The following is a 115,343-nucleotide window of genomic DNA, read 5'->3' as shown; positions in this document are numbered from 1 at the left end:
AGGCCCAGTCTGTGGTGATGATTTCGCTGGAGGATTACGAAGCACTGCAGGAAACCGCCTATCTGCTACGGGCACCCAAAAACGCCCGCCGTCTTTTGGAATCCGTCGCTGAACTGGAACAAGGCGGCAGTCAGGAAAAGGACCTTCTTGAATGAAACTCATCTTCTCCGAGCACGCCTGGGAAGACTATTTGTACTGGCAGAGAACTGACAAAAAGGTCGTTAGTCGCATCAACAAACTTATCAAGGAGACCATGCGGGAGCCCTTCGAAGGCATCGGCAAGCCGGAGCCACTAAAGCACAACCTCGCCGGTTACTGGTCACGCCGGATTAACGAAGAAGACCGCATGGTCTACAAAGTCACCGAAGACGCCCTACTCATCGCCCAGCTCCGATATCACTACTGACAGCAAACACCCCCTTATCCTCAGCAGTTCCAGAAAAAGCCGACTTCACTCAAATGGTCTGCCGGTCGTGGGGTGGTGGTTTATTTTTCTGCCGGAAAAAGATGTCTGAGCGAAGCGAGTTGTTTTTCCAAAGAAAAATAAACCACCACCCCGCGACCCGCCCCCACAACTCGAAAGCTACAATGAATCCCACGCCGAACCATGGCAAAATCCCCCGCCCACCAAGATTAACCACAGGAGCTGAACACAATGGCCATCAAACACCTGCGCACCGCCTTCGCCAGCCAGTACCAGCCGGGCCAGCCCGCCCGCCTTGTTGCCGGCGAGGCCCTGCAGGAGCCCGGTGGCGATTACGAAGCCTTGCACAAGCAGATGAAGCGCCTGTTCAACAGCAAACCCGGCAAGAAATACGGCCGCTTCTCGGACGACATCGGCGAATGCCCGTTCAGCGCCTGGCTTAAAGACTACCTGGAAGACAAACAAACCTTCACCGCCATGACCGACCGCCTGTTCGGCCAGTGGCAGGAACTGCTCAATGGCAGCCAGGAAGAGTTTGATGGCCACCTGATGGTGGTGCACGACGCCCTGGCGGATTCCGAAGTGGTTTACCTGTTCATCCTCGAAACCGACGGCGCCATGCGCTTCGACGGCAGCCAGAAACTGGACGCCACAGACGTGCTGAGCCTGTCACGCCTGAACCTCGCCGTCCGAATCGAACTGGACGAATGGCGTAACGAGAACACCAGCGACAACTACATGACCGTCGTTCATGCCCGCGGCACCGGCGACCCCGGCGAATTGTTCCTGCGCCTGTGCGCGTTCACCAACAGCGTGGATGTGGAAAAGGAAACCATGACTTTCCTGGACGCAGTGGAAGCCTTCGCCAAGTCCAGCGAACCGGAAAAGGCCGGGGAAGTCCGCGCCAAGGCCTACGAATTCTGCAAAGACCAGCACGCCCTCGGCGAGCCGGTGGCCATCGAGGCGCTGTCCAATTACCTGGACGAAAGCCAGCCTGAGCGCTTCAAGGAATTCGCAAGCAAGAACGCAGAAATGCCCGAAACCGGCGTGCTGCATCCGGACCACCGCAAGGTCAAAAAACTGGTGCGCATTGCCGGCTCTGGCGGGGGTATGAGCGTGTCTTTCTCTTCTGACCTGGTGAACCAGGCCGTTTACTACGACCGTGACAAAGACGCCCTGACCATTACCCGCTTGCCCAAGGCTCTGCGGGAGCAGCTGCAGCGGTACCTGGAAGCCCGCGAGGACTGAGTTGTGCTTTCCTAGCCTGCTGGTTTTGGGGGCGGGTCGCGGGGTGGGTGAAGCTTTTTTCTTTGGAAAAACAACTCGCTTCGCTCAGACATCTTTTTCCGGCAGAAAAAAGCTTCACCCACCCCGCACCGGCATTGCTCCATACTGACCGCTTAGGTTTCGGATTCTATGGGGAACACTACGACGATGGTCAGTCTGATCGGGAAAGTCTATGCTTGTCTCCATGGTTGGATAATGGCGGAGTTAACAAGGGGGGCGTCACTGTGAGGTTAACGGCTGAAGAGGTACTTGTTATCAAAGCCTCTGTCAGGGAGATTTTTGGCCCGGGCGCCAGAGTGGCCCTGTTTGGGTCGCGCGCCGATGACACAGCCAGAGGGGGCGACATCGACCTGCTGGTCACTATCGACGAAGTAGCAGACCACCCTGCCTGGGATGTAGCCAGACTTCAGGCCAAAATCATCAAACAGCTAGGCGACCGAAAGATTGACATTCTATTGGATGCCCCAAATCTTGAGCGAGCCGTAATTCACCAAATTGCCCGGGCACAAGGAATTGCTCTGTGAAGGTATCACCAGAAATGCAGGAAAGGCTCAAATTTTTGAGCCGAGTGATTGACAAGGAAATCAAGCACCTGAACTACGCCGCACAACAGGTATTTGATCCAGTTTTACCCTTTCAGTCGGTTGAAACACTGGACTCAAACCCGGAGCTGGCAATGAAGGTCGAAGCCTTCACCAGCCGCTTTTGCCGACTGCAAGACACCTTGGGAGATAAACTACTTCCCGCGTTGTTAATAGCCTTGGGCGAACCAAAACAGGCTCTGTTATTCAACCTCGAAAAAGCCGAGAAGTATGGTTGGCTTGAATCTTCTGAGCAATGGATTGCACTCAGGCAGTTACGCAACCAAATGATCCACGAGTACATCGAGAACGCTCAGACATTATTTGATGCGCTGATCACGGCGCACTCCAAGATCAGCGTGCTGACAGAATTTGCGAGCGATCTCGAGAAACAGGTTGGAGCATTAGTCCACCAAGACTAGCCTGCTTCGATATTCTCTGGCTGCTCATCCCACCGGGGGCGATTCGCCCTTATCTTTCTGACTTCCTGCATCCACCCTACCCCGTCAACCAGCTCGCCAGTTTCGTGGTCGATGGGCGGATACGGCAGGTTGCGGTCGTCGCAGTAGCGCTTCACCGTGGGCTGGCACCAGCAGAACAGCAGGCGGTTGTATTCGTCATCCGGCATCCGTCGCTGATCAAACATCCCCGCCAGCTTACGCTGCCGCTGGGCTTCCGAGAGGATGATGGAACAGGCCGACGACACATTCAGCGACTCCACCATCCCCATCATCGGAATCACGATATGCTCATCCGCCTGCTCGGCGGTCACCGGGTTCACCCCGTCCACCTCGTTACCCATGATAATCGTGCACGGCACGGTGAAATCCACCTCCCGAAAATCCACCGCCCGGTCGGACAATTGCGCGGCATACAGCTTGTGCCCCTGCGCCTTCAGCTCGGTCACCGCGTTGTCCATGGTGGGATGGGTGTGGGTTGTTACCCAGTGAAAGCTTCCGCCGGCTGTTTTGCGAAACGCCCGAAAACCCTCCTTCGGCCAGACCACGTGCATGTTCGCCACACCAAAGGCGTCGCAGGAGCGGATGATGGCGGACAGGTTTCGGGGTTTATGCACCTGGTCCGTCAGCACCCGCAGGTCGGGTTGGCGGGTGTTCAGGACTTGTTTGATTCGGGCGAGGCGTTCGGGGGTCATGGGTAAAATCCAGGCCTTGTTAATGACAGCACAGCGGTCCGGGAAGGGCTTTGGGGGAGGCTTTCCAAAAATTTGCGGAGCCATGGATGGCGGAGCAGAAGCGCCACAGGGGCTCAGCCGAGCGCTTATGAAGCAATGCTTCATGCGACAGCTGAGCGACCACAATCTGTGATTGTGGGCCGGACCCCGAAGGGGTGCCGTAAGGAGCGTTTTTTGGAAGCCCCATCCCACAAGCCTTCTTGCACCCACGCCGGAAAGCTGGAAATGATACCACAGCAAAACTAGAGACAATCCGAGACAACGGTGGTTGAAGTTTAGGCACCCCGTTATAATACGCAGTCAATTTTTGCCAGCGCCCCACACCACCCCGGCGCAACACACACCAAACTACGTGAGACCCATGGCCAAGAAGCTGTTCATCAAAACCCACGGCTGCCAAATGAACGAGTACGACTCTGCCCGCATGGCAGACCTGCTCAAAACCGGCGAAGCGGTTGAAATGACCGACAACCCGGATGACGCCGACATCCTGCTGCTGAACACCTGCTCCATTCGCGAAAAAGCCCAGGAGAAAGTGTTCCACCAGCTCGGCCGCTGGAAACGTCTCAAAAGCAAAAAGCCCGATATGATCATCGGCGTCGGCGGCTGCGTTGCCAGCCAGGAAGGCCAGGCCATCCTCGACCGGGCACCTTACGTAGATATGGTCTTTGGCCCGCAAACCCTGCACCGCCTGCCGGACATGATCAGCGAAGTGCGCATGAAAGGTAACGGCGTAGGCGTGGTCGACGTCAGCTTCCCGGAAATCGAGAAGTTCGACAACCTGCCCGAACCTGGTGCCGACGGCCCTTCTGCGTTCGTTTCTATCATGGAAGGCTGCAGCAAATACTGCACCTTCTGCGTAGTGCCCTACACCCGCGGCGAAGAAGTCAGCCGCCCGGTCGACGACGTGATCGCCGAAGTGGCCCACCTGGCTGCCCAGGGCGTGCGCGAAGTGAACCTGCTGGGCCAGAACGTAAACGCCTATCGTGGTGACACCCACGACGGCGACCAGATGGACCTGGCGGAGCTGATCGAAGTAATCGCCACCATCGACGGCATCGATCGAATTCGCTACACCACCTCCCATCCGGTGGAATTCAGCGATGCCCTGATCGAGGTCTACGAGCGGGTACCAGAACTGGTCAGCCACCTGCACCTGCCGGTACAAAGCGGTTCCGACCGCATCCTGGCAGCCATGAAGCGTGGCCATACGGCGCTGGAGTACAAATCCAAGCTGCGCCGCCTGCGCAAGATCCGCCCGGACATCAGCTTTTCTTCGGATTTCATCATCGGCTTCCCGGGTGAAACCGATAAGGATTTCGAGGACACCATGAAGCTGATCAACGACATCGGCTTTGATATGTCCTTCAGCTTCATCTACAGCGCCCGTCCGGGTACGCCGGCGTCGGATCTGCCGGACGATACGCCGATGGAGGTGAAGAAGCAGCGGTTGAGTATTCTGCAGGATCGCCTGAATCAGAATGTGATGGATATCAGCAGGAAGATGGTGGGTTCCACTCAGCGGATTTTGGTGACTGGTCTGTCCAAGAAAGACCCGGGCGAGTATGCGGGGCGTACCGAGAACAACCGCATCGTGAACTTCCGCCACGAGAATCCTGAGGTGGTTGGCCACTTCATCGACGTAGAAATCGTCGAGGCCTACCCGAACTCTCTTCGTGGTGTGCCGGTTAGTTCTGAGTTGTTTTAGGCTTCGGCACCTATGTGTTTGTTGTTTGGGGGCGGGATCTTGGGCGGGTAGGCCTTCCAAAAACCGCTCCTTACGGCACATCCCTGTGACGCTTCTGCTCCGCCATCCATGGCTCCGCACATTTTTGGAAGGCCTACCCGCCCAAGCTCCGACCATCAACAGTGCAGCATGCCAAAACGCTCACCATAGTGCGTTCATCATGAAGCAACAGCCAAGCCAGCTTGATTTTTAATCAGCGAACCTGCACATAGCAAGAAAGGCCGGTGCGTGGGTTCGCTTCCACAGGGTATCGTAGGCCATGGATGGCCGAAGCTAAGCGAACAGGACGTCTTGAGCGTCCCTGTGGAAGCGAACCCACGCATCGGCCATACTGCCCAATTCAAGAAATGCATACTCCCTGATACCCGGGAGTAGGAAACTCGGAGAAAACTTGAACACTCACGATACCAGACAATTTGACCTGCACCCGGTGAACCAGCGTCGGCTGGCGACCCTGTGCGGGCAGTTTGATGAACACCTGAAGATGATTGAGCAGCGCCTGCAAGTGAAAGTGGGCCGGCGCGGGCATCATTTCCGGGTGGAAGGCCACACTGAAAACGTGGCGGCGGCTACCGAGGTCATTCGGCACCTGTACCGGGAAACGGAGGCCAGCGAGGACATTCCGCCGGATACTGTGCACCTGTTTATCCGCGAGACCGGCCTTGAACGGCTGCCGGATGACGTGCCCTATGATGAAGGCCAGATTACCGTCATCAAGACCCCCAAACTGACCGCCAAGCCCCGGGGCCGGAATCAGCAGAAGTATGTGCATAGCATCCGCACCCACGATATCAATTTCGGTATCGGGCCGGCGGGTACAGGTAAGACCTGGCTGGCCGTGGCCTGTGCGGTTGAGGCACTGAAAGACGAGCAGGTGAAGCGGATTCTGCTGGTTCGGCCAGCGGTGGAAGCCGGCGAGAAACTGGGCTTTCTACCGGGCGACCTGGCCCAGAAGGTGGACCCGTACCTTCGGCCGTTGTACGACGCGCTCTATGAAATGCTGGGCTTTGACCAGGTCACCCGCCTGATCGAGAAGAGCGTGATCGAGATTGCGCCTTTGGCGTTCATGCGCGGCCGTACCCTGAACAATTCATTCATTATTCTGGACGAGAGCCAGAACACCACGCGGGAGCAGATGAAGATGTTCCTGACCCGGATCGGTTTTGGCTCTACGGCAGTGATTACCGGTGATACCACCCAGGTGGACCTGCCCCGGGGCCAGAATTCCGGCCTGATTCACGCCGCCGGCGTGTTGAGCAAGGTGCCGGGCATTGGCTTTACCCGGTTTGAAGCCAAGGATGTGGTGCGCCACCCGCTGGTTCAGCGGATTGTGGAAGCCTACGATTCCTTTGATGACGGGAGCTCCGGCAGCCGATGAACAAGCTGACTGTGGACTTCCAGAAGGCCTTTGACGGTGCGGGTGTGCCGGATGAAGCGCAGTTCCACAGCTGGGCCGAAAAGGCCTGGCTGGGCGAGGATCCGTCCGAGGTGACCATCCGTATTGTCGATAACGACGAGAGCCGGGAGCTGAACCACCAGTATCGGGGCAAGGACAAACCCACCAATGTTTTGTCCTTCCCATTTGAAGCGCCAGCGGGTATAACGATGCCATTGGCCGGAGATCTGGTTATTTGCGCACCGGTTGTTGAAAAAGAGGCGCAGGAACAGCATAAAGAGCCTGTAGCCCACTGGGCTCATATGGTGGTGCACGGTATGTTGCACCTTCAGGGCTACGACCATATTGAAGATAACGAAGCCGAGGTCATGGAAGCCCTCGAGGTCCGGCTGCTGTCGCAGCTCGGATTTGCTAACCCTTACGAAGCAGAGGAAACGGAACCAGACTCATGAGCGACGATCAGTCGAGTCGCAGCCAGGGCAGCAAGTCCTGGCTGGAGCGTATATCACAGGCCTTTTCCAGCGGGCCTGAGTCCGTTGAGGACGTGCTGGAAATTCTGCGGGACGCCGAGTCCCAGAGCATTATTGATACCGATTCCATGAGCATCATCGAAGGTGCCATGCAGGTGATCGATATGCGGGTGGATGAAATCATGATCCCCCGTTCACAGATGATCACCGTGAAAGCCTCCCAGGAACCGAAAGAATTCCTGCCCGAGATCATGTCATCTGCCCACAGCCGTTTCCCGGTGATTGGTGAAAGCCCGGACGACGTGCTGGGTGTTCTGCTGGCCAAGGATCTGCTGCCGCTGGCCCTGAACAACGACCTCAACTGGTCCCGCATCCGTGAAATCCTGCGCCCGCCCACCTTTGTGCCCGAGAGCAAGCGGTTGAACCAGCTGCTCAAGGAGTTCAAGGAAAACCGCAACCACATGGCCATCGTGGTGGATGAGTACGGCGGTACGGCAGGCCTGATTACCATTGAGGATGTGCTGGAGCAGATCGTCGGCGAGATCGAAGACGAACACGATTTCGACGAAGAAACCCATATCAAGGCCCGGGGCGATGGCACCTTTGCGGTGAAGGCCGTGACTCCGGTTGACGACTTCAATGAATTTTTTGGCACCGGCCTGGACGAAGAGGAGTTCGATACCATTGGCGGCCTGGTGCTCAAAGAGTTCGGCCACCTGCCCAGACGGGGCGAAACGGTTGAATTCGGCGGTTTGCAGTTTACTATTGCGAACGCCGATAACCGAGTCATCCGTTTGCTGCAGGTAACCCGAAGTGAGTCATGAAAACGGCCTGAGCCATCCGCTCAACCTGAAATTTACTGCCCATCCTTGGCTGGGGCCGGTGATCCTGATGATCGCCGGCGCCCTGCAAACCCTTACCTTCTCGCCGTTCCATATCTGGGCGCTGGGGCCGGTATCGGTTCTTCTGATCCTCCTGGTTACCCTGAACCTGCCCTCGGAGAAGCTGTTTCGCGCCGGCTGGTTTGTCGGCCTTGGGCTGTTTGCCTCCGGCGTGAGCTGGATTTACATCAGCATCAGCAAGCACGGCAACACCTCGGTGCCCATCGCAGTTCTGCTGATGGTGCTGTTCGTGGCAGGGCTGGCGCTATTCCACGGGCTGGCGTTCTGGTTCTGGGGCAAGCTGGCCAGGCAAAGCATGGTGCGACGGTTGATCCTGTTTCCCGCCATCTGGCTACTGGGGGACTGGCTCCGGGGCTGGCTGCTGACCGGCTTTCCCTGGCTGTACCTGGGCACGGCCCACACCGATGGCCCACTGGCCGGGCTGGCACCATTAACCGGTGTGCACGGGCTGACCTTCTGGATCGTGGTTACCGGCGCAGCAGCTTACGGGGCGTGGTGGCTGATCCTGGCTGGCCGAAAAACTGCGGCGGGTGCAACGGCGGCGATCGCGGTATTACCCTGGCTGCTGGCTCCTGCCCTTAATCAGGTCAGCTGGACCACTATCAGCGAGGAGCCGAAAAGCTTTGCCGCCATGCAGGGCAATATTCCGCAACAGATCAAGTGGGATCCGGAGTTCCTGAAAGACCAGATTGTGGCGTATCTGGGGATGACTGAAGAACACTGGAATAAAGACATCATCCTGTGGCCGGAAACCGCCATTCCCATTCCCCAGGACCAGGCCGGCAAGATCATTGACCACATCGAGGAACGGCTTGGCGAGAACAGCACACTGATTTCCGGTATTCCCTGGTATGGCTACAGCGGCGACATCGAGGACTACACCTTCCACAACAGCATCCTGGCTGCCGGTGGCGGCGAGGGCATATACCACAAGCAGAAACTGGTGCCTTTCGGCGAGTATGTGCCGCTGCAGGGATTACTGCGGGGCCTGATTGGCTTCTTTGACCTGCCCATGAGCAGCTTCACCCCGGGCCCGGGCCAGCAATCCGGCCTGAGCGCCACCGATACCCGGCTGATGCCCTACATCTGCTACGAAGTGGCCTACCCGGATTTTGTGGCGTTCAACGCGCGGAATACCGGCATGCTGGTGACCATCAGCAACGATGGCTGGTTCGGCGACTCCATCGGCCCCCTTCAGCACCTGCAACTGGCCCGCATGCGCGCCCTGGAAACCGGGCGCTACATGCTGCGCGGCACCAACAACGGGGTGACGGCCATCATCAACGAAAAAGGCCAGATCACCGAGCGCATCCCCCAGTTCCAGCGGGCCGTACTCACCGGCGAGGTGTTCTCCGCCACAGGCAGCACGCCCTACATGCAGACCGGCTCCTGGCCGGTGCTGACCCTGGCCGTGATCCTGATCGTGTTTGTGCGGGAGCGGGTGATTCCTAAAAACTGACTTTTTGGCCACGGAATCCACGGAAGGACACGGAAAAAAGAAAAATGATTTGCCACGAAATCCACTAAAGAACACGAAATAAAGACAAAGACGTTTCAGGTTCTAGTCAGTAATCTTTGTTCGTGTTTTTTCGTGGATTTCGTGGCAAAAAAGTCTTTAAGTCTTTTATTTTTCCGTGTCCTTCCGTGGATTCCGTGGCAAAAATTACTCTTTTTTTGGCGGCCACCGGCTGGTCACGCGCTCAAAGTAGTGGGAACCGCAAGCCTCGCAGGGATGCAGGTGACTGATTTTGGTCAGGCACAGCATATGGCTGCAGTTCAGACACCGGAACATACCTGCGGTGGCCACTTCTCCGGAGATGTAGTGGCTGACATCCTCGTTCTCCAGCTTCTGCGACAGCTCCAGGGTGTCAACCAGGGTCTGGTCGGCCACCGACAGCAGGCGGTCGGCCAGGGTCTGCTCCAGCAGGGAGATGTCCAGCTGCAGCCACTCTTTCAGGCCCTCCCCGGTTTCCTCCACAAAGTGCATCAAATGCTGGAGGTCCCGCTGCAGGTAGGCGCCCAGCAGATCTGCTTCCTCCCGGGTCATCTCCTCCAGTTCGTATTCAAACTCGACCGCCTTCTGCACTTCTTCTTCCAGAGTCTGCAGGGACGTCTCCTGCAGATCGTGCAGGCGGGTCTGCACCCGCTCCAGCATCCGGTCATAGGCCTCGAGCGCTTTACCTGAAAGGTGACTGCGTTCCGGTTCTGTCATAACGGCTCCTTCAACCTGACTTCCAACCTGACTTCGGGGCACTGGCCTGCGGCCTTCGCCATTACTGATAGTCTGGCACATCCCGCAGAATTTGGCAGACTACCTGTTAAGCCTTCGGTGCGTTAGAATGTTCGGCCTTTTCGAACATCCTTTTCTCACAGGGTACTTTTGGTAATGGCAGGAATGGACGAGCAATACAACCCACGTGACGTAGAACAGACCGCCCGCAACTTCTGGGAAACCAACGAAACCTTCAAGGTGAAGGAAGAGCCGGGCAAGCCCAAGTACTACTGCCTGTCCATGTTCCCCTACCCCAGCGGCAAGCTGCACATGGGCCACGTTCGCAACTACACCATCGGCGACGTCATTTCCCGTTATCAGCGCATGCAGGGCAAGAACGTGATGCAGCCTATGGGCTGGGACGCCTTCGGCCTGCCAGCGGAAAACGCCGCCATTGCCAACAAGTCCGCGCCGGCAAAGTGGACCCGCTCCAACATCGATTACATGAAAAACCAGCTTAAACAGCTGGGTTTCGGGTACGACTGGAGCCGCGAACTGGCCACCTGTGACCCGGAATACTACCGCTGGGAACAGTGGTTCTTCGCCCGCCTGTACGAGAAGGGCCTGGTGTACAAGAAGATGTCCACCGTTAACTGGGATCCGGTTGACCAGACCGTCCTGGCCAACGAACAGGTGGTTGACGGCCGCGGCTGGCGCTCCGGCGCGCTGGTAGAGCAGAAAAAGATTCCCCAGTGGTTCATCCGCATCACCGACTACGCGGAAGAACTGCTGAACGACATGGACGACCTGGAAGGCTGGCCGGAACAGGTCAAGACCATGCAGCGCAACTGGATCGGCAAGTCCACCGGTACCGAGCTGACCTTCCCGCTGAAAGACCGTGAAGACGGCCTGACCGTGTACACCACCCGCCCGGACACCCTGATGGGCGTGAGCTACATGGCGGTCGCTGCCGAGCATCCGCTGGCCAAGGCGGCGGCAGAGCGCCATCGCGACGTGGCAGAGTTTGTCGACCAGTGCCGTAACAGCAAGGTCGCTGAGGCCGAAATGGCCACCATGGAAAAGAAAGGTATTGATACCGGTTTCAAGGCCATCCACCCGCTGACCCAGGAAGAAATTCCGGTTTGGGTCGCCAACTTTGTGCTGATGGACTACGGCACCGGCGCCCTGATGGCCGTACCGGGCCACGATGACCGTGACCATGAGTTTGCCCGCAAATACAAACTGGCCATCAAGCAGGTGATTGCGCCGAGCAACCACGAAGATATCGATGTTCAGGAAAAGGCCTACACCGAAAAAGGTGTACTGGTAAGCTCCGGCAAATACAGCGGCCTGACCAGCGATGAAGCTTTCGAGGAAATCGCCAGCCACCTGGAAAGCAACGGCATTGGCAAGCGCACCGTTAACTACCGCCTGCGCGACTGGGGTGTTTCCCGCCAGCGTTACTGGGGCGCGCCCATCCCGATGATGACCCTGGAGGACGGCACCGAAATGCCGGTTCCGGACGATCAGCTGCCGGTTCGCCTGCCGGAAGATGTCGAGATGGATGGCGTGCAGTCGCCCATCAAGGCCGACCCGGAGTGGTGCAAAACCGAGTTCAACGGCCAGGCCGCGACCCTGGAAACCGATACCTTCGACACCTTTATGGAGTCGTCCTGGTACTACGCCCGTTTCTGCAGCCCCAACTACGACAAGGGCATGCTGGACCCGGCCGCCGCCAACTACTGGCTGCCGGTAGACCAGTACATCGGCGGTATCGAGCACGCCATCCTGCACCTGTTGTACGCCCGCTTCTTCCACAAGCTGCTGCGGGACGTGGGCCTGGTAAACAGTTCCGAGCCGTTCAACCGCCTGCTCACCCAGGGCATGGTGCTGGCCGAAACTTACTACCGTAACGAAGACAACGGCGGAAAGACCTGGTTCAACCCGGCGGACGTCACCGTAGAACGCGACGGCAAGGGCCAGGTGGTACGCGCCATCCTGAAAGCCGATGGCCAGCCGGTGGAAATCGGCGGCGTTACCAAGATGTCCAAGTCCAAGAACAACGGCATCGATCCCCAGTCGATCATCGATGAGTTTGGTGCCGACACTGTGCGCCTGTTCATGATGTTTGCCGCACCGCCAGAGCAGTCCCTGGAGTGGTCTGACAGCGGCGTGGAGGGCGCGCACCGCTTCCTCAAGCGCCTGTGGCGCATGGTGACCGAGCATGCGGCCGGCGGCGATGTTGCTGCCCTGGATGCCAGCGCTCTGAACAGCAGCCAGAAAGACCTGCGCCGCAAGACCCACGAGACCATTGCCAAGGTCAGTGACGACATCAGTCGCCGCCTGACCTTCAACACCGCCATTGCAGCCGTAATGGAACTGCTGAATGAAGTGGGCCGCCTGGGTGATGACGAACCCCAGAGCCGCGCCGTGCGCCAGGAAGCCCTGGACACCGCGGTACGGGTGCTGGCTCCGATCGTGCCTCATATCTGTCATAAACTCTGGCAGGTGCTGGGCCACAGTGAGCCGGTGGTTGACGCCAGCTGGCCGGTTGCCGATGAAAGCGCCATGGTCCGCAGTGAGATCGAAGTGGTCCTGCAGGTCAACGGCAAGGTACGGGCCAAGGCCACAGTCCCGGCCGATATCAGCAAGCCGGACCTGGAAAAGCTGGCCCTGGAGAACGAAAACGTTCAGCGTTTTGTTGAAGGCAATACCGTTCGCAAGGTGATTGTAGTGCCCGGCAAACTGGTCAACGTGGTGGCTAACTGATATGACCACCACCGCCCCGTTCCTGAAAGCGTTGAAACTCGCCGCCCTGGCACTGGCTACCCTGGTGCTGGCCAGCGGCTGCGGCTTTCAGTTACGGGGCACCTCGCCGGTACCGGCCGCGCTGCAACCCCTGGCGGTAGACTGCCCGGACAACCTGCCCGGCCGTTTCTGTCAATCGGTCCGGGATCAGCTGACCCTGGGCGGTGTACAGGTTACCGACAGCGCCACCCAGGCCGATTACATCCTGCGCCTGCGAGATTACCGGCAGGATCGCCGGGCCTCGGCCATTACCGCCCAGGCCGCTGCCGCAGAGTACGTTCTGCGCCACACGGTAGCCATTGAACTGCTCACGGCTGACCGGATCCCGTTGATTGCGAGCACCAACCTGAATGCCAGCGAAACTTACCGCTACGACGAAACCAACGTACTCGCCAAGCAGCGCGAGGAAGAGGAACTGCGGCAACAGCTGGGCGACCGGCTGGCCCAGCAGGTTATCTTCCGCCTGGCGCCCATGACCCGGGAACGGATAGACACCATCATCGAGGATTACCGGGCCAGCCAGGAACAGGCTGAGCCGCAATGAAAACCCAGCCTGGCCAGCTCCCTCAGTTACTGAAAAAAGGCCTGGCACCGGTTTACCTGATCTCCGGTGATGAACCCCTGCTGGTTCAGGAGTGTTGCGACCAGGTTCGAAAGGCCGCCCGGGATGCCGGTTACCAGGACCGCCTCACCTACCACGCAGATCACCAGCTTGACTGGAATTCCGTAGCAGACGAATGCAACGCCATGTCGCTGTTTGCGGAAAAACGCCGGATCGAGATTCACCTGCCCACCGGCAAACTCGGCGATGGCCGCAAGGTACTCGAGCAAATCCTGCAGGCCCCGCCTGAAGACGTCATCCTGTTGCTGATCAGCGCCAGGCTGGATGCCGCGGAAACCAAGCGTAAATGGTACAAGGACCTTCAGAAAACCGGCGTACATGTGCCGGTGTGGCCGGTTGAGGCGGACAAATTCGCCAACTGGCTGCAGCAAAGGGCAAGTAATCAGGGGCTGAGTCTGACTCGCGGTGCACTGGGAATGCTGGCTGAACGGCTGGAAGGCAACCTGCTGGCGGCGAGCCAGGAGCTGGATCGCCTGACGCTGCTGACCAACGGCAAAACCATTGACGAGGAAACCGTAGAGCAGGCAGTCCAGGACAGCGCCCGCTTCAACGGCTTTGAGCTGGTCACCGAACTGCTCACTGGTAAGGCCGGCCACGCCAGCCGCATCATCGGCGTACTGCAGCAGGAAGGGGAAAATCCCCTGGGCCTGCTGAGCGTGCTGGTGCGCGACCTGAACATGATTATCGAGCTGAAGACCGCCCTGCCCCCGGGCGATAACCCCTCGGGCTTCCTGAAGAAACGGGGCGTTTTCCAGCCCCGGCGAGCGTCTGCCATTCAGCAGGCAGCCCGCCGCCTGACTCTGCCCCGCCTGAACCAGGCCCTGGCCCTGTGCAGCCAGACTGACCGGGCCGCCAAGGGCTTTGATGACCTGACGCCCTGGCATTACCTGCGTGACCTCTCAATTCTGCTGGCCGCAACCCGTAACGGCTGACCTGGGTCAAACCCGGGAGAGTACCGGCCCCGGCGGCACTTGACACGATTTTGCAATCGGGCGCATTGTACATTCTCCAATCAATCAGGGAAGGAGAACCTGCCATGAGCCTGCAAGACGAATTCAACAAACTGTCCGAGAAAGTCAGACAATACCGCGACGAAGCCAAGGTGCAGATGCACCTGGCCAAGGAAGATGTGAAGGACGAATGGGACGACCTGGAGCAGAACTGGGACAAGTTCCGTTCGAAGCTCGACCAGATTTTCCATGACGCAGAAGACGCCAGCCAGGAAGCCCGGGAAACCGCCCGCAAGATGGGTGAAGAGCTTAAATCCGGCTACCAGAACATCCGCAACAAGCTGAAGTAAACGTTAACCCGTTAACAAACAGACACATCAAGACAGGCACAGAGACACACTTCTCATCGTCTCTGTGCCATACTTCACAGTAAGAAATGAATCTTGCGTCATAATTTTGTCGTGTTGTTCATTTTGCCACCAACTTGCCGTCTGGCTGGCCAAGGAATATGGCACATACTGTGAGGTATACCTGTCATATGAAAAAAGTTACTGCACTCTCTGTCACTCTCGCCCTGTCCCTCTCTGCCGGTCTGGTTACTGGCCAGAACATCCGTTTCAGTGATCCCGAAACCGTTATCAAGAATGAGTTCTGGGGCAACCTGTATGCGGAAGGCGGTTCATCCTTCTTCTGCGAAAAACCGTTTACCAGCAAGGGCTTTGTGCTGACCGACGGTTATATCTACCCGCTGGCGGATGTGCGTTCCGCCCTGGATTGCGGCACTACATCGCAGTGCAAGCGGGATAACCGCTACCGGCAGATTGCCTCGGATTTGCACAATATGGTGCCGGTAACCAGCCGGATAGAGATGCGTCGCCGCAATGCCCGCTATGAAAACATTGGCGCCAGTGCCCAACCGGATGACTGCGGTATTCGTGAAAGCACACAATTTTTCGAGCCGCCCGAGCATGCCAAGGGTGATGTGGCCCGGACCATGGCGTACATGGTCGATACGTACGGTTTGCCGTGGTTGGGGGCTACTACGCTGTTCCAGGGCTGGAACGAGATGGATCCGCCGGATGATGGCGAGTTGGCGCGGCATAGCCGGATTGCCGAGATTCAGGGTAATGAGAATCCATTTGTGGTTAATCCCGGGTTGATTAGTCGGCTCTGAGGCTTTGATCTCACTTTGGGAGTAAGCACCAGTCAGGGGGTAGCTTTCCAAAACACGCTGTGGATACGTCCGTGTACGCTCTGCTCCGCCATCCCTGGCTCCGCAAGGTTTTGGATAGCCATACCCTGACCGGCGCCCATATATTTCAGTTCGCTATCAACAAAAAAGCAGGCCACCTGGGCCTGCTTTTTTGCTTGCTGGAAGAACGAAACCTGTATCAGATTTCGTTAGCCGCCAGAGCCATCATGGCATCGCTGCCACTGCGAATGCCTTCGGCCAAGGACACGGTCTTTGGCAGCAGGCGGTCGAAGTAGAAGCGGGCTGTTTTCAGCTTGCCGGTGTAGAAGCCGGAGGTGTCACCCTCTGCCTTCGGAGCGGCGGCTTTGACGGTTTTGGCCCACATGTATGCCAGGGCGGTGTAGCCGAACATGTCGAGGTAATCGACCGCCGCGGCGCCGATGGCGTTGGGGTTGTCGCCGGCTTGTTTGATGACGTGTTCGGTAACGTCAGACAGGCGCTCAACAGCAGCCGCCAGCGGCTCAAGGTAGGGCTTGAGGGCGGCGTCGCCGGTGTTTGCTTCAATGAAGGTGGCTACGTCCTGTACGAACAGTTCGTACAGTTTGCCCTGGCTGCCGACGACTTTACGACCCATCAGGTCCATGGCCTGGATGCCGTTGGTGCCTTCGTAGATCTGGGTGATGCGGCAGTCGCGTACCAGCTGCTCCTGGCCCCACTCGCGGATGAAGCCGTGGCCACCGAATACCTGCTGGCCGATGATGGTGGTTTCCAGGCCGCGGTCGGTCAGAAAGGCCTTGGCGACGGGGGTCAGCAGGGCAACCATGCCTTCGGCGTGTTTGCGCTGTTCGTCGTCCTGGGAGTACTTGGAAATATCCAGCCACTGGGCCACGTAGGTAGAGAAGGCACGGCCGCCTTCCACATAGCTCTTCATGGTCAGCAGCATGCGGCGTACGTCCGGGTGTACCAGGATCGGGTCAGCGGCTTTTTCGGGCTGCTGGGCACCAGTCGGCGCGCGGCTCTGGATACGCTCGTTGGCGTATTCGCGGGCGCTCTGCAGGGAAGCTTCGGCGGCGCCGATGCCCTGGATGCCCACACCCAGACGCTCGTAGTTCATCATGGTGAACATGGCGGCCAGGCCTTTGTTTTCTTCACCAACCAGCCAGCCCTTGGCGCCGTCGAAGTTCATCACGCAGGTGGCTGAGCCTTTGATACCCATCTTCTTCTCGATGGAACCGCAGCTGAACTGGTTGCGCTCGCCCAGGGAACCGTCGTCATTCACCATGAACTTGGGCACCAGGAACAGGGAAATACCCTTCGGACCTTTGGGCGCGTCCGGCAGCTTGGCCAGCACCAGGTGGATGATGTTCTCCGCCATGTCGTGCTCGCCCCAGGTGATGAAGATCTTGGTGCCAGTCACGTTGAAAGAGCCATCGTCATTGGGCTCGGCCTTGGTGCGGATAATGCCCAGGTCGGTACCGGCGTGGGGCTCGGTCAGGTCCATCGCACCGGACCATACGCCGGAATACATGTTGGGCAGGTACTTCTCTTTCAGCTCCTGGCTGCCGTGGGCGTCGAGGGCCAGGCAGGCACCGGCGGTGAGCATCGGGGCCAGGCCGAAGGCCATGTTGGCGCCCTGCATCATTTCTTCAAACTGGGCCACCAGGGTTTTCGGCATACCCATGCCGCCGAATTCCGGGTTGCCGCCCAGGCCGTTCCAGCCACCCTCAACGATGGTCTGGTAGGCTTCCTTGAAGCCTTCCGGGCTGGTTACTTCGCCTTCATTCCACTTACAACCCTGCTCGTCCGCTTCGCGGTTCAGGGGCGCCAGTACGCCGCCGGTGATCTTGCCAGCTTCTTCAAGAATCGCGTCGGCAGTGTCCGGGTCTACGTTTTCGGCAATCTTTGGCAGAGAGGCCCAGAGTGCGGGCGCGTCGAACACTTCGTTCAATACAAAACGCATGTCACGAAGGGGTGCCTGATAATCAGCCATGTATAACTCTCCAGAAATTCAGTCAGTCACTTGGGGAACCGGGTAACAACGCCTTCTGTGTAAAGGTCTTCTGGTTCGCCCGCTCGGCTATGTGTCCGAAACAAGGTTGTTATTCTGTGGCTCGCCATTCTACCTCAAACGTGCCACCAAACTCATGAAAAAAGCCCGCCTCCGAGCGGAGAACGGGCTTTTGCTGTGCCTTCAACCAGATAGCAACCCCGTCTTAGATAACGAAGGCTTCTTCCGGCATATCCAGCAGGCTGTCTGCACCGGCCAGCATGGTTTCTGCGTGGGTCTTGGTGCGCGGCAGCAGGCGCTTGAAGTAGAAGCGCGCAGACTGAACCTTGGCGTTGTAGAACATCTCCTCGGAGGTGCCTTCGGCCATCTTGTCCAGTGCCACCTTGGCCATACGGGCCCACAGGTAAGCGAAGACTGCGTAACCGGAGTACATCAGGTAATCCACAGCAGCGGCACCGACTTCCTCGCGGTTCTTCATGGCGGTCATACCAACCTTCATGGTCAGATCGCCCCACTCCTTGTTGATCGCAGCCAGCGGCTCGATGAACTCTTTCAGCTGCTCGTTGTCGGCGTTCTCTTTGCAGAATACGTGAACCTGCTTGGTGAACACTTTCAAGGCTTCGCCCTGAGTCATCAGAACCTTACGGCCCAGCAGATCCAGTGCCTGGATACCGGTGGTACCCTCGTAGATCATACCGATGCGGGAATCACGAACGTTCTGCTCCATGCCCCACTCAGCGATAAAGCCGTGGCCACCGAAGACCTGCATACCCAGGTTGGCAGATTCGTAACCGATCTCGGTCAGGAACGCCTTGGCGATCGGGGTCAGGAAGCCCAGCAGTGCGTCGGCGTGCTTGCGCTCTTCTTCGGTCTTGCCGCTGTGAACCACGTCCACTTGCTGGCCAGCCAGGTAGATCAGGGCGCGGGCGCCTTCGGCTACAACCTTCTGGGTCAGCAGCATACGGCGTACGTCCGGGTGCACGATGATCGGGTCAGCGATGCCATCCGGGTTCTTCGGACCACTCAGGGAACGCATGGCCAGACGCTCTTTGGCGTAAGCCAGGGAGCCCTGGAAGCCCAGTTCTGCAGCACCCAGACCCTGGATGGCAGTACCGATACGGGCAGTGTTCATGAAGGTGAACATGCAGTTCAGGCCTTTGTTCTCAGGCCCGATCAGCCAGCCCTTGGCGCCGTCGAAGTTCATCACGCAGGTCGCGTTACCGTGGATACCCATCTTGTGCTCCAGGGAGCCACAGGAAACCGCGTTACGCTCACCGGCAGAACCGTCTTCGTTCGGCAGCTGCTTGGGCACGATGAACAGGGAGATACCCTTGGTGCCTTCCGGTGCGCCCGGCAGACGGGCCAGTACGATGTGGACGATGTTCTCGGCCATGTCGTGCTCACCGGCAGAGATGAAGATCTTGGTACCGGTGATGCTGTAGGTGCCGTCAGCGTTCGGCTCGGCCTTGGTGCGCAGGGTGCCCAGGTCAGAACCACAGTGCGGCTCGGTCAGACACATGGTACCGGTCCACTCACCGCTGATCAGCTTGGTCAGGTAGGTCTGCTTCTGCTCTTCGGTACCGTGGGCTTCGATGGTGTTGGTAGCGCCGTGGCTCAGGCCCGGGTACATACCCCAGGACCAGTTGCAGGTGCCAACCATTTCACTGACCACCAGGCCGATGGAGTGCGGCAAGCCCTGGCCACCGTAGTTGGGGTCGGCAGTCATGGACGGCCAGCCACCTTCAACGTACTGCTGGTAAGCTTCTTTGAAGCCGGTCGGGGTTTTCACACCGTCTTCGCTCCAGGTACAGCCTTCCTGGTCACCTACCTGGTTCAGCGGAGACAATACCTGCTCACAGAACTTGGCGCCTTCCTGGATGATGGCATCAACCATATCCGGAGTCGCGTCTTCAGCACCTTCCAGATTGGCGTAGTGCTGCTCGCTGTTCAGCAGCTCGTTCATTACGAATTTAATGTCACGCAGGGGCGCTTTGTATTCAGGCATGGAATCCACCTCGGTTTGGTCTCGGCTGAATGCAGTAACAGCCTTCGGCCTTGGGTTTGCTCAGACACCACGATGCGCTGCACCGCGGCCTTAATTAAACACTTGTTTGAAACATACGTTTTGAGGCACGGAATTGTCAATAGCCCTGAGCAAATTTTGTGTGGCCCGGCCTGCAGAACCTGTCAGCCGTCAAATAACGGCGAGATATTCAGAAACTCCGCCAGCCGGGCCGGCAGGCGCTCGGTTGCTGTGCCATCAAGGCGGGGTAATATGCCCAGACACGGCGCCGGAATATGGTTGACCAGGTAACCGAGGGTTTCCTGTTCGCAACTCATGGTTTCCTGCTCCGGGTGATTTGCTACCCAGCCGGCTACCGTCAGGCCGTCATTCTGAATGGCCTCCACCGTGAGCATGGCGTGATTGATGCAACCGAGCTTGAGAGGGACCACCAGGACCACGGGCAGTTTCAGCTCGCGGGGCACCGCTGCATAGGTTTCGCGGTCGTTCAGAGGAACCCGCCAGCCGCCGGCGCCTTCCACCAGCATAAGATCGGCCGGGCGAATCTGCATTCCGCGGCAAAAGCCGACCAGCCGCTGGGCACTGAGTTGTTTGCCGGCTTGCTGGGCGGCTACGTGGGGGGCGATGGCGGGTTCCATGGCGATGGGGTTGATGGCGTCGTAGGCCAGTTGTTCGGTCATGGCCGCTTGCAGCATCAGTGCGTCTTCATTGCGCAGCCCGTCGGGGGTCTGGTCGCAGCCGGAGGCTATGGGCTTCATGGCGAGGGTGCGCTTGCCCTGGGCCTTGGCGGCCTTAAGGATGGCGGCGGCCACGATGGTTTTGCCTACGCCGGTGTCGGTGCCTGTTACGAAATAGGTTTTCTTTGCCATTTTCTGGAGTTCCTACTGTATCGGTTTCGGGTGCAAGGTGAGGGTGTGGTGTGTCTTTCCGGGACACGCTCAAGATTTCCCTGTGCGCTTAGGTCGGGCCATCCCTGGCCCTCTATAGTCCCGGAAAGACACACCACACCCTCACCGCAAACTTTCGAGGTTGCCGTCCTCATCCAGTCATTGAAAGTCGTAGTCAGATCAGCTTTGACCAGTACAACCAGCCTGCATGGTAGCTGGCGATGATCTCACCGTTTTCCGCTGTCGGATAAGCGGCAGACATTGCCCTGAACCGTCCCGGAGCGGTAACGGTTCTGCGGCGTTCTTCGCCTTTGAACACGGCACCGAGGTGCTTGAGCTCACGGTTCAGGGCCATGGGGGAATCATAGGGCAAGGTAAGGGTTGCCGTCTCGAGGCTGGAACCGGGGAGTTGCCGACTGGTTAATTGCTGCCAGTCAGCATGGTGGGTAAAACGGTTTACGTGGGGTTGGCCGGGGTCGGCTTTGGTCCAGGCTTGTTTGAGTTCTTCGAGGGTGCCATCCAGCAGGGTGGAGATGGCGAGGGTGCCGCCGGGTTTGAGGATTCTTTGGCATTCCGCCAGGACGGTATCCGGGCGGGTGCTCCATTGGATCATCAGGTTGCTGAAGATCAGGTCGGCGCTGTTGTCGGCCAGGGGGAGCTGTTCGGCGTCTGCGTTAAGCCAGGTGATGGTTTCAGGGCTGAAGGATCGGGCCTGTTGCAGCATGCCGGAGGCAAGGTCTGCGCCGGTGATGGTGGCGTTCGGGTATTGGTTTGCCAGTTTGCGGGTGAACCAGCCGGTGCCGCAGCCGAGGTCCAGGATGCTTGTTGGTTCGAAGTTTTCGGGAATGCGGGCGAGCATGGTGTCGCCCATGGCTTTTTGCAGGCGGGAGGCGCTGTCGTAGGTCTGGCTGGCGCTGCCGAAGCCCCGGGCGATGCAGGCTTTGCTGCCGGTTCCGCCTTCGGAACGGGCTATTGCCGTCAGATCGGTATAGGCACTCATACCGCCACCGGCTCCTGAACGGCCTGCTCCGGTAACAGAGAGCGGCACCGGGCCAAGGCTTTCAACAACCGATCAACCTGCGCTTCCGAATGCGCGGCGCTCAGGGTAACCCGCAACCGGGCTTCGCCTTCCGGCACCGTGGGCGGGCGGATGGCGGTGACCAGTATGCCCTGCTCCTCCAGCGCCCGGCTTAATGCCAGAGCTGCATGGTTATCCCCTACCATGATGGGCTGGATGGGCGTGTACGAGGGCATCAACTGATAACCCAGCTCCTGCGCACCCGCACGGAACCGGGCAATCAAAGCCTGCAAGTGGGTGCGGCGAGCATCATCCTGCTCGATCAGGTCAATACTGGCGTAAGTCGCTTTCGCCAGCGCCGGCGGCATGGCGGTGGTGTAGATGTAAGTGCGCGCCTTCTGCACCAGGTAATCCATCAACACCTCCGTCCCAGCCACAAAAGCCCCGCTGGTGCCCACGGCCTTGCCCAGGGTGCCAATCAAAACCGGCACATCCGCCTCCGACAACCCCGCCTCCAGCACACTACCCCGCCCCTGCGGGCCAAGCACGCCGATACCGTGGGCATCGTCCACCACCAACAACGCATCATGGGCCTTACACACCCTGGCAAGCTCCTTCAACGGCGCGATATCACCATCCATACTGAACACGCCATCAGTCACCACCAGCTTATGGCCCGACGTCTGCGCCAGCATCGCCTCCAACGAAGACACATCGCCATGAGCATACCTGCGCACCTTCGCCCGGCTTAGAATGCAGCCATCGATAATCGAAGCATGGTTCAACCGATCCGAAAAAATCGTATCCCCCCGCCCTGCCAACGCTGAAATCACACCCAGGTTGGCCATGTACCCAGTCGAGAAAAACAACGCCGAACTACGCTGCGTGAACTCCGCCAGCCGCTGTTCCAGCTGATGATGGGCATCGTGGTGGCCGCAAACCAGGTGAGAAGCGGCGCCGCCCAGACCGGTTTCAGGCAAAGCTTCACTCAAGGCTGAAATATTTCCAGCATGATTCGCCAGCCCCAAATAATCGTTACTACAGAACGACAGCAGCGGCTTCCCATCGGCTATCAGCTCAGGTTTCTGGGGCCCAGACACTAACCGGCGAGTACGGTACAGCCCGGCCTGTTTTCGCTGTTCAATCTCGGCGCCAAAGTCACGCATAGTGTCGCTTACTCTCAAATGCTGTACTTAAGGTTCCGCAGCAAACCGGGTAGGGCTTTCCGGGACACGCTCAAGACATCCCTGTGCGCTTAGCTTTCGCCATCCCTGGCGAAAGATAGTCCCGGAAAGCCCTACCCGGTTCGCCGCTCACTTGGGGCGTAGCCTGCAGGGTCACAATCGCCCAGGTTTACTGGCCGCGGGGCGGGGTCCCCTTTCCGGGACCATAGAGGGCCATGGATGGCCCGACCTGAGCGCACAGGGACGTCTTGAGCGAGTCCCGGAAAGGGGACCCCGCCCTGCGGATCTCCACCGTGAGCCCCGGTGAAAGGCCAAGACCAAAGTCAGACTGAGGCAGCCGACTCCCGACTCGCGTCATAGAACAGATGCCGCGTCGCCTCATACTCGACGGCATCAGACAGCGCCTCCACCTCCTGTTCCTCCGTAGCACACTGCTCCCGCTGCTCCGGCCGGATACCCAGCTTACGGAACAACTGCATATCCGCATCCGCCTCAGGGTTGGACGTGGTCAGAAGTTTCTCGCCGTAGAAGATGGAGTTGGCACCCGCCATAAAGCACAGCGCCTGCATCTGCTCATTCATCTGCTCCCGCCCCGCAGACAAGCGAACATGGGACGCCGGCATCAGAATCCGCGCCACCGCGATAATCCGAACAAACTCGAAGGGGTCCAGGTCGTCTACATTCTCCAGCGGCGTGCCCTTCACTTTCACCAGCATATTCACCGGCACACTCTCCGGATGCTGGGGCAGGTTCGCGAGCTGAACCAGCAGCCCTACCCGGTCGTCTTCGTCTTCGCCCATACCCATAATGCCGCCGCAGCACACCTTCATGCCGGCCTTGCGCACGTTATCCAGGGTATCCAGCCGATCCTGGTAGGTTCGGGTGGTGATGATGTGGTTGTAGTACTTCTCGGAGGTGTCCAGGTTGTGGTTGTAGTAATCCAGTCCGGCGTCAGCCAGCTCCCGGGCCTCCTCCTCTTTCAGCATGCCCAGGGTCATGCAGGTTTCCATGCCCAGGGATTTCACCTGCTTTACCATATCCAGCACATACGGCATGTCTTTCCTGGACGGGCTACGCCAGGCGGCACCCATGCAGAACCGGGACGCGCCCTTCTCTTTGGCTGCGCGGGCTTCTGCGACAACTTTTTCGATTTCCAGCAGCTTTTCCTTTTCCAGCCCGGTGTTGTAATGACCGCTCTGGGGGCAGTACTTGCAGTCCTCCGGGCAGGCGCCGGTTTTGATCGACAACAGGGTGCTGACCTGCACTTCGTTGGGGTCGAAATGCTCCCGGTGAACCGTCTGGGCGCGGAACAGCAAATCGTTGAACGGCAAGTTGAAAAGATCCCGGGCTTCCTGAAGCGTCCAGTCGTGACGGAGGGCAGTAGCGGTCATGGCAAAGTCCTGTTAACCTTCGCAAGGTTTTTGGTTTACGGATAAACCGCGATGATAAACGGACTGAAATCGCTGTCAACCTTGATCAGCCAAAAGGTTAACAGCACAAAACAGGGTGGCCGCTGTGTCACCTGTCTTTCGCCCCATGCCAGCTTCGGGTTGTGCCAGGGCTGTCGGGACGACCTTCCAGCCATTCGCTGGGCCTGCCACACCTGTGCGTTGCCGCTGCCCTTTGCCAGCCCCGGACTCCAGTGCGGGGAATGCCAGGTGACAAAACCACCCTTTTCCCGCGCACTGATTCCCTGGCGCTACCAGTTCCCGGTAGACGGCATGATCGGCCGCTACAAGTACAACGGCCACCGAAAGTTTGTGCGGCCACTTCTGGCCGGCTTCAGCGAGTTTGTCGAACAACAACTGGCTGCCGATCAACGGCCCGATGCCCTTATTCCCGCCCCCATGCACTGGTCACGCAGGTGGCAGAGAGGCTTCAACCAGGCCCTGGATATCGCCGAGTTCGTCGGTTCACAGCTGGATATTCCGGTGGCAGGCGATGTGGTTCGGCGTCGACGGCGGGTAACGGCCCAGCGGAAACTGAACCGGGCCGAACGGCTGGTCAACCTGGCGGGGGTTTTTGAGGTGTGCGGGCCGGTGCCGGCGCGGGTCGCCATAGTGGATGACGTGGTGACCACCGGGGCAACGGCGAAGCTGCTGGCTGATGCGCTCCGCGACGCCGGTGCCCGGGATATTCAGGTCTGGGCCCTGGCACGAACTCCGGGTTAGGTATCCGCAAGCAACGATTTCACATACCCGGCGATGGCCAGGCTGGACGTGAGCCCCGGGGACTCTACGCCGAACAGGTTAACCAGCCCGGCCAGGCCATGTTGCTGCGGGCCATCGATGCGGAAATCGAAGAAGCCGCCCTCAGGGCCGGTAAGCTTGGGGCGAATGCCGGCGTAGGCGGGTTGCAGGCGACCGGCGTCCATGCCCGGCCACCAGGCCCGGATACCTTCCACAAAGCGATGCACCCGCTCCGGGTTCACGGTGTAATCTTCGGAATCAATCCACTCTACGTCCGGGCCAAAGCGCGCCTGGCCCGCCAGGTCTAGGGTCAGGTGCACGCCCAGGCCACCCGGTTCTGGCAACGGATAAATCAGGCTGTCGAAAGGATGCTTGCCGTTGTAGCTGAAGTAAACGCCCCGGGCCAGCCATTGTCGGGGGCGGGCAGTATCCGGCAAGCCCTGCCAGCTACCGGCCAGGGCCGGAGCGCCGAGGCCTGCGGCATTGACCACTTCCCGGGCCTGCAGGGTTACGCCTGCAGCTCCACCAACGGTCAGGGTATGGAGCGGGCCGTCCGAGCAAACGGCCGTCACCGGGCTGTTGAGCACCAGCTGGCCACCAGAGTCTTCCAGCGCCCCCAGCAAGGACAACATCAGGCCATGGCTGTCGACAATGCCGGTTTCCGGTGACCAAAGACCAGCTTCGGCATTAATAACCGGAAGTTTCCGGGTGATCTCCTGGCCGTCTGCCAGCTGCAACGAAACGCCATTCAGGGCCGCCTGTTCACGAATGCCAGCCAGCTTTTCGCTCTGGGCCGCGTCTGTGGCGATGATCCACTTACCACACTTGCGGTGGCCGACCTTGTGGCTCCGGCAGTAGTCATACAGCAGTTGGCGGCCACGCACGCAGAAGCGGGCCTTCAGGGAATCCTGCTGATAGTAGAGGCCGGCGTGGATAACCTCGCTGTTTCGGGAAGAAATGCCTTCACCAAAACGGGGGCCCGCTTCCAGAACGATGACTTCCCGCCCGCTAGCGGCAAGCTCGCGGGCAATCGCCAGCCCCACCACACCGGCGCCGATCACCACCGTTTGTACCTTGTAACTGTCTTCGCTCACACCCATTCCTGCTTTCCGGCACGGACTGCAGAAATTACCGCAGTTAGCGGGCCGTTGCATTACCTCAGCCCCCATAACAGGTATACTTTGCGCCAAATCCTGCTTCCAGTTGGGCCTTATGAACACCGAGTCTTCAGACATAGCCGCGTCTACCCACCCTTACGACAGTCTCACACCCGAAGTGATCCTGGACGCCATGGAAGACGCCGGTTTTGAAGTCAGTGGCCGCCTGTTCGCCCTGAACAGCTATGAAAACCGGGTGTACCAGGTAGGGCTGGAAGATGGGCCGCCGGTGATCACCAAGTTTTACCGGCCGGGACGCTGGTCAGATGCAGCGATTATGGAAGAACACGAGTTTTCCCTGGAGCTGCAGGCCGCAGACATTCCGGTCATCGCCCCCATGATCATGGAGAACGGCGAATCCCTTGGCCGGCATGCCGACTTCCGGTTCGCGGTGTTCCCCCAGCGGGGCGGACAGGCGCCGGACACCAGCATTACCGACACCCTGTATCGTCTCGGCCAGTGGCTGGGCCAGATCCACAACCTGGGCGCCATCAAAAACTTTCAGCACCGCCCCGGCTTTGATCTGGTGCAAGGCATTCAGGATCATAATGCCCTGCTGATTGATGGTGGCTGGGTGCCCGACGATCTTCGGCCGGCATGGGACAGCCTGATTCCGGACCTGGTCAGGGGCTGCCAGCAGCGGATCGAAGAGGCCGGTGTTGTCGACACCCTGCGCATTCACGGAGACTGCCACGCCGGCAACATCCTGTGTCGTGACGAAACCATGCTGTTTGTCGACCTGGATGACTGCCGCACCGGCCCCGCGGTACAGGATATGTGGCTGCTGCTGAACGGCGAGGCCACGGAAAGGGGCAGCCAGCTAGGCGAGCTGCTGGAAGGCTATGAAATGTTCCGGGACTTCAACCGGCGGGAGCGGCACCTGATCGAACCCTTGCGCTGTTATCGGCAGATCGCCCACTGCGCCTGGCTGGCACGGCGCTGGGAAGACCCTGCCTTCCCCCGGTTCTTCCCCTGGTTTGCCCAGCCCCGTTTCTGGTCCGACCAGGTCCTGGCATTGCGTGAGCAACTGTCGGCCCTGCAGGAGCCTGCTATTTCCCTGCCCGGGCAATACTGAATTTCGTAAAGAGGTAAGCAATGAGCGACAACGAAAACCGTTATTCCGTGCGCAGCCTGATTGTCACCGCCCTGGTGGCTGTGGTGGGCACCGTACTGGTGCTGGAAGCCAGCGGCCGCATCGACCACTCGGACAACAAGGACCATGTGCCGGTGGGCGACTTTCAGGCCATCCACGTCAAGCCGGGCGAGGAATTCCGGATGTCCCGCAAGTCCTCCGAGTTGCATGCGGTGTGTGATAACGGTTACCTGGCCATTGCTGCCGATGTGGACCCGTCTTTCCGGGGCATCCTGGTGGACTACAAGAATCGCGGTATCCGCTGCCAGCGGCCTTCACCCACCGACAAGGACCTGGCCTCCGAACCCGCCGGAGAAGCCGGCAATGAGTGACCGCAAGCCGACACAACCGGAGCAACTGACCGACCGCCTGTTTGCCACGGAACGCAATCCGGAAGACTTCCGCTTTGATGCCTCGGTTGCCCGCGTATTCCCGGACATGATCCGCCGATCGGTGCCCGGCTACACCACCATTATTCCGATGATCGAAGTGATCACCGAGCAGTACGTGCAACCGGGTTCCCACTGCTACGACCTGGGCTGTTCCCTGGGCGCATCCACACTGGCCATGCGCCACGGCATTCCCTACGGTGACTGCACCCTGGTGGGCGTGGACAACTCCGGCGCAATGATCGAGCGCTGCGAACATTACATTGCCCTGGATGACCACGAACTGCCGGTCACCCTCCGGTGCGAAGACATTCTGGCGACGGAACTGAGCCAGGCCTCGGTAACCACCCTCAATTTCACCTTGCAGTTTGTGCCGCCCGAACAGCGGCTGGATCTGTTGACCCGCATTGCCGATGCCACCCTGCCGGGCGGCGTGCTGATCCTGTCGGAAAAAATCCGCTTTGAAGCAGACTCCGAGCAGGATACCCAGACCCGCCTGCACCATGAATTCAAGCGAGCTAACGGATACTCCGACCTGGAAATCAGCCAGAAGCGGTCCGCCATTGAAAACGTGCTGATCCCGGAAACCCTGTCAGCCCACCGCGAACGACTCATGAACGCCGGCTTTGACCAGGTACTGGTGTGGTACCAGTGCTTCAACTTTGTCTCCATGCTGGCCATCAAGAACCCCTGATTCCGAGACCGACCAAGACCCATGGCAGCTTTCGACTGGCGTAACCATTTCACTCCGTTCCTGAACTACCTCAATGGCGAGCACCAACAGGCCTGGGCCAGCGTGCTCACCGGCCGGCTGGTCAGCCGTTTTGAAGACAATCCCCACGGCGACATGGCCCGCTGGCAGGCCGCCCTTGACGCACTGCCATCGGTGACTGATGCCACCGTCGACCTCAACACCTCTGCGGTGTCGGTGTCAGGCCCAGAGCCTCTTTCTCCGGAACAGGCGGAACGCCTTGAGCAGGGCCTGCGCGGCCTGATGCCCTGGCGCAAAGGCCCGTTCGAGTTTTTCGGCACCCACATTGATACCGAATGGCGTTCAGACTGGAAATGGGACCGTGTGGCACCGCACCTGGCGGACCTGAACGGGCGCACCATCCTGGATGTGGGCTGCGGCTCCGGCTATCACTGCTGGCGTATGGCCGGGGCCGGGGCAAGGCGGGTGGTGGGTATCGATCCGGGCCTGCTGTTCATGTTCCAGTTCCTGGCGATGAAGGGGTATCTGGACAACGTACCGGTCGACCTGCTTCCAGTGCGTATGGAAGACCTGCCGGAGAACCTGGAGCTGTTCGATACCACCTTCTCTATGGGCGTGCTGTATCACCGCCGCTCGCCGCTGGATCACCTGCTGGAGCTGAAAGGGACCCTGCGCCGGGGCGGCGAACTGGTGCTGGAAACACTGGTGGTGGACGGCCCGGAGGGCTACAGCCTGATGCCGGAAGACCGCTACGGGCAGATGCGCAACGTCTGGTTCCTGCCCAGCTGCCCCACCCTTCTGCGCTGGCTCGACCGCACCGGTTTCCGCAATGCCCGGGTGGTGGATGTCAGCGACACCACCACCGATGAGCAGCGCAGTACCGACTGGATGCGCTTCAATTCCCTGAAAGATTTCCTGGACCCGGACGATCCCTCGAAAACCATCGAAGGCTACCCGGGGCCAAAGCGGGCAACCATCATCGCTGAAAAGCCCTGAAGCCTGCCCCCCCCCTGAAAGGAAAAGCCAGGAAAAGAAACGAAAAAACCGCCTGAAGCTCTCGCTGCAGGCGGTTTTTTTTACTCCTGGCCGTTACTCCCCGAAAGGATGGCGCAGGGTAATGGTCTCAATACGGTCCGGACCGGTAGAGATGATGTCGATCGGCGCCTCAATCTGCTCTTCCAGGAAGCGGATGTACGCCTTGGCGTTCTCCGGCAACTGGTCGACGCTGGTCAGGCCCACAGTGCTGTCGCTCCAGCCCGGCAGCTCTTCATACACCGGCTCGATGTCAACGTAGCTGTCACAGCCAATCGGCGGACGGGTAATCTCGCCGTTCGGCGTTTTGTAACCCACGCATACCTTTACCGTTTCCAGGCCGTCCAGAACGTCCAGCTTGGTCAGGCAGATGCCGGACACACTGTTAATCTGGATCGCGTGGCGCAGGGCCACGGCGTCAAACCAGCCACAGCGGCGGGAGCGACCCGTGGTGGTGCCCACTTCATTACCCTTCACGGCCAGGTGCTCACCCATGGCATCAAACAGCTCGGTGGGGAACGGACCGGAGCCCACGCGGGTTGTGTAAGCCTTGGTAATACCGAGTACGTAGTCCAGGTAAAGCGGACCAAAACCGGAACCGGTGGCGGTGCCGCCCGCGGTGGTGTTGGACGACGTTACGTATGGGTAGGTACCCAGGTCGATATCCAGCAGCGAACCCTGGGCACCTTCGAACAGGATATGCTCGCCACGCTTGCGGTAGTCGTGCAGGATGTCGGTTACGTCGGCAGACATGGGCAGGATTTCCTCCGCCATCTGCATCAGTTCTTCCAGGGCCGCATCGATATCTTCCGCTTCTTCCTTGAAGTACTCGGTCAGCACGAAGTTGTGGTAAGACATGATCTCGCGCAGCTTGGCTTCAAAGTCGGCCTTGTTGCACAGATCGCCGACACGTACGCCGCGACGGGATACCTTGTCTTCGTAGGCAGGGCCGATACCACGACCGGTGGTGCCGATCTTGTCGTTACCCTTGGCGCGCTCGCGGGCCTGGTCGATACGAACATGGGTACGCAGGATAATCGGGCAGGCCAGGCTGATCTTCAGGCGCTGACGAACCTGCACACCGTTAGCTTCCAGTTCACGGACTTCCTTGAGCAGGGCTTCCGGCGACAGAACCACGCCGTTACCGATCAGGCACTGGACGTCCTTACGCAGAATACCGGACGGAATCAGGTGCAACGCGGTCTTCTTGCCATCGATTACCAGGGTATGACCGGCGTTATGGCCACCCTGGAACCGTACCACGGCAGACACCTTGTCTGTCAGAAGGTCGACAATCTTGCCCTTGCCTTCATCACCCCACTGGGTGCCCAGCACAACTACATTTTTACCCATGATTCTCTCTCACATCAGGCAGCCCGGAGGCAGGCGCCTTGCAAATTTACGCGAAAATATCAGCAAGCAACGGGCGATGTCTCAGCCCAGAGCTTCCAGAATCCACTGGCCGTCACGCTTGACCAGTTGCCGGTCGCAGCCCTTTGAGGCCGGATCGGTGTGTGCATCTTCAGGCAGTGCCCGAATGACGGTGTCGGTTGCCCGAAGCGCGGCGACCGCCTGCTCCAGGGCAGGATCGGTATCTGCCGGTGCCCAGACAGAGCCCGGACGCTGCACAGAGCGCTGCCCCAGTGCCACCAGGGCCCGGATATCCAGGCTGAAACCGGTTGCCGGCCGGGCGCGGCCGAAATCGCTGCCGATAGCGTCGTAGCGACCACCCTTGGCAACCGAGTCGCCATGGCCGGGCACATAGGCGGCAAATACCAGGCCGGTGTGATAGTTGTAGCCGCGAAGCTCGCAGAAATCGAACCCAAGGCTCACTTCCGGATAGTCCCTCTGCAGCATGTCTGCCACCCGGGACAACTGGTCCAGGGCAGCATCCAGCGCATCGGAAGCGCCACCCAGAATACTGCGGGCCTCATCCAGCGCTTCCACGCCACCGTTTACCCGAGCCAGCTTGCGCAGGCGCGCACCGGCTGAGCCTTCGGCGCAATCGCCCAACAGTTCATCCAGTTCAGGCACCGACTTGCGCGCCATGGCATCAAACACCGAGGCTTCGGTGTCTTTGTCAAAGCCGGCCGCAGAGATCAGACTTTCGTAGATGGAAACATGGGCAAGGTCCAGGTGCACCCGGGGCAGGCCAGCCACCCGGAGGGCCTCCAGCATCAGGCTGATCACTTCCAGGTCTGCAGATTCAGAGGCACTGCCAAACAGTTCGCAACCGGCCTGGATCGGCGTACGGCCGGTCAGCATGTGGCGCGGGCGGGTATGCAGAACATGGCCGGCGTAGCACAGACGGGTAATACCGTCCTGGCCCAGGGTATGTGCATCAATGCGGGCGGCCTGGGGCGTCATATCGGCGCGCACACCCATCATCCGGCCAGTCAGCTGGTCGGTAAGCTTGAAGGTTTGCAGTTCCAGGTCGTGTCCGGTGCCTGTAAACAGGGACTCGAGATATTCGATCAGCGGGGGAATTACCAGTTGGTAGCCCCAACGCTGGCAGGTGTCCATTACTTCCCGGCGCAGGGATTCGATCTGTCCGGCCAGCGGTGGAAGAATATCTTCGACACCATCTGGCAGTAACCAGCGATCAGATACAGTCATGAGATTCGGTTGTCCGTTTTTCCCTTTCCGGCCACGTGCCGGGGGAATGACTCAGGGTTCAGGATGAGCGGGCCAAAAATACCCGCACAAAACCGCCAGAATTCTACACCCTTGGCAGACACAAAAAAACCGGAATACCTGAGTATTCCGGTTTTCAGTGCCTGCTGGCCCATCAGTTGGCGCCGGCAGGGTCCTTCAGGAACTTCATGAAGTTGCTGTCGGAATCGATGACCATGATGTCATCCTTGCCGGCGAAGGTGTTCTGGTACGCCTGCAAGCTACGGTAAAAGCTGTAGAATTCCTCGTCAGCACCGTAGGAGTCCGCGTAGATCCGGGCGGCTTCACCGTCACCCTCACCGCGGGTTTCCTCCGCTTCGGCAAAGGCCGTTGCCAGGATAACGGTTTGCTGACGGTCCGCATCGGCACGGATACCTTCAGCCAGCTCCTGACCCCGGGAACGGAATTCCTGGGCCAGCTTATGGCGCTCGGTCGCCATCCGGCGATACACGTTCTCGCTGACGGAGCCCGGCAGTTCGATGGCCTTGACCCGGATATCCAGGATTTCGATACCGAATTCCGCGATGGCGGTTTCGTTGGCACGGTCACGCAGGGTGTGCATCAGCTCATCACGCTGGCCGGATACCACCTCGTGCATGGTGCGGATACCGAACTCGTCACGCAGGCCATTGTCCACGCGGGACAGGATCAGCGTCTGGGCACGGAACTCATCGCCACCGGTAGCCCGATAGTACTGGTCCACATCACGGATTTTCCAGGCCACGTAGGAGTCCACGTCCAGGGGCTTCTTCTCGATGGTCAGGTACTGACGGGAGGGAAGGTCCATGGTCAGCACCCGGATATCGAACTCACGGATCTGGTCGATCACCGGCACCTTGAAATGGATGCCTGCCTGGATATTGGTTTCCACCAACTCACCGAAACGCAGTTTCACGCCCCGATGGGTTTCGGGAATGATGTACACGCTGGACAGCACGAGCAGGACAACAATAAGGGCGCCTGCAAGACCCACTACACCTTTAGGTCCCATGGCTTATCTGCTCCTCCGGATGTTGGTGTCCTGACGGGTACGCAGTTCCTGCAGTACCTGGTCGGTCAGTGTCTGGATATCAAGCTGCTGGTTACCGGAACCGGAATTACCGGAACTGTTCGCCGGCAGGCGACCCTGAGTCAGACGATCCAGGGGCAGGTACATCATGTTGCCGCTGCTTTCGGTGTCGACAAAGATCTTGCTGCTGCTACCCAGAACCTGTTCCAAGGCCTGGATGTACATACGCTCACGGGTAACCGCCGGGGCGTTTTCATACACGGCAAGCAACTGGTTGAAACGCGCGGTTTCACCACGGGCCCGCTCGATCACCTCTTCCTTGTAGGCGCTGGCTTCTTCAATCATGCGCTGGGCCTGGCCGCGGGCTTCCGGAACAATCTTGTTACGGTAGGTTTCCGCTTCTTCCTTCAGGCGCTGCTCGTCTTCACGGGCACGCTGAACTTCACGGAAGGCGTCCTGCACCGGTCCTGGCGGCTGGGTGCTTTCCACGTTGACACGAACGATCTCAAGACCCGCGCCATAGTCACGCAGGAAGCTCTGCAACCGCTGTTCAACCCGTACAGCCAGCTCGGCACGGCCTTCGGTCAGCACGTCATCCAGGGATGAACTACCCACTTCATGGCGCAGGGCACTGTCGGTGGCAAAGGCCAGGGCCTGGTTGGAATCCCGGATGTTCAGCACGTAGGCCTTGGCATCGCCAACCCGGTACTGGACCTGGAGATCCACGGTCACCAGGTTCTCGTCCTGGGTCAGCATCTGGCCGGAGGACTGGGCAGTACGTACGTTCGTTACCCGCACCTTGTACACGTTATCGATCAACGGCACCTTGAAGCGCAAGCCCGGGCTCTCGGTACGGCTGTATTCACCGAAACGCAGCACAACGGCGCGCTCCTGTTCGTCTACGGTGTAGAACGACTGGTACATCACGTAACCGACCACCAGGATCGCCGCGATCGCCAGGATGGCACCAAAGCCACCACTGCTACCGCCCGAGCTGCTGCCGTTGTTGCCGGAGCCAGAGCCGCCTTTGCCGCCCAGCATCCGGTTGAGTTTGTCGAGGCCCTTTTTCAGCGCTTCGTCGAGGTCTGGCGGACCCTGATCATTGCCGCGACGACCACCGGTCCCCCAGGGATCGTTGTCGTTGCGGTTTCCACCCGGTTCGTTCCAGGCCATAGTTCTCTCCGTTCGTGTTTTATCGAATGGCTGCAAATACTAGGGATTTATCCTGCCCCCGGCAATAGCCGGGTGGATTCAGGCGTTCCGCTGCTCAAGGCGTATGGCGTCTTCACGCACCCCTGCCCGGCTCAGCAGTTGCTGCCAGTCCCGGTTCTGCAACCTTACTTCTACTACCGATTCACCGGTGTCCCGATGCTCCTCACTCAGCACCGAGCCGGCTTCGTGCAGCAATGCCCGAAGCTTGCCATCGGCCGGCCCGAGCACAACAAAGTGATGCACGACGTCTTCTGCCAGCCGCTCGACAATGGCATCGAACAGCAAATCCAGGCCGGCGCCGGTGACGGCCGATACCCAGGCCCGCACCGGAATACCTTCTTCGTTACGGTCTACCCTGGGCTCGAAATCTTCCAGCAGGTCAATCTTGTTGAACACCTGCAATTGGGGAATTTCGTCGGCGCCGATTTCTACCAGCACTTCTTCGACCTGCTCGATGTTTTCATCACGACGATCGTCATGACAATCGATCACATGCAGCAGGATCGTCGCCTGGATGGTTTCTTCCAGCGTCGCGCGGAAGGCTTCCACCAGCTTGTGAGGCAAGTGCCGGATGAAGCCCACCGTGTCCGCCACTACGACCGGCCCTATGTCCGGAAGTTCCAGCCGGCGCAGGGTCGGGTCCAGCGTTGCGAACAACTGGTCTGCAGCATATACGCTGGAAGTTGTAATCCGGTTGAACAAGGTGGATTTGCCGGCATTGGTGTAGCCCACCAGGGACAGGGTCGGGATATCCGCCCGCTTCCGCGCACGCCGGCCCTGGTCCCGCTGTTTACGCACCTTTTCCAGCCGCTTGTGAATGGATTTGATGCGTTCACGCAGCAGCCGGCGGTCGGTTTCGAGCTGGGTTTCACCCGGGCCGCGCAGGCCGATACCGCCCTTCTGGCGTTCCAGGTGGGTCCAGCCCCGTACCAGCCGGGTCGACATATGCTCGAGCTGAGCCAGTTCTACCTGCAGCTTGCCTTCGTGGGTGCGGGCGCGCTGGGCAAAGATATCCAGGATAACCCCGGTACGGTCCAGTACCCGGCACTGCAACTCCCGCTCGATGTTGCGCTCCTGACTGGGGCTCAGGGCGTGGTTAAACAGCACCACGTCGGCCTCGCTGGCGGCAACCGCATCACGGATCTCCTCCAGCTTGCCCTCCCCTACGAACAGCCGGGGGCTGGGCTGCTTTCGCGTTCCGGTTACGCTGGCAACCGGCTCAACGCCGGCCGAGGTAACCAGTTCCCGGAACTCGCCCGGGTCTTCAGTGTCTTCGTGGGCGGTAAAATCGATGTGGACGAGAACCGCCCGTTCTCCGACGTCAGGACGTTCAAACAAGATTCGGTCTACTCCATAAAAACAAACACCCGCGGCCACTCCAGCTCAAGGGCTGTCCTGGAACGCGGGTGTTAAAACCGGAAACTCCGGAGGTATCAGTCTTCAGACTCTTCCTCTCCTGCCACGGTCGCTTGCGGCAGACGCACATTGCGGGCCGGTACCACGGTAGAAATAGCGTGCTTGTAAACCATCTGGCTGACAGTGTTCTTCAGCAGGATTACGAACTGGTCAAAGGATTCGATCTGGCCCTGCAGCTTGATGCCGTTTACCAGAAAGATAGAAACCGGAATGCGTTCCTTGCGCAGAGCGTTGAGGTAAGGGTCTTGTAAGGAATGCCCTTTTGACATGTTTATTCTCCTGTTTATATGTAAGTGCAGATCGTCATTTTTCAGAATTAAATGTGGTGGGTAGTCCGGACTTTTTCAAGGTTTCCAGCACCACTTGCGGATCACCGCTGTTCAGCCAGTGCAAATCCGGCCATTTTCGCAACCAGGTAAGTTGGCGCTTTGCCAGCTGGCGGGTAGCCGCCACGCCCCGGTTTACAAAGGTTTCGTAGTCACAATCGCCAGCCAGGTACTCCCATGCCTGTCGATAGCCCACGCAACGCATGGACGGCAGCTCCGGGTTCAGGTCTCCCCGGGCCATCAGGCTCCGGACTTCTTCCAGAAAACCGGACTCCAGCATCAGCAGGAAGCGTTTTTCGATTCTCTCGTGAAGAACCTTGCGCTCCTCGGGGGCCAGAGCAAACTGGAAAACAGTATACGGCAGGTCGCCAGTTTCGTCTGCCTGCCACCTGGTGAAATACGTGTAATCCTCAATACCGGACCGATGTTGCTGTGCAGAAGTTCCCGACTCTGCCTGCCAGAGTTCAGAAATCGGCCGGCCGGTCAGGCGAATCACCTCGATGGCACGCATCAGGCGCTGGCGATTATTGGGATGGATCAGCTCAGCCGCCACCGGATCCTTTGCCGAAAGCTCATCATGCAGTTGCTGCCAGCCAAGGGATTCGGCTTCCTGTTCGATTTGCCGGCGCAACTCCGGGCTGGCAGAGGGCAAGCCTGACATGCCGTGCAGCAAGGCCTTGAAGTACATCATGGTGCCGCCCACCAGCAGCGGTATTCGCCCGCGGCGGGTGATATCGGCCATTTCTGCCAGTGCATCCCGGCGAAAGTCCGCCGCCGAGTAGGTATCGGCCGGGTCGCAAATATCAATCAGGCGGTGTGGTGCCCGGGCCAGCTCTTCAGCGCTCGGCTTGGCGGTGCCGATATCCATGCCGCGGTAGATCATGGCGGAATCGACACTGATGATCTCGCAGAGCAACCGTTCACACAGGGCCATGGCCAGGTCGGTTTTACCGGAGGCTGTGGGCCCCATCAGAAAAATGGCCGAGGGCAATGGCTGTCCGGCACCGGCAGAGGGCTGGGTCATGGCGATCAGCGCCCCCTGAGGAACAGCTTGTCCAGCTCGGACACGGTCACCAGGGTCCAGGTAGGCCGGCCGTGGTTACACTGGCCGCTGCGTTCGGTGGCTTCCATATCCCGCAGCAGGGAATTCATTTCAGGAATGGTCAACTGCCGGTTGGCCCGCACCGATCCATGGCAGGCCATGGTGCCCAACAATTCGTGGGTGACGGCTTCTACCCGGTCACTCTGGCCATGCTCGATCAGGTCGGCCAGCACATCCCGCACCAGCTGTTCAGTGTCGGCACCCCGCAGCAGCGCGGGAATCTGCCGAACCGCCAGGGTTTCCGGCCCGATGCGTTCAATCTGCAGGCCCAGGTGTTGCAATTCTTCCCCATGGGTTTCCGCCAGCGCCGCTTCCTTCTGGCTGACGGCAAGGGACAGGGGCACCAGCAACGGCTGGCTTTTCAGGTCCTGCTCTACCAGCGCACGCTTCATACGCTCGTAGGTAATGCGTTCATGGGCGGCGTGCATATCCACCACGATCATCCCTGCCCGGCTCTGGGCGAGGATATAGATGCCGTGCAGCTGGGCAATGGCATAACCCAGCGGCGGTTCTTCCTCGCCATCCTGTGGCGGCGTTGGCATGGGCTGCGGCGTAAAACCTTCAGACCGGGATGCGGTGGCCACACCACCGCCCTCGTTCAGGGAATTATAGAAAGCCATCTGGTCGCTGGCTTTCCATTCCTGCTGCGGCTGTGGGCTTCCTGCCTGCCCGAAATGACCACTAAAGGCCGACGGCTGCCCGGATATCTGGTGCGCCTGCGACTGGAATGCCGGAGCGTCGTTACCCGCACCAGCAACAGGCTCCGGCTCACGCCCGAACGATTGCGCCACGGCGCCCCGCAGGTGATCATCCGGGCGCACATCGGCCAGTGCCCGGTGCAGGGTACGGAAAATAAAATCGTGCACCAGCCGGCCATCCCGGAAGCGAACTTCATGCTTGGTGGGGTGCACATTCACATCCACCGTGGCCGGGTCCACTTCCAGGTACAGCACGAAGGCCGGGTGACGGTTGTTGTAGAGTACATCCCGGTAGGCCTGGCGCACGGCGTGGGCCACCAGCTTGTCGCGAATAACCCGGCCGTTGACGAAGAAATACTGAAGATCCGCCTGGGAGCGGGAGAATGTTGGCAGCGCCACCCAGCCCCACAACCGCAGGCCACTGGCCTCGGCATCGATCACCACGGCGTTGTCGATAAACTGCTGGCCGCACAGGGAACTGATGCGCCGTTCTTTATCCAGCGGCGATTCCGCCGGTCTCAGGCTCTGCACTACCCGCTGGTTGTGGCGCAGGGTAAAGCCGGCATCGAAACGGCTCAGGGCCTGCCGGCGAATGCATTCTTCCACGTGGTTGAATTCGGTTTTTTCGGTGCGCAGGAATTTGCGCCGGGCCGGGGTATTGAAGAACAGGTCCCGCACTTCCACCGTGGTGCCCACCGGATGGGCGGCCGGCGAGATTTTCGCGTCCATGTCCCGGCCTTCCACTTCCACCCGGGAAGCGGCCTCCTGCGCCTCGGTTCGGGACGTCAGGGACAGGCGGGATACCGAGCTGATACTGGCCAGCGCTTCACCCCGAAAGCCGAGGGTACCCACCGCTTCGAGGTCGTCCAGAGTCAGGATCTTGCTGGTGGCGTGGCGGCTCAGGGCCAGGGGCAGGTCCGCTTCGGCAATACCGGAACCGTCATCACGAACCCGGATCAGCTTGACCCCGCCCTGCTCGATCTCGATATCTACCCGGCCGGCCCCTGCATCCAGGGCATTTTCTACCAGCTCTTTAACTACGGATGCAGGGCGCTCCACCACCTCGCCGGCGGCTATCTGGTTGGCAAGCCGGGGCGAGAGCAATTGGATGTGGGGCATAACCGGGAACTACCTCTTGATCAGGATGAGGGAATACGAATGGTTTGCCCTACCATAACACGATCATCGCTCATGCCGTTAAAGCGCATGAGCTCACTGACGGTGGTCTGATTCTGCCGGGCCACGCCCGACAGGGTATCGCCACGGCGAATCCGGTACTGACTCACTTCCGGGCTACCCTTGTTCTGTTTTTGCCAGGCCAACAGGGTGCCTGGCGGCGGCGTGCGCCGGAAGTATTCATGAATACCATCCATGATCGCGCTCGCCAGCTTGTCGCGGTACCACTGGCTGGCCAAGTTCTTTTCTTCCTTGGGGTTAGAAATAAAGCCGGCCTCGACCAGGATCGAGGGGATATCCGGGGATTTCAGCACCACAAAGGCCGCCTGCTCCACCCCGGGCTTGTGCAGCTTGGCCACGTTGCCCAGCCGGCCCAGAACCGAACTACCGACACCGAGGCTGGCATTGATGCTGGCTGTCATGGACAGATCCAGCAGTACACCGGCCAGCATTTCGTCCCGACCTTCCAGCGAAAGACCTCCGGCACCGCCGATCAGGTCCGAACTGTTTTCACTCTGGGCCAGCCACCGTGCCGTTTCACTGGTCGCGCCGCGCTGGGACAGCGCAAACACCGAGGCTCCACTGGGTTGCGGCGTGCGGAAGGCATCCGCATGCACCGACACAAACAGGTCGGCGTTGTATTTGCGGGCCAGGACGGTGCGGTTACGCAGGCCGATGTAGTAATCCCCGGTACGGGTCAGCTTAGCAGTAAAGCCCGGCTGCTTGTTAACCAGGTCTGCCAGGGTTTTCGCCATCCTCAGAACGACGTCTTTCTCACGGGTGCCCCGGGGGCCGATGGCGCCGGGGTCTTCGCCACCGTGGCCGGCATCAATCACCACGATGATATCCCGCTTGCCTGCAGAATCCTGGGTGACAGTGGGGCTGGTTGCCCGCTCTATGCGGCTGCCTTTCTCGTCGATCAGGTCAACCACCAGCCGGTGTCCGTATTGCTGGTTGGGCTCCAGGGCAAAGCTTCGGGGTTTGATATCACTGGCAAGATCCAGCACTACGCGCAGGTCGCTGCCATTTCGCCGCGCGCTGCGGATGCGGCGAATCGGGCTGCCTTCCAGGTCCACCTTGCTAAAGTCGGTTTTCAGGGAAACATTTTTCAGGTCGATGACCAGCCGGGACGGGTCAGACAACGAAAACACGTTGTGCTCCACTGCACCGGCGGTGTCCAGCACCAGGCGGGTGTGATCCGGCGCCGGCCAGATACGCACACCTTCCACCTGGGCAGCGGCGCTGGCCAGGCTTGCAGTCATTATCAACAAGAACCCAAGTACAACTCTCATGATTCCGGCCCAATTAACTCAATTTCGTTCAGCAGGCTGGCGCCCAGTTCCGAACGTGCCCTGAGCACGACCGAACGCCCCTCGCCTTCCCGTTCCAGGTGAATCTCGATATCCGGGTCCGGCAATATGCCGTCGCCGCGCTCCGGCCATTCGATCAGGCGGAAACTGCGACTGGCGAAATAGTCACGGATACCCATGTATTCCAGTTCTTCAGGATCGCCCAGCCGGTACAGGTCGAAGTGGTAAACCGGCGGTTCCAGGTCTTCATAGGGCTCCACCAGCGTATAGGTGGGGCTTTTAACCGCGCCTTCATGGCCCAGGGCACGAATCACACCGCGGCTCAGGGTGGTTTTGCCCATACCCAGGTCGCCATCCAGAAACACCGTCAGCCCCTGCTCCGAGGCCTGGGCCAGCCGGGCCAGCTCGGAGCCCAGCTTCACGGTTTCGGCCTCGCCTTCGAGAAACAACCGGCGTTCGTTGCCAAAAATACTCATCGCGCCTCCCGGTCGTCATGGAATGACATGGTTTCAGTTTGCTTCAATACCGGCGGCAAAGCATCCAGGACATCTGCTGGCACCAGGGATTTGTATCCAACCCTTTCCGATGCCAGGTCTGCCGCTGCCAGGTGGGCAGAGGCCGCCGCAACCGTGGCCCGGGTAAAATCCTCCAGCTGGCCAAGAAACGCTCCGATCATGCCGGACAACACATCACCCATGCCTCCGGTTGCCATACCGGGATTGCCCCCGGCCACCACAAACGGCGTGTTGGACCCGTCGGTAATCACGGTTCCTGCACCTTTGAGCAGAACGATACCACCCCAAAGCTTCTGAATCCGTGTAGCCGCTCTCAGACGGTCTGCTTCAATCTCGGCCACGCTGCATTCCAGCAGCCGTGCCGCCTCTCCCGGGTGCGGGGTCAGCACGCGATTGTCGGCCGTTGCCACCGCACGGGCAGCCATCAGGTTCAGGGCGTCGGCATCCAGCACCTGCGGTTTCCCGCTGTCGAGAACCTGCTGCAACATCTGCTGGCCCCAGGCCGAGCGGCCAATGCCCGGGCCACACACCACAATGTCTGCCTGCTGCAACAGCGGCGCCAGTTCCGACCCATGAATCAGGCCATGGCACATGACATTCGGACACCGGGCCAGGGCCGCGGTTACATACTCAGGCCGGGTAGCCAGGCTGACCAGCCCCGCGCCGGAACGGGCCGCGGCCTCTGCCGCCATGATGCCGGCACCACCAAAGCCACGATCACCCGCCACCACCAACACATGGCCAAACTGCCCTTTATGGGCGTTCAGGGGCCGCTCAGGAAACCAATCCCGGCACCGGGCCCAGGACTGCAAACTTGCCAGCGGCTGGCCGGCATAGCCTTGCAACTGCTCCTGCACGCCCAGGGATTCAAAAACCACCCGCCCGCAAACACCGGCACCTGCACCGGTAAACAGCCCGGCCTTGGCGCCGATAAACGTGACCGTAACCGTGGCACGAACCACCTCGCCTTCAGCCGCACCCGTCGTAGCATTCAGGCCCGAAGGCAAATCCACTGCCAGCACCGGCACCCGGGCCTGGTTTAATGCCTGGATAATGCCGGCAAACGGTTCCCGGGGAGCACCCGCCACACCGGTACCCAACATGGCATCCACCACCACGCCGGCAGCGGCAAGCCGTCGGGCCAGGTCACCTTCCGGCAACCCGGTGAAATCAGACACGGCAACACCGGCCTGTTCGGCAGCCTTGAAGGCCTTGAGTGCATCCCCCGACAGCTTGCCGGCCGGGCTGACCGCCACACACTGCACAGGAATCCCCTGCTTATGGGCATTCAGGGCGATCAGGTAACCATCGCCACCATTGTTGCCAGCCCCGCACAGCACCAGAATCGATGCGGGAGACGGCCAGTGCCGGAGCAGTTGGCGAAACGCTCCCCTGGCCGCGGACTGCATCAACTCAAAGCCATCAACACCCTGCTGATCAATAAGATACCGATCCATCGCTCGAACCGAGTCGGCGGAGTACAGGGCTTCTGGTAGACTGTCCGCGTAGCGCATGGGGCATCCCGTTAAAGAAACCGGTTTAAGAAAATTGGCCAGATACCTGTTAAGCATAGCAAAACAGGAAAAAAGGTCATAACTTAATCAAATTAAATCTCTGCAGGCTTGAAAGGCCGACGTTGCGATCATGACCAGCCAGCCCGAGACCACAGAAAATCACCCTTCCGGCACCGAACTGACCACCCTGCCGGGGCAAATCCGGCAGTGGGCAAAGGATCTCGGCTTCGCCGATGCCGGCATTACCCTGGCCGACACCGGCCCCCATGCCGAACGCCTGCAACGCTGGCTGGCCGCGGGTTACCACGGCGACATGGCCTACATGGCCGATCACGGCGACAAACGTTACACCCCGGACTCCCTGGTACCCGGCACCCTACGGGTCATCTCCGTGCGCATGGATTACCTGCCTTCGCCCGACAACCCGAAACAAGCGCTTACTAACCGGGAAACCGCCTACATCACCCGCTATGCCCTGGGGCGGGACTACCACAAGCTGATGCGCAAACGCCTGGCTACACTGGCCAAACAGATCGATGAAGCCGTCAGTGGCTACGACTACCGGGCCTTTGTGGACAGCGCCCCAGTCCTTGAGCGGGGGCTGGCGCAAAGGGCCGGGCTGGGCTGGATCGGCAAGAACAACATGCTGATTCACCCGAAAGCCGGCTCTTACTTTTTCCTCGGTGAAATCTTCACCAGCGCACCGCTGCCGGTGGATGAGCCCTTCGACAAACAGCACTGCGGCTCCTGCTCCGCCTGCCTGGAAGTGTGCCCGACCGATGCCTTTGTTGGCGCTCACTTACTGGATGCCCGCCGCTGCATCAGCTACCTGACCATTGAACTGAAAGGCCCGATTCCGGAAGAGCTGCGCCCGAAAATGGGGAACCGGGTATTCGGTTGCGACGATTGCCAGCTGGTATGCCCCTGGAACAAATTCAGCAAGCCCACCCGGGAAGACGACTTCCAGCCCAGACACGGCCTGGACAACACCAACCTGGCCGAGTTGTTCCTGTGGACGGAAGAGCAGTTTCTGAAAAACACCGAAGGCTCTGCTATACGCAGAACCGGCTACGAGAACTGGCTGCGCAACCTGGCGGTAGGACTGGGCAATGCCCCGAGCACCATTCCGGTGATCGAGGCACTGAAGCAACGGGCGGACCACCCGTCAGAACTGGTGCGGGAGCACGTTACCTGGGCGTTGCGCCGGCACGGCCTTACAGCTTGAAGAAGTGCTCGCGGTAGTGGCGCAGTTCCTCGATGGAATCGCGGATATCGTCCAGCGCCAGGTGGCTGCCTTTCTTCTTCACGCTATCCAGCACGTCCGGCCGCCAGCGACGGGCCAGTTCCTTGATGGTCGAGACGTCCAGGTTCCGGTAGTGGAAGAAGGCTTCCAGCTCCGGCATGTACTTCACCAGAAACCGGCGATCCTGGCCGATGCTGTTGCCACACAGCGGTGATTCGCCGGCAGACAGATACTGCTTCAGGAACGCCAGGGTTTCCTGCTCAGCTTCTGCTTCGCTGGTTTTGCTGTCCTTCACCCGCTGGGTGAGGCCACTGGCGCCGTGGGTGTTGGTGCACCATTCGTCCATAGCGTCCAGCAGGCTGTCAGGCTGGTGAATGGCAATCACCGGGCCTTCGGCCACCAGGTTCAGTTCCGAATCGGTAACAATCGTGGCCATCTCGATGATCCGCTCTTTCTCCGGATCCAGGCCGGTCATCTCGAGGTCTATCCACACTAAACGGTTGTGGTCGGGCATTCTTTTTTTCCTATGCGGTTTAGTTTGGGAGCTGGTGCAGGTGTGGTTGTGCTTTCCGGAAACCGCTCCTTGCGGCACATCCATGTGGCGCTTCTGCTCCGCCATCCATGGCTCCGCACATTTCCGGAAAGCACAACCACACCTGCACTTCGGGCTACATTGCTGGCCGCGTGTTGAGCTGAAACCCACGCCGTGGTTAGTGGTGCTGGCCGGGGACACCTTTCCGGGAGTGTCTGAAGCCAAGGATGGCTTCAGTCAAGCGCACAGGGACGTGCTCGTAGCGTCTCCCGGAAAGGTGTCCCCGGCCAGCACCTGCACCCAAGTCAGAGTCCAGACAGACATGCGCCAAACATCAGAAACTCTGCCTATTGTCCATGATTCACGTATCATGTGTCACACCACTTCCCCCGGAACATTTGAGAGCCGATGGCCAAGAGAAAACTGAACAAACGCCAGCAGTGGCGCATCGAGAAAATCCAGAAAGAACGCACCGAGCGCATGGCCCGTAAGGAAAAAGCCGTGGAGGCTCAGGCCGAGGCCGGGGAATTGGGGCCGGAGCAGGAAGGGCTGGTGATTGCCCACTACGGGCAGCAACTGGATATCGAGGCGCTGGAAGGCGAAGACACCGGGCAGGTGTTCCGGTGTTTTGTCCGGGCCAATATCGACAGCCTGGTAACTGGCGACCGGGTGGTCTGGCGGCCCGGGAAGAGTGAAACCGGGGTAATTGTGGCCAGGTGCGAGCGGGACAACCTGCTGCAGCGGCCGGATAATTTCGGGGCGCTGAAGCCGGTGGCGGCGAATATTGACCACATTATTCTGGTGATCGCCCCCGAGCCCGAGCCCCATGACAACCTGATTGACCGCTACCTGGTGGCTTCGGAAAGCACCGATATTCCGGCGGTGATTCTGCTGAACAAGACCGACCTGATTAACGATCGTAACCGGGAGCAGATCGAAACCCTGCTGGCCCGCTACGAAGCCCTGGGTTACCAGGTTGAACGCACGTCGGCTGCAGCCTGTGAGGGCGAAGCGGCGCCAGAAGTCGAGGCGCTGGTGCGGGGCAAGACCAGTGTGTTTGTGGGGCAGTCCGGTGTGGGCAAGTCGTCGATCATCCAGACCCTGCTGCCGGATGAACTGTTGCGGGTGGGCGCGGTCTCAGAGAGTACCGGTAAAGGTGTGCACACCACCACGACCGCCAAGCTGTTTCACCTGCCCGGCGGCGGTGACCTGATTGATTCTCCGGGTATCCGGGAGTTTGGCTTGTGGCATATGACACCCCAGGAGCTGGAGTACGGGTTCCGGGAAATCCGGCCACTGATCGGCCTGTGCAAGTTCCGTAACTGCCGGCACATGGGTGATCCGGGCTGCGCCCTGGAGAGGGCGGCTGCGGAGGGGGACATTTCCACTGAGCGACTGAAGAGTTTCCACCGGATTCTGCAAGACATGGCCGAACAACAGGCCCGCGGCCTGAAGCTGCCCTGACCGTGACATCAACACCCCTTATGGCACGAATTCATTTCTATTCGGCGGCTGCGTTTTGATAAACTTCGCCGCTTTCCCGAGGTAAGAGACTTTCCGGATGCTTGATAAACTGTTTGTCCTGAGCCAGTACGTAACGCCGCAACTGGCGGTTTCCCGCCTGGCTGGCCGTTTTGCCGACAGCGACAAGTCACCCGCACTTAAAAACCGCTTCACCCGCTGGTTTATCAATCGCTATGGCGTGGATATGAGCGAGGCGGCCGAGTCCAACCCCGAGGCCTACGCCACCTTCAACGAGTTTTTTACCCGGGCCCTGAAGCCCGGCATCCGGCCGGTCGCAGACGCTGCCGATACCTTTGTCAGCCCGGTAGACGGCGCCATCAGCCAGATCGGCCAGGTCGGCGACGACCGGGTGTTCCAGGCCAAGGGCCAGTCTTTCAGCCTGACCGAACTGCTCGGTGGTGACGAGGAACGGGCAAAGCCTTTTGCCGAAGGTGAGTTCTCCACCATTTACCTGTCACCGAAAGACTACCACCGGGTGCACATGCCGCTGGCCGGCACTCTTCGGGAAATGGTCTACGTGCCGGGCAAGCTGTTCTCCGTTAACCCGGTAACCGCGGAAAACGTGCCCAACCTGTTCGCCCGCAACGAGCGGGTAGCCTGTATCTTTGATACCGAAGCCGGCCCCATGGCACTGGTTCTGGTCGGCGCAATGATTGTCGGTAGTGTAGAAACCACCTGGGGCGGTGTGATTGCACCCAACCCCCATAAGGTATCCCACTGGCAGTATCAGGGCGACGAGGCCGTCAGCTTCGAGAAAGGCGAGGAAATGGGTCGGTTCCGGCTGGGCTCTACCGTGGTGCTGGTGATGCCCAGGGGCTCCATGAAATGGAAGCCGAACCAGGTGCCCGGTAAAACCGTACGCATGGGCGAAGCCTTCGGCACCTTGCGCGCCTCAAAGGCCTGACCAGGGCGGCGGGCTCAGGCCCGCTCGACCGGAAATGCCAGCACCTCTTCGATGCTGGCTGCTCCCACCTTCAGCATTAACAACCGATCCAGGCCCAGCGCAACCCCGGAAGACTCCGGCAAGCCGGCATCCAGCGCGTCAAGAAACGCCTGGTCGACCGCCATTTCCGATTTTCCTGCCGCCCGGCGCTGTCGGTTATCCGCCTCGAATCGTTGCAGCTGTTCCTGCGGGTCGGTCAATTCCCAGTAGCCGTTACACAGCTCCAGGCCATTGATATAGAGCTCGAACCGGTGGGCAACGGCAAAGCCGTCGTCATCGGATACCCTGGCAAGCGCTGCCTGCGCGGCCGGATAGCGGGTCAGGAATACCGGGGCATCCACGCCCAGCTTCGGCTCCACCACAAAGCTCATCACCAGGTCCAGGCAGGCATCCCGCCCCATGCCGGCCAGCTGCTCCGGCTCCAGCCATTGTTCGCAATAGCGGGCCAGGTCCCGATCGCTGACTTTCATCGGGTCAAAACCGGCATAGGCCTGCACCGCATCCCTGTAGGCAAGCACCAGGGGGCGCTTGCAACCGAGCCAGCCGCAGACCAGGTCCGCCACCTCGGCCATCAGCTGCCGGTCGTCAAAACCCTCCCGGTACCACTCCAGCATCGAGAATTCCGGGTTGTGGCGGCGCCCGCGCTCGCCATTCCGGAACACCCGGGCAACCTGGAAAATAGAGCCGGAACCGGCCGCCAGCAGCCGTTTCATATGGTATTCGGGGGAAGTCTGCAGCCAGCCGGACGTGATGCCGGGCGCATTGACCGAAGCCGGGATGCCGTCCAGGTTCACATCGGTTACGCCATGGCGGCCAAGCACCGGGGTTTCCACCTCCAGCACCTGCCGTTGTGCAAAAAAGCCGCGCACGTATGCCAGTAGCTGTGCGCGGTTTTTCAGAACATCCCGCGAGGCAGTGGGCTGCCAGACAGGTTTGTCAGTCATGGGCAGGGATCAGCTGCTCTTGACGCGGTTCACGTATTCACCGGAGCGGGTGTCTACTTTCAGCACCTCACCAATGGTGATGAACAGGGGCACGTTCACCACGGCGCCGGTAGACAGGGTTGCCGGCTTGGAGCCACCCTGGGCTGTGTCGCCCTTCATGCCCGGATCGGTATCCACCACTTCCAGTTCCACAAAGTTAGGCGGCGTAACAGACAGCGGCGCACCGTTGTACAGGGTCACCGTGTATACGTCCTGCTCTTTCAGCCATTTCACGGTATCGCCTACCGCCTTGGCATCGGCAGCGAACTGCTCGAAGGAGCCGTCAGTCAGCATGAAATGCCAGAACTCGCCGTCGGTATACAGGTATTCCATGTCCTGCTCGACTACGTCGGCCGCTTCCAGGGATTCGCCGGACTTGAACGTACGTTCCCAGACCCGGTTGGTCATCAGGTTGCGCAGTTTTACACGGTTGAATGCCTGGCCCTTGCCCGGCTTGACGAATTCGTTCTCAAGCATGATACAAGGGTCGCCATCCAGCAAAACCTTGAGACCGCTACGAAATTCGTTGGTAGAATATGAAGCCATGAAATGTCCACCTGACAGACTGTCGTTAAATTTTCAAAGGTCGCTATGATACAGCGAACCCCCTCCCCTATAGAAGCCCATGATTTGACAGAAGCCCGTGATTTGAGCCAACCCGCGTCCCGCACACAGAACATTGCCCCGAAGCAGGATTCCGGCTCCTCGTGGCAGCAGATCCTGAGCCAGTCTGTCACCCGGCCGGAACAGCTGCTGGAGCGCCTTGGGTTACCGGTCGAGCGTTGGCTGGGCGGCGCACAGGCGGGCCATACGCTGTTCCCGATAAGGGTTCCGGAACCCTTTATCGAGCGAATGCAGCCGGGCAACCCGGACGACCCGTTGCTGCGGCAGGTACTGCCCCTGCTGGAAGAAACCGCCGAGCAACCGGGCTTTGTTCGCGACCCGCTGCAGGAAGACAGCGCCATCCAGACCACCGGGCTGATCCGGAAATACCGCAGCCGTGCCCTGCTGATGGTGACCGGCCAGTGCGCGATCAACTGCCGCTACTGTTTCCGCCGCCACTTCCCCTATAGCTCCCAGAAGATTGGCCCGGATGACCGCCGGCAAGTTATCGACACCCTGCATCAAAGCCCCGAGATCAACGAAATCATCTTCAGTGGTGGCGACCCCCTGGCCGTCAACGACCAGCTGCTGGCCAGCTGGGCACAACAACTGGATACCGTGCCGCACCTGCGCCGGCTGAGAATCCACTCAAGGCTGCCAGTGGTGATCCCTCAACGGGTCAACGACCAGCTGCTGGACTGGCTGTCGAACACCCGACTGCAAACCGTGCTGGTGGTGCATATCAACCATCCGGCAGAAATCGATGACGCCACCCAAGAGGCCTTCCGGAAGCTGAAAGCCGCCGGTGTCACCCTGCTTAACCAGAGCGTTATTCTGCGCGGCGTGAACGATTCAGCGGCAACCCTGGCTCAGCTGAGCGAGTCCCTGTTCGAGGCCGGCGTACTGCCCTACTACCTGCATGCCTTCGACCCGGTCGCCGGCGCCCACCATTTCGATGTCAGTGATGCCAGGGCTGCAACACTGGTGCGGGAACTCATGGAGCAACTCCCGGGATTCCTGGTGCCAAAGCTGGTTCGGGAGCTGCCCGGAGAGGCCAGCAAGACCCCGATTCCTGTCGGAGTTTGAGACCTGTCGCATAAGTTGGCGCACCGCAACTTGTAAAACATTGTCAACTCGTGTTTTTCTCGCTTTTTGTTGCCGCTTTGCTATCTTAGAGTTCATGACCGACTAACAATAACGGCCTGTATTTGTGGCAATTTCAGCCCGAATACGATGCTGCCCAGACATTGGCGTGAGAACATGGAAGGCACGATACTCAAACCAGAGCTCAAGGTTCCCGAGCAGAAAACAGCAAGCCTGTCGTTTTGCGATACAACGCCGAAGGCATTCCGGGCCTGGGTCGACCAGCTGCCGATGGCCAATATTGGCGAATCATCGCGGCAGCTTTACCACGCCATTATCGAGCTCAACCACCTGTTTCTGACACCCCAGATGCGCATCCAGTACCTGGAGGCTATCCGCGGCAGCATCCACTTCGTGTGCAACGAGCTTTCGCGCCACTTCCTGGGCCTGGCCGTCGCCCTGCCGGAAAAACAGCGCAAGATTGCCAACCTGACCCAGGCCCTTCAGCTGCACCTGGCTTCCGGCTATAAGCTCTGCCTGCTGGAATACCTGGATAACGGTGGCCTGGACAAGAACCGCAAACACATTGCCATCGCCATCCATCGGGCGATTTCCGAACTGGCGGCCACCATTGTCCGTTCGCACCAGCTCTACTGCCCCAGCCCGGCCCACAGCTGGCTTGAATGTCACCGGCTGTACCGCTTTGCCTGCCGAAACAAGCTGGCAGACCACGATGTGGAAGACGACACCCTGAGCGCAAGCCGGGGCAGCACCGTGGCCGACAGCTATATACGCATCCTGTTACTCGGATGCGCGCGCCCGAACCAGCTGCGGCAATCCGAGCTGACCCAGATCTACGAGTTGTTCGAAGGCTGGACAAAATACTGCCAATGCGGCCCTGATGTCGGCCCTGACAGCCTGTTCGTGGTCAATATGGAGCGGGACAGCGCTCCGGTCTACCGTAGCCTGCTGGAAGGCAAGGCAGGCGACAACGGATTCGGCTTCGACACCCAGGAGCTATCCGGCTATCTGTCCGAAACCCTTGATGCCCGCAGATCCCACAGCAAGGCCCAGACCCGCCTGGAGGTTCCCGGCCGGGTCAGCGATACCTTGCTCACCCACCTGAGCCAGGCGCTCGGCATCATTGCCAAGCGTAACTTTAACCGTATCGCCAGCCAGGGCACCCTGGAAATCTCTGTTGGCCTGTCGGCCACCCATTACTTCGTCTCGGGCGAGAAGAGCTTTGCGGAGTTCCTGGATGGCAACGACAACGGCCACCACCAGGACAACCGTTTTATCCGCAATGCCAACCGCAAAGCCGATGCCTGGTCTGAAGCCCACGATGCAGGCCCACACGACGACCGGCTACACTCGGTTGACACCCCGATCACCTTCCGCGGCAGCACCAATGCGGTTACCGAACATCACGACCGCAACCTGCCCAAGTCCCACCACGCGCTGCTGGTGAACACCAGCCCCGGCGGTTACTGCGTGGCCTGGGAGAACAACGTACCCAAAACCCTGCAGGCCGGAGAAGTTCTCGGGGTTCGGGAGCAAAGCAGCCACCCCTGGAGCATTGCGGTGGTTCGCTGGTTGCGGCAAGTACGCAACCAGGGCACCCAGATCGGCATTGAATTGCTGGCCCCCAGTGCAGCCCCCTGCGCCATCCGGCTGATCCAGAAAATGGGCAACAGCAGTGAATACCTCCGGGGCTTGTTGTTACCGGAAATCAGTGCGGTGCATCACGCAGCCACCCTGATTACGCCCCGGCTTCCATTCCAGACCGGCAGCCGCATTTCACTGATGCACGATGGCCGGGAAGACCACGGTCAACTGCTGAAGAAAGTCTCCTCAACCGGCAGCATCAGCCAGTTCGAGCTGAAGCTGCGCAGCCCGGAAATACTCCCCGGAGATAACCAGAATCCGCCGTCTGCACCAGGTAGCCGGGAAGACGAATTCGACTCCCTCTGGCCGTCCCTGTAACGGGACGCCTGCCACAACCGGGGCGCTTCAGGGTTGTTATTGGTCGCCAACCCCTGCATCATTCAGGCATTAACGTATGTCTACCTTTCTTGATGCAGAGCCCTCGGAATGCAGAAAAAAACCGCGACCGTACACCTTCTGATTCTGGATCCCTCCCAGAACGACGCAGAATCCATGGTCAGCTTGCTGCGCAACTCCGGCAAAGCGACCAGGGCGCACAGAATCACATCCGAAGAAGACCTCGAAGACGCCCTGAAAAACTCCAACTGGGACCTGTTCCTGGCCCGGGACCTGGAGCAGGAATTCGGCCCGGATGATGCCCTGGCTACCATCAAACGGATGGACAAGGACATTCCCTTTGTTCTGCTGACTGAAGAATACGATCGCGAGCGTACCGTCAACATCATCCGGGCCGGCGCCCAGGATGCAGTACCCTTTGAATACAAAGACTTGCTGGTTCTGGTGGCCAAGCGTGAGCTTGCCGCACTGGAAGACCGGCGCCGGCGCCGAACCCTCGAATCCCACCTGCGCGAAGCCGAGCAGCGTTGCCAGCTGCTGCTGGAAAGCTCCAAGGATGCCATTGCCTACATCAACGACGGCATGCACATCTACGCCAACCAGTCGTACATGGAATTCCTCGGCTACGACGATATCGACGACCTGATTTGCATCCCGGTCCTGGATACCCTGACGCCGGAGAGCCAGGAGCGGTACAAGGAATTCATGAAAGCCTTTGCCGAAGAACGCAAAGACGGCATGACCATGAACTGCACCGCCCGCCGCAGCGACGACCAGGAGCTGGCCGTTACCATGTCGGTCTCTGCCGCCACCTACGACGGCGAAGCCTGCACCCAGATTGTGCTGCAACCGGAACACAATGATGCCGAGCTGGAAGAAAAGCTGAAGCAGATCAGCAGCCAGGACCTGCTCACCGGCCTTTACAACCGTCAGTACCTAATGGACGAACTGGCCCGCACCATCGCCGAGGCAGGCAAGAACAACCAGACCGGTGCCCTTGCCTACATTGCCCTGGACAACTTCCAGAGCATCAAACACCAGATCGGCATCTCCGGCACAGACCTGTTGCTGGGCGATGTTGCCGCCCTGCTCAAGGACAACAGCGGCGAGGGCATTACCCTGGCCCGGCTCAGCGACGACGCCTTCTGCATGATGTGCATGCCCTGTGACGAGAAAGGCATGGCCATGCTGTGCGAGGGCGTTCGCAAGGCGGTGGATGATCACCTGTTCGACATCAATGGCCGTACCGTGCCGCTAACGGTATCCATTGGTGTTGCCGCCATTACGGAGAACTCCCCGAAGGCTGAAGACCTGATGGGGCGTGCCCATGTCGCTTCCGGCGATGTAAAGAAACTGGAAGGCCACGAGCGCGGCAACGGCGTCAAGGTATACAACCCCGCAGACTACGAAACCATCGAGGAATCCAATTCCGCCGATGCGATTCTCAAGGCCATGGAAGATGGCCGGTTCCGGGTGATGTACCAGCCGATCATGAACCTGCGCGGTGAAGGCGATGAGCACTACGAAGTCACCGTGTTGATGCTGGATAAAGACAACAACGAAGTCTCGCCCTTCGACAAGCTGCCGCCGGTTGGCCGTGACGATGCCGCCACCCGGATTGACCGCTGGATGATCCTGCAGACCATCAAGCAACTGGCCAGCCATCGTGCCAGCGGCCACGATACCCGGCTGTTCCTCAACCTGTCTGCTGAAACCGTTCAGGACAAGACCTTCACACCCTGGCTGAGCGTTGCCCTGCAAGCCGCGAGGCTGCCCGGTGATGCCCTGATCTTCCAGTTCCGTGAAGGCGATGCCAACAACTTCATGAAGCAGGCCAAGGAGTTCACCAAGGCGGCGCACCAGCTGCACAGCAAGGTGTCTATCTCCCAGTTCGGCTGCGCGCTGGACCCGTACAACACCCTGAAACACATTGAAGCCGACTACGTTCGCCTGGATGGATCCTTTGTGGAGGAAGTGGACAAGGGTGATGCCGGCAAGGAGCAACTGAAAGCCATGGTGAAGGGCCTTCAGAACGCTGGCAAGATCACCATCATCCCGGATGTGCAGCATGCCAGCGTGCTGGCCCTGCTGTACCAGGCGGGTGTGAACTTTATCCAGGGTAACTACCTGCAGGCACCGTCGCCGGCCATGAACTACGATTTCGGGGCAGGCTGATCCGGCAACAGGTGCCAGAAAAACAAAGGGCGAGGTGTGATACCTCGCCCTTTGTTCGTTTCAGCGGTCGGGATTCTGCAAAAACAGGTTGGTTTCGCTTTCCCGGAAACCGATCAGGTAGAGAATCGCATCCAGCCCCAGGGTGGAGATGGAGTGCCGGGCGGACTCCTTCACCAGCGGCTTGGCCCGGAACGCCACGCCCAGGCCAGCCTGGCTGAGCATGGGCAGGTCGTTGGCACCATCACCCACGGCAATCACCTGCTCCCGGGAGATATGCTCCTTCCCGGCAATCTCCAGCAGCAACTCGGCCTTGCGCTTGCCATCGACAATCTGGCCCTTTACCTGGCCGGTCACCTTGCCGTCGACAATCTCCAGCTCGTTGGCATAGATATAATCGATGCCCAGCTTCTGCTGCAGGTGGCGGGCAAAGTAGGTGAAGCCGCCAGACAGAATAGCCGTACGATAGCCCAGCGCCTTCAGGCTGCGGATCAGGTGCTCGGCGCCCTCGGTCATACGCAGGCGGTTAGCGATACCCTCCAGAACGGATTCATCGAGGCCTTTCAGCAGCGCCAGGCGCTCGGCAAAGCTCTGGCTGAAATCCAGCTCGCCATGCATGGCCCGCTCGGTGATTTCGGCCACCTGCTCGCCGACACCGGCTTCATGGGCCAGCTCGTCGATCACTTCCGCCTCGATCAGGGTGGAGTCCATATCAAACACCACCAGGCGGCGATTACGCCGGAAGATGGAATCTTCCTGGAAGGCGATATCCACATTCATCTCGCCGGCAATGTGCAGGAAATCCGCCCGCAGCTGCTCCAGGTCTGATGGCGTGCCGCGCACCGAGAACTCCACACAGGCAATCCGGTTATCGGACGAATTCAGCGAAGGCCGGGCCGACAGCCGGGTGATGTTATCGATGTTCAGGCCATGGCGGGCGGTAATCGCCGATACCCGGGCAATCTGTTCTGCCTTGATGTCACGGGACAGCAGGGTCACGATGTAGCAGGCACGGTTACGGCCTTCCGCCCAGGCCTGGTACTCCTCGACGGTAATCGGTGCGAAGCGCACCTGCAGGTCCAGCGAGTGCAGTCGGAACAGCAGGTCCCGGATGACCGGAGACGACTTGGACTCGTCCGGAATTTCGATCAGGATGCCCCAGGTCAGGTGATCGTGGATCACCGCCTGGCCGATATCCAGGATGCGCACATCATACTGGCCCATGATGCCGGTAATTTCCGACGTCAGCCCGGGCTTGTCGCGCCCGGATACGTTTACCAGTACCAGCTCACTCACTGTCTGTGCTCTCCCCTTCCTGTTCCTGTGCTTCTTCCTGCGCCCGGGATGCAGACGGAATCACGTCGATACCATCCACCCGCTGCAAGCCTCTCGGCAACTTGTGGCCGCGACGCCCACGCTCACCGAGGTAATGTTCCAGGTCGCCGAATTTCAGCCCCAGCTTGCGCTTGCCGGCTTTCACTTCCACCTGGTCTTCCTCGCCGAACACGGCGACCGCAACCACATACTCTTCACGGCTCTGCACCCGGGCCGAGGGAATACTGATGATCTTGTTGCCCTTACCCTTGGCCAGTTCCGGCAGCTCTGTGAGCGGGAACACCAGCATCCGGCCCTCATTGGAAATGGCGGCAAGGTACAGGGTGGACGCGGTTTCCGGGATTACCACCGGGGGCATGATCCGCGCCCCCTTCGGCACCGAAACCACCGCCTTGCCGGCGCGGTTCTTGCTGACCATGTCGTTCAGTGACGTCACAAAGCCGTAGCCGCCATCGGTCACCAGCAACGCCTTACGCTCAGGATTACCCATCAGCAAGCCGGAGAAGGTGGCGCCGGACGGCGGGTTGATGCGGCCGGTCAAAGGCTCACCCTGCCCCCGGGCAGAAGGCAGACTATGAGCCATCAGGGCATAGGCCCGGCCGGTGGAGTCCAGGAAGATGGCATGCTGGTTATTGCGGCCCCGGGCAGCCAGGGCAAAGCGGTCGCCAGACTTGTAGCTGAGGCCCACCGGGTCAATATCATGGCCCTTGGCGGCCCGCACCCAGCCTTTGTCAGACAGCACAACGGTAACCGGGTCGTTGGATACCAGATCGGTTTCACTGAAGGCCCGGGCCTCTTCCCGCTCAACGATCGGTGAACGGCGATCATCACCGAAGGTTTCGGCATCCTGCTTCAGCTCGGTCTTGATCAGTTCCCGCAAACGGTCTTCCGAGCCCAGAATGGACTGCAGCTCGTCGCGCTCGGCGGCCAGCTCGTCCTGTTCGCCACGGATCTTCATTTCCTCGAGCTTGGCCAGGTGGCGCAGTTTCAGCTCGAGGATGGCTTCGGCCTGGTCCGCCGACAGCCCGAAACGGGCCATCAACTCGGCCTTGGGCTTGTCTTCGGTACGGATAATCTCGATCACTTCATCGATATTCAGATAAGCGATCAGCAAACCTTCCAGAATGTGCAGGCGCGCCAGGACCTTATCCAGGCGATGCTGCAGGCGGCGGGTGACGGTGGTTTTCCGGAACGCCAGCCACTCGGTCAGCATGGTACGCAGGCCTTTCACCCCGGGGCGGCCGTCATTGCCGATCACATTGATGTTCACCCGGTAGGTTTTCTCAAGGTCTGTGCTGGCAAACAGGTGGGCCATCAGGCCGTCCAGGTCTACCCGGTTGGAACGCGGCACAATCACCAGGCGGGTGGGATTTTCGTGGTCTGACTCGTCCCGAAGGTCTGCCACCATGGGCAGCTTCTTGGTTTGCATCTGCTGGGCAATCTGCTCCAGCACCCGGTTACCGGAAACCTGGTGCGGCAGGTCGGTAATGACTACCTCTCCGCTCTCGCGAACCCAGCGGGCGCGCATGCGCAGCGAACCGCGGCCAGTTTCGTACATTTGCCGCAGGTCTTTGCGCGGGGTAATGATTTCGGCACGGGTCGGGAAATCCGGGCCCTTGATGTGTTCACACAGCTGGTCAACGGTGGCATCCGGCTCATCCAGCAGGCGGATACAGGCAGCTGTCACTTCCCGCACGTTGTGGGGCGGAATGTCGGTCGCCATACCCACGGCAATGCCGGTAGTGCCGTTCAGCAGCACATGGGGCAGGCGTGCCGGCAGTACCGAAGGTTCTTCCATGGTGCCATCAAAGTTAGGCGTCCAGTCCACGGTGCCCTGCCCCAGCTCCCCCAGCAGCACATCGGCGAAGGGCGCCAGGCGGGACTCGGTATAACGCATGGCGGCAAAGGACTTGGGATCGTCCGGGGAACCCCAGTTACCCTGGCCGTCTACCAGCGGATAGCGGTAGGAAAACGGCTGGGCCATCAGCACCATGGCTTCATAACAGGCGCTGTCGCCATGGGGATGGAACTTACCCAACACGTCACCCACGGTACGGGCGGACTTCTTGTACTTGGAGGTGGACTTCAGGCCCAGCTCCGACATGGCATATACAATCCGGCGCTGGACCGGCTTGAGCCCGTCACCCACGTTGGGCAATGCCCGGTCGAGGATGACGTACATGGAATAGTCCAGATAGGCCTTCTCGGTATAATCCCTGAGGGAGACCCGCTCGAAACCTTCATCCGTTGTCTGAAACTCTGGCATAGATGCCTCTTTGCCTTAACTGCCTGTTTTGAAATGTGGTTGTGGTGCTAACCTCTGTGCCCGCTGTGTGCTTCGGGCAATGTCGGCACATTATATGGACGCCAGCCCGGATACACCAATTTCCAATAGCGGAATTCCCGCATGGAGAGTCTGTAAGGTGCGCCGTATTCTCGCCACAGTGAGTAGAAAGCCGTCTTATCTTTAACCAAGCGGAAACCTATGAAACCCAATCTGAAAGCCTGCGGGCACGCCATGGTCACGGCCCTGGTCAACGCCGTTCTGGCGGTTGTCCTGATGCTACTGGTGGAGTTTGCTATCAGTGGCACCTTCCAGGTACCCGAGCCCTATCTATGGGCGGGTTTCGTTATCTGGATCGTGGTTTTTTCGGGGCAGTTCTGGCGGCAGCGTTACTTGTGCCGGTCTGCAGAACACACAGGAAACGCCCAGGAAAGCTGAGCGGTGTTCAGGAAAGGAAATAGCTGAAAAGGCGGCCCGGGGTTATTCCCGAGCCGCCTTTTTTCGTACTTACTGACGAATACCTTCTACAGAAATCTCGATTTTCACCGTCTCTGAGGCCTTGCCCAGATCCATCGGAATACCGAAATCTTTCAGTTTCAGCTCGGTTTCAGCCTCGAAACCCATCCGGTAACCGCCCCAGGGATCCTGGCCGTGGCCCAGCAGTTCGGTGTCCAGGGTCACTTCGCGGGTTACGCCGCGCAGGGTCAGGTCGCCGATAATGTCTGCCTCGCCTTCTTCATCCAGCACTACGCGCTTGCTCTTGAAGGTGGCTTCCGGGAACTCGCCCACGTGCAGGAAGTCTTCGCTGCGCAGGTGCTTGTCCCGCTCGGCGTGGTTGGAGTCGACGCTGGAGGTATCGATGGTTACAGATACGGAGCTGTTCTCCGGGTTTTCCGCGTCGTAGGTGAACTCGCCATCGAAGTCGTTAAAACGACCATACAGCCAGCTGTAACCCAGGTGAGAAATCTTGAAGGTGACGAACTGGTGCGCACCCTGGGTATCAAACGCGTAGGTGCCGCTGTGATCATCCGCCTGAACGGTGCCGGCAACGGCCAGTGACAATGCAGATGCCAAGAAAATCTTTTTCATGGTGTTCTCCTGTTACACAGTTTATTTGAGCAATTTCTACAACATTCCGGCAGTCAGGCGCGGCCTGACATCCGGCGTAAGGTTTCATCCCGGTCTATAAAGTGATGTTTCAGGGCGCCCAGGGCGTGTATGCCCGCCAGGCCGACCAGTGCCCAGGTACTCCAGTAGTGAACGGCACCCGCAGTGTCTTCCATACCTTTCACCTGACCGGTAACGGACGGCACGTCGAACAAGCCGAAGACACTGATCGACGAACCGTCTGCCGTGGTAATCAGGTAGCCACTGACCATCGCCACAAACATCAGCACGTACAGCAGGCTGTGGGCCACGTGGGCCGAAACGACTTCCCAGCGCTGGTGGTTAGCCAGGGGCCTGGGGCTGGTGTTGATAAACCGCCACAGCAACCGGAACACCACCACCGCAAACAGTATCAGGCCAATGCTCCGGTGCAGGCCTGGTCCCTTTCGATACCATTCATCATAGTAGGACAGATCCACCATCCAGAACCCCAGGGCAAACAGCCCCACTACAACCACGGCAACCAGCCAGTGCAGGACAACGGCAAGCCAGCCATAGTTATGTTCAGAATTCTTTAGCGACATGCCAATGCCCCTCCCGGGCTGAAATCGAGTTCGCAATCTTTACGCGCTAGTCTAGAGAGCCTCCGACAGTGAACCAACCAGAATGTTTTGCAGGCCAGCATCAGAATTTCTGATCAAGAATCCACAGAGGTTGACATCCACCACTTTTGGCGTATGCGGTTCTACGGATTGTCGAAATTCATGGCGGATATAAAATTTACTCATACTTTAAATCCGCCCCGTCGCGGGGCCTCAGTGACCGAGAGGAAACGACATGGAACTCGACTTCGACGAATCCGTAGTAGTACCCAGCAACAACTGATTTCAGACAAACCCGGCCAAGGCCGGGTTTTCTTTTTACAGCCCATACACAGTGGCAATGACTGCCACCGTCGTCAGCCCCACCAAAAGATTCATTGGCAACCCCACTTTCACAAAGTCGGAAAAGCGGTAACCTCCGGGCCCGAAAACCATCATATTGGTCTGATACCCCAAGGGCGTGGCAAAGCTGGCAGAGGCGGCCATCATCACGGCAATCACGAAAGGCTCTGCCGGAACGCCCATGCTGTTGGTCATCGATAGCACAACCGGAATGACCAACACTGCGGCTGCATTATTGGTGATCACTTCCGTCAGAAACGAAACCGCGCAGTAGACCAGAAACAGCGTCAGCAAAGCCTGACCTGTACTGAGCGCCAGAATGCCCTCGGCCATAAAGGTGGCTGCCCCGGTTTCCTCCAGTGCCGCGCCGAGTGCAAATGAAGCGGCAATGGTCAGAATGACCGGCACATCCACCGATTTCTGGGCCTGGCCCACGGTACAGCACCCTGTAAGGATCATCATTGCGGCCCCAAGCAGGGCAGCATTGAGCATACTCAGCACACTACAAGCAGCCAGCCCGACCAATACCAGCAATATGCCCCAGGACAACCAGGCCCGGTCATGGCGCGGCGTTTCAGTTTCCAGGTCATTGATCAGCAGGAAATCCTTGTTGTAGCGCTGGCGGCTGACAAAGGCCGGGCGCGCCTCCAGCAGCAACACGTCCCCGGGTTTCAGCCGGATATTACCGAGATTGCCCGACACTCTTTCGCCACCCCGCGCAACCGCCAGAACCACGGCACCGTACCGGTCCCGGAACCGGGCATCCCGAATGGTCAGGCCCAGGACATCCGATTGCGGAGACAAGGCTGCCTCGACCAGCCGGCGTTCCGCACGGTCCTGGCTGAGGCTGGGTTCGTCATCGTGCACCGACGGCACAATGCCATTGATGCGCAACAGGTCTGAAATCGCCTGAGTATCACCGGCAAACACCAGCCGATCACCGCCACGCAGCCGTTCCTCGGAGGGTACCGCCGTAACCAGGCTACCGTCCCGCTCGATCTCCACCAGGTACAGGCGCTCCAGCTCCCGCAATCCGGCTTCACCCACGGTTTTCCCGACCAGTGGGCCGCCGGGGGACACCGCCACCTCCAGGGTGAACTCCCTCATGGAGCCAAACTTTTGCTGGTCTTTACGGTCTGGCAACACCCGTGGCATCACCAGCAACATCACCGCCAGCCCGATGATGGCCACCGGCAGGCCAACAACGCTGATCGAGAAGATCGAGAATCCGGCTTCACCTGTCAGCTGCTGGTACTGCCCGTTGACCACCAGATTGGTACTGGTGCCGATCAGCGTCAGGGTGCCCCCCAGAATGGCCGAGTAACTTAACGGAATCATTAGCTTGGAGGGTGCGATGCCGATCTTCCGTGACCAGGCATGAACGGCGGGGATCATGGTGGCAACCACCGGCGTGTTGTTCAGGAAACCGCTCAACAAGGCGACGGGCAGCGCAATACGGGCCTGGGCGGAACGGACGGATTTGGGGCTGCGCAGGAGGTGGTTCACCAACAGATCAACGCCGCCGGAATGATGAATACCCGCCGCTACCACAAACATGGCGACAACAGTAATCAGACCGCTATTGCTGAACCCGGCCAGTGCCTGGTCAGCCGAGATAATGCCGCTGGCACTGAGCACCACCAAGACCGCCATCATCACCATGTGCGGTGCAAAGCGGCCGGAACTCATCAATAACAGGGCTGCCAGCGCAAGCCCCAGGGAAAACCATCCTTGCCAGTCCATAACTCGGTCTTTTCCGGTTCAAAAACTGGCAGGATAGCGAGGCAGACAAATTCTGAGAAAGAATAACTATCGATTTTTATAGTTTATTAAGGAATATCAAACCGCCACGTCAGCCATATTGCCGTAGGCTTCCAGCCAGGCCCGGCGGTCTGAAGCCCGCTTCTTGCCCAGCAGCATGTCCATACGCTCGTCGGTGTCATCGCCGTCTTCCAGGGTCAACATCACCAGGCGGCGGGTATCCGGGGCCATGGTGGTTTCCCGCAGCTGAAGCGGGTTCATCTCACCCAAGCCCTTGAAGCGCGTTACCTGAAGCTTGCCCCGGCGCTTCTCGGCTTCCAGCCGGTCAATAATGCCCTGCTTCTCGTGCTCGTCCAGGGCATAGAAGGTTTCCTTACCCAGATCCACCCGATACAACGGCGGCATGGCGACAAATACATGGCCGGCGGAGACCAGCGGCCGGAAGTGCTTCACGAACAGCGCACACAGCAGGGTGGCAATGTGCAGGCCGTCGGAGTCGGCATCGGCCAGGATGCACACCTTGTTGTAGCGCAGGCCGGTCAGGTCGTCAGAACCGGGGTCTACCCCGATGGCAACGGCAATGTCGTGGACCTCCTGGGACGCGAGGATTTCACCGGAATCCACCTCCCAGGTATTCAGAATCTTGCCCCGCAGCGGCATGACCGCCTGGAACTCCCGGTCCCGGGCCTGCTTTGCAGAACCACCAGCCGAGTCCCCTTCCACCAGGAACAGCTCGGAGCGGTTGGTGTCCGAGCCGGAACAGTCGGCCAGCTTGCCGGGCAGCGCCGGGCCGGAGGTGACTTTCTTACGGGCTACTTTCTTGCTGGCCCGCAGACGGCGCTGGGCATTGCTGATAAACAGCTCGGCCAGTACCTCGGCGATGTCGGTATGCTGGTTCAGCCACAGGCTAAAGGCATCCTTAACCACGCCAGACACGAACGCCGCCGCTTCGCGGGACGACAAACGCTCCTTGGTCTGCCCGGAGAACTGGGGTTCCTGCATCTTGAACGAGAGCACATAGGCCACCCGCTCCCAGATATCCTCCGGTGACAGCTTAACGCCCCGGGGCAGCAAGCTGCGGAACTCGCAGAATTCCCGCATGGCTTCGAGCAGGCCGGTACGCAGGCCGTTTACGTGGGTGCCGCCCTGGGCGGTGGGAATCAGGTTTACGTAGCTTTCCATCACCGCGTCGCCGCCTTCCGGCAACCACTGGATGGCCCAGTCTACGGCTTCTTTGTTACCGGAGAAGCTGCCGGTAAACGGTTCCAGCGGGACCGCTTCGATATCCGCCAGCGCCGTGCGCAGATAATCCCGCAGGCCGTCCTCGTAGAACCACTCGTCTTTTTCGCCGGTCTTTTCCTGCAGGAAGGTCACCCGAAGGCCCGGGCACAGTACGGCCTTGGCGCGCAGGTTATGGCGCAGGCGGCTGACCGAGAAATTGGGACTGTCGAAGTATTTCGGATCCGGCGTGAACTTCAGGCGGGTACCGGTGTTGCGCTTGCCAACGGTGTCGACCACTTCCAGCTCGGAAGCTTTATCGCCGTTGGCGAAGGTCATCCGGTGCAGCTGGCCGTCACGCTTGATCAGCACTTCCAGGTGGGTAGACAGGGCATTCACAACCGAGACACCCACACCGTGCAAACCACCGGAGAAGTTGTAGTTACCTTCAGAGAACTTGCCGCCGGCGTGCAGGCGCGTCAGGATCAGTTCGACCCCGGGCACGCCCTGTTCTTTGTGAATATCGACGGGCATACCCCGGCCGTCGTCTTCCACGCTCAGGGAATTGTCACTGTGAAGCACTACGTCGATTCTGCGGGCGTGGCCGGCCAGTGCCTCATCCACACTGTTGTCGATCACTTCCTGAGCCAGGTGGTTGGGCCTTGAGGTGTCGGTGTACATGCCCGGGCGCTTGCGCACCGGGTCCAGGCCACTGAGGACTTCAATAGCGTCGGCGTTATATTGTTGCTGGCTCATAGGGACGGCATGACTCCGCAATTGGTCGTGATAGCTGAGCCATAGCTTAGGGATTCACGCTGAAAGATCAACGGTTGTTTTGTGCCGGTGCCGGACCGCGTCACTTTCCAGCGGTTTTGACGATGGGCTGAGGCGTAAGGCCAGACACTTCCAGCCTTTGCCAGTGGTCGCCCTTCACCGCCAGCACCACACAAGGTGAGGTAATCACCTGCGCCACCATCATATCCGGTGCCGGTGAGTTGACCTGCATGGCCAGTTTCAGTACCGGCTCCTGCCACTGGACATCCTGCAGGCCGACACTGTACCCGGCCGTAGGTTTCTGCCCAAGAGTCACGATGATGAGCTGCTCTGACGCCAGGTCCACCTGCCGGATTACGCCGGTGGCCATATTCTGGCCACTGACACCCAACAGGTTTTCCAGCGCTTCCGGCGAGCTGACCGGCGCCACACCGGGACCGGTCAGGCCACAATGGGCCGACTGGGTAACCTGCCGCACCTGCGGCGCAGGCTGGGCTTCCTTGGGGGCATTGGCACTGCAGGCCGCCAGCAGCGTGGCAGCGAGTAATGCGGTTGCAGGTTTAAGGGGAAATCGGTTCATTGCGTCATCCTGATTCGATTGTCGGCCGGGCCGGTTTGTGTCTCGGGAGCCCTCAGCTGATACCCCTGAAAGCCGGGCCGGGGCAGTATATCCGGTGAAGCCGCAGAAATCGTGGGCCGGGAGAAACCGGTGGTCAGGCGGATATCGGAGAGGCTTTGGCCTTCCTCGATGGTGATCACCTCCCGCAAGCCGGTAATCGGATACTCGGCGCAGGCCTCGCCCGGCTGGCAGATGATTCCGTCACCATCAAGGTCACTGCCAGCTACAAGATAGTAGTCTCCCGGGCGCACCTCGCGAAGCTGCTGTGGCTCTTCGCCATCGTCGTTCTCGAAGCGGAACGAATAGACGCCGTTTTCCGCATCCAGGGTAACCTGGGACTCGGCCATATACAGGTTATCTTCATTGGGCTCGGTGTTAACCAGCAGCACAAAGTGCCGACCGGCGTTTCGGGCCTGTTCGTCGCTGACCAGCTGGCCGATGACCGGGATGGACAGCGGATCTGCACTGGCACCGTCTACCTGGTAGTTCACCACGATAGAGCCCCGGGCCGGTTCATCCGGCGTGAGCTGGTCTTTGATTAACGTTACTTGCAGTGCGCATGGCGGCGCGGACTGGCACCCGGTGACGTCTATCCAGGCCGGCATATCACCCAGCGACAGGTTGGAAACATTACCATCGCCGAAAACGCTGAGCTCAACCGATACGCTCTGCTCGCCCTCGTTGCTGAGTGAAACCAGGGCCGGCGATGCCGAAAGAATGGTATCTGCAAAGCCGCTACCGGCCGCAGAAACTGCCCGGGCAGCATCCAGTACACCCCAGCCCAGGGTGTCATTCCGGCGTGCCTGGCCGTCCGTCATCTGCCCGCCCTGAAGCCAAACGCGCACCTTGTCATAGTTCATGGCCGGGTCACGGGCCTTCATCAGCGCCAGCACGCCCGCCACATGGGGCGAGGCCATAGACGTACCCTGCAGCCCCCGGTAACCCGCAATGGAAACACCTCCGTCCCGCTCACCACTGGTACTCCAGACCACGTCACCGGCACCGTCGAGGTTGCCATCGCGGCTGGCATCGCCACCGGGGGCTGCCAGGTCAATCCAGCTGCCAAAATTGGAGTAGCCAGCCAGCTGGCCTCCGCCGTCCACGGCACTGACAGCGAGCACGTTAGGAGATGCGGCCGGATAGGACAAAGTTGATGTAGCTGCGTTACCTGCAGCGGCCACGAAAACCATTCCCTTGCCGACCCCCTTGGCAATCGCGTCTTCCAGGTCTTGAATTCTGGGCAAACCGCCCAGGCTCATATTGACCACGTCTGCATAGGGCTGGCCGCCGCTCCCGGCCACCAGCCAGTTGATGGCCGCAATCAGGTCTGCAGATGAGCCTGTGCCCCCCTCACCCAGCACCCGTACCGGAACCAGCCCCGCTCCGTAAGCCACGCCGCCACTGCCGGCATCATTCACCACGGCTGCAACCGTGCCGGCTACGTGGGTACCATGGAACACATCGCCGCCAACGCTGCTGCCCGGGTCTGCAGGAATCGTATCGTTATCAACAAAGTCGTAAGCGGGCCGTGACTGCACATTGCTGTCCAGGTCCGGATGCCATGCGCCGGAAGGCAGCCTCAATAATCCGCTATCCAGCACCGCCACGTTCACACCAGCGCCACCGCCGGGCGCCAGCTGCCAGGCCGCAGGCCCGTTGATCAGGTCATAATGCCACTGCCGGGTGTACAGCGGTTCAGACACCGGTGTGCCGGTTTGCTGGCTGGAAACCACGTAGTTAGGCGTAGCCGACAGCACACCGGGCGTCGCCCGCAACTCCCGGATCCAGTTCAGTGTATCCTCGGCCACTGGCCCGGCCTGTGCACTGCGAACCCGGTTGCCGGGCATGGTCATCAGCCATTCACCCGCCCCCAGGGCGCGGGCTTTTTCAGCGGCAGGTGTCGCCATGGCAGCTCGGACAGTGTCATCGTCGGCCAGGGCAACAACGGCCTCGCCTTCAATAAAGCGATAGCGGGGCCAGTCAAACGCCATCCCTTCGGCGCCAAAAGCGACCGACTTGGCCAGTATGTAGCGGGCGGGCGCATTCCCGGTGTTGCGCACCGTTACGCGGTATTCCGTGCTATCGCCGGCTGTGAGGGTATAACGGGCCGGGCCAGCATTGACAGAGGCCGATAGCGGGCCGGCGCCTTCAACCACCAGCTCGAGCTCCGGGTCAGCCAGGCAGCTGCCAAAGCTTTCAAGAACGAGGGTCTCCCCCGCCGCCAGGGGCACCGAGTACTCGTCCACCGCATCCTCTGCATAGGCGAAAGGCTGACACTGGGCAGAGGCGGAAGGATAGGTCCCTGCCGCCCCGCTGACATAGCCAGCCAGCACAAAGCTGGCAGGCAGAGCCTGTGTGCCGGTTGCAACTTGTGCGCCCTCAAGCCCCAGCTGGTTCATCGTATCCTGGTCAACCCGGCTGTTCGCCTCAATACTGATCACACCAGACAGCGGCGAAGGCGGCAAAGCAGGCACCGACGAACCGGAGCCTCCGCCACCACAGCCGGCCAACACCGCCATCCCTGACACCAGAACCATAGATCGACTTAGATATTTCACGGGGCATGTTTTCCGTTATCAACAGGTTTACCGGTTATACGGCCAATCTTCCGTGACCGACCCTTACAGGCATATTGCACCAGCCTGATCGTAAAAAAACCCGCGAGAGCAGAGCTTCGCGGGTTTTGTTTATGCTACTGCGCTTATAAAGCGTAGAAAAGCATGGGCACAAACGCCACCAGTAACAGCGTGGGCACCATTACCGCCAGCGGCAAAAGCAGGCGCTGATAGCGATGCCAGAAGGAACCGGTGCGCTCGGCAGCCAGCACTTCGGTTTCGCCTACCACTTGCCGGGTCAGCAGGTGGTTAAGGGCCACCGGCGGGCTCAGATAACCCAGCTCGAACGCCACCAGGCATACAATCCAGAAGTGCAGCGGGTCGATACCAATCTGGATGGCCGGCTGGGCAATGGTAGCCGATACCAGGATAACGGCACCGAACGGGTCCATCACCATGCCGATCACGGTCAGCATCAGCACGATCACCATCATCGCCAACCAGGGGCTGGTCAGGCTTTCGGGGAACAGGGCGTGTACGATATCGGAACGCTCCAGAATCCCGCCCAGGCAGATCGAGAAACCGATCAGGGCCAACAAGGCGCCGATATGCACGGCCGAATCACTGGCAGCAGAGCTGCTGCGATCGAAGAACGCCTGGGTTCTGGACTGGCCGCTTTCCTGGCCGGCCTTACCGGCATCCAGCATCACGACAGCCAGCATCACCAGCGGCAGAATCAGGGGCGCACTGTATTCATTGAACTGGAGCCCGAGTACAACCCAGATGACCAGGATCACAGCTGCTGCTGTCAGGGCATAGGGAATCAGGGGGCCAAGCTCACGCACGGCTGCACGAACGGCACCCGGGGCCGGCCGCGGTTTCCAGTTACCTTCGGTCTTGCAGACGATGAAGGAGAACAGGGAAGCCGACATAATGAACACCCAGAAGCCCCAGCCATACATCTCGGTGGTGGTGACTTCCTTGTTCAGGGCCGCTACCACCACGATCAGCAAGCAAGGATTCAGCACCACACCCAGGCTGCCGGACATCGCCGTGGTCGCCAGCGACAGCTGCCGGCCTGCACCGGCGCGACGCAGCTCGTCGTACACTACCCCGCCAACAGCCAGGATGAAGATACCGGAGGCGCCGGTGAAGGCCGTCGGGAAAGCGGTGGCGAAGATAATCACCGAGGCCAGCATGGGTGCAGGCAGGTTGAACGGCTTGAGCACATTCAGCAACAGCTCCGGCACCCGGGTCTGCTTGAGCATCATGCCCACCAGCACATACAGGCCGATGTTGATGAACATGGACGACAGGTTCGACATCATGCCGAAGTAAATCGCCAGGCCTGAGCTGTAGCCGTCTACAAAGAAGAAGTAGCTCATGGCGATCAGGCCCATGGTGCAGTACAGCGGCACCACCAGCCCCGACGACATGGCAAGGGAGCCTGCTTTCATGCGCTCCGGCACAAACAGGAACCGGATGGCGTTGATCACCATGAACAGCCCGAACACCAGCGACCAGGCGTATTGCAGGATTATGGTGTCACCGGCCCCCGGGGATGCCTGCAGTCGCCCGACGTAGGCACTGAGCGACAGCAGCATCAGCCCGTTCACCACAAACTGGGAACCCTGGCTCAGGCGCCATTCCGCCCGGTTTCTCGGCAAGCGCAAGGCAATGTGGTCCGCATCCAGCGCCGAGATGGCCGCAGCCATGGCAAACATGCCAATGAACAGGAACTTTGTCAGGTCGATGTTCTTGAGCAGAAAGTCTGCCAGCCCCTGCTCGATATCCTTGAACACACCCAACGCCCAGGTGGCATGCTTCTGGTTTTCAGCGAACTGCAGGTGACGCTGCTCACACAGGGCCAGGTTACTTTGCAGGGACTTACGTATGGCCTCGGGGTTAGGCGGAGAGCTGAACAGATCGTCCGGGTCCGGCTTGTAGGCGGCTACCCGGCGTTCCACTTCCGTGTCGATATCAACAGACAGGTTGCAGGTAGGCTCGGTTGCATCCGGGTTGAGCAGGTAATAATTGGGCCATACCTGCTCGCCTACCCACAAAAGCCTGGAATGGAGCGAGTTGCCCATTCCCAGCGCCAGGGTCGCCAGAAGTAACAGCAGCAGGATTACCCCGTGCAGCCTGTGCACGGGGTAGAGCGTCCTTGCGCCGGTAGCGGTCATCGCTCGCCAGTTCATCGTCAGTGTCTCCGATTATTCCCGGTTAGCCGCGGTGCACTCGGAAGCACCCGGGTTGCTGGCACAACGGATCTTGCTCAGCAGGCTCATCATTTTCGGGTGATAGACACTCGGTGCGTTGTTCACATCGTCACGCATCTCCAGGCGGTTCTCGCGGAACATTTCCTGGTAGCCGGTGATGTCTTTCTCGGGAATACGAATCCACTGCTCGTCCGGAATACCCTCTTCCTGGCCCTGGATCAGGTTCATGGCCTGCGGGTACATACCCCAGGCAACATCACGGGCTTTCTGGGCGGTGTCGTCGTCCAGCACTTCGTCACGGGCAACAATCTGGATGGTCAGCTGGGCCAGCGGGTAATCCACAATGCCGCCCTTGTCGCCAATCCCCTTGTACAGCTCCAGCGCCTCGTAGGCGAAGGCCGGGGCGTAGGCTGCATCAACCGAGCCGTTGTTAAACTTGCCGGCAAAGTTGGTGATATCGGAGGGCACCACGGTGGCTTTCACATAGTTCACCATGTGGATGGCGTCTTTCTGGTAGTCCAGGGTCGCCATGCGCTTACCGGCCAGTTCACCGGCGGTGTCGATGCTGCGGTCGTTCACAAACAGGTAACCGGCACCGGCCGGCACAATACCCAGAACTTCATAGCCGCCGTCTTTCATCAGCGGCGCCGCCTTGGCCTGGGCCAGGGTGGCCAGCAGGGTTTTCAGGTCGTCGTAGGTGGGGATGGCACCCACGGCACTGATGCTACCGGTGAACTTGTTAAACGGACGGATACGGATATCGGTCGCCGCTACTGCATCACACTGGCCGGCATTGAAGTCGCCTACGGCCACGCCTTCATCGGTGTAAGGCTTGAGCTCGAAGTCCACACCGTGGGCTTTCATTTCCAGTGCGTAGTCTTTCACCAGGTTGTAAACGTCACCGTTGGCGCCGATGACATCGAACACGCACATGGAGACAGGCTGGGCTGAAGCCAGGGGTGCGGCCACAGCAAGGGACAAAGCGGCAAGGGATTTGCGGATCATGACGACCTCCGGGTCATTCTTGTGTTTGTGGGTAAGGTTTTCGTGCCGGACGGCGCTGCTACAGCAGGCCGTCCAGATCCATAGTTTCAACGTTTTCGGTGCTGCGTTCCGGGCTCATCTTGCCGAAATAGCTCTTTGGTGTGCGGTGCCCGTAATTGGCTGTCCAGTGCTTGTCAGACGAGAAGGTCACAACGCCCCGGGCCACTTCATCAACCAGTCGGTACTCGTCCCACACCTCGATACGACCGTCCGCCTCTGCGAAGCTGGCGATGGCATCGGCCAGCACCTGCGGGCGACCGAAGGTCTCAGCCGCTACCGCCTGCAAGGCGTGGGAAGCGCGCATACCGGTTTGCACACCCAGCTCGGCGCTGTTCTCGAGCACCTGCCAGGGGTCGGGGGCGAGTTCCGGACGGGTATCCGGCAGCAGCAGCCACACCAGTGCACGAACGGCATTGGGCAGGCCGCCCCATTTTTCGTTGTCTACACACTGGGCTGCCCGCTCGGCCTGGGGCGCAATGTTGCGGGGCACGCCAGCCATGGCACCGGAGTTGGAATCGTTCACGATCGCCTGCATACCGGTCAGCAAGCCAAGCAGGAAGGTCAGCTCGTCCTGTTCGCTGAACAGGAACGGACATTCCAGAGGTTCTGCCGAAGGATCAAAATCGTAGGCCGCCATCGCACGCTGGAACGCCTGGTAACGGCGCTTCGCGGTCTGGGCGTGCAGTCGCTTGGCCTTTTCACGGGCATCCTTGGCGGCAGGAATGTCACCGCTGAAATCGGCCCGCAGGTAATCGAGCTCGGCTTCCCAGGTTCGGTATTCCATGCAGTTGGCCGCCAGCAGCATCAGCAGGGAACCGGTGGTATCCGGTGCAGAGGTTACCCGGGAGAATGAATACATGAGGGGGTCGACACCTTCGCCCAGGGCGCAGGCCATCTTCGGATCCGACATCTGCATCACGTAGGGTGTTGCTTCAGACTCCGAGTAATTGGAAAGCACTACGCCGGTGGTGGTGTAGATCGGGTTTGCAGAACAGCCGGCCAGCAACAGCACGGCCCCCGCGGTCGCTGTCTGGCGAAGGCGAGACGGGCAAGCACGCATGTAAGAAAACAGTGAGGAGATCATAGTTCGACGACCTTTCTTGCTTTGTTGTTGTGGGTGCAAGAATGCGGCGATTGCTGTCAGACAGAAATGGCTCGATTGCCGAAATGGATATGCCGATCAGGCCAATGGCCTGAATGGAAATCAAGAAAAGAGAAATTTATTGATATAAAACAATAGGTTTTGAATCAGCCAAAAATCAGGGGACACAGAAAATTTTTTAAGTATGTGAATGAATATTTTACAACTTCATAATTGCGAGCACCTGATCAGTCAACCCGTCGAGCGTTAATCCGCCCCGCTCCGGCCGGTACCAGGTCACCGTCCAGCTCAGGGCCCCGGTCAGCATCCGGCGCACAATGAACGGTTCCGCATCGATACTGCCCTCCGTGCGCAGTTGCTCCAGCACCGATAGCCACAGGCCTTCATAGTGATCCCGCAGGGCCAGTACTTCCGCCTGCGATTCCTCAGACAAACTCCGCCACTCATACACCAGCACCGCCATGGCCTCACCGGTCTGGCCGTTGATGGACTCCAGCTCGGCCCGCACCAGCGCCCGGAGCTTCTCCCGCAGGGTGCCAGCCTGCTCCATGGCCGCGTGCATCAAGGCGGTATTGAGGCGAATGGTCTCCACCATCACCGCTTTCAGGATTTCTTCCTTGGTTCGGAAGTGATGAAACAGGCTGCCAGACTGGATACCTACTGCTGCTGCCAGGTCGCGCACTGTGGTGCGCTCATAGCCTTTGTCCCGGAATAACCTGGCCGCCTCTTTCAACAAGCGCCCGCGAGCACTGGCGGGGTCGGAAACAAGCTGTTCGGCGATGAGGGACTGAAGAATCTCGTTCTGGTTCACAAAGGCCATCCGGTTGTCTTGCTGGGACTTTTTATTCTACCCGAGATTTGCCTGTTTACAAACCAAGCGCTTGCTTGGTATTGTCGATAACATCGCTGCACCAGCCCGCAATCGCCGGGCGCAAAGAACAAGGCAAACAACATGGCACAACCCGACAACCCTATCCGCATCGGCTGCTCCGCCGCTTTCTGGGGCGACACAGAAACCGCCGCCGCCCAACTGGTACGCCAGGGCAACATTGACTACCTGGTAGCCGATTACCTGGCCGAGATCACCATGTCGATCATGGCCGGCCAGAAGATGAAAGACCCGTCTCAGGGTTATGCCCGAGACTTCGTGGAAACCGTCATGGCTCCACTGCTGGGCGACATCAAGGACAAAGGCATCCGGGTGCTGACCAACGCCGGCGGCGTGAACCCGGTCGCCTGCCGCGATGCCTTGCAGGCCCTGTGCGAGCATGCGGGCGTGGACCTGAAAATCGCCGTGGTGCTGGGCGATGACCTTCTGATGAAGAAAAAGAAACTGGCCGACGCTGGCATCACCGAGATGACCACAGGCCAGCCTTTCCCGGCCATGATGGTGAGCCTTAACGCCTACCTGGGCGCACCTGGGCTGGTGGCTGCACTGGAACAGGGGGCTGACATCATTATTACCGGTCGGGTAGCTGACAGCGCCCTGGTACTGGCGCCGCTGGTGCATGAATTCGGCTGGAGCTGGAACGATTACGACAGGCTTGCCCAAGGCAGCCTGGCGGGGCATTTGCTGGAATGCGGCGCCCAGTCTACCGGCGGCAACTTTACCGACTGGGACCAGGTGGCCGACGGCTACGCCAATATGGGGTTTCCGATAGCCGAGGTCAGCGCTTCCGGCGACTTTGTGATCACCAAGCCAGAAGGTACCGGTGGCCTGGTCAGCCTGGGCACCGTGAGCGAACAGCTGGTGTACGAGATTGGTGACCCGCGGGCTTACCTGCTGCCGGATGTGACCTGTGATTTCACCCGGGTCACGCTGGAAGAAATCGGCACGGACCAGGTTAGTGTTACTGGCGCGAAGGGCCTGCCGTCCACTGACAGCTACAAGGTATCCGGCACCTGGCCAGATGGCTTCAAATGCACGGTCACCTTCCTGCTGGGCGGCATCAATGCCAAGGCGAAGGCGCAGAAAGTGGCCGAAGCCATTCTGGCGAAGACATCCGCGATGTTTGCCGAGCGTGGCCTGCCGGACTATTCCGAAACCAGCATCGAGCTTTTGGGCACCGAAACCACCTACGGTGCCCACGGCCGGGGCGACCAGTGCCGGGAAGTGGTGGTAAAGATTGCCACCGCCCACCCGAACAAAAAGGCGCTGGTGCTGTTCTCAAGGGAAATTGCCCAGGCGGCCACGGGCATGGCGCCAGGCATCACCGGCATTGTCGGTGGCCGTCCGACGGTGTGGCCGAAGATTCGTTTGTATTCCTGCCTGGTGCCGAAGTCGGAAGTGGCGGTTTCGGTGGAGCTGGCTGGTGAGAAATCCGAAGTGGCTGTGGTTACCGACGGTGGATTTGATCCAGGCTCGCTGGCTGCTGAGCCGGAGTCACGGATGGAGGTTTCAACAGACACGACGGTGCCGCTGATCAAGCTGGCGTGGGCGCGGTCTGGTGATAAGGGTGATCACAGCAATATCGGGGTGATTGCGCGGGATCCGGAGTTTTTGCCGTTTATTGAGGCGGCGTTGACGGAGCAGGCGGTGGCGCAGTGGATGAGCCATACGCTGAATCCGGAGTCTGGCAAGGTGACGCGCTGGGCGATGCCGGGGTTGCATGCGTTCAATTTCTTGCTGGAGCACAGTCTGGGTGGCGGTGGTGTAGCCTCCCTTCGGATTGATCCGCAGGGTAAGGCTTTTGCACAGCAGCTGCTGGAGTTTCCGGTGCCGGTGCCTTCGAATCTGGCGCCTCAGTGAACTTCATAATCAAACTGTGGGGCAAGCGCCCTGGTGGGGGAACGCCCTACAAAAAACGCTCCTTCGGCACATCCATGTGGCGCTTCGCTCCGGCCATCCATGGCCTACGAGATTTTTGTAGGGCGTTCCCCCACCAGGGCGCTCTGACTTTTTACGTGGATTCAGTCTATTCGGATAAGGATTTTTTATGAGTTATCAGTCTGTTCTTCGGCCGGGGCTGTTTGAAGGCCAGGTGTTTATTGTGACCGGTGGTGGTTCTGGAATTGGCCGTTGTACCGCCCACGAACTGGCCGCCCTCGGTGCCCGGGTTGCTCTCGTTGGTCGTAAGCAGGAGAAGGTCGATTCGGTAAAAGCCGAGATTGAGGCCGACGGCGGCATTGCCAGCGCCCACGCTTGCGATATTCGCGAGGAGGAGTCGGTCAAGGCGACGGTGAAGGCCATTATTGAGACCCACGGTGGTCTGAACGGGGTGGTGAACAACGCCGGCGGGCAGTTTGCGTCTCCGCTGACGGGGATTAACCAGAAGGGTTGGGAAACCGTAGTGCGCACCAACCTGACCGGTGGTTTTCTGATAGCTCGGGAGGCTTACACCCAGGCGTTGAGCAAGACTGGTGGTTCGATCGTGAACATTGTGGCGGACATGTGGGGCGGTATGCCGGGCATGGGCCACTCTGGTGCAGCCAGGGCCGGGATGGTGAATTTTACCCAGACGGCGGCGGTTGAGTGGGCGCCTTCCGGGGTTCGGGTGAATGCGGTGGCGCCGGGGTGGATTGCTTCCAGCGGGATGGATAACTACCCGGCTCATATGAAGTCGTGGATTCGCAGCCTGGCGGATGCGGTGCCGATCAAGCGGATGGGGACGGAGTCGGAGGTGAGTTCGGCAATCTGTTTTCTGCTCAGCCCGGGCGCGGCGTTTATCAGTGGCGACTGCCTGCGGATTGACGGGGCGGCTTCTCAGGGCGGGCGTGTTTGGCCGATGCCGAAGGCGAAGAATAACGAGCCCTATAACGGTTTCCATCGGGCGGTAACGCCGAAAGTTTTAAGTGACGACTGAGGATTTCCCATGCAGGTACTGGAAACAACAATAACCCCCCAGTCTGACGAGTTCCGGGCCAATGTGGAGGCCATGGAAGCGCACATCTCCGCCTTCCGGGATGTGGAACAGAAGGTTCTGGACCTGGCGGAATCGGCCCGGGAGAAGTTCACCAAGCGCGGCAAGCTGCTGCCGAGGGATCGTATCAATCGGCTGCTGGATCGTGGCAGTGAGTTTCTGGAGCTGTGTTCACTTGCCGGTTACAAGATGCACGATGACAAAGACGGCTCCATGGCCGGCGGCGGCATTATTGCCGGCATTGGCCGGGTAGCCGGTGTGCGCTGCCTGGTGGTGGCCAGCAACAGCGCCATCAAGGGCGGAACCATTACCCCCGCCGGTCTGGACAAGACCCTGCGTCTGCAGCAGATCGCCATGGAGAACAAGCTTCCTGTCGTATCGATGTCGGAATCGGGCGGCGCCAACCTGAACTACGCTACCGACATCTTCGTGCTCGGCGCCCGGGGCTTTGCCAACCAGGCCCGCATGTCGGCTGCCGGTATTCCGCAAGTAACGGTGGTTCACGGCAACGCCACCGCTGGTGGCGCCTATCAGCCGGGGCTGTCGGACTATGTAATCACCGTACGCGAGCAGGCCAAGATGTTCCTGGCCGGCCCGCCGCTGCTGAAAGCGGCCACGGGCGAGGTCGCCACCGATGAAGAACTGGGCGGTGCAGAAATGCACGCCACCGTGGCCGGCACCGCCGACTACCTGGCCGAAGACGACGCCGACGGCATCCGCCAGGCCCGGGAGATTCTCGGCGCCCTGCCCTGGAACGAAAACCTGCCGCTGCGCAAGGAGCCACATTGGGATGAGCCGCTGTATCCGGCGGACGAACTGCTGGGCGTAATTCCTTCCGACGCCAAGAAGCCCTACGACGTGCGCGAAATCCTCGCCCGCATCGCCGACGGCTCCCGGTTTCTGGATTTCAAGAACGACTACGACAGCCAGACCGTGTGCGGCACCATCCGCATTCAGGGCCACAGTTTAGGCATCATCGGCAACAACGGCCCGATCACCCCGGCCGGTTCCACCAAGGCGGCGCAGTTTATCCAGCTCTGCGACCAGGCCGGCACGCCCATCCTGTTCCTGCACAACACCACCGGCTTCATGGTGGGCACGCACTCGGAGCAGAACGGCATCATCAAACACGGCTCCAAGATGCTGCAGGCCGTCGCCAACTGCCGGGTGCCGAAAATCGCCGTGGTGGTCGGCGGCTCCTACGGCGCTGGCAACTACGCCATGTGCGGCCGGGGCCTGGACCCGAGATTCATCTTCGCCTGGCCCAACAGCCGCACCGCCGTCATGGGCCCGGCCCAGGCCGGCAAGGTTATGCGCATCGTGGCGGAAGACAAACAACGCAAAAGCGGCATAGAACCCGACGAGAAAACCCTGGCGTTTCTGGAACAGGCCACCGCCAAGAAACTCGAAGACGGCTCCACCGCCCTGTTCGGCACCGCACGGCTCTGGGACGACGGCCTGATCGACCCACGGGATACCCGGAGGGTCTTGGCCTTGGTGCTTTCGGTTTGCCGCGAAGCCGAACAACGACAACTGCGGCCCAATTCCTACGGTGTCGCTCGGTTTTAAATTGTGAGCTGGGTGCACCAAAGTTTCGAACTCAAGCGGGTGTGGGGTGGGGCCTTCAGAAAATGTGCGGAGCCATGGATGGCGGAGCCCAAGCGTCACATGGACGTGCCGAAGGAGCGTTTTTCTGAAGGCTGGCCCACACACCCGCGCCCCAAGCTACCGGGCAAGCACCAAACAAAGAACACAAGAACTGACCGTCTTTAAAAAAGTAGGAGAGAACAATAATGAAATTCACAGCCGAACACGAAGCCCTCAGAAAGACCGTCCGCGATTTCGTCGAAAAGGAAATCAATCCGCACTGCGATGAATGGGAAGAGGCCGGCGAGTTTCCGATTCACGACCTGTTCAAAAAACTTGGCAACCTGGGCCTGCTGGGCATCCAGAAGCCGGAAGAGTACGGCGGCATGGGCCTGGATTACAGCTACAACCTGGTCGCTGCAGAAGAACTCGGCATGGCCAAGTGCGGCGGCGTGCCGCTGGCGATCGGCGTTCAAACCGACATGTGCACCCCGGCCATCGCCCGCTTTGGTTCCGACGAGCTGAAACGGGACTTCCTGGCCCCCGCCATCGCCGGCGACATGGTGGGCTGTATCGGCGTCAGTGAAGTGGATGCAGGCTCCGACGTAGCCGGCCTTAAGACCACGGCTAAGAAAGACGGCGATGACTACATCATCAACGGCTCCAAGATGTGGATCACCAACTCCCCGAAAGCCGACTTCATCTGCCTGCTGGCCAACACCAGCGACGACAAGCCCCACAAGAACAAAACCCTGATCGTCGTGCCCATGAACACCCCGGGCATTTCCTTCAGCCCGCATCTGAACAAACTGGGCATGCGCTCATCCGAAACCGCCCAGGTGTTCTTCGACGACGTGCGCGTTCCCCAGCGCAACCGCATCGGCGCGGAAGGCACCGGTTTCATGTGCCAGATGATCCAGTTCCAGGAGGAACGCATGTGGGGCGCGGCGAACGTGATCAAGGCGCTGGAGAACTGCATTGACCAGACCATCGAATACTGCCGCGAGCGCAAGACCTTCGGCCAGCCGCTGTTAAACAACCAGTACATCCACTTCCGGCTGGCCGAACTGCAAACCGAAGTGGAAGCCCTGCGCGCCCTCACCTACCAGGCCTGTGAACTGCACATTGCCGGTAAAGACGTGACCAAACTCGCCTCCATGGCCAAGCTCAAAGCCGGCCGTCTGGGCCGTGAAGTCACCGACACCTGCCTGCAGTACTGGGGCGGCAACGGCTACATGTGGGAAAACCCCCTGGCCCGTGCCTACCGCGACGTGCGTCTGGTGTCCATCGGCGGCGGCGCCGACGAAATCATGCTGGGCATCATCTGCAAGCTAATGGGCACTTTGCCTGGCAAAAATCGCGACTGATTAACGAGTTTGACGGAAGGCCATGAGGCGGGTTGTCCTTTCCGGGACACGCCTGCGAGTACGTCCCTGTAGGCTCGTTTCGGGCCGTCCATGGCCCTCAACGGTCCCGAAAAGGGATCCCCGCCTCACGGCCCCGAACATTTTACGTGGAGTCCTTTTATGGAATACCAACTACCACATTGCGAAACACTGATTCTCGAGAAACAAGGCCCGTCCCTGTTTCTCACCATCAACCGTCCGGACGTCCGCAACGCCATGAGCCTGCAGATGGTCGCGGAGTTGGCCGCCCTGTTCACCGAAGTTGAAAACGACAACAGCATCCGCGCCGTCGTCATCCGCGGCGCCGGCGGCCACTTCTGCGCCGGAGGTGACATCAAGGACATGGCCGGCGCCCGGGGCCAGAAAGGCGAAGGCAAGGACGACCCATTCTACAAACTCAACCGCGCCTTCGGCCAGATGATCCAGCAGGTCAACGAATCCTCCAAAGTCGTCATCGCCATCACCGAAGGCGCCGTCATGGGCGGCGGCTTCGGCCTGGCCTGCGTCTCCGACCTCGCCATCGCCGGGCCGACCGCGAAATTCAGCATGCCGGAAACCACCCTCGGCGTCATCCCGGCCCAGATCGCTCCATTCGTGGTCGAACGAATCGGCCTGACCCAGGCCCGCCGGCTGGCACTTCTGGGGTTGAGAATAGACGCAGCGGAAGCCTGCGCACTGGGCATCGTTCACCAGGTTGCGGAATCCGAAGAACAGCTGGACGACATGCTGAACCAAGCCCTTGAACGGGTTCGGCTGTGCGCCCCGAATGCCACGGCGGAAACCAAGGCGCTGTTGCATCGAGTCGGCCATGAAGCGATGACCGGTTTGCTGGATGACGCTGCCGAAAAGTTCGCCGCAGCCATCGGCGGGCCAGAGGGTACTGAGGGCACCATGGCATTCATGCAGAAGCGTGAGCCAAAGTGGGCTGGGAAATAACACATACAAAAACTTAAACAAGCCACTCAATAATCATTGGGCAGGCAAACAACCAAGGTCGCGGGAGCGCCACTGGCGGGATCAGCCTCCGGAAAATTTCGAAGGCCAAGGATGGCCTGAGAGAAGCGCACAGGGATGTGCTCGTAGCGGTTTTCCGGAGGCTGATCCCGCCAGTGGTGCGGACGAACACCAACCTGGGGCGGTCCAGTAACAAGGCAGATAACGCGTATGCTAAAAAAACTACTCATCGCAAACCGAGGCGAAATCGCCGTCCGGGTCATCCGCACAGCCAAGGCGCTGGGCTATCGAACTGTTGCCGTCTACTCCGAAGCCGACGCCAACGCCCTGCACGTTGAACAAGCCGACGAAGCCGTCTGCATTGGCCCGGCACAAGTCGCCGCATCCTACCTGAACGCCGACGCCATCCTCGATGCCGCCGCCAAAACCGGCGCCGACTGCATCCACCCCGGCTACGGCTTCCTCTCCGAAAACTCCGGCTTCGCCAAAGCCATCAAACAAGCCGGCCTCACCTTCGTAGGCCCGCCTGAAAACGCCATTGAACTCATGGGCAGCAAACGCCGCTCAAAAATCGCCATGCAGGAAGCCGGCGTACCGGTCGTCCCCGGTTACGAGGGCGATAACGCAGCCGACGACGAACTCATTGCCGCCGCCCAGGACATCGGCTACCCCCTCATGCTCAAAGCCTCTGCCGGTGGCGGTGGCCGGGGCATGCGCCTGGTGGAAAGCGAAAGCGAGCTGGCCGACAACATCAAACGGGCCCGATCCGAAGCCAAACAGGCCTTCGGCGACGACGAACTGATCATCGAAAAAGCCGTCATCGAACCCCGCCACGTAGAAATCCAGGTCTTCGCCGACCGCCACGGCAACGCTGTGTACCTCGGCGAACGGGACTGCTCCGTACAGCGCCGGCACCAGAAAGTCGTGGAAGAAGCGCCCTCACCTTTTGTCACCCCGGAACTGCGCAAAGCCATGGGCGAAGCCGCCGTCAAAGCCGCCCTGGCCTGCGGCTACGAAGGCGCCGGCACCGTGGAATTCCTGGTCGACAAAGACCGCAACTTCTACTTCCTGGAAATGAACACCCGCCTGCAGGTGGAACACCCAGTCACCGAACTGATCACCGGTCAGGATCTGGTAGCCTGGCAGCTGATGGTCGCCGAAGGCCGGCCACTGCCGCTGGCCCAGGAAGAGATCGAACTCAACGGCCACGCCATCGAAGTGCGCCTGTACGCCGAAGACCCGGCCAACGGCTTTACCCCGCAAACCGGCACTTTGCACGAGTTCACTCCGGCCGAGGGAGAAGGCCTGCGGTTCGACACCGGCGTGCGCTCCGGCGATGTAGTCAGCGCCCACTACGACCCCATGCTGGCGAAAGTCATCGCCTGGGGCCAGAACCGGGACGAAGCCCGCCGACGGCTGGTCCGGGCCCTGGAAGACACTACCGTGTTCGGCGTAACCACCAATCGCCACTTCCTCAGCCGCATCATCGCGGATGACACCTTCGGTGCCGGTGAAGCCACCACGGCGTTCCTGCAGCAGGCGTTCAAAGATGACCCATCGCTGGCACCGCAAGCACTGAGCATCCGCGAACTGGCCCTCAGCGCCTGCGCCCTGAGCCTCAACAGTACCGGGCAGGAAGGCTGGAGCAACGCACCGGCCACAGTGATTCCCATGAAGCTGGAGATCCAGGAAAAAACCGTCGAACTGCTGGTGCGTCACAGCGGCCACAAACTGCTGGTCTCCCATGGCGATGACCAATATGAACTGCTGATCCAGAGCCACGAACAAGGCCAGCTGTGCATTATCGACAACGGGATTCGTCAGCGGTGCCAATACTCCCGGGCCGGTGATTCCCTATATTTGCAGGCACTCGGCCGGTCGTGGTCGGTAACCGACATCACCCACCAGCCTGCCACAGGTGCCCAGGGCGCCGGCAGTGGCCGTATCCAGGCCAGTATGGACGGGGCGATTATCGATGTGCTGGTTGCCGCCGGCGACACCGTACAACAAGGCCAGACGCTGGTGATCCTGGAAGCCATGAAAATGGAGCATCCGGTGAAAGCGGACAGGGATGGCACCGTTGCCGCGGTGCACACCAGCAGCGGAGACCAGGTACGGCGCAGCCAGTTACTGGTAGAGCTGGCCGCCAACGAAACCGAAGAACAAACACAATAACAGGCGCAGGGCAGCACCCCTGCCCTGTCAGCAACGGAACGGACGCGCCATGAGCCAAGACAACGTAACCGCCAGAGACCTGATGCGCAGCCTGCCGGGCGTATTGCGCCGGTTCCCATTCATCGCCAGGGGGCTTTATTACTACGCCGTTAAAGATGACAAAAAGGAACTGACACTGGGCAAGCTGGTGGAGCGCAATGCCAGTAAATACCCGAACCGGCCCGCGATACTGTGCGACGACCAGACCATCACCTGGCAGGAATTCGATGCCTGGAGCAACCGGATCGCCCACTACCTGAAAGACCAGGGCCTGGTAAAAGGCGACGCCATTGCCGTGCTGCTCGACAACCGCCCGGAGCTGCTGGCCCTGGTGGCCGGCGCCGGCAAAGTAGGCGTGGCCTGTGCCATGCTCAACACCTCTCAGAAAGGCAAGGTGCTGACCCACAGCATCAACCTGATTGAACCGAAAATGCTGGTGGTCGGGGACGAACTGCTGGAGCACGCCGAAGGCATTCGCAAAGAAATCGATCTTAAACACAGCAACCCGTTCCTTTACCTGGCCGACACCAACACCCTGAACATCTACGGCGACGCGCCGGAGGGCTACGTCAACCTGGCACAGGAAGTCAGCCGTTGCCCCTCGGCCCGGCCAACCCTGAGTAACCCGGTGGTAATGGGCGACACCGTGGTGTACCTGTACACCTCCGGCACCACCGGCCTGCCCAAGGCAGCCCCGGGTTCACACCGCAAATTCATCCGCGCCTACGGCGGCTTCGGCATGCTGTCCCTGGCCATGGAACCGGAAGACGTTCTCTACTGCACCCTGCCTCTGTACCACGGCACTGCGCTGCTGGTCTGCTGGGGCTCGGTACTGGCCGGCGGCTCAGCCATCGCCCTGCGCCGGAAATTCTCTGCCAGCGCCTTCTGGGACGATGTCCGCCGCTACAAAGCCACCACCTTCGGCTACGTGGGCGAACTCTGCCGCTACCTGCTGAACCAGCCCCCCAGCGACCAGGACCGCAACCACAGCCTGACCAAGATGATCGGCAACGGCCTGCGCCCCTCCATCTGGAAGGAATTCAAGGACCGCTTCGGCATTGAAACCGTGGCAGAGCTGTACGCCTCCTCAGAGGGCAACATCGGCTTCAGCAACTTCTTCAACATGGACAACACCGTCGGGTTCTCCACCGCGCCCTACAAACTGGTGAAATACCACGAAGGCACCCGGGACCCGATCCGCACCGAAAAAGGCCGGCTGGAAGAAGTGGAAAAAGGCGAACCGGGCTTACTGATTGGCGAAATCACCAAGAAATGGGCGTTCGAAGGTTACACCCAGAAAGAAGCCACCGAAAAATCCATCCTGCGAGACGCCTTCAAAAACGGCGACGCCTGGTTCAACACCGGTGACGTGCTGAAAGAAATCGGCTGCCGGCACCTGCAGTTCGTCGACCGAATGGGCGACACCTTCCGCTGGAAGGGCGAAAACGTCTCCACCACCGAGGTGGAAAACATCATCGACGGCTCCGGCATGGTGCAGGAAGCCATCGTGTACGGCGTGGAAATCCCGAACACCAACGGCAAGGCCGGCATGGTAACCCTGGTGCCCCAGAATCCGGAGGCAGATTTTGACGTGGACAGGCTGTTCGCTTACCTGAGCGACAACCTGCCAGCCTATGCCATTCCGGTGTTTGTGCGGGTAACCCACGCCATCGAGAAAACGGGAACGTTCAAGTACCGGAAGGTGGATATCCAGAAGCTCGGCTATTCCCTGGACCGGCCCCACGAGGAAGTCTATGCCTGGCTTCCCGGTACGTCCGGTTATACCCGACTGACGCCTGAGCTGGTTTCTGACATCGACTCTGGTGGGGTTCGGTTTTAGCCCTGAGTTGGGGCCTGTTTTCGGCCCTAGCCTGTTGGTTTTGGGGGGCGCGTCTGTGGGGCATGCCTCCCAGACGCCAATCCAACTTCGCAGTAATAGTCAAAAAACTCACCTTTGCGGCAATCAGCTTACTGACTATTACTCGTAGGCTGAAAGTCCGGGTTGGGGCGCGCTTCCAAAAAATTTCGGAGGCCATGGATGGCCGGAGAGAAGCGCACAGGGACGTGCTTGTAGCGGTTTTTTGGAAGCGCGCCCCAACCCGGGCACACCCCCGAAACAAACAGGCTAGGAGCCCAAGTTAAGCACCCACTCAAGCCCCGACACGAAGCACGACCTTGCCGGTAGCCCGACGACCTGTCAGGGCGCCCAGGGCTTCCGCGTATTGCTCGAAATCGAACACCTCGCTGACCTTCGGGTCGATTTTGCCCTCCGAGTACATCTGCAGCAACTCCATCATGTTCTGTGCACTCACCTCCGGCTCGTTGCGGGTAAAGGCACCCCAGAACACACCAACCACCGAGCAGCCCTTCAACAACGTCAGGTTGGCCGGCACTTTCGGGATATCGCCGGCGGCGAAGCCGATGATCAGGTGGCGGCCGTTCCAGGCCATGGTGCGCAGGGCCTGTTCGGTGAAGTCGCCGCCGACCGGGTCGTAGATCACGTCCACACCTTTGCCCTTGGTGAGCTTCTTCACCGCATCTTTCAGGGGCTCGTCGGTGTAGTTGATCAGCTCGTCGGCACCGGCATCCTTGGCGATGCGGAGCTTCTCGGAGCTGCTGGCCGCCGCAATCACTTTCGCACCCATGGCCTTGCCCAGTTCCACCGCTGCCAGGCCAACGCCACCGCTGGCGCCGAGCACCAGAAGGGTTTCGCCGGGCTGGAGGTTTGCGCGCTGTTTCAGTGCATAGTAGGAGGTGCCGTACACCATCATAAAGCCGGCGGCTTTTTCATCCGGCATGTTGTCCGGTACCGGCAGCAGGTTGGATTCCGGGGCGACGACTTCCTCGGCAAAGGCGCCGAAGCCGGTCAGGGCGGCTACCCGGTCGCCGGGTTTGAAGCGGGTAACCTTGTCGCCCACTTCAATGACTTCACCCGCCAGCTCACCGCCCGGGGAAAACGGCATGGGAGGCTGCAGCTGGTACTTGCCTTCAATGATCAGGGTATCGGGAAAGTTCAGGCCGGCGGCTTTCACGCGGATTTTTACGCCCCGGTCGCCCATTTTCGGGCTGGGTACGTCTTCGATGACCAGTGTTTCGGCGGGGCCGTACTCTTTGCACAGAATGGCTTTCATGATCTCTCCTGATGGCGCCGCCGCACACAGGGGGCACCGTTGTTGTTCGGTATTTTATTGAGGGAGATCAAGCTAAACAGAGTTCCGGTATGAAGCAAATAAAGTTAGCTTATCGGACTTTATTAGCCGTGCTAATAACAACGCGTGAGCCCTCCCACTTCAAGCACCTTGCGTTATCGACCGGATGAATCACAGGGAATTTTCGGCTATGCTTCGCGCTCCCGTTCTGAATGCATTTTTCATCCATTCTCAGCCCCAGAGCCGGCCATGTTCGACATTATCTACACCCTTGAAATGATCGGCATTGTGGCGTTTGCCATTTCCGGCATGATTGTCGCGCGCTCGAAAAACATGGATCCGGTGGGGGTCTTTGCCATCGGTTTCATTACCGCTCTGGGTGGCGGCACGCTGCGCGACCTGATCATGGACAACCACCCGCTTTACTGGATCAAGCACGAAGAGCAGCCGATCCTGATCCTGGCCATGGCAATTGTGTTCAGCTACTGGAGCCGGGCCCACAGCCTGAAAGAGTCCCGCATTGTGTTTCCAGACGCCATCGGGCTGGGCATTTTCTCCATCCTCGGCGCCCAGCTGGCGCTGGATCTTGGGCATTCGTGGTTTATTGCGTCCATGCTGGGAGTGATGACCGGATGCTTCGGCGGCGCCCTGCGCGACACCCTGTGTAACGAAGTGCCGTTTATCTTCCGTAAAGACCAGATCTACGCCTCCATCGCGTTTGCCGGCTGCTGGCTCTATTTCGTCTGCCAGTGGTTCCTGGAAAGCGAGTCCCTGGCCCTGACCATCGGTCTGTCATTTATTGTCATTGTGCGGATGGCCGCCGTGCGTTTTGATATCCGTCTACAGAGAGATAACGCGGCTCACTGAACTGTCAATCATCCCTTGGCCTGAGGCCCGTGAGCCGGTAACATTGCCGTTTTTTCACCCAGTTCACGATTTCCGCACGTCAAAAGATTTTAAACTCCAACCCAGGCATCCTGAGAGGCAGACCCCCGTCATGCTTGAACGACTGTTCCAACTCCAGGCCCACGGCACTACTGTTCGTAAAGAAGTGGTAGCGGGCATTACCACCTTCCTGACCATGGCTTACATTATCGTGGTCAACCCCAGCCTACTTTCTTCCACCGGCATGGATTTCGGCGCCGTGTTCGTGGCGACCTGCCTGGCGGCGGTCATCGGCACACTGATCATGGGCCTGTGGGCCAACTACCCCATCGCACTTGCCCCGGGCATGGGCCTGAACGCGTTTTTCTCGTTCACCGTGGTCGGCAGCATGGGTTACAGCTGGCAGGTGGCGCTGGGGGCAGTGTTCCTGTCCGGCTTGCTGTTCTTCCTGCTGAGCATTTTCAAGGTGCGGGAATGGATCATCAATTCCATCCCCCTGTCCCTGCGATTCGGTATTTCCGCAGGTATCGGATTCTTCCTGGCCCTGATCGCCCTGAAGAACGCCGGCATTGTGGTGGATCATCCTGCCACGCTGGTCAGCCTGGGTGACGTGAAAGTGCCGGAGGCCCTGCTGTTCTTTGCCGGCTTTGTACTGATCTGTGCGCTCTCTTTCCGCCAGATTACCGGTTCTGTGATGATCGGCATTATTGCTATAACCGCCGCCGCCATGATGCTGGGCATGGTGGAGTATCAGGGTATTGTGTCTGCACCGCCGAGCATCGCCCCCACCTTTATGCAACTTGACCTGGCCGGCGCCCTGAACGTTGGCATGATCAGCGTGGTCTTTGCCTTCCTGTTTGTAGACCTGTTCGACACCTCCGGCACCCTGGTGGGCGCGGCCCAGAAAGGCGGTTTGCTGGACAAAGACGGCAAACTGCCGCGCCTGGGCCGGGCCCTGATGTCTGACTCTGTTGCCACCATGTCTGGCGCCGCACTGGGTACATCCACCACCACCAGTTACGTGGAATCCACTGCCGGTATCGCGGCCGGCGGCCGCACCGGCCTGACCGCAGTTGTGGTCGCCCTGCTGTTCCTGGCTTGCCTGCTGTTCTCACCCATTGCCAGTGTGATCCCGCCCTACGCCACGGCTCCGGCCCTGCTGTATGTAGCCTGCCTGATGGCCAGCGGGCTGAAACTGATCGACTGGGACGACATCACCGACACCGCACCGGCTATCGTGACCGCCCTGATGATGCCGCTGACGTTCTCCATCGCCCACGGCATTGCCCTTGGCTTCATCACCTATGTGGCGGTGAAAGCCCTCGCCGGCCGCTGGTCTGACCTGAACTGGAGCGTCACCGTGATTGCCGTCGTCTTCGTTCTGAAATTCATGTTCCTGGACCTGGCGTAAGCCGGGCCCGCACAGGTGAGTTATGGATTATTTTTCCGAAAGCATTAAAAAGGCTATCCGCACCGTACCGGACTGGCCCAAGCCGGGTGTGTCATTCCGCGACATCACTACGGTGCTGCAGGACAAAACAGCTTTTCGAAAGCTGATTGATGCCTTTGTACACCGCTACCACGGCCAGCATATTGATGCCGTGGCCGCCGTTGACGCCCGCGGCTTCATCATCGGCTCGGCCCTGGCCTATGAGCTGAACGCCTCGCTGGTGCTGGTGCGCAAGAAAGGCAAGCTGCCGTTCGACACCATGGTGGAAGACTACGAGCTGGAATACGGCACCGCGTCTGTCGAACTGCACAAAGATGCCTTCAAGCCCGGCGACAAAGTGGTGCTGGTGGACGACCTGATCGCTACCGGCGGCACCATGCTGGCCGCCACCCGGCTGATCCGCCGCATTGGTGCGGAAATTGTGGAAGTGGCCGCGATGATCGACCTGCCGGATCTGGGTGGCTCCCGCAAGCTGCAGGAAGAAGGCCTGCAGGTTTATACTGTGTGTTCATTCGACGGAGAATAACCACAGTTACAGGAGGCGACCATGCCCGATTATCAGCACCACTGGAAAGACGGTACCCCCGTTCACCTGCCCCTTGGCAAGATCGTGTGCATTGGTCGCAACTACGCCGAACACGCCCGGGAACTGAATAACCCGGTGCCGGACGAGCCGCTGCTGTTTATCAAACCCTCTACAGCAGCGGTTCATATTACCCGCCCGCTGGATTTCCCTCGCAATCAGGGCGCGGTGCACTTTGAAACCGAACTCGCGGTACTCATCGGCCGCCCACTCACCCATGCCTCCGAGAGCGAAGCTGAAGCTGCCATTCTGGGATACGGCCTGGCGCTGGACCTGACCCTTCGGGATATCCAAAGCAAGCTCAAGGAAAAGGGCCAGCCCTGGGAACGGGCCAAGGCCTTTGACGGCGCCTGCCCGCTCTCGCCTTTCGTGCCCGCCGACAAACTTCCGAAGGACAACATTCACTTCACCCTGGACATTAACGGCCAGCGCCAACAGACCGGCGACACCCGTGATATGCTGAACCCCATCGTACCGCTGATTGCCCACATGAGCAGCCAGTTCACCCTGCAACCGGGGGACGTGGTACTGACCGGAACCCCGAAAGGCGTTGGCCCGCTGGAATCCGGCCAGACCCTGTCGCTGGAACTGGAAGATCTGCTGTTTGTGGAAACCACAGTGGTCTGAAATGCCTGCCTGAACGCATATTCAGGCACATCATCAGTTTCAGGGAACACCCAGCACCATGGCGAAGAAACCGGTAACCTCACGCACAGGTCGATTCTTCAAACTGGCCGGCATGACCGCCTCGGTGGCCGGCCAGTACGCTGGCCAAAGGGCACGGCGTATGTTCCGCACCGTGGATGACGAAAGCGCCCGCAGCGAAAGCTACACCCGCATGGCCGACGAGATTGCCGATACCCTGGGTGAGCTCAAGGGCGCCGTCATGAAAGTGGGCCAGATTGCCTCCCAGACCCAGGACTTCCTGCCCAAGGAGTTCTCCCAGGCGCTGGAAAAACTCCAGAAAGAAGCCCCACCCATGCCCTTCGAGGTCATTCTGGAACAGGTGGAAAGCGAACTGGGCAAACCGGTGGGCGAGTTGTTCGAATACCTTCAGGAAACACCCTACGCCTCCGCCTCCATCGGCCAGGTACACCGCGCCCGCCTGCACGACGGCACTGACGTGATCGTAAAGGTCCAGTACCCTGGCGTGGACGAATCCTGCGATTCAGACCTGAAACAGCTGCGCCTGGCCCTGAAACTGGGCGGCCTTTTGAGAATGCCGAAGGAAACGGTAGACCAGCTGTTCGGCGAAATCCGCCTGCGCCTGAAAGAAGAACTGGATTACGAAAACGAAGCCCGCAACCTGAAACTCTTCCACGACTTCCACAAAGACCAGCCGTGGGTACTGATTCCGGAAGTGATCGACAGCCACTCCACCCGTCGGGTTCTGACCCTGGAGCTGGTGGAGGGCGACCACGTCAGCAAGGTCACACCCGAACGCTACAGCCAGGAAACCCTGAACGACATCGGCCACCGAATCTTCACCATCATGGCCGACCAGCTGTTCCGCTTCCAGTGCATCCACGGCGACCCCCACGCTGGGAACTTCGCCTACCGGCCGGATGGCACCATCATCATGTATGACTTTGGCTGCGTGAAGAAACTGAAGCCGGAGATTGTAGAGGCGTACCGTAAGGCTCTGATCGCGGCTCTGGACGAGGACTACCAGGCACTCGACGAGTACCTGATTGATTTGGGCGCCCGCGTGGACAACCAGCCGGCGGTCGATGAGGCTTATTACGCCATGTGGCGGGACATTCTGATCATCCCGTTCCTGAATGATGAACCCTATGACTTTGCCGAGGCAGACATCCACAAGCACGTCGCGGCGAAAACCAGTACGGTGTTCAAGTATCTGGATTACTTCAAGCCGCCAGTGGAAAGTATCTTTATTGACCGAATGATTGCCGGGCATTACTGGATGTTGAAACGCTTAGGTGTTCAGGCAGCATTCAGAAGTGAACTGGAGAAATACCTCCGAGGTTGAGGCAAGAGTCCTGTCGGGGAGGGCCAACTATGGAGCACAGCGCTGCTATGGGGAAGGCTTTCCAAAACACGCTCCTTGCGGCACATCCATGTGACGCTTGGGCTCCGCCATCCATGGCTCCGCACAGTTTTGGAAAGCCTTCCCCATAGCAGCACTCCCAACATGGGTGCTAGCCCAACATTCTGACCCACTCATTCAAGCCATCGCTGGCGCCTTTCCGGATCACTCTGGCACGTGAAACCGAGGCCGGCTCGCCCGGGTCGATCACTGTGATGGGCACATCGATATCCACTTCATAGACCAGCCCGGCCGCCGGATACACCTGCAGCGATGTCCCTACAATCAGTAACTGGTCTGCCGTGCGCACCACTTCTGCAGCGGCATCCAGCATCGGTACTTCCTCACCGAACCAGACAATGTGCGGGCGAAGCTGGGCCCCCAGATCACAGGTGTCACCGGGCTTGATGTCGCTGTACCCGATATCGTAGATCAGCTCGGGGTTAACCGAGCTGCGTGCCTTGCTGAGTTCACCGTGAAGGTGGATCACGTTGGAGGAGCCGCCCCGCTCGTGCAGGTCATCCACGTTCTGGGTGACTACGGTAACCCGGTAGCGGTTTTCCAGTTCGGCTAGCAGGCGGTGGGCAGGGTTCGGCTGGACCGACAGCAACTGCCGGCGGCGTTCGTTGTAGAACCGTAACACCAGGTCACGGTTGCGTTCGAACGCCTCCGGCGTGGCTACGTCGTACACACTGTGCTGCTCCCACAACCCGCCGTTGTCACGGAAGGTGGAGAGGCCGCTTTCGGCGCTGATGCCAGCGCCGGTGAGTACTACGATGTGCTCTTGCATCAGTCGAAGATCTTGCCCGGGTTGATGATACCGTTGGGGTCGAACACCTGCTTGATACCTTTAAGATAGGCGATTTCCGCCTCGCTGCGGGTGTAATGCAGGTAGGGCTTCTTGGTCATGCCCACGCCGTGCTCGGCAGACACACTGCCCTGGTAACGCTCGACAATCTCGAACACCCACTTGTTCACCTGCTGGCACTTCTCGAAGAAGTCTTCCTTGGCCATGTCTTTCGGCTTCAGGATGTTCAGGTGCAGGTTGCCGTCGCCGATGTGCCCGAACCAGATGATTTCGAAGTCCGGGTAGTGTTCGGTGACGACGTCGTCGATTTCCTGCAGGAAGCCCGGCACCTTCGAGACCACCACAGAAACGTCGTTCTTGTAGGGAATACGCGGGGCTATGGACTCGGAAATCCGCTCCCGCAGCTGCCACAGGTTCTGGGCCTGGGTTTCGCTCTGGCTGATTACGCCGTCCAGTACCCAGCCTTCTTCTACGCAGTGTTCGAACAGTGACATGGCATCGTCCATGACCTGGTCCGAAACCGCCTCGAATTCCAGCAGCGCGTAGTACGGCGCTTCGGTCTCGAACGGGGCCTGTACCTGACCGTGGGCCAGTACGTGGTTCATCGCCTGGTGGGAGAAAAATTCGTAGGCGGTCAGGTCCAGCTTGCTCTGGAACTTCTGCAGCACGTCCATGGTGTTGGTCAGGTCGCCCAGGCCCAGCACCAGTACCGTGAGGTTATCCGGCTGGCGGGTAAGCTTCATGGTGGCTTCGGTAATGAAGCCCAGGGTGCCCTCGGCGCCAATAAACAGGTGGCGCAGGTCGTAGCCGGTGTTGTTCTTTTCCAGGTCCTTGTTCAGGTCCAGGATATCGCCCTTGCCGGTGACCACTTTCAGGCCGGCTACCCAGTCGCGGCTCATGCCGTAGCGGATCACCTTGATGCCGCCGGCGTTGGTAGACAGGTTGCCGCCCAGCTGGCTGGAACCGGCAGAGGCGAAGTCCACCGGGTAGTACAGGCCGTTTTCCTCGGCGAAGTTCTGCAGCTGTTCGGTCACCACGCCCGACTGACAACGTACCGTGCGGTCGCTGGCATTGAATTCCAGGATCTGGTTCATGTTATCGAACGCCACTACCACCTCGCCGTTGGCGGCAACGGCGCCGGCGCTCAGGCCGGTACGTCCGCCGGAAGGCACCAGGGCCACCTTGTGCTCGTTGGCAAACTTCACCACAGCCTGCACCTGCTCGGTGGTCTTCGGCAGCACGATCGCCAGGGGCTTGGGCGGATGGATTTTGGTCCAGTCCTTGCCATAGGAGTCCAGGTCGGCCGGATCGGTCAGAACCTTGCCCGGAGCGTCGCCGGTAGCCACCAGCTCTTTAAGGGAAGCAATGATCTGTTCGGAATTCATGGGTGTGTCTGTCTCTCAGGTTGGGCCGCGCGTGGTCAGAAGGCGTTCACAAAGAATTGATTCAGGCAAACCGGCGCGCTGTGAAAATCTCCGTTTATGGTATCATACCGCCCCTGTTCTGTGAGCCGGGTTGACGATCCCCGGCCGCGGTCATTTCACGTGACGAAAGGTTCGGAAGCTAGCCCATGTCAAATACGTCTCTCGAAAAGAGCAAAATCCGGATCCTGCTGCTGGAAGGCGTGCATCAATCTGCCATTGATACCCTGAACGCTGCGGGTTACACCAACATCGAGTACCTGACCCATTCACTGGGCGAGGAAAACCTGATCGAGAAGATTGCCGATGCGCACTTCGTCGGTATCCGGTCTCGCACCCAGCTGACCGAGAAAGTATTTGAAGCTGCCAAGAAGCTGGTGGCTGTGGGCTGTTTCTGCATTGGCACCAACCAGGTGGACCTGCAGGCTGCAACCCGCCGTGGTGTTGCCGTTTTCAACGCACCTTTCTCCAACACCCGTTCCGTAGCCGAGCTGGTTCTGGCACAGGCCATCCTGCTGCTGCGTGGCGTGCCCGAGAAGAGCGCCAAGGCGCATCGGGGTGAGTGGATCAAGTCCGCCAAGAACAGCTACGAAATCCGTGGCAAGAAGCTGGGCATCATCGGCTACGGCAACATCGGTACCCAGTTCAGTGTCCTGGCCGAGAGCCTGGGCATGGACGTGTATTTCTACGACGTGGTTTCCAAGCTGTCGATCGGTAACGCCACCCAGGTGGGCACCCTGCAGGAACTGCTGAACATTGCAGACGTCGTTTCCCTGCACGTGCCGGAAACCCCGGCCACCAAGTACATGTTCAAGGCCGAGCAGTTCGCCCAGATGAAGCCTGGCTCCATCCTGATGAACGCGTCCCGCGGCACCGTGGTCGACATCGACGCGCTGGCCGACGCCCTGCGCTCCGGCAAGCTGCTGGGCGCTGCGGTAGACGTATTCCCGGTTGAGCCGAAGTCCAACGATGAAGAGTTTGTGTCTCCGCTGCGCGAGTTCGACAACTGCATCCTGACTCCGCACGTAGGTGGCTCCACCATCGAAGCCCAGGAAAACATCGGCCGTGAAGTGGCCGAGAAGCTGGCCATGTACAGCGACAACGGCACCTCTGTGTCTTCCGTGAACTTCCCGGAAGTCGCCCTGCCGTCGCACCCGAACCAGCACCGCCTGCTGCACATTCACGAGAACGTGCCGGGCGTGATGTCCGAGATCAACCAGGTGTTCTCCGAGAACAGCATCAACGTGTGCGGCCAGTACCTGCAGACCAAGGAAGATATCGGCTACGTAGTCGTGGATGTCGACAAGGCCTACGGCGAACTGGCCCTGGAAAAACTGCGTCAGGTGAAAGGCACGATTCGCTGCCGCGTTCTGTTCTGACCCGGTTTTCACCAGCCGTAAAAAAACCCCGCAGGCTTTCGCCTCCGGGGTTTTCTTTTGCGCTGGGAGCGGAGAATTACTGCTCCATCGGCACCAAAGTCAGCTCAACGCGACGGTTCTGCTCACGGCCCGCTGAGGTATCGTTAGAAGCAACCGGGTAGCGCTCGCCATAACCGGTCGCACGGGTACGGCGCGGCTCGATGCCCTGGTTCAGCAGGAAGTCCCGCACTGAAGAGGCACGGCGCTCACTCAGCAGCTGGTTGTAGCTGTCGGAACCGGTGCTGTCGGTGTGGCCTTCAATCTGGATGATGGTCTTGTCGAACTCTTTCAGTACCAGGGCTACAGACTCCAGGGTGCCGGTAAAGCCGGAACGGATGCTGGACTGGTCTGTGTCAAAGGTGATGTTGCCCGGCATAACCAGCTCGATCTGGTCGCCATTACGGACGACGCGAACACCGGTGCCTTCCAGCTTCTGACGCAGCTGCGCTTCCTGGCGGTCCATGTAGTAACCGATACCACCACCAACAGCCGCACCACTGGCAGCGCCGATCAGGGCACCCTTGCCGCGGTCACTGCTGCTGGATGTAGCCGCACCCACGGCAGCACCGCCCAGGGCACCGATAATGCTGCCCTTGGTGGCGTTAGAGGTTTTCTCTTCGCCGGTGTACGGGTCGTACGTCATACAGCCACTCATACCAACGGTGGCAACTGCGAAAGCAAGGATTGTCTTCTTCATGGTTTTCTCCTGCGTCGGTTTTTCTTGCGGCCCTGCCAGATCCGGCGCCGGCCATTTCATTCCGAGAATGTTTCAATAATGGTGTTAAACACCGTAGCCTGCAAATCCTGGGCTTCGTTTACCAGATGATGACGACCATCCGGAATTCTTCGTTCCCTCACAGAGGAAAATTTATTACGGATAATGCGCAGATTGTGCTGCCAGTCTACGGTGGTGTCTTTCTCGCCCTGCACCACGGTAACCGGAAAATCCACCGGCCTGGCCGACTCGATGTGCGGCACCCATTTTTTCAGGGCCGTTACCCAATCAACGTGCACCGCACGGGCCTGGAGCGGGTCATGCTCACGCAAAAACTTCAGAAACCGCGTATTCCCGCTGTTTTCGTTAAAGGCTCGCTTCCATCGGGTCAGAAACGGTTTGACCACGCTGTGCAGCACCCTGGCACCTAACCAGCCCATGGGCCGAACGAGGGGCGCCAGCAGGACCACTCTCCGGAATGCGGAGGTGTCCTGGTCGTGGTGGTTGGACAGCAGGTAGTCAATCAGGATCGCCCCACCGGTACTCTGGCCCACAGCAAACCAGGGCCCGCGCACCATGTCTTTCACCTCAGCCATGACCTCAGATAACACCGCCTGGTATTCCAGGAAACTGCCAATGGCTGCCGGTGTGCCGCTGGACAGCCCGTGCCCGGGCTGGTCGTAGGTCAGCACATCAAAGCCGGCGCCCAGGCAACGGTCAATCAGCTGGGTATACAGCCCCACGTGGTCAAAGTAACCATGCAGGATGAACACCGTGCCCTTGCCCCCTGCCGCCTCCGGCAGCCGGAAGTAATGCACCATGACTTCGTGCCGGTCTGCCTTTACGTAGCCCTGATGGTAAGCCACCTCCGGGTGCTCCACCCAGAGATCCAGGCCGTAAAAACGGCAATAGGCTTCCATCTCAACACTGAGGTCCCGGCGCTCGGCCGGGTCGAAAGGCTCCAGACGCTCCAGCAGGGAATGTCTGTCCCAATTCGGTATTTCTATGGTATCTGTTTTCCAGTACACGTAGAGTTAAACGCCTGTCATGAATCCATAAATGCCAGTCATCCTAACGCATTCACAAGGGAGAACACAGATGTTCCAGCCGCTTCTTGAGGCCGGGTTGAGAGGGACCATGCACCGTTTTGTGAAGCCCGTCCTGTCCCGGGCGTTTCCGTTATCGGTGCAGCGCCGATACACCCGGGAAGCTTATCGAACATCCTACCCGCCTAAAGACGTCAGTTTCGCGTGGGAAGACCTGGGCGATGTACCGGTGCTGCGCGCCTCCCCGGAAGACCGTTCTGGCGGCACCGTACTGTATTTTCACGGCGGAGGCTATGTTATGGGCTCTGCCGATACCCACCGGGGCATTGCCGGCCATCTGGCCAAATTCTCTGGCTGCGACGTACTGATTCCGGATTACCGGCTGGCGCCGGAGCATCCGTTTCCAGCCGCGCCGGACGATGCCGAAGCCGTATATCTGGCCTTGATCAACCAGGGGGTAAGCCCCGGCTCCATTGCCCTGGCCGGAGATTCCGCCGGCGGCGGTCTGTCGGTGGTACTGGCCATGCGATTGCGCGACCACGGTCATCCACTACCCTCATCCGTCACCTGCTTCTCGCCCTGGACAGATCTGTCAGAAAAGGATCTTTACACTCCGGAATGTGAACCGGTCCTGCACGCTGCCTGGACCTTCAAAGCCGCGAAAATGTATGCCAACGGCGTGCCTTTGACGCACCCGCTGGTGTCGCCTGTCTACGGTGACCTGAGTGGCCTGCCTCCCCTGCTGATTCAGGTCGGAAGCCAGGAAGTTCTGCTCAACGACGCCCGTCGATTGGCGGAGGCGGCCAAACAGGAACACGTGGAAACCACGCTGGAGATCTACAACAATCTCTGGCATGTATTCCAGGTGCACGCCTCGCAGCTTGACCGGGCCAGAGACGCTCTGGCCGTTGCCGGGCGTCACATCAGGCATCATCTTCAAGCCTGACGACACCCCGGATCAAAGCTTCCTTTCGAACCTTGGGCCAGCGCTTGACCTGCCATTCCAGTCGGGAGGCGCGGCTCCTGTCGCCGGCAGGTACATGGAACTCCAGGGTTAACGGCCCTTTACCTCTCAGGCTCCGGGCACCTTTAGGTGCCCCCGCCTGATGCTCGGCAAACCGCCGCTCCACATCTGTGGCAATTCCGGTGTAGAGGCTACCCGATGCGGTGCGAACAAGGTACAGATACCAGTTCTCAGCCATGGTTCAACGCCTGCTCCCGGTCACGGATCTTCTTCTGCTGCAGCCATAATCCCGCAATGATCAGCACCAGCCCGACGTAGGTCGAGGTGAGAATAACTTCGCCCAGAATGAAGTATATAAACACGAGGGACAGAAACGGCGAGATAAAAATCAGATTGCTCACTTTCGAGGTGTTTTCTGCTTTTTTCATGGCCTGGGACCACAGCACAAAGGCTATGCCCATTTCAAAAACGCCGACGTAAACCGCAGCGGCCATCGAACTCCCGATCGGCATTGCCAACCCCGCCGTCTGCCAGCACACCAGCACAATGACCGGCAGTCCAAATAGAAAATTAAAAAACAGGCCAACCACCGGGTCCCGGGTATCCCGGGTGGCAATAATCCAGTAAGACGCCCAAACCAGCGTGCTGCCCAACGCCAGCGAGACACCGAGCGGGTCTGAGAATGAGAGCGAGGTTACGGCACCACGGGTGGCGATCACTACCACTCCGGCGTAACACACCAACCCCGCCAGAATATCGATCCTGCGCAGTTTCTGCCCCAGAAACGGCACCGACAGATAGGCCAGCACCAGTGCCCAGGTGTAGTTCAGAGGCTGAGCCTCCTGGGCGGGCAGACGGTCGAACGCACCAAACAGCAGAAAGTAGTACAGACAGGGATTGATCAGCCCCATCAGCATGGACTGCAGGTATTGGCCACGCCGCAAACGGAACACCAGTCCCCAGCGCCCCTGTAGCATGAGGATAGCCGCCATCACGACGATGGATGCGGTACAGGCCACCAGCAGCATCTGAACCGGCGCAAGATCCGCCAGTGACAATTTGAAGGCGGTAGCAACGGTCGACCACAGCAGCACCGTGGCAAGGCCGTACATCATGGCCTGTTTCTGATCAGTCATGCCCATGCTCCAAATCCGACTCCAGCCAGCGATACAGTGTTCTGCGATTAATGCCGAGTATCTGGGCCGCCCGGCGTTTATTACCATCAACGGCAGCCATGACCCGGCGCACGTAATCCTGCTGGAGCATTTCCAGGGTGGGCCATTCGGAAAGTTTCCCGGGCGAAGCGGCAACGGCAGCCTGAACAATCCCGCCCTGGCGCTTCCGGATGCGTTCGGGCAAATGCTCGGGCTGTATGGTATCGCTTTCACAAAAAGTGACCGCCCGCTCAATCGCACTGGACAGCTCACGCACATTGCCCGGGAACGGATAATCGCGGAGTATCCTTAACGTGACGTCACTGAACTTCAGGAACCCCCGGCTGTGGCGGCGTGCTGCCTCACCCAGAAAATGCATGGCCAGCAATTCAACATCCTCATCCCGCTCCCTCAGGGGAGGCACCGTTAACGACAGGGTTTCAAGGCGATAATACAGGTCTTCACGGAATTGGCCCTGCTCAACAGCCCTAAGTAAATCCACATGCGTTGCCGCCAGAATGCGAACATCCACCATTTCCTCATGGTCAGCTCCCACTGGTTTGATGCAGCCCTCCTGCAACACCCGAAGCAGTTTGGCTTGCAGCGCCAATGGCATTTCCCCAATCTCGTCCAGCAGCAAGGTGCCACCGCTCGCCTCTGCAAACAGCCCCCGACGGGCCTGCCGTGCACCGGTAAAAGCACCAGCCTCGTGACCGAAGAATTCACTTTCCATCAAGTCTGGCGGTATTCCGGCACAATTCACCGCAAGGAACGGCTGCGCTGAGCGTTCGCTTTGCTGGTGGATTGCCCTCGCAACCAGCTCTTTCCCGGTTCCACTTTCGCCATTAATCAGAACCGCGGCCTGACTGCGGGCAACCTGGCGAATGTCTGACCTGAGGCGATCCATCATCGCACTGCCGCCGATCAAGCCCATGTTTTCATCGCCGCCGCGCCCGGACTGATACTCCGCCAACTGCCGGTTCAGATCCGCCTGGGCCAGCAACCGCTTGATCTTTAACCGGAGATGATCCGTTGAGAGCGGCTTGGTCAGAAAATCATCAGCGCCGGCCTTCAAGGCATCGACCGCCTGGTCCACCGTCCCAAACGCGGTAATCACGATAAAGGGAATACCGGGATGCTCGGCCTGCTGAAGCGACAGAATCTCCAGACCGTCACCATCGGGCAAGCGCAGATCCGACACGATCAGGCCCGGGCGTTCGTCTGTCAGAGCAGTCCGCGCCTCGGCCACCATACTGACCCTGCGTACGCGGTAACCATCCACTTCCAACTCCTCCATCAGCAGCTGGCCAAGGCTGGCGTCATCTTCGACCAGCAGGATCGTGACAGGCCGGCTGCTCATTGGCCCACCTCTTTCGGAAAATACAGCGCCATACCACAACCGCCCAACTCACTATCAATCACTTCAACGGATCCCCCGTGTTCTTTCATGACACTCTGAACCACTGCCAGCCCTAACCCCGTGCCTTCGCCGGCCGGGCGGGTGCTGAAGAACGGCTCGAAAACCCTGGCGTGATGCTCTGCCGGTATACCAGGGCCATCGTCCTCGACCCGGAACACCCAAAACTCCCCGGTCTCGCCGACAGAGAGCGCGACCTGTTTCCGGCCAGCCTGACAGGCATTTCTCACCACATTCAGACACGCCAGGCCAACCCGGAGCGGCTCTGCCCGTGTCGGCATCGGCCTGTCAAAAGCGTCGGCTTGCAGCGAAACCGCCTGGCAGCGCCTGTCTTCACGGGCGCGGGTAACGACGTCCTCGAGAATGTCTGCCAGGTTTACGGGTCGCCGGGACTCGGGCACATGCCGGAAACAGTCCAGCAGTTGCTGGATAATCATGGTCATCCGGTCCACCTGATGTTCGATATCATCCAGATGCCGTTGCTGCTCCTGCTCCAGCCCGGCCCTGGCCAGAATGCGGGCCCGGCCCTGAATAACGTTCAGAGGCGCCCCCAGTTCGTGAGCTACCCCGCCTGCGACCCGGCCAATCATCGCCACTTTCTCCTGGTATTCCAGCTGTTCTGCCAGCGCCCGTTCCCGGGCAATCCTGTCTTCGATTTCGGCCTCGGCCTCGGCCATTCGTTCGCCCAGAGCACGAATGCCCTGCTGGATCTGGCGCAGCTCCTGTGGCCCTGCCTCCGGAGTCTCCAACCGCCAGGCGCCCGGTTGCAGAGAAGCCATGCTCTCCAGCAAACGGTTCACATGTCGCCCCACGGTGCGGTAATGCCCCAGAACGACAACGAGGATGATGGTGGCCGCAATCATCGACCAGATCACCACTGCCCACCAACGGCTGGTGGCCACCAGGTCATGGAAATCACTGCGTTGCCGCGTTACCTGCAACAAACCCTGAATCCGCCCGTCTTCCGCAACCAGCGGCGTGAACTGGGAAAACACCGACTCGCCATCCACCCAACGAAACGCGCCCCCGAGCTCACCACTGGCGATTGCCTTTTCGGCGCTGGCGCTATTGGTGACATCGGAGTCAGCAACACCGAGACTGGCCACCCGGTCACCCTCTGCGTCAAACACCGAGGCCCCGGAAATGCGCCCGATCTGGAAGATGGATTTCAGGGATTCGCCCAGGACCAGTTCATCGCTTTCGGCCAGCGCCTTACTCACCGGCCCGCTGACCGCTCGCGCCACCAGTTCCAGGTCTTCACGAAGGCGATCGTTCAGAGCGCGCTCTACCGCCCCCATGCCAATGTAGATAGCAATGCCACTGAACAGCAGCAGCGGCACTACAATACTGAGCACCAACGTTAATTGCAGCGACCGGAACAGTGCTCCCACCCGTTTTCCCATCAACGCCATAAACACCACTCTGCAGAAATGTCACAGCCTTTCTGCCACATGTGGCATTTTGCCACAAGACAGATTACTGAGCTTTAACCATAGAGCATCCATAAACTACTGTTTTTATTGCCTTTATAGAGAAATCAAAACCTGGCACGGGAATCGCTATTGTCACATCGACATTCACAAGTTTGTGGCTGGACGACCGAGCCGGCCTCATTAAAACCAGGAGTAAAGCTATGAACAAACTGCTTGTATCCATCACCGCATCTCTGGCACTGCTGGCAACCGCACCGGTGATAGCACAACAGAACCCGGCCCCGGCCGAACAGGGCTCGGGTTACAGCAACCCCGCCGCCGCAGGCAGCCAAAGCACCAATTACAGCGATGCTGAGCTGAAACAATTCATTGAGGCACAATCCGGTGTTATGGAAGTGCGAGAGGAATACATCGAGAAGATCGAATCAGCCGAGTCTCAGCAGAAGGCCCAGGAACTGCAGATGGAAGCCAATGATGAAATGGTCTCGGTGATCGAAGACGTGGGTATCGATATCCCCACCTATAACGCCATTGCCACCGCTTACAGCAGTGAGCCGAAGGTACGCAACCGCGTTGACGCTCTGATGTAAATTTCCTGCATCCGGTTCGTCGTCTGGCCCCGCTTCGGCGGGGCTTTTTTGTGGCTGTTCGTCTGGCGTTTACACATCGGCCTTTTCTCCTCGGTCTGTTGTGTTACCTTTTCCCTCTAGACTCAAATGTGCCGGATTCTGGAGCCCTGAATACAATGACCAAACGCCACCCGCTTCTCAGCTTCAGCCTCGTTGCCACTGCGGCAGTGATGCTGCTGACCGGCTGCTCCGACAATGGCTCCTCGTCAGCCGCGCAGAGTTCGGCGGACGGCAAACCAGAGTATCCGGTCACCTGGCGCTTTGCCCTGGAAGAGATTGAAGGCAGTGTTCAGCATCTTTACGCATAGCAGTTCAGGGAACAGGTCGAAGCGCTGTCTGGTGGAAGGATTGAGGTCGATGTCTTTCCTTATGGCTCTTTGGGCACCTCGGCCCAACTGACAGAACTGACTCGCAACGGCTCAGTCAACCTGGCCTTTGCCTCGCCCGGCCACCTGGCCGATACCGTTCCGGAAACCGGCCTTTTTAATCTTCACTTCCTGCTTCCGGAAGAACAGGAACCGGCCCGTCGCCTTCTGGAGGCGCCCGCGTTTATTTCCGCATTTGAACCGGCCTACCACAACGCTGGCCTGCAACTGCTGGGGTTCGTGCCGGAAGGCTGGATGACCTGGACGGCCAACAACCCCCTGAGAACCCCCGCCGATTTCCAGGGGTTAAGATTTCGCACCATGACCTCGGAAACCGCAGCAGAGGCTTTCCGAAGCTATGGTGCTGACCCCGTACAGACGCCTTTCGCCCAGGTATACAGCGATCTCCAGCTCGGCAACATCGACGGCCAGAGCAACCCGGTGTTTGCTATTGAGGAAATGGGGTTCCATGAAGTCCAGAACGTCATGACCATGGCCAGGGCCTCACGGTTTATCGCATCTGTTGTGGCCAATGAGGACTGGTTCGCAGGACTCCCCTCGCAGGAACGGAAATGGCTGGAGGAAACCATTGCACAGCTATCCGAGGAAGCCTGGACTCTCCAGGAGGACCTGAACAAGGAGCGGCTGGAGACCATACTGGAACAGGGCGGTATCCGGGTCGTACGGCTGACGGAAACTGAAAGGGAGGCCTTCCGGGATGCGAGCCTGCCTGCCCGGCAACGCTTTATTGAACTGACCGGAGAGAAAGGCCAGGCGCTGATTCAGCGGGCAACGTCGATTGCGGGTGACTGATCAACCCTGCCCGGATCAGGCTTTCTGAGCCTGCAGATAAGGGTAGGAGACCATCGGGACACCCTCGTCACCACAGATCTCCGCGGCCCTTGCGGTCAGGTCTGAAATGAAACGCGCCTGCTCTCTGGGCTCCAGCGGGTAGGCTTTCAACCGATAGCACATACCGGTCTCCCGTGCGGCAACCGTGACCAGCACCGGCTGGTAGGTTTTGGTGAGCGGGCAGGCAAAGATCGCATCCCGGAACAGGCCCAGCATCCGGCCGACATCGTGGTTCGGGTCCAGAAAAACCTCGGCCACGCACATCAGGTTATCGGTGCCGTCATTGCCATTGGCCAGCAGCGTATTCCACAGCAGGCTGTGGGGAATCACAATCACGGTATCATCCAGCGTCACGATTTCTGCGGCCCGGGTACCGATACTTCGCACCTCACCATAGCGACCGTTCACTTCGATCCAGTCACCCGGTCGGTAAGGCATTTCATAGAGCGTAACGATACCTGCAATGAGGCTGTTGGCGTAGTCCTTGAACGCAAAACCCAAGGCAAGACCCAGGGCACCGAAGATAGCAATCATGTTCTCGAATGAGGGTTCCACCAGAATGGGCACCACCACAATGATGGTCAGAACAATGACCAGAAGCCGGAAAAGAGGAACGGATGCGAGAAGGTACAGCCTCGGTTTTCCCGATAGTTTCGCAGCCAGTACCGGAACTGCTTTCTGAACCATCAGAATCAGCAACGAAGCCGCAACAATGACCGCCAGGGCTTCCAGCAAAGCCTCGGAGGTAATTGAAGACAGCGCGTCCTTGATACCGAAATCGCCCATAACCGTTTCTCCTAGAAGCTGTCCACCGGATACCCTTTGGATTGCAGATACCGCCGGACGGCCGGATACGCCAATGCCTGCACCCGAAAGATGCCTTCCTGCTCATCGCCGGTCACTACGTCGGCTCGTTCCAGCCGGGACAGCGCTATCCGCAGTTCCTCGCCAGGCAACCCCGAAGTCAGCTCCAGCTGCCCCAGGCCCAGGCCGCCATGCATCAACAACGCATGCAGCAGGTAGCCGGACTGCCGGGCTGAACTCTGGGGCACGGCAGGCAAACTCAGCTGATCCAGTGGCGCCACCCAACACTGGCGGCCATCTTGATGTGCATCCTCTTCCCCTTGCTGCTGCGTCTCGTCCTCGGGCCGTGCCCGAAGAGTTCGGCGCCAGATAGCCAGGGCAACGCCCGGATTTCCCCGAGCCAAAGTGGCCAGATCCCGGGTAAACAGGCTGTATTTTCGCTCGTCGTCCCCGGTTGGCGCCGGCAGTACATACAGGCCATCCTGGGTCATTCTCGCCGTCAGTGGTCCTTGCGGGCGCTCCCCCGCCAGATGTCCAAGCCAGTTGGTAAGACGATCCCCGGACAAAGGGCTGGGGGTCAATGGCGCCAGGTGGAGCTCTGGCAGATACTGAGTCCAGAACTTCCAACACCAGCCGGAACAGCCAATGATGCCCTCACCCACTTTATCCCGCGCAAGGCGCGCGAATAATTCACGCAACAAACCAAGACCGGACCGGTGTCGCAGCCAGAAATCCGCCAGTTCCGGTATTACCCAGTCATCGTCCTGAAGCTGGTGATCCCACCAGCCGGTAATGTCTCTTTCAGGCATTAACAGATTGTCCGGCGGGGCTATCACCCGCCGACCCGAGGCCCGCAACGCTTCGGCAATACCTGAGAATGGTGGTGCCACCAGAAAACTGGTCTTGCGTGACTGTCCACCCGACCGGCGCAACTGTTCCAGTTCGTTCAATAAAGCCCGGGCAAGTTCTTCACGATCCGGTACCGGGGCATAGTCCTGAATCTGGCGTTCCGACAGGGTAGGCAGATCATCCAGACTTCTGAACGCCTGTTCGTCGGGATGAATGCCTGCTTTTAACTGATCCAGAATATCCCGGAGACCACTGCGAATGGTTCTGCGGACGGAGGTCTCCGGAACACGCCATTGCTCCAGAGGAATCAGTCCGCCAGGCAGGCATGGGTGATCAGCTTGGTTGTTGTCAGTCAACGGCGATACTCCGGGCCTATTCAGGCACCAGCCAATCCATGGAAGGCGACAGACCGAGCCGATCGGGGCCGGTCAGATCCGACATCATGGCCGCAAAACGTTCATCGAACCCCCAGGGCGGGTTCACAATCAGCATGCCGGAACCCACCATGCCCCGTTCGGGCGGCTGATCCAGCATAACCTCGCACTGAAGAATCTTGCGCACCGAACCGGACGCCCTCAGCGAATCCATCAGCTTTTGTTCCAGGCCACTGGTTAACAGGGGATACCAGATAAGATAGACGCCATGGCGGCATTTTTTCCACGCGTCCATCAATGTCCGGGCTACGGCCTCATAATCGGTTTTGATTTCGTAAGAAGGATCAATCAGCGCCAACAGTCGTGGCTGTGCCGGCGGCAAGCATTTCAGGAGCCCTTTCAGGCCATCCTCATGGCGCACCTTCACCCCCACTTCATCAGCCCACTGCGCCAGCTGACGCTCTTCCGAAGGGTGCAGCTCGAAAGCGGTGACGGAATCACCCGGTCGGCAAAATTCCGCAAACCATGCCGGTGAGCCCGGATACGTCTGTAGCGGCCCATTGCCCGGGTTGTACCGCGCCAATACCTCCAGAACCGGCTGCCAGTCGCCGGAGGCCAGTTGCTCCCGGATCCGCCACAAGGCCTGAACACCAGCATCAGCTTCGCCGGTTTTTCTTGCCCGCTCGCTGCCCAAATCGTAACGGGCGCTGCCCGCGTGGGTGTCAAAACAGGCTATGGCAGATTTCTTGGATTGCATCATGGCCAGCACCAGCGACAGTGCAGCATGCTTCTGAACATCGGCAAAGTTGCCGGCGTGGAAGGCGTGAAGATAACTCAGCATAAAAGGCTCCCGGAATCAGGAGCCCATTAAGCCGCAGTCACCTTGGCCACGCAAGCGGCCCGACAATCACCTATATCAAAAACCCCTTGCTATGTAGGGTTTCCAAACCCATAATCTGAACGCTAATATTTCTTATTTACAAAAAGACCTCATCAACATGGAGTTTGAAATGAAAAACCTGTTTCGCCCAGCCCCATTGGCACTGACCATTGCCACAGCCCTTACCGCGGGCTGCGCAAACGCGCCCTGGTCCGCCGAGCAAAGTGCGCCGGCCACCAAAGCATCGGTGGTAACCCATTACGCCGATCTCGCCCATGCCACCTACGAGGATGCCCTGATTACTGCGCGTGCGCTGGACGAGGCTACTGACCGCCTGATTGCCAACCCCACCGAAGCCAACCTCAAAGCGGCAAAAGAAGCCTGGCTGGCCTCACGGGTTCCTTACCAGCAGTCAGAGGTTTTCCGCTTCGGCAATGCCATCGTGGATGACTGGGAAGGCCAATTGAACGCCTGGCCACTGGACGAGGGCCTGATCGACTACGTCAAAGCCGATGACTACCAGCACGAACTCGGTAATGCCGGTGCAACCGCCAACATCGTCGCCAGCAACAGCATTAACGTCGGCGGGGAAACTCTGGATGTGGCAACACTCACCCCTGAACTGCTGGCCGACCTGAACGAAGTGGGCGGTTCCGAAGCCAACGTAGCCACCGGTTACCATGCGGTCGAATTCCTGCTGTGGGGCCAGGATCTGCACGGTTTTGAAGGTGGCGCAGGCGAGCGCCCGGTTACTGACTACGCCAAAGGCAACGACTGCACCAACGGCAACTGTGAGCGCCGTGCCCAGTACCTGGATGCCGTGACTGATCTGCTGGTCGATGATCTGGAGTGGATGGTTGCCCAGTGGGCCCCGGGTAGCTCAGATAACTACCGTTCCCAGCTGACGTCCGCAAACGCCGACGAGGGCATCCAGAAAATGCTGTTCGGTATGGGCTCCCTGTCCCTAGGCGAGCTGGCTGGTGAGCGCATGAAAGTTGCCCTGGAAGCCAACTCCTATGAAGACGAACACGACTGCTTCAGCGATAACACCCACAACTCGCACTACTACAACGGCCAGGGCATCCAGAACGTGTATACCGGCACCTATCGTCGCGTAGATGGGTCTATGGTTTCAGGCCCGTCCCTGTCTGACCTGGTTGAGCAGACCAACCCGGAGCTGGATGCTCGCCTGAACCGTCAGTTGGACGCGTCAATGGAAGCCTTGGCGCTCATGAAAGCCCGCGCCGAGAGCAGCCAGAACCCGATGGCCTTTGACACCATGATCGCCCCGGGCAACGCGGAAGGCACCCGCATTGTCAACGGTGCTATCATGGCGCTGGTTGAGCAGACCGGCTCTATCGAGCAGGCTGCACGGCAACTGGGCATTCAAGCCCTGTCCCCGGACGACGCCGGCCATTCATTCTGATTGATCCGGTTGCAGTAAACGGATACCGGGAGATAGAAACTCCCGGTATCCTGCTAACAAGAACAAGCCATGGAAAACCCTCCTTTATGCCCGAAGGTCGATTTTCCATGGCTTCTTCCATTCTGAAACGCGAGTAGTTATGAAACGAGCACTCATCTTCTGTCTGTTGCCGCTGGCCTTCAGCACTCAACCCCTGATTGCAGAGACTCACGCTGGTTACCCGATACAAACTACACCGGCCACAGGCGGTGAAGGCACGGTCAATCAGGCCGACACCAACGCCTACTCGCTGCCCCAGGGCAACCTGTCCATGACCAAACGCCTGGATTTCAGCGTTGGCAACAGTTTCTTCCGCAATCCCTGGGTGGAAGCACCGGCCAGCACCGATGCCCGGGACGGCCTGGGCCCCCTGTTCAATACCAACTCCTGCCAGGGTTGTCACATCAAGGATGGCCGTGGACACCCGCCCGGCGTTGATGAACCGCCTGTCTCCCTGTTCCTGAGGCTGGCAGTACCCGCCGATTCGGTCAAGGATGCAGAACTCCTGCGCAAGCACGGTTTCAAACCCGCACCGGTCTACGGCAGTCAATTGCAGACTGCGGCCCTGCCGGCCGCAAAACCGGAAGCGGATCTGGTGATTGACTGGGAGCCAGTTCAGGAAATACTTGGGGATGGAACGGTGGTTGAACTGCGCAAACCGGAATATCGCATCGAGAACCCCAACTATGGTCCTATGCCGGCAAATTTGCTGGTCTCTCCCCGGGTGGCACCACAAATGATCGGCATGGGACTGCTGGAAGCCATCCCTATTGCCGATCTTGAGGCATTGGCCGATCCGGAAGATACCGACAACAACGGGATTTCCGGCAAGCTTAATCAGGTGTGGGATGTCGCCAGCCAGCAAACGCTGCCGGGCCGGTTTGGCTGGAAAGCCGCGGAACCGGATGTGCACCAGCAAAGCATGGGCGCCTTCGCCGGCGATATGGGCCTGACATCGTCCATCAAACCCACCACCGACTGCACCCCGGAACAACAGTGCGAACGGTTTACTCACGGTGGTGAGCCCGAAGTGAGCGACAAGGTCGCCGACTTTGTCACCTTCTACGCCAAGAGTCTGGCGGTACCTGCCCGTCGGGATCTGGGCGCTGAATCCGTGCAGAAAGGCGCCAGGCTGTTCAATGAAACCGGCTGTGCCGGTTGCCACACCCCGAAATACCAGACCGGAGAAGTGGCCGACCGCCCGGATCTGAGCAACCAGACCATCTGGCCCTACACCGACCTGTTACTGCACGACATGGGCCCGGCCCTGGCAGACGGCCGGGACGAGTTCCTCGCTGACGGCAACGAGTGGCGCACGCCACCGCTTTGGGGCATCGGCCTGGCCCAGGTGGTTAACCCCCAGTCCGGTTTTCTGCATGACGGCCGCGCCCGCACGCTGGAAGAAGCCATTCTCTGGCACGGTGGCGAAGCCCGGCCGGCAGCTGACCGCTATCGTCAGATGGCCGAGTCGGAGCGCAGCGCCCTGATCGATTTTCTGAATTCACTCTGAGGATCCACTATGCAACCGATCACCAGACTGTTCTTCGCCTCCGCCCTGCTTGTCTGCACTACGGCGGCACTCGGGGCCAACGCCGATACCCAGGCCCGCGAACAGTGGCATGGCGCAATTCAAAACGGCTACGAATCGCTGGCAACCAAAACCGAACAACTCGCATCGGCGGCGGTCGGCTACTGCAACGCACCGACGTCCGACAGCCGACCGGCCCTGAACGATGCCTGGCTCGATGCCTTCCTGGCCTGGCAGCGGGTCCGCTTTGTTGACTTCGGCCCGGTGGAGAACAACAACCTGTCCTGGCAATTCCAGTTCTGGCCGGACCCGAAAAACCTGGTCGCTCGCAAGGCCCGGTATCTGCTTGGCACCGAAGCCCCCGTTAACGCCGAGGTGATCAACCAATCCGGGGTGGCGGTTCAGGGCTTTCCCATGGCCGAATACCTGCTGTTCGACGAGCAACTCAACAGTGGAGAGAACGCCCTGCCCGCAGCCAAAAACTGTGAGGTGCTCTCGGCGGTCACCCGGCATATGGCACGTAATGCCCGGGGGCTCGCAGACAGCTGGGCGAGTTTCAAACAACACTATCTGGACACCGGGCCATACCGCGACACCACCATCAAAGCCGGCATGACGGCGCTTGAAATACTGGAAGAGCGCCGGCTGGCGCAGCCCATGGGGCTAAGGGGCAATGGCAAACGCAATCCTTACATCACCGATGCCTGGCGCAGTGGCCAGAGTCTGATGGCGGTGGAAGCAACAGTGGCAGGGCTCGAGAAATTCTACCTTCCCGGACTGATCACCTCACTGAAAACCGACGGCGAGACCGAACTGGCAGAGCGCATTCAGAGGCAGTTTGAGAAAGTGGCTGACAACTTTCCGGAAGCCCATGCTGCCATGGCAACGCTCATGGAGAGTGATGAGCGGTTCCGCATTCTGCAAGGGCTCTTTGTGGATGTTTCCCAGCTTTCAACGCTGATCAATGACGAAGCCGCCGTGGCGCTTGGCGTAGTGCGTGGCTTCAACTCAAGTGACGGCGACTGAACAGGTATACCCATGCTCATCCATCGCAGAACCCTGATCAAAGCCACCGTCGCCGGAGGCATGGCCGCCACCCTCACCGGCTGCTCGTTGCTCCCCGGCAAAACCGGCCCACAGCCCGAACGCTATGCCGGCGCGGTTGGCCTGCCGGATGGACGCTTTGGCGTGAGTGCCTTTGATCGATCCGGCAACGTTCAGTGGCAGGCGCCGGTAGACACCCGATGCCACAGCGGCTGTAACCGGCCCGGCCGAAAAGATACTCTGTTTTTTGAGCGCCGACCGGGCTGGTCGTTCTATGTGTTTGATGCAGAAACCGGCCAACGCAGACACCGCATCATGGCCCCCGAAGGCGAACACTTTGTCGGCCACGGCGTGTTCTCACCTGATGGCCGGTGGCTTTACGCCACGGCCAGCCGCTACCAGCCCGGCGAAGGCATTGTCGCCGTCTACGATGCCGAGCAGGACTATAAACGGGTGGACACCTTTGAACTGGCCGGCATCGGGCCCCATGAGCTTACCCTGCATCCGGACGGCAACACTCTGGTCATCGGCCTGGGCGGCATTCTGACTCACCCTGATTACGACCGCATCAAACTCAATCTGGATACCATGCAACCGGCCCTGATTCTGATGGACCGCCGGTCCGGCCAGATCGTTGGCCGCTTTGCCCCTGCCCACCACCAGCAGAGCTCCCGCCACGTCAGCGTCAGTACCGAAGGCAAAGTCTATGTTGCCTACCAGTACCAGGGACCGCTCTACAAGCGACCTCCGCTGTTGGCGCGCATAGAAGATGGGCAACTCCGGGAATATCGCTTTGACCCGGAAACCCAGGCCGCTCTCGGCAACTACATCGCCAGCGTGGTGGCCCATCCTGAAAACGACCTGATCGCCGCCGCTTCCCCCGTGGGCGGCACCGCTATTGTCTTCCGCGGCAAGACCGGGGAGCTGGTTGCCAAAGCCCGCATCACTGACTGCGCCGGCATTCAGACTCTGGCAGGAGGCGATTTCCTGGTGTCCTCGGGACAGGGCCGACTGGTGCAACTGAGCGCCGGACAACCTGCGAAAGACATCGCGCGGCTACCGGTACAGTGGGACCACCACCTGGTCTGACCGGCACCGCTGGTCCTCCCGCTTAAGCACACCCGAGCTAACTGGTATGCTTGGCAAACATTTTTCCGGAGGACGGCCCTTTGCCAGCAACCAAACCCGACACCATCGACCAGCTCTACGGACTGATTGCCAACGAAGAAGACGCACGGGTCTGCAAAGACATTCCGGAGGATGCCTGCAGGGAAGTGCCCCGTAACTTCTTCCTGATTCTTTTCAGTAACGTACTGACCAAGCTCGGCGACTTGCTGATCAGCCCGAAAACCGTGCTGGCCTGGCTGATGAGCGCCGTTGGCGCGCCGGCCCTGGTGGCCTGGCTGGTACCCATCCGGGAGTCCGGCTCTATGGTGCCGCAGATGGTGATTGGCGCCTGGGTTCGCCGCAAAGCCGTGCGCAAGTGGTTCTGGACCCTGGGCAGCTTCGGCCAGGCGGTCAGCGTAATGGCCATGGCAGCCAGTGTGTGGTTTCTCGAAGGCTACGCCGCTGGTGGTGGAATTGTTGCGGCGCTGGTTGTGTTCTCCCTGGCCCGGGGCTTCTGCTCGGTTTCCATGAAAGACGTACAGGGCAAATGCATTCCGAAAACCCGCCGGGGCCGGCTGTCCGGCCTGGCCAGCACCATTGGCGGTACCGCCACCGTTGTCCTGACCGGGCTGCTGTTCTGGGACCGGGGCGACCCCACCATTGGCTTCTACGCCATGCTGCTGATGCTGGCCGCAGCACTGTGGATTATCGCAGGCTTTCTGTTTGCCGGAGTTGAAGAGTATCCGGGCGAAACTTCCGGTGGCGCCAATGCCCTGCCGGAAGCTTTCCGCAGCTTGTCCCTGCTGCGGGACGACGCACCCTTCCGTAACTTTGTCATTACCCGGGCCCTGCTGCTGTGCTCCGCCCTGGCCTCACCCTACTTCGTGGTGCTGGCCCAGAAAGAATCCGACATCGGCTGGATGCTGGGCGTCTTCCTGCTGGCCAGCAGCCTGGCCAGCTCACTCAGTGCCAGCTTCTGGGGCTGGGCGGCCGATGTATCCAGCCGGCGGGTGATGATCCGCGGCGCGGCCATGGCCAGCGGTATTTGCCTGGTGGTGGGTGTGCTCGCCCTGATCTTCGGCCCCGGCTTCGGCGGCGCCTGGTTCTACCCGATTGCCTTCTTCGTGTTGAGCATTGCCCACGCCGGCGTACGCCTTGGCCGGAAAACCTATCTGGTGGACATGGCCGGCGGCAACAAACGCACCGTCTATACCTCGGTAAGCAATACCGTAATCGGGCTGCTGTTACTCGTTACGGGCGCCTTCACCGCAGCTATCTCGATGATTTCCGATGTGGCGGTGATTATTGTGCTCGGGCTGATGGGGCTGGCGGGGATGTTCAGCGCCTTACGGCTGGAGGAAGTGACGGAGGAGTGACTGTTTTTCTTCGGTGAAATGGAAAGGGCCGGCGGGTGCCGGCCCTTTGAGTTGATAGTCACTCACCGACTTAAGGCTGGGCCACCTCCTCTTTAGAGGCACAGACGCCATAGGTATTGTATTCATCCAGGGCCGTAAGCAGTTCAAACTCGCCGCTCACGATTTCAACCGCATCAAACCGTTTCGATGTCTGAAATACCAGGAAACCGACTTCGTTCCCGCCCAGTAAACCGGAAAGCCCCAGCAAATCGAGATCAGCGCCTACTTCACCATTGGTCTGTTCCTGAATCTCACCGTCTAGCAAAGTCCGAACCTGCAGGCCTCCGTTCGACAACAAGTCTAGCTGAAGCACTTGTGCCGCTTCAGCCAGCGAAACACCAATAACGTTTTGTCCCGGGTAGGCAAATCCTGACGTTGCAGCGACTCGCAGACTGACGTTAGAAAGTCCCAACAGGTTAGTATTTGAAATGGTAGCGAAGTTGTTCAGATCATCATCAACTACGTTGTTCTCCCCAACCACGTCGCAAAGCAGACCACCGGTCAACAAAAGACAATCTGAAACATCCTTGGATGCCTGAGCCTGGATATCCTCATCACTGGCCAGCATGGGCGAGAACTGCTCACCAACACCACACGAAAACTCAACGTCATTCACCAGGTCACAGACATCACCGATGCCGTCGCCGTCCGTATCAGCCTGGTCCGGATTGGCAATCAGCGGGCAGTTATCCTCGGGCTGGCCGATCAGGTTGGTATCGTTAATTCCGTCACCATCGGTGTCTTCATCACAGGCATCGCCAATGCCATCGCCGTCCAGATCCGACTGGGAGGGATTGACGACATCCGCGCAGTTGTCCCAGGGCGTGCTGCCATCAGCCCTCAGGTTCGGAATGCCATCGCCGTCGGTATCGACCGCCTCGCTGCACATGGCCTCATCATTGCCTTCCACATACGGGCAGGCATCCTCGTCATTGAGAAAGCCGTCGCCATCGATATCGTCATCACAGGCATCACCTACGCCATCACCGTCCAGGTCCGCCTGATCCGGATTTGGCACCAGCGGGCAGTTGTCACCCTCGTCCGATGCCGCTATTACTGCAAAGCTGCCATCGTCATTCCGGACCTTGTCTTTAACGCCATCACCATCAGCATCTGTGTCACAGGCGTCTCCATACAGGTCACGGTCAGCATTTTCCTGGTCCGGGTTGGGAATGGTCGGGCAGTTATCTTCACCATTCGGCACGTCATCGCCATCGGTATCCGTTGACGTCGCAATGCGAGCATCGCACGCATCGTCGATACCATCGGCATCGGCATCTACCCCGGAATTGCGGGTATTCGGGCAGGAGTCCTCGTTATCAGGGATGCCATCCCCATCAGTATCCACCGGCCCACCGGTGCCGCCATCGCCCTGCTCCCCGGTTTGCTGCCCCGAGCCATCCTCAAACGACACACGGCTACCACTGTCGGACTTACACCCGGCTACGGCCAGAAACGCCGTAACCATCAAAATCAAAGGCCAGTTCAGATTGTTCAGTCTCATTTCCAAATTCCTTCTTGCTATCACTTAGAAACCACGTTGAATTCGACTCGGCGATTGCGCTCGCGGCCTTCCTCGGTATCGTTACTGCGGATCGGGCGGGCTTCGCCATAGCCTTCGGCACTCAGCTGTTCCGGAGCCACGCCCAGATCAAGCAGGTAGTTGCGCACGGCTTCTGCCCGCTGCTGTGAGAGTTGCTGGTTGTAGCTTTCAGCCCCCACGCTGTCGGTATGGCCGGCCAGCTCTACTTTCAGATCTGGCTGTCCTTTCAGGGCATCGGCGGCAGGAATGAGGATGTCGCGGGCATTGGCGGTCAGCCGGTTGGAGTTGAACTCGAAAGTCACCCCCTGCAATACCACAGACTGGGCCTTATCGGTTTCAACGCAGCCAACAGCGTTCACCTCCAGGCCTTCCAGGGTGTTGGGGCACTGGTCTACTCCATCCACAACGCCGTCTTTGTCGGAATCCGCGAGTTGTTGCTCGACCACCACCGGCTTTTCAACAACGGTCGTTTTTTCCACGATGCGGGTACGGGTTGCGCCGATTGGAATGGTCAGGCCGACACTCAGGTGAATGTCAGATAATCCGTCGTCGTAGGAATCCCACAGGTAACGGACGTCGCCCCGCACACGCAGGCCAGACTCGGTAAAAGGCGAGGTGATGAGGCCGAGGGCGGCATTGGCATAACCGGCAAATTCGCTGGCCGGGTTGTCAGCTACATCGTTACGGGACAGGCCACCGCCTGCGGATACATACGGCGTGAAGGATTCGCTGTCGAAAAACCGGTAGCTCAGGTCCGCTCCCAGGGTTTGCTGGTAGTAATCCGTTGCGCCGGTAACACCCGTCTCGATAATTCCGGAGAACAATTGAGGCTCAAGCCACCAGTGCTTACCGAAACGGTGACTGTAAATGCCCCGCAAACCGCTGCCGTACTCATCAGTCCTGTCACTGTCGGGCTCAATGTAAGCCCCCAGCACTGACACTTCACTTTCGTGCTTGACCGCATTCGCTTGCACTGCCGTCGCTGCCATCGCGGCGCACAGCCCTGCAACCGATACCGCCAGAAGTTGCTTTCTTGCCATGTGAACACTCCTTTTCCTTTAGCTCTGCCAGTTACACAAAAGAAACAAACTGCCTCTGTTTCTTGGCAGTTTGGGCCAGCTACTGGCGTATTAACTTGGCATTTTGTTCACATATTGTTGTCATTTTTGCCAACCATATACTGAACTAACAGTGATCCATTTTATCGTATGGACTTATTTATGTTGAAAGCCAATGATTTAGCTGAAATTCAGGCCTGAGGTCGCCGTGCTTACAGGCCGATGGACCGGAGGGAGATTTTGCAATTTTTTACATTTTGGCCGAGCAAGGAGCGCAAAGGGAGGTGCAAAAGACTGCCTTGCGCCCCGAAGGGCGTCGGGACAGCAGGCGCAAAGCTTTCAGGTAAAGGAAAGGAATGGATTAAATAGTCTTGCCGTCGTTCAGGGCCAGGGCGCCCTTTACGATGCGATAGATCACCCAGATCGAGATACCGAGCAGAATAAACCAGCCGATGATCAATGGGGTGGTAACAATGCCAATCACCGTCCACAACAGCCCGATCCAGAAGGTACGGATTTGCCAGCGGAAATGGCTTTCGATCCAGCTGCCACGTACATCATCCAGCTTCACGTAATTGACGATGACGCCAACCAGGCCGGTGATGCCGCCGAGAAAAAAGGACAGGGCCTGAAGGATGTAAACCACGACCGCCAAGTTGCGGCCAGGCTCCGGCTGACGTTCATTGCCGTTGGGGTTTGCGGGAATAAATTCGGGTTCAGCCAAGGTGATAACTCCGGATCAGGACTTTTCCGCAGTCTACCACAGCGCTTTCGCAGCCGGCCTCGGGGTTTTTGCGGACCTTTCCACAATATAAGCCCTCTGCAAAAACAAAAGCCGGCCCAGGTAAAACCTGGGCCGGCTTTGGTGATGCCTTGTGGCTAACCGCTAAGATCAGGCGCCGATTACGCCGCCGTCGTTGCGGGTTACGATGACACAGGCATCGCGGGGGCGATCCTCTGCAGCATTCGGCCAGTTGCCACGTGGGTGCTGGATATTGACGAACATGGTTTTGCTGTCCGGAGTGGTGACCACGCCGGTGACCTCACAGCCCTGGGGGCCCACGAAGAAACGCTTGATTTCACGGGTTTCCGGATTCGCAGCCAGCATCATCTGGTTACCGAAGGGTTCGTCGCTGTATCCGTCAGTCTGGATCCACAGACGGCCGTTGTAATCGAACCACAGGCCATCCGGGCTGTTGAAGATGTTGTCGTCATTCAGCGTAACAACGGCGTCGCCATCAACCACGGTCTCTGTGCCCTGCTCACCGGCGAAGACAAAGATATCCCATTCGAAGGAACCGGCAGTGTAATCGTTACCGGCTTCCTGCCAGCGAATGATGTGGCCGTTCTTGTTCTGGGCTACCGGGTTGGCTGCATTCACCTGGTCTTCTGTGCGCTTGGTATTATTGGTGAGAGTGAAGTAAACCTCGCCGGTATTCGGATCAACCGCACCCCACTCCGGACGGTCCATTGGTGTGGCACCGGCAATGTCAGCGGCCAGACGGGTGTTCAGCAGCACGTCGGCCTGGTTCTCGAAGCCGTCAAATGCCACATCACCAACGGTCGTACCCTTGGCAGCATCAACTTTGCCGGCAAAAGCCGGATCCTCAAGATCCAGGGCCAGCCATTCACCACTGCCGTCCTCGTTGAATCGCGCTACATACAGCGTGCCTTCATCCAGCAGGTAACCACCAGCGGTGGCTGCATAGTACGGTTTGGAAGACACGAACTTGTAGATGTACTCGAAGCGGGAGTCGTCACCGGAGTAACAGACAACCGGCTCACCTTCTTTGGCCGGTGCGAAAATTACACCTTCATGGCCGAAACGACCGAGGGCCGTGCGCTTCTGGGGCATGCTCTCCGGGTTGAATGGGTCGATTTCCACCATAAATCCGAAGGTGTTGGCTTCGTTGCGGTAATCCTCTGAGGCAGAACCGCCGAGCGCGCTGACGTTAAAGCGCACATATTGATCGGCCTTATTATCTGCCAGTTCCCAATCGTAGCGGCTTTCACTACCCACGCCGTGGCGGATTTGCTCGCGAGGCTGGGTGGCATCACTGTTGGCAAAGTAACCGTGCCAGTTTTCTTCCGCTGTCAGGTAGGTTCCCCAGGGCGTCGGCCCCATGGAGCAGTTGTTGAGGGTTCCGCGGGTGCGGTTACCGTTAGGACTGAATTTGGTGAAAAGTTTGTGATAGCCGCGAACCGGGCCGCGGATTTCCATTTCGGTACCACCGGTTACCCGGCGGTTGAGTGCGCTGCCAAACACCACATCCCACTCACCGTTAGCATCCTGCTTAATGTGAACCACGGAAACGCCGTGGGCTGCGATTTCTTTACGAACTTCATCTGCCGGGCGGGAGTCATCAGCATTATAGGTTGCGCCCTCCGCATGGATGGCCTTCTGATTG

The 115,343-nt window shown here is 59.4% G+C and carries 99 protein-coding genes and 1 pseudogene (2 of these 100 running past the window's edge); 49 read left to right on the top strand and 51 right to left on the bottom strand.

The genetic code is table 11. From position 1 onward, the window contains the following. The 5 genes from B9Q17_RS02140 to B9Q17_RS02120 all read left to right on the top strand — a co-directional run. Window positions 1-155 carry the 3' portion of a type II toxin-antitoxin system Phd/YefM family antitoxin gene (locus tag B9Q17_RS02140; protein WP_094623908.1) on the top strand. It extends 97 nt beyond the left edge of the window, so only the last 155 of its 252 coding nucleotides appear in the window; its start codon lies beyond the left edge, outside the window; its stop codon occupies window positions 153-155. Then, a complete protein-coding gene (locus tag B9Q17_RS02135) occupies window positions 152-406 on the top strand; it encodes a Txe/YoeB family addiction module toxin (protein WP_058341320.1) in 255 nt (84 codons plus the stop codon). Before B9Q17_RS02140 ends, B9Q17_RS02135 begins: the two co-directional genes overlap by 4 nt. 249 nt (window positions 407-655) lie before the next feature. Further along, a complete protein-coding gene (locus B9Q17_RS02130) occupies window positions 656-1,672 on the top strand; it encodes a nucleoid-associated protein (protein WP_058341321.1) in 1,017 nt (338 codons plus the stop codon). Window positions 1,673-1,734: 62 nt separating this feature from the next. Next, window positions 1,735-2,235 (top strand): nucleotidyltransferase family protein, encoded by a 501-nt coding sequence (locus B9Q17_RS18340; protein WP_244177284.1) that lies wholly within the window; start codon window positions 1,735-1,737, stop codon window positions 2,233-2,235. Then, entirely contained in the window at window positions 2,232-2,714 is a 483-nt protein-coding gene (locus tag B9Q17_RS02120; protein ID WP_094623907.1) for a hypothetical protein, read from the top strand. Before B9Q17_RS18340 ends, B9Q17_RS02120 begins: the two co-directional genes overlap by 4 nt. Here the strand turns inward: B9Q17_RS02120 and trmH are convergent. Continuing rightward, window positions 2,711-3,445, bottom strand: coding sequence for a tRNA (guanosine(18)-2'-O)-methyltransferase TrmH (trmH, locus tag B9Q17_RS02115; protein WP_094623906.1), 735 nt, complete (start codon window positions 3,443-3,445; stop codon window positions 2,711-2,713). The genes B9Q17_RS02120 and trmH overlap by 4 nt on opposite strands. A 400-nt stretch (window positions 3,446-3,845) precedes the next feature. Here trmH and miaB point away from each other — a divergent pair, with 400 nt between their 5' ends. The 5 genes from miaB (at window position 3,846) to lnt (ending at window position 9,458) form a co-directional block, all read left to right on the top strand. After that, window positions 3,846-5,192 carry a tRNA (N6-isopentenyl adenosine(37)-C2)-methylthiotransferase MiaB gene (gene miaB, locus B9Q17_RS02110; RefSeq protein WP_094623905.1) on the top strand — a complete coding sequence of 449 codons (1,347 nt, stop codon included), beginning with the start codon at window positions 3,846-3,848 and terminating at the stop codon, window positions 5,190-5,192. 430 nt (window positions 5,193-5,622) lie between these two features. Continuing rightward, entirely contained in the window at window positions 5,623-6,609 is a 987-nt protein-coding gene (locus B9Q17_RS02105; RefSeq protein WP_022989707.1) for a PhoH family protein, read from the top strand. Then, entirely contained in the window at window positions 6,606-7,079 is a 474-nt protein-coding gene (gene ybeY, locus B9Q17_RS02100) for an rRNA maturation RNase YbeY (RefSeq protein WP_022989708.1), read from the top strand. Before B9Q17_RS02105 ends, ybeY begins: the two co-directional genes overlap by 4 nt. Beyond that, window positions 7,076-7,921 carry a CorC family transporter gene (locus B9Q17_RS02095; RefSeq protein WP_022989709.1) on the top strand — a complete coding sequence of 282 codons (846 nt, stop codon included), beginning with the start codon at window positions 7,076-7,078 and terminating at the stop codon, window positions 7,919-7,921. Before ybeY ends, B9Q17_RS02095 begins: the two co-directional genes overlap by 4 nt. A gap of 67 nt (window positions 7,922-7,988) precedes the next feature. Further along, on the top strand, window positions 7,989-9,458 hold the full coding sequence (gene lnt, locus B9Q17_RS02090; protein WP_154707607.1) for an apolipoprotein N-acyltransferase: 1,470 nt from the start codon (window positions 7,989-7,991) through the stop codon (window positions 9,456-9,458). 204 nt (window positions 9,459-9,662) lie between these two features. Here the strand turns inward: lnt and B9Q17_RS02085 are convergent, their stop codons facing one another. After that, window positions 9,663-10,211 carry a zinc ribbon-containing protein gene (locus B9Q17_RS02085; protein WP_094623903.1) on the bottom strand — a complete coding sequence of 183 codons (549 nt, stop codon included), beginning with the start codon at window positions 10,209-10,211 and terminating at the stop codon, window positions 9,663-9,665. Window positions 10,212-10,394: 183 nt separating this feature from the next. Between B9Q17_RS02085 and leuS the strand changes: the two genes are divergently transcribed. From leuS to B9Q17_RS02060, 5 genes are all read left to right on the top strand, one after another. Continuing rightward, entirely contained in the window at window positions 10,395-12,980 is a 2,586-nt protein-coding gene (leuS, locus tag B9Q17_RS02080) for a leucine--tRNA ligase (protein WP_094623969.1), read from the top strand. A gap of 1 nt (window position 12,981) precedes the next feature. Further along, window positions 12,982-13,563, top strand: a complete 582-nt coding sequence (locus tag B9Q17_RS02075) for an LPS-assembly lipoprotein LptE (protein ID WP_094623902.1) — start codon at window positions 12,982-12,984, stop codon at window positions 13,561-13,563. Further along, the gene (gene holA, locus B9Q17_RS02070) at window positions 13,560-14,573 is read left to right on the top strand and encodes a DNA polymerase III subunit delta (protein ID WP_094623901.1); all 1,014 of its coding nucleotides are present in this window, start codon (window positions 13,560-13,562) and stop codon (window positions 14,571-14,573) included. The genes B9Q17_RS02075 and holA overlap by 4 nt, the downstream gene beginning before the upstream one ends. Window positions 14,574-14,677: 104 nt before the next feature. Next, a complete protein-coding gene (locus B9Q17_RS02065) occupies window positions 14,678-14,941 on the top strand; it encodes a hypothetical protein (RefSeq protein ID WP_022989716.1) in 264 nt (87 codons plus the stop codon). Between the two features lie 188 nt (window positions 14,942-15,129). Further along, window positions 15,130-15,765, top strand: a complete 636-nt coding sequence (locus B9Q17_RS02060; protein ID WP_022989717.1) for an endonuclease — start codon at window positions 15,130-15,132, stop codon at window positions 15,763-15,765. Window positions 15,766-15,982: 217 nt separating this feature from the next. Here the strand turns inward: B9Q17_RS02060 and B9Q17_RS02055 are convergent, their stop codons facing one another. From B9Q17_RS02055 to bioB, 6 genes are all read right to left on the bottom strand, one after another. Continuing rightward, window positions 15,983-17,773 carry an acyl-CoA dehydrogenase C-terminal domain-containing protein gene (locus B9Q17_RS02055; protein ID WP_094623900.1) on the bottom strand — a complete coding sequence of 597 codons (1,791 nt, stop codon included), beginning with the start codon at window positions 17,771-17,773 and terminating at the stop codon, window positions 15,983-15,985. 223 nt (window positions 17,774-17,996) lie between these two features. Next, window positions 17,997-19,796 carry an acyl-CoA dehydrogenase C-terminal domain-containing protein gene (locus tag B9Q17_RS02050; RefSeq protein WP_094623899.1) on the bottom strand — a complete coding sequence of 600 codons (1,800 nt, stop codon included), beginning with the start codon at window positions 19,794-19,796 and terminating at the stop codon, window positions 17,997-17,999. A gap of 182 nt (window positions 19,797-19,978) precedes the next feature. Further along, window positions 19,979-20,683, bottom strand: a complete 705-nt coding sequence (bioD, locus tag B9Q17_RS02045; protein WP_094623898.1) for a dethiobiotin synthase — start codon at window positions 20,681-20,683, stop codon at window positions 19,979-19,981. 193 nt (window positions 20,684-20,876) lie between these two features. Next, a complete protein-coding gene (gene bioC, locus B9Q17_RS02040; RefSeq protein WP_094623897.1) occupies window positions 20,877-21,701 on the bottom strand; it encodes a malonyl-ACP O-methyltransferase BioC in 825 nt (274 codons plus the stop codon). Next, a complete protein-coding gene (bioF, locus tag B9Q17_RS02035) occupies window positions 21,698-22,885 on the bottom strand; it encodes an 8-amino-7-oxononanoate synthase (RefSeq protein ID WP_094623896.1) in 1,188 nt (395 codons plus the stop codon). The genes bioC and bioF overlap by 4 nt, the downstream gene beginning before the upstream one ends. 341 nt (window positions 22,886-23,226) lie before the next feature. Then, complete coding sequence (gene bioB / locus B9Q17_RS02030; RefSeq protein WP_094623895.1) at window positions 23,227-24,294, bottom strand: biotin synthase BioB; 1,068 nt, start codon at window positions 24,292-24,294, stop codon at window positions 23,227-23,229. Between the two features lie 267 nt (window positions 24,295-24,561). Here bioB and B9Q17_RS02025 point away from each other — a divergent pair, with 267 nt between their 5' ends. Then, on the top strand, window positions 24,562-25,074 hold the full coding sequence (locus tag B9Q17_RS02025) for a ComF family protein (RefSeq protein WP_244177283.1): 513 nt from the start codon (window positions 24,562-24,564) through the stop codon (window positions 25,072-25,074). Here B9Q17_RS02025 and B9Q17_RS02020 read toward each other — a convergent pair. Next, a complete protein-coding gene (locus B9Q17_RS02020) occupies window positions 25,071-26,186 on the bottom strand; it encodes an NAD(P)/FAD-dependent oxidoreductase (protein WP_094623968.1) in 1,116 nt (371 codons plus the stop codon). The genes B9Q17_RS02025 and B9Q17_RS02020 overlap by 4 nt on opposite strands. Before the next feature lie 118 nt (window positions 26,187-26,304). Here B9Q17_RS02020 and B9Q17_RS02015 point away from each other — a divergent pair, with 118 nt between their 5' ends. The 4 genes from B9Q17_RS02015 to cmoB are packed head-to-tail and all read left to right on the top strand — an operon-like array spanning window position 26,305 to window position 29,478. Beyond that, a complete protein-coding gene (locus B9Q17_RS02015; RefSeq protein ID WP_094623967.1) occupies window positions 26,305-27,324 on the top strand; it encodes a serine/threonine protein kinase in 1,020 nt (339 codons plus the stop codon). Between the two features lie 20 nt (window positions 27,325-27,344). After that, on the top strand, window positions 27,345-27,713 hold the full coding sequence (locus B9Q17_RS02010; protein WP_094623893.1) for a PA3694 family proteiin: 369 nt from the start codon (window positions 27,345-27,347) through the stop codon (window positions 27,711-27,713). After that, window positions 27,706-28,464: a carboxy-S-adenosyl-L-methionine synthase CmoA gene (gene cmoA, locus B9Q17_RS02005; protein ID WP_094623892.1), complete on the top strand. Its 759-nt coding sequence runs from the start codon at window positions 27,706-27,708 to the stop codon at window positions 28,462-28,464. Before B9Q17_RS02010 ends, cmoA begins: the two co-directional genes overlap by 8 nt. 21 nt (window positions 28,465-28,485) lie before the next feature. Then, a complete protein-coding gene (gene cmoB, locus B9Q17_RS02000; protein WP_094623891.1) occupies window positions 28,486-29,478 on the top strand; it encodes a tRNA 5-methoxyuridine(34)/uridine 5-oxyacetic acid(34) synthase CmoB in 993 nt (330 codons plus the stop codon). Between the two features lie 93 nt (window positions 29,479-29,571). Here cmoB and B9Q17_RS01995 read toward each other — a convergent pair whose 3' ends face one another. The 11 genes from B9Q17_RS01995 to B9Q17_RS01945 all read right to left on the bottom strand — a co-directional run bounded on the left by B9Q17_RS01995 (window position 29,572) and on the right by B9Q17_RS01945 (window position 42,465). Beyond that, complete coding sequence (locus B9Q17_RS01995) at window positions 29,572-30,867, bottom strand: adenylosuccinate synthase (RefSeq protein WP_094623890.1); 1,296 nt, start codon at window positions 30,865-30,867, stop codon at window positions 29,572-29,574. Between the two features lie 81 nt (window positions 30,868-30,948). Then, window positions 30,949-32,130, bottom strand: a complete 1,182-nt coding sequence (locus B9Q17_RS01990; protein ID WP_094623889.1) for an ATP phosphoribosyltransferase regulatory subunit — start codon at window positions 32,128-32,130, stop codon at window positions 30,949-30,951. A 172-nt stretch (window positions 32,131-32,302) separates the two neighbouring features. After that, complete coding sequence (gene hflC / locus B9Q17_RS01985) at window positions 32,303-33,178, bottom strand: protease modulator HflC (protein WP_094623888.1); 876 nt, start codon at window positions 33,176-33,178, stop codon at window positions 32,303-32,305. Between the two features lie 3 nt (window positions 33,179-33,181). Then, window positions 33,182-34,369 carry an FtsH protease activity modulator HflK gene (gene hflK, locus B9Q17_RS01980; RefSeq protein WP_094623887.1) on the bottom strand — a complete coding sequence of 396 codons (1,188 nt, stop codon included), beginning with the start codon at window positions 34,367-34,369 and terminating at the stop codon, window positions 33,182-33,184. Window positions 34,370-34,447: 78 nt separating this feature from the next. Further along, window positions 34,448-35,749, bottom strand: a complete 1,302-nt coding sequence (hflX, locus tag B9Q17_RS01975) for a ribosome rescue GTPase HflX (protein WP_227498386.1) — start codon at window positions 35,747-35,749, stop codon at window positions 34,448-34,450. A 92-nt stretch (window positions 35,750-35,841) separates the two neighbouring features. Beyond that, window positions 35,842-36,093: an RNA chaperone Hfq gene (hfq, locus tag B9Q17_RS01970; RefSeq protein WP_022990693.1), complete on the bottom strand. Its 252-nt coding sequence runs from the start codon at window positions 36,091-36,093 to the stop codon at window positions 35,842-35,844. A gap of 34 nt (window positions 36,094-36,127) precedes the next feature. Then, window positions 36,128-37,174 (bottom strand): tRNA (adenosine(37)-N6)-dimethylallyltransferase MiaA, encoded by a 1,047-nt coding sequence (gene miaA, locus B9Q17_RS01965; protein WP_094623886.1) that lies wholly within the window; start codon window positions 37,172-37,174, stop codon window positions 36,128-36,130. Between the two features lie 5 nt (window positions 37,175-37,179). Then, entirely contained in the window at window positions 37,180-39,069 is a 1,890-nt protein-coding gene (gene mutL / locus B9Q17_RS01960; RefSeq protein ID WP_094623885.1) for a DNA mismatch repair endonuclease MutL, read from the bottom strand. A gap of 20 nt (window positions 39,070-39,089) precedes the next feature. Further along, complete coding sequence (locus tag B9Q17_RS01955) at window positions 39,090-40,388, bottom strand: N-acetylmuramoyl-L-alanine amidase (RefSeq protein WP_420538065.1); 1,299 nt, start codon at window positions 40,386-40,388, stop codon at window positions 39,090-39,092. Between the two features lie 26 nt (window positions 40,389-40,414). Further along, window positions 40,415-40,912 carry a tRNA (adenosine(37)-N6)-threonylcarbamoyltransferase complex ATPase subunit type 1 TsaE gene (tsaE, locus tag B9Q17_RS01950; protein ID WP_094623883.1) on the bottom strand — a complete coding sequence of 166 codons (498 nt, stop codon included), beginning with the start codon at window positions 40,910-40,912 and terminating at the stop codon, window positions 40,415-40,417. After that, a complete protein-coding gene (locus B9Q17_RS01945; protein ID WP_094623882.1) occupies window positions 40,909-42,465 on the bottom strand; it encodes an NAD(P)H-hydrate dehydratase in 1,557 nt (518 codons plus the stop codon). Before B9Q17_RS01945 ends, tsaE begins: the two co-directional genes overlap by 4 nt. A gap of 130 nt (window positions 42,466-42,595) precedes the next feature. Between B9Q17_RS01945 and queG the strand changes: the two genes are divergently transcribed. Next, complete coding sequence (gene queG / locus B9Q17_RS01940) at window positions 42,596-43,690, top strand: tRNA epoxyqueuosine(34) reductase QueG (RefSeq protein WP_094623881.1); 1,095 nt, start codon at window positions 42,596-42,598, stop codon at window positions 43,688-43,690. Here the strand turns inward: queG and orn are convergent. Continuing rightward, window positions 43,680-44,222 (bottom strand): oligoribonuclease, encoded by a 543-nt coding sequence (gene orn, locus B9Q17_RS01935; RefSeq protein WP_094623966.1) that lies wholly within the window; start codon window positions 44,220-44,222, stop codon window positions 43,680-43,682. The genes queG and orn overlap by 11 nt on opposite strands. Before the next feature lie 426 nt (window positions 44,223-44,648). Here orn and rsgA point away from each other — a divergent pair, with 426 nt between their 5' ends. Together rsgA and asd are read left to right on the top strand one after the other, a co-directional pair. Then, window positions 44,649-45,704, top strand: coding sequence for a small ribosomal subunit biogenesis GTPase RsgA (rsgA, locus tag B9Q17_RS01930; RefSeq protein ID WP_094623880.1), 1,056 nt, complete (start codon window positions 44,649-44,651; stop codon window positions 45,702-45,704). Window positions 45,705-45,801: 97 nt separating this feature from the next. Then, a complete protein-coding gene (gene asd / locus B9Q17_RS01925; protein WP_094623879.1) occupies window positions 45,802-46,668 on the top strand; it encodes an archaetidylserine decarboxylase in 867 nt (288 codons plus the stop codon). Between the two features lie 14 nt (window positions 46,669-46,682). On the opposite strand, the gene epmA is transcribed toward asd, so the two are convergent. Further along, window positions 46,683-47,651 (bottom strand): EF-P lysine aminoacylase EpmA, encoded by a 969-nt coding sequence (gene epmA, locus B9Q17_RS01920; protein ID WP_094623878.1) that lies wholly within the window; start codon window positions 47,649-47,651, stop codon window positions 46,683-46,685. A 9-nt stretch (window positions 47,652-47,660) separates the two neighbouring features. Then, window positions 47,661-48,236 carry an elongation factor P gene (gene efp / locus B9Q17_RS01915; protein WP_022989948.1) on the bottom strand — a complete coding sequence of 192 codons (576 nt, stop codon included), beginning with the start codon at window positions 48,234-48,236 and terminating at the stop codon, window positions 47,661-47,663. A 45-nt stretch (window positions 48,237-48,281) separates the two neighbouring features. Between efp and epmB the strand changes: the two genes are divergently transcribed. The 3 genes from epmB (at window position 48,282) to B9Q17_RS01900 (ending at window position 53,552) form a co-directional block, all read left to right on the top strand. After that, window positions 48,282-49,379: an EF-P beta-lysylation protein EpmB gene (gene epmB, locus B9Q17_RS01910; protein ID WP_094623877.1), complete on the top strand. Its 1,098-nt coding sequence runs from the start codon at window positions 48,282-48,284 to the stop codon at window positions 49,377-49,379. A 174-nt stretch (window positions 49,380-49,553) separates the two neighbouring features. Next, complete coding sequence (locus tag B9Q17_RS01905; protein ID WP_094623876.1) at window positions 49,554-51,359, top strand: cyclic-di-GMP receptor FimW-related protein; 1,806 nt, start codon at window positions 49,554-49,556, stop codon at window positions 51,357-51,359. A gap of 108 nt (window positions 51,360-51,467) precedes the next feature. Continuing rightward, window positions 51,468-53,552, top strand: coding sequence for an EAL domain-containing response regulator (locus B9Q17_RS01900; RefSeq protein WP_094623875.1), 2,085 nt, complete (start codon window positions 51,468-51,470; stop codon window positions 53,550-53,552). 60 nt (window positions 53,553-53,612) lie between these two features. On the opposite strand, the gene serB is transcribed toward B9Q17_RS01900, so the two are convergent. Together serB and parC are read right to left on the bottom strand one after the other, a co-directional pair. Then, the gene (gene serB / locus B9Q17_RS01895; protein WP_094623874.1) at window positions 53,613-54,845 is read right to left on the bottom strand and encodes a phosphoserine phosphatase SerB; all 1,233 of its coding nucleotides are present in this window, start codon (window positions 54,843-54,845) and stop codon (window positions 53,613-53,615) included. Further along, window positions 54,838-57,150, bottom strand: a complete 2,313-nt coding sequence (gene parC, locus B9Q17_RS01890; protein WP_094623873.1) for a DNA topoisomerase IV subunit A — start codon at window positions 57,148-57,150, stop codon at window positions 54,838-54,840. Before parC ends, serB begins: the two co-directional genes overlap by 8 nt. Before the next feature lie 219 nt (window positions 57,151-57,369). Between parC and B9Q17_RS01885 the strand changes: the two genes are divergently transcribed. Beyond that, on the top strand, window positions 57,370-57,606 hold the full coding sequence (locus B9Q17_RS01885; RefSeq protein WP_022989954.1) for a hypothetical protein: 237 nt from the start codon (window positions 57,370-57,372) through the stop codon (window positions 57,604-57,606). A gap of 69 nt (window positions 57,607-57,675) precedes the next feature. Here B9Q17_RS01885 and B9Q17_RS01880 read toward each other — a convergent pair whose 3' ends face one another. The 10 genes from B9Q17_RS01880 to B9Q17_RS01835 form a co-directional block, all read right to left on the bottom strand. Continuing rightward, the gene (locus tag B9Q17_RS01880; protein WP_022989955.1) at window positions 57,676-58,257 is read right to left on the bottom strand and encodes a YceI family protein; all 582 of its coding nucleotides are present in this window, start codon (window positions 58,255-58,257) and stop codon (window positions 57,676-57,678) included. 53 nt (window positions 58,258-58,310) lie between these two features. Then, window positions 58,311-58,859, bottom strand: a complete 549-nt coding sequence (locus B9Q17_RS01875) for a cytochrome b (protein WP_094623872.1) — start codon at window positions 58,857-58,859, stop codon at window positions 58,311-58,313. A 336-nt stretch (window positions 58,860-59,195) separates the two neighbouring features. Further along, on the bottom strand, window positions 59,196-60,962 hold the full coding sequence (locus B9Q17_RS01870) for an SLC13 family permease (RefSeq protein WP_094623871.1): 1,767 nt from the start codon (window positions 60,960-60,962) through the stop codon (window positions 59,196-59,198). A gap of 96 nt (window positions 60,963-61,058) precedes the next feature. Next, a complete protein-coding gene (gene parE, locus B9Q17_RS01865; RefSeq protein WP_022989958.1) occupies window positions 61,059-62,954 on the bottom strand; it encodes a DNA topoisomerase IV subunit B in 1,896 nt (631 codons plus the stop codon). 100 nt (window positions 62,955-63,054) lie between these two features. Next, on the bottom strand, window positions 63,055-63,552 hold the full coding sequence (locus tag B9Q17_RS01860) for a protease complex subunit PrcB family protein (RefSeq protein WP_094623870.1): 498 nt from the start codon (window positions 63,550-63,552) through the stop codon (window positions 63,055-63,057). Further along, window positions 63,549-66,110: a S8 family serine peptidase gene (locus B9Q17_RS01855; protein WP_094623869.1), complete on the bottom strand. Its 2,562-nt coding sequence runs from the start codon at window positions 66,108-66,110 to the stop codon at window positions 63,549-63,551. The genes B9Q17_RS01860 and B9Q17_RS01855 overlap by 4 nt, the downstream gene beginning before the upstream one ends. 182 nt (window positions 66,111-66,292) lie before the next feature. Continuing rightward, window positions 66,293-68,344: a TRAP transporter large permease subunit gene (locus B9Q17_RS01850; protein WP_094623868.1), complete on the bottom strand. Its 2,052-nt coding sequence runs from the start codon at window positions 68,342-68,344 to the stop codon at window positions 66,293-66,295. Window positions 68,345-68,359: 15 nt separating this feature from the next. Continuing rightward, window positions 68,360-69,370, bottom strand: coding sequence for a putative solute-binding protein (locus tag B9Q17_RS01845; RefSeq protein WP_094623867.1), 1,011 nt, complete (start codon window positions 69,368-69,370; stop codon window positions 68,360-68,362). Window positions 69,371-69,428: 58 nt separating this feature from the next. Then, window positions 69,429-70,493: a hypothetical protein gene (locus B9Q17_RS01840; protein ID WP_094623866.1), complete on the bottom strand. Its 1,065-nt coding sequence runs from the start codon at window positions 70,491-70,493 to the stop codon at window positions 69,429-69,431. Between the two features lie 217 nt (window positions 70,494-70,710). Beyond that, window positions 70,711-71,331 (bottom strand): TetR/AcrR family transcriptional regulator, encoded by a 621-nt coding sequence (locus tag B9Q17_RS01835; protein WP_094623865.1) that lies wholly within the window; start codon window positions 71,329-71,331, stop codon window positions 70,711-70,713. Window positions 71,332-71,463: 132 nt separating this feature from the next. Here B9Q17_RS01835 and B9Q17_RS01830 point away from each other — a divergent pair, with 132 nt between their 5' ends. The 7 genes from B9Q17_RS01830 to B9Q17_RS01800 all read left to right on the top strand — a co-directional run bounded on the left by B9Q17_RS01830 (window position 71,464) and on the right by B9Q17_RS01800 (window position 82,372). Beyond that, entirely contained in the window at window positions 71,464-73,260 is a 1,797-nt protein-coding gene (locus tag B9Q17_RS01830; RefSeq protein ID WP_094623864.1) for an acyclic terpene utilization AtuA family protein, read from the top strand. A gap of 187 nt (window positions 73,261-73,447) precedes the next feature. After that, window positions 73,448-74,314: an SDR family oxidoreductase gene (locus B9Q17_RS01825; protein ID WP_094623863.1), complete on the top strand. Its 867-nt coding sequence runs from the start codon at window positions 73,448-73,450 to the stop codon at window positions 74,312-74,314. Window positions 74,315-74,323: 9 nt separating this feature from the next. Continuing rightward, the gene (locus tag B9Q17_RS01820; RefSeq protein WP_094623862.1) at window positions 74,324-75,940 is read left to right on the top strand and encodes an acyl-CoA carboxylase subunit beta; all 1,617 of its coding nucleotides are present in this window, start codon (window positions 74,324-74,326) and stop codon (window positions 75,938-75,940) included. A 224-nt stretch (window positions 75,941-76,164) separates the two neighbouring features. Next, window positions 76,165-77,325, top strand: coding sequence for an acyl-CoA dehydrogenase family protein (locus tag B9Q17_RS01815; protein WP_094623861.1), 1,161 nt, complete (start codon window positions 76,165-76,167; stop codon window positions 77,323-77,325). A gap of 159 nt (window positions 77,326-77,484) precedes the next feature. Next, on the top strand, window positions 77,485-78,300 hold the full coding sequence (locus B9Q17_RS01810) for an enoyl-CoA hydratase/isomerase family protein (RefSeq protein WP_094623860.1): 816 nt from the start codon (window positions 77,485-77,487) through the stop codon (window positions 78,298-78,300). 228 nt (window positions 78,301-78,528) lie between these two features. Then, entirely contained in the window at window positions 78,529-80,493 is a 1,965-nt protein-coding gene (locus B9Q17_RS01805; RefSeq protein ID WP_094623859.1) for an acetyl/propionyl/methylcrotonyl-CoA carboxylase subunit alpha, read from the top strand. Between the two features lie 49 nt (window positions 80,494-80,542). After that, window positions 80,543-82,372: a long-chain-acyl-CoA synthetase gene (locus tag B9Q17_RS01800; protein WP_094623858.1), complete on the top strand. Its 1,830-nt coding sequence runs from the start codon at window positions 80,543-80,545 to the stop codon at window positions 82,370-82,372. Window positions 82,373-82,682: 310 nt separating this feature from the next. Here B9Q17_RS01800 and B9Q17_RS01795 read toward each other — a convergent pair whose 3' ends face one another. After that, on the bottom strand, window positions 82,683-83,663 hold the full coding sequence (locus B9Q17_RS01795; RefSeq protein WP_094623857.1) for an NADPH:quinone oxidoreductase family protein: 981 nt from the start codon (window positions 83,661-83,663) through the stop codon (window positions 82,683-82,685). 267 nt (window positions 83,664-83,930) lie between these two features. On the opposite strand from B9Q17_RS01795, the gene B9Q17_RS01790 reads away from it, so the two are divergent. The 5 genes from B9Q17_RS01790 to B9Q17_RS01770 all read left to right on the top strand — a co-directional run bounded on the left by B9Q17_RS01790 (window position 83,931) and on the right by B9Q17_RS01770 (window position 88,589). Next, the gene (locus B9Q17_RS01790) at window positions 83,931-84,548 is read left to right on the top strand and encodes a trimeric intracellular cation channel family protein (RefSeq protein ID WP_094623856.1); all 618 of its coding nucleotides are present in this window, start codon (window positions 83,931-83,933) and stop codon (window positions 84,546-84,548) included. Window positions 84,549-84,678: 130 nt separating this feature from the next. Continuing rightward, complete coding sequence (locus B9Q17_RS01785; RefSeq protein WP_058341373.1) at window positions 84,679-85,977, top strand: NCS2 family permease; 1,299 nt, start codon at window positions 84,679-84,681, stop codon at window positions 85,975-85,977. A gap of 22 nt (window positions 85,978-85,999) precedes the next feature. Then, window positions 86,000-86,542: an adenine phosphoribosyltransferase gene (locus B9Q17_RS01780; RefSeq protein WP_022989975.1), complete on the top strand. Its 543-nt coding sequence runs from the start codon at window positions 86,000-86,002 to the stop codon at window positions 86,540-86,542. Window positions 86,543-86,563: 21 nt separating this feature from the next. After that, window positions 86,564-87,226, top strand: coding sequence for a fumarylacetoacetate hydrolase family protein (locus tag B9Q17_RS01775; RefSeq protein ID WP_094623855.1), 663 nt, complete (start codon window positions 86,564-86,566; stop codon window positions 87,224-87,226). A 58-nt stretch (window positions 87,227-87,284) separates the two neighbouring features. Continuing rightward, window positions 87,285-88,589, top strand: coding sequence for an ABC1 kinase family protein (locus B9Q17_RS01770; RefSeq protein ID WP_094623854.1), 1,305 nt, complete (start codon window positions 87,285-87,287; stop codon window positions 88,587-88,589). A gap of 169 nt (window positions 88,590-88,758) precedes the next feature. Here the strand turns inward: B9Q17_RS01770 and B9Q17_RS01765 are convergent, their stop codons facing one another. Together B9Q17_RS01765 and B9Q17_RS01760 are read right to left on the bottom strand one after the other, a co-directional pair. After that, window positions 88,759-89,436 (bottom strand): SIR2 family NAD-dependent protein deacylase, encoded by a 678-nt coding sequence (locus B9Q17_RS01765; protein WP_094623853.1) that lies wholly within the window; start codon window positions 89,434-89,436, stop codon window positions 88,759-88,761. Then, window positions 89,436-90,839: a D-2-hydroxyglutarate dehydrogenase gene (locus B9Q17_RS01760; protein WP_094623852.1), complete on the bottom strand. Its 1,404-nt coding sequence runs from the start codon at window positions 90,837-90,839 to the stop codon at window positions 89,436-89,438. Before B9Q17_RS01760 ends, B9Q17_RS01765 begins: the two co-directional genes overlap by 1 nt. A 185-nt stretch (window positions 90,840-91,024) precedes the next feature. Between B9Q17_RS01760 and serA the strand changes: the two genes are divergently transcribed. Further along, complete coding sequence (serA, locus tag B9Q17_RS01755; protein ID WP_094623851.1) at window positions 91,025-92,254, top strand: phosphoglycerate dehydrogenase; 1,230 nt, start codon at window positions 91,025-91,027, stop codon at window positions 92,252-92,254. A gap of 76 nt (window positions 92,255-92,330) precedes the next feature. Here the strand turns inward: serA and B9Q17_RS01750 are convergent, their stop codons facing one another. Beyond that, window positions 92,331-92,990 (bottom strand): YiaD family glycine zipper/OmpA-like lipoprotein, encoded by a 660-nt coding sequence (locus B9Q17_RS01750; RefSeq protein ID WP_036219953.1) that lies wholly within the window; start codon window positions 92,988-92,990, stop codon window positions 92,331-92,333. Window positions 92,991-93,046: 56 nt separating this feature from the next. Then, window positions 93,047-94,036, bottom strand: coding sequence for an alpha/beta hydrolase (locus B9Q17_RS01745; protein ID WP_094623850.1), 990 nt, complete (start codon window positions 94,034-94,036; stop codon window positions 93,047-93,049). Between the two features lie 70 nt (window positions 94,037-94,106). Between B9Q17_RS01745 and B9Q17_RS01740 the strand changes: the two genes are divergently transcribed. Beyond that, on the top strand, window positions 94,107-95,000 hold the full coding sequence (locus B9Q17_RS01740) for an alpha/beta hydrolase (protein ID WP_094623849.1): 894 nt from the start codon (window positions 94,107-94,109) through the stop codon (window positions 94,998-95,000). On the opposite strand, the gene B9Q17_RS01735 is transcribed toward B9Q17_RS01740, so the two are convergent. From B9Q17_RS01735 to B9Q17_RS01720, 4 genes are read right to left on the bottom strand one after another with little or no spacing between them, the layout of a single operon-like run. Then, window positions 94,978-95,256 (bottom strand): GIY-YIG nuclease family protein, encoded by a 279-nt coding sequence (locus B9Q17_RS01735; protein ID WP_014422188.1) that lies wholly within the window; start codon window positions 95,254-95,256, stop codon window positions 94,978-94,980. The two genes, B9Q17_RS01740 and B9Q17_RS01735, sit on opposite strands and share 23 nt — an antisense overlap. Then, entirely contained in the window at window positions 95,249-96,154 is a 906-nt protein-coding gene (locus B9Q17_RS01730; RefSeq protein WP_094623965.1) for a DMT family transporter, read from the bottom strand. The genes B9Q17_RS01735 and B9Q17_RS01730 overlap by 8 nt, the downstream gene beginning before the upstream one ends. Beyond that, complete coding sequence (locus B9Q17_RS01725; RefSeq protein WP_094623848.1) at window positions 96,147-97,532, bottom strand: sigma-54-dependent transcriptional regulator; 1,386 nt, start codon at window positions 97,530-97,532, stop codon at window positions 96,147-96,149. The genes B9Q17_RS01730 and B9Q17_RS01725 overlap by 8 nt, the downstream gene beginning before the upstream one ends. Next, a complete protein-coding gene (locus B9Q17_RS01720) occupies window positions 97,529-99,001 on the bottom strand; it encodes an ATP-binding protein (protein ID WP_022989986.1) in 1,473 nt (490 codons plus the stop codon). Before B9Q17_RS01720 ends, B9Q17_RS01725 begins: the two co-directional genes overlap by 4 nt. Before the next feature lie 221 nt (window positions 99,002-99,222). Between B9Q17_RS01720 and B9Q17_RS01715 the strand changes: the two genes are divergently transcribed. The 3 genes and pseudogenes from B9Q17_RS01715 to dctP form a co-directional block, all read left to right on the top strand. Continuing rightward, window positions 99,223-99,612 (top strand): DUF4168 domain-containing protein, encoded by a 390-nt coding sequence (locus B9Q17_RS01715; RefSeq protein ID WP_014422193.1) that lies wholly within the window; start codon window positions 99,223-99,225, stop codon window positions 99,610-99,612. A gap of 155 nt (window positions 99,613-99,767) precedes the next feature. Further along, window positions 99,768-99,959: a hypothetical protein gene (locus B9Q17_RS18335; RefSeq protein WP_244177282.1), complete on the top strand. Its 192-nt coding sequence runs from the start codon at window positions 99,768-99,770 to the stop codon at window positions 99,957-99,959. 15 nt (window positions 99,960-99,974) lie between these two features. Further along, a pseudogene (gene dctP, locus B9Q17_RS01710) lies at window positions 99,975-100,829 on the top strand (TRAP transporter substrate-binding protein DctP); the annotation flags it as partial. A 15-nt stretch (window positions 100,830-100,844) separates the two neighbouring features. On the opposite strand, the gene B9Q17_RS01705 reads toward dctP, so the two are convergent. The 3 genes from B9Q17_RS01705 to B9Q17_RS01695 are packed head-to-tail and all read right to left on the bottom strand — an operon-like array spanning window position 100,845 to window position 103,736. Beyond that, a complete protein-coding gene (locus B9Q17_RS01705; RefSeq protein ID WP_094623847.1) occupies window positions 100,845-101,654 on the bottom strand; it encodes a mechanosensitive ion channel family protein in 810 nt (269 codons plus the stop codon). 11 nt (window positions 101,655-101,665) lie between these two features. Then, window positions 101,666-102,877, bottom strand: coding sequence for a hypothetical protein (locus B9Q17_RS01700; RefSeq protein WP_094623846.1), 1,212 nt, complete (start codon window positions 102,875-102,877; stop codon window positions 101,666-101,668). Window positions 102,878-102,893: 16 nt separating this feature from the next. Next, window positions 102,894-103,736, bottom strand: coding sequence for a 23S rRNA (adenine(2030)-N(6))-methyltransferase RlmJ (locus B9Q17_RS01695; protein WP_094623845.1), 843 nt, complete (start codon window positions 103,734-103,736; stop codon window positions 102,894-102,896). A 169-nt stretch (window positions 103,737-103,905) separates the two neighbouring features. Here B9Q17_RS01695 and B9Q17_RS01690 point away from each other — a divergent pair, with 169 nt between their 5' ends. From B9Q17_RS01690 to B9Q17_RS01670, 5 genes are all read left to right on the top strand, one after another. Further along, window positions 103,906-105,201, top strand: coding sequence for an imelysin family protein (locus B9Q17_RS01690; protein ID WP_208618741.1), 1,296 nt, complete (start codon window positions 103,906-103,908; stop codon window positions 105,199-105,201). Between the two features lie 139 nt (window positions 105,202-105,340). Further along, the gene (locus tag B9Q17_RS01685; RefSeq protein WP_094623844.1) at window positions 105,341-106,750 is read left to right on the top strand and encodes a di-heme oxidoreductase family protein; all 1,410 of its coding nucleotides are present in this window, start codon (window positions 105,341-105,343) and stop codon (window positions 106,748-106,750) included. 9 nt (window positions 106,751-106,759) lie between these two features. Continuing rightward, entirely contained in the window at window positions 106,760-107,794 is a 1,035-nt protein-coding gene (locus B9Q17_RS01680) for an imelysin family protein (protein WP_094623843.1), read from the top strand. A 12-nt stretch (window positions 107,795-107,806) separates the two neighbouring features. Then, complete coding sequence (locus B9Q17_RS01675; RefSeq protein WP_094623842.1) at window positions 107,807-108,901, top strand: DUF1513 domain-containing protein; 1,095 nt, start codon at window positions 107,807-107,809, stop codon at window positions 108,899-108,901. 80 nt (window positions 108,902-108,981) lie between these two features. Continuing rightward, the gene (locus tag B9Q17_RS01670) at window positions 108,982-110,295 is read left to right on the top strand and encodes an MFS transporter (protein WP_094623841.1); all 1,314 of its coding nucleotides are present in this window, start codon (window positions 108,982-108,984) and stop codon (window positions 110,293-110,295) included. 70 nt (window positions 110,296-110,365) lie between these two features. Here the strand turns inward: B9Q17_RS01670 and B9Q17_RS18545 are convergent, their stop codons facing one another. The 4 genes from B9Q17_RS18545 to B9Q17_RS01650 all read right to left on the bottom strand — a co-directional run. Further along, on the bottom strand, window positions 110,366-111,838 hold the full coding sequence (locus B9Q17_RS18545) for a thrombospondin type 3 repeat-containing protein (protein WP_094623840.1): 1,473 nt from the start codon (window positions 111,836-111,838) through the stop codon (window positions 110,366-110,368). A 20-nt stretch (window positions 111,839-111,858) separates the two neighbouring features. Next, window positions 111,859-112,917: an OmpA family protein gene (locus B9Q17_RS01660; RefSeq protein ID WP_094623839.1), complete on the bottom strand. Its 1,059-nt coding sequence runs from the start codon at window positions 112,915-112,917 to the stop codon at window positions 111,859-111,861. Between the two features lie 379 nt (window positions 112,918-113,296). After that, window positions 113,297-113,659 carry a DUF4870 family protein gene (locus B9Q17_RS01655; protein ID WP_094623838.1) on the bottom strand — a complete coding sequence of 121 codons (363 nt, stop codon included), beginning with the start codon at window positions 113,657-113,659 and terminating at the stop codon, window positions 113,297-113,299. Between the two features lie 168 nt (window positions 113,660-113,827). After that, window positions 113,828-115,343: the 3' portion of a PhoX family protein gene (locus B9Q17_RS01650; RefSeq protein ID WP_094623837.1), read on the bottom strand. Its footprint extends 512 nt past the window's final position; 1,516 of the gene's 2,028 nt are visible here — the last part of the coding sequence; its start codon lies off the right edge, out of view — the gene reads right to left on this strand; the stop codon is at window positions 113,828-113,830.

Source organism: Marinobacter vinifirmus (assembly GCF_002258215.1).
Classification (GTDB): domain Bacteria; phylum Pseudomonadota; class Gammaproteobacteria; order Pseudomonadales; family Oleiphilaceae; genus Marinobacter; species Marinobacter vinifirmus.
The sequence above is the reverse complement of the archived record's forward strand: the minus strand, read 5'-3'. Positions and strand labels throughout refer to the sequence as shown.

Excerpts from the sequence above, each read along its gene's own strand:
- B9Q17_RS01815 (WP_094623861.1), top strand. The coding sequence starts at position 76,165 with ATGAAATTCACAGCCGAACACGAAGCCCTCAGAAAGACCGTCCGCGAT.
- B9Q17_RS01750 (WP_036219953.1), bottom strand. The coding sequence starts at position 92,990 with ATGAAGAAGACAATCCTTGCTTTCGCAGTTGCCACCGTTGGTATGAGT.
- bioB (WP_094623895.1), bottom strand. The coding sequence starts at position 24,294 with ATGACCGCTACTGCCCTCCGTCACGACTGGACGCTTCAGGAAGCCCGG.
- B9Q17_RS02095 (WP_022989709.1), top strand. The coding sequence starts at position 7,076 with ATGAGCGACGATCAGTCGAGTCGCAGCCAGGGCAGCAAGTCCTGGCTG.
- B9Q17_RS01830 (WP_094623864.1), top strand. The coding sequence starts at position 71,464 with ATGGCACAACCCGACAACCCTATCCGCATCGGCTGCTCCGCCGCTTTC.
- B9Q17_RS01805 (WP_094623859.1), top strand. The coding sequence starts at position 78,529 with ATGCTAAAAAAACTACTCATCGCAAACCGAGGCGAAATCGCCGTCCGG.
- rsgA (WP_094623880.1), top strand. The coding sequence starts at position 44,649 with ATGGCCAAGAGAAAACTGAACAAACGCCAGCAGTGGCGCATCGAGAAA.
- mutL (WP_094623885.1), bottom strand. The coding sequence starts at position 39,069 with ATGCCCCACATCCAATTGCTCTCGCCCCGGCTTGCCAACCAGATAGCC.
- B9Q17_RS01900 (WP_094623875.1), top strand. The coding sequence starts at position 51,468 with ATGCAGAAAAAAACCGCGACCGTACACCTTCTGATTCTGGATCCCTCC.
- B9Q17_RS01660 (WP_094623839.1), bottom strand. The coding sequence starts at position 112,917 with ATGGCAAGAAAGCAACTTCTGGCGGTATCGGTTGCAGGGCTGTGCGCC.
- B9Q17_RS01995 (WP_094623890.1), bottom strand. The coding sequence starts at position 30,867 with ATGGGTAAAAATGTAGTTGTGCTGGGCACCCAGTGGGGTGATGAAGGC.
- B9Q17_RS01675 (WP_094623842.1), top strand. The coding sequence starts at position 107,807 with ATGCTCATCCATCGCAGAACCCTGATCAAAGCCACCGTCGCCGGAGGC.
- B9Q17_RS01795 (WP_094623857.1), bottom strand. The coding sequence starts at position 83,663 with ATGAAAGCCATTCTGTGCAAAGAGTACGGCCCCGCCGAAACACTGGTC.
- B9Q17_RS01885 (WP_022989954.1), top strand. The coding sequence starts at position 57,370 with ATGAAACCCAATCTGAAAGCCTGCGGGCACGCCATGGTCACGGCCCTG.
- B9Q17_RS01990 (WP_094623889.1), bottom strand. The coding sequence starts at position 32,130 with ATGACTGTATCTGATCGCTGGTTACTGCCAGATGGTGTCGAAGATATT.
- B9Q17_RS01955 (WP_420538065.1), bottom strand. The coding sequence starts at position 40,388 with ATGACTGCAAGCCTGGCCAGCGCCGCTGCCCAGGTGGAAGGTGTGCGT.
- asd (WP_094623879.1), top strand. The coding sequence starts at position 45,802 with ATGCTTGATAAACTGTTTGTCCTGAGCCAGTACGTAACGCCGCAACTG.
- B9Q17_RS01770 (WP_094623854.1), top strand. The coding sequence starts at position 87,285 with ATGGCGAAGAAACCGGTAACCTCACGCACAGGTCGATTCTTCAAACTG.
- B9Q17_RS01695 (WP_094623845.1), bottom strand. The coding sequence starts at position 103,736 with ATGCTGAGTTATCTTCACGCCTTCCACGCCGGCAACTTTGCCGATGTT.
- miaA (WP_094623886.1), bottom strand. The coding sequence starts at position 37,174 with ATGACCCAGCCCTCTGCCGGTGCCGGACAGCCATTGCCCTCGGCCATT.
- queG (WP_094623881.1), top strand. The coding sequence starts at position 42,596 with ATGACCAGCCAGCCCGAGACCACAGAAAATCACCCTTCCGGCACCGAA.
- epmB (WP_094623877.1), top strand. The coding sequence starts at position 48,282 with ATGATACAGCGAACCCCCTCCCCTATAGAAGCCCATGATTTGACAGAA.
- B9Q17_RS01775 (WP_094623855.1), top strand. The coding sequence starts at position 86,564 with ATGCCCGATTATCAGCACCACTGGAAAGACGGTACCCCCGTTCACCTG.
- B9Q17_RS02060 (WP_022989717.1), top strand. The coding sequence starts at position 15,130 with ATGAAAAAAGTTACTGCACTCTCTGTCACTCTCGCCCTGTCCCTCTCT.
- B9Q17_RS01875 (WP_094623872.1), bottom strand. The coding sequence starts at position 58,859 with ATGTCGCTAAAGAATTCTGAACATAACTATGGCTGGCTTGCCGTTGTC.
- B9Q17_RS01850 (WP_094623868.1), bottom strand. The coding sequence starts at position 68,344 with ATGAACTGGCGAGCGATGACCGCTACCGGCGCAAGGACGCTCTACCCC.
- B9Q17_RS02015 (WP_094623967.1), top strand. The coding sequence starts at position 26,305 with ATGAACACCGAGTCTTCAGACATAGCCGCGTCTACCCACCCTTACGAC.
- trmH (WP_094623906.1), bottom strand. The coding sequence starts at position 3,445 with ATGACCCCCGAACGCCTCGCCCGAATCAAACAAGTCCTGAACACCCGC.
- B9Q17_RS01870 (WP_094623871.1), bottom strand. The coding sequence starts at position 60,962 with ATGGACTGGCAAGGATGGTTTTCCCTGGGGCTTGCGCTGGCAGCCCTG.
- bioD (WP_094623898.1), bottom strand. The coding sequence starts at position 20,683 with ATGGCAAAGAAAACCTATTTCGTAACAGGCACCGACACCGGCGTAGGC.
- B9Q17_RS01765 (WP_094623853.1), bottom strand. The coding sequence starts at position 89,436 with ATGCAAGAGCACATCGTAGTACTCACCGGCGCTGGCATCAGCGCCGAA.
- B9Q17_RS18335 (WP_244177282.1), top strand. The coding sequence starts at position 99,768 with ATGACCAAACGCCACCCGCTTCTCAGCTTCAGCCTCGTTGCCACTGCG.
- B9Q17_RS01715 (WP_014422193.1), top strand. The coding sequence starts at position 99,223 with ATGAACAAACTGCTTGTATCCATCACCGCATCTCTGGCACTGCTGGCA.
- B9Q17_RS18545 (WP_094623840.1), bottom strand. The coding sequence starts at position 111,838 with ATGAGACTGAACAATCTGAACTGGCCTTTGATTTTGATGGTTACGGCG.
- B9Q17_RS01855 (WP_094623869.1), bottom strand. The coding sequence starts at position 66,110 with ATGGCGGTGTTGGCCGGCTGTGGTGGCGGAGGCTCCGGTTCGTCGGTG.
- B9Q17_RS01725 (WP_094623848.1), bottom strand. The coding sequence starts at position 97,532 with ATGAGCAGCCGGCCTGTCACGATCCTGCTGGTCGAAGATGACGCCAGC.
- B9Q17_RS01740 (WP_094623849.1), top strand. The coding sequence starts at position 94,107 with ATGTTCCAGCCGCTTCTTGAGGCCGGGTTGAGAGGGACCATGCACCGT.
- B9Q17_RS01780 (WP_022989975.1), top strand. The coding sequence starts at position 86,000 with ATGGATTATTTTTCCGAAAGCATTAAAAAGGCTATCCGCACCGTACCG.
- B9Q17_RS01840 (WP_094623866.1), bottom strand. The coding sequence starts at position 70,493 with ATGATCTCCTCACTGTTTTCTTACATGCGTGCTTGCCCGTCTCGCCTT.
- B9Q17_RS01785 (WP_058341373.1), top strand. The coding sequence starts at position 84,679 with ATGCTTGAACGACTGTTCCAACTCCAGGCCCACGGCACTACTGTTCGT.
- B9Q17_RS01810 (WP_094623860.1), top strand. The coding sequence starts at position 77,485 with ATGGAATACCAACTACCACATTGCGAAACACTGATTCTCGAGAAACAA.
- B9Q17_RS01860 (WP_094623870.1), bottom strand. The coding sequence starts at position 63,552 with ATGAACCGATTTCCCCTTAAACCTGCAACCGCATTACTCGCTGCCACG.
- B9Q17_RS02085 (WP_094623903.1), bottom strand. The coding sequence starts at position 10,211 with ATGACAGAACCGGAACGCAGTCACCTTTCAGGTAAAGCGCTCGAGGCC.
- B9Q17_RS01680 (WP_094623843.1), top strand. The coding sequence starts at position 106,760 with ATGCAACCGATCACCAGACTGTTCTTCGCCTCCGCCCTGCTTGTCTGC.
- hflK (WP_094623887.1), bottom strand. The coding sequence starts at position 34,369 with ATGGCCTGGAACGAACCGGGTGGAAACCGCAACGACAACGATCCCTGG.
- hflC (WP_094623888.1), bottom strand. The coding sequence starts at position 33,178 with ATGGGACCTAAAGGTGTAGTGGGTCTTGCAGGCGCCCTTATTGTTGTC.
- B9Q17_RS01735 (WP_014422188.1), bottom strand. The coding sequence starts at position 95,256 with ATGGCTGAGAACTGGTATCTGTACCTTGTTCGCACCGCATCGGGTAGC.
- B9Q17_RS02135 (WP_058341320.1), top strand. The coding sequence starts at position 152 with ATGAAACTCATCTTCTCCGAGCACGCCTGGGAAGACTATTTGTACTGG.
- B9Q17_RS02075 (WP_094623902.1), top strand. The coding sequence starts at position 12,982 with ATGACCACCACCGCCCCGTTCCTGAAAGCGTTGAAACTCGCCGCCCTG.
- tsaE (WP_094623883.1), bottom strand. The coding sequence starts at position 40,912 with ATGAGTATTTTTGGCAACGAACGCCGGTTGTTTCTCGAAGGCGAGGCC.
- B9Q17_RS01880 (WP_022989955.1), bottom strand. The coding sequence starts at position 58,257 with ATGAAAAAGATTTTCTTGGCATCTGCATTGTCACTGGCCGTTGCCGGC.
- parE (WP_022989958.1), bottom strand. The coding sequence starts at position 62,954 with ATGAGCCAGCAACAATATAACGCCGACGCTATTGAAGTCCTCAGTGGC.
- parC (WP_094623873.1), bottom strand. The coding sequence starts at position 57,150 with ATGCCAGAGTTTCAGACAACGGATGAAGGTTTCGAGCGGGTCTCCCTC.
- B9Q17_RS01690 (WP_208618741.1), top strand. The coding sequence starts at position 103,906 with ATGAAAAACCTGTTTCGCCCAGCCCCATTGGCACTGACCATTGCCACA.
- cmoB (WP_094623891.1), top strand. The coding sequence starts at position 28,486 with ATGGCAGCTTTCGACTGGCGTAACCATTTCACTCCGTTCCTGAACTAC.
- B9Q17_RS02055 (WP_094623900.1), bottom strand. The coding sequence starts at position 17,773 with ATGGCTGATTATCAGGCACCCCTTCGTGACATGCGTTTTGTATTGAAC.
- cmoA (WP_094623892.1), top strand. The coding sequence starts at position 27,706 with ATGAGTGACCGCAAGCCGACACAACCGGAGCAACTGACCGACCGCCTG.
- B9Q17_RS01705 (WP_094623847.1), bottom strand. The coding sequence starts at position 101,654 with ATGGGCGATTTCGGTATCAAGGACGCGCTGTCTTCAATTACCTCCGAG.
- B9Q17_RS02130 (WP_058341321.1), top strand. The coding sequence starts at position 656 with ATGGCCATCAAACACCTGCGCACCGCCTTCGCCAGCCAGTACCAGCCG.
- B9Q17_RS01730 (WP_094623965.1), bottom strand. The coding sequence starts at position 96,154 with ATGACTGATCAGAAACAGGCCATGATGTACGGCCTTGCCACGGTGCTG.
- B9Q17_RS01790 (WP_094623856.1), top strand. The coding sequence starts at position 83,931 with ATGTTCGACATTATCTACACCCTTGAAATGATCGGCATTGTGGCGTTT.
- B9Q17_RS01835 (WP_094623865.1), bottom strand. The coding sequence starts at position 71,331 with ATGGCCTTTGTGAACCAGAACGAGATTCTTCAGTCCCTCATCGCCGAA.
- B9Q17_RS01820 (WP_094623862.1), top strand. The coding sequence starts at position 74,324 with ATGCAGGTACTGGAAACAACAATAACCCCCCAGTCTGACGAGTTCCGG.
- leuS (WP_094623969.1), top strand. The coding sequence starts at position 10,395 with ATGGACGAGCAATACAACCCACGTGACGTAGAACAGACCGCCCGCAAC.
- B9Q17_RS01760 (WP_094623852.1), bottom strand. The coding sequence starts at position 90,839 with ATGAATTCCGAACAGATCATTGCTTCCCTTAAAGAGCTGGTGGCTACC.
- B9Q17_RS01905 (WP_094623876.1), top strand. The coding sequence starts at position 49,554 with ATGGAAGGCACGATACTCAAACCAGAGCTCAAGGTTCCCGAGCAGAAA.
- B9Q17_RS01720 (WP_022989986.1), bottom strand. The coding sequence starts at position 99,001 with ATGGCGTTGATGGGAAAACGGGTGGGAGCACTGTTCCGGTCGCTGCAA.
- orn (WP_094623966.1), bottom strand. The coding sequence starts at position 44,222 with ATGCCCGACCACAACCGTTTAGTGTGGATAGACCTCGAGATGACCGGC.
- B9Q17_RS01945 (WP_094623882.1), bottom strand. The coding sequence starts at position 42,465 with ATGCGCTACGCGGACAGTCTACCAGAAGCCCTGTACTCCGCCGACTCG.
- efp (WP_022989948.1), bottom strand. The coding sequence starts at position 48,236 with ATGGCTTCATATTCTACCAACGAATTTCGTAGCGGTCTCAAGGTTTTG.
- serA (WP_094623851.1), top strand. The coding sequence starts at position 91,025 with ATGTCAAATACGTCTCTCGAAAAGAGCAAAATCCGGATCCTGCTGCTG.
- B9Q17_RS02050 (WP_094623899.1), bottom strand. The coding sequence starts at position 19,796 with ATGCCTGAATACAAAGCGCCCCTGCGTGACATTAAATTCGTAATGAAC.
- epmA (WP_094623878.1), bottom strand. The coding sequence starts at position 47,651 with ATGACTGACAAACCTGTCTGGCAGCCCACTGCCTCGCGGGATGTTCTG.
- B9Q17_RS01845 (WP_094623867.1), bottom strand. The coding sequence starts at position 69,370 with ATGATCCGCAAATCCCTTGCCGCTTTGTCCCTTGCTGTGGCCGCACCC.
- bioC (WP_094623897.1), bottom strand. The coding sequence starts at position 21,701 with ATGAGTGCCTATACCGATCTGACGGCAATAGCCCGTTCCGAAGGCGGA.
- B9Q17_RS01800 (WP_094623858.1), top strand. The coding sequence starts at position 80,543 with ATGAGCCAAGACAACGTAACCGCCAGAGACCTGATGCGCAGCCTGCCG.
- hfq (WP_022990693.1), bottom strand. The coding sequence starts at position 36,093 with ATGTCAAAAGGGCATTCCTTACAAGACCCTTACCTCAACGCTCTGCGC.
- B9Q17_RS01825 (WP_094623863.1), top strand. The coding sequence starts at position 73,448 with ATGAGTTATCAGTCTGTTCTTCGGCCGGGGCTGTTTGAAGGCCAGGTG.
- B9Q17_RS01685 (WP_094623844.1), top strand. The coding sequence starts at position 105,341 with ATGAAACGAGCACTCATCTTCTGTCTGTTGCCGCTGGCCTTCAGCACT.
- lnt (WP_154707607.1), top strand. The coding sequence starts at position 7,989 with ATGATCGCCGGCGCCCTGCAAACCCTTACCTTCTCGCCGTTCCATATC.
- bioF (WP_094623896.1), bottom strand. The coding sequence starts at position 22,885 with ATGCGTGACTTTGGCGCCGAGATTGAACAGCGAAAACAGGCCGGGCTG.
- B9Q17_RS02010 (WP_094623893.1), top strand. The coding sequence starts at position 27,345 with ATGAGCGACAACGAAAACCGTTATTCCGTGCGCAGCCTGATTGTCACC.
- miaB (WP_094623905.1), top strand. The coding sequence starts at position 3,846 with ATGGCCAAGAAGCTGTTCATCAAAACCCACGGCTGCCAAATGAACGAG.
- B9Q17_RS02065 (WP_022989716.1), top strand. The coding sequence starts at position 14,678 with ATGAGCCTGCAAGACGAATTCAACAAACTGTCCGAGAAAGTCAGACAA.
- holA (WP_094623901.1), top strand. The coding sequence starts at position 13,560 with ATGAAAACCCAGCCTGGCCAGCTCCCTCAGTTACTGAAAAAAGGCCTG.
- ybeY (WP_022989708.1), top strand. The coding sequence starts at position 6,606 with ATGAACAAGCTGACTGTGGACTTCCAGAAGGCCTTTGACGGTGCGGGT.